The organism is Rhodobacter calidifons (assembly GCF_011174775.1).
GTDB lineage: Bacteria > Pseudomonadota > Alphaproteobacteria > Rhodobacterales > Rhodobacteraceae > Tabrizicola > Tabrizicola calidifons.
The window spans coordinates 1-109,179 of sequence record NZ_JAANHS010000007.1 but is presented as its reverse complement, the minus strand read 5'-3'; the positions used below and the strand labels follow the sequence as shown (position 1 = coordinate 109,179).

Below are 109,179 nucleotides of genomic sequence, written 5' to 3'. Positions count from 1 at the left end.
CCTTGCGCTTCTATGCCAGCGCCGAGACGCATTCCTCGGTGGACAAGGCGATCCGCGTGGCCGGGATCGGGCAGCGAAACCTGGTCAAGGTGCCCACCGACGCGACACGCGCGATGACCGGCGCGGCGCTGGCCGCGGCCATCGCGGCCGACCGGGCGGCGGGGCTGGTTCCGGCCGGCGTGATCCTCTGCGCCGGGGGAACCTCGGTCGGCGCCTTCGACCGGATCGCCGACTGCGTGGCCGTGGCGCAGGCCGAGGGCCTGCCCACCCATGTCGATGCGGCCTGGGCCGGCAGCGCCATGATCTGCCCCGAGTTCCGCCCCCTCTGGGCCGGCGTCGAGGGGGCCGATTCCATCGTCTTCAACCCGCACAAGTGGCTGGGCGCGCAGTTCGACTGTTCGGTCCAGTTCCTGAAGGACCCCGGCGCGCAGGTCCGCACTCTGGGCCTGCGTCCGACCTATCTGGAAACCGCAGGCCGCGAGGAGATCGTCAACTTCAACGAATGGACCGTGCCGCTCGGCCGCCGCTTCCGGGCGCTGAAACTGTGGTTCGTCCTGCGCGCCTATGGGCTGGACGGGCTGCGGCAGAGGATTCGCGACCATGTCCGCTGGGCCGTCGCGGCGCGTGACCGTCTGGCCGCCCTGCCCGGCGTCGAGATCGTGACCGAGCCCCGGCTGTCGCTCTTTTCCTTTGCTCTGGAAACAGATGCGGCCACCGAGGCGCTTTTGCAGCGGATCAACGACGATGGCCGGGTCTACCTGACCCAGTCCCGGGTCGATGGGCGTTTTGTGATCCGGGTTCAGGTCGGATCGTTTGACTGCCGCGAGGAAGATGTCATGCTGCTGTCAAAGACAGTACAAGAAATGCTTGCATCATGTTCCTCCGGTCCCTTGCCGTCGCGCTGACGCTTGCCACGTCCGCGCTGGCGCAATCCTTGCCCGAACCGCTCAGCGACACCCTTTCCGACTTTGCCGATGTGCTGGATGCCACCGCCGAGGGACGTATCGCGCGGCTTCTGGCCGCCACGCGAGAAGAGACCGGCACGCAGGTCGTGGTGGTGACGCTGCCGGGGCTGGACGCCCATGGCGGGGCGGGTCAGGGCATCGAAACCTATGCCAAGGCGCTGTTCAACAGCTGGGGCGTGGGCGCGGCGGATCGCAACGATGGCATCCTGATGCTGCTCGACACCCGGCGCCGCGAGGCGCGGATCGCGCTCGGGTCGGGCTATGATCCGGTCTATGACGGGCGCGCGGCGCGGGTGCTGTCCACCGCCGTCCTGCCGGCCCTGCGCGCGGGCAACCATGCCGAAGGGATCGAGGCCGGCATCCTCTCGATCCGCGACCGGCTGATCCTGCCGTTCCAGGCGGGCCAGCCGGTCGGGCTGACCGACGGCTTCGCCGACGAAAGCGGCTCGGGCGCCCTGACCGCGATCCTCGGCGTGGGCGGCGTGGCGGCCATCGCGGGCTTCGGCATCTGGCGCCAGCGGCGCGCGCGCGTGACCTGCCCCAACTGCGGCGCGGCCACGCTGGAACGCCGGCGCGAGATCATCGAACGCCCCACCCGGTCCGAGCCCGGCCTCGGCATGCAGCACCTGACCTGTTCCGCCTGCGGCTTCATCGACCGCAAGTCCTATCCGGTCCGCTGGTCCAGCAGCGAAGCCCGTCGCGATCGCGACAACAACCGGGGCGGCGGCGGCAGCAGTGGCGGCGGCTTCGGCGGGGGCAGGTCGTCCGGTGGTGGCGCAACGGGAAAGTGGTAATCCTTTCGTCGGGTTGCGCAACGATCCCGAGAAGTCGTCCAGACAGGGACCAGCGCTCGGCTGGCCTCGGGGCAAGGCTGCGGCGCGGGGGGAAGCCGCGCCGCAGCGGTCAGGCGGCCCGCGTCAGAAGCGCAGACCGACCTTGGCCTTCAGCGTGGTCGCGCCCAGGTCCACGCCCGTGCCGTCATAGTTGTCGAACTTGTGCTCCAGCAGTTCGCCGCCCACCGTCCAGCGGTCGTTGACCGCATAGTCGAAGCCGACGCCATACAGGAAGCCCGTGTCCTTCAGGTCAACACCCCCGACGCTGGCCGAGGCCTGCGCGGCGCCGACGGTGCCGTAGACCAGGCTGTTGCCGATCTCATAGCCGGCCGACAGCTTCAGCGCCAGAACGCTGTCCAGCTCGTCGCCCGCGGTCGGGCCAAGCGCGATGTTGGCCTTGTCATAGGACAACTCGGTCCCCGCAACCCAGTTGCCCAGGTCCCAGCGATAGCCGGCATGGACGCCGCCCAGCCAGTCGTTGCCGTCAAGGCCGGCCCCGTTCGAATCCACGTCGCCATAGCCAAGCTGCGCGCCGACATAGGCGCCCGACCAGTCGAGGCCGGGGGCGACATAGGGCGCGGGTGCCGCGGTGATGACCGGCTCGTCCGCAACCGCGGTCGGGCCGCCGGCGAAGGCAGGAGCGGTCAGGGCGGCGGTGGCCAGCAGTGCTGCGATAGTTCTCATGTCTGTCTCCTTGTTCTGGCCCGTCGGAACAGGGCACATGGGCGCGGGTTCCGAAAGGCTCACAAGGGGATTGGGGGGTGCCGGCGCCAGGCGCAAGGGCACCTCACGGGCGGTTGATGCGGCGTGTTCGGCACCGGCAGGGATATGCCGAACCGCCCGGCCGGTTTCGGCCAAGCCTCGCCGGTTTCCTGCCGTCAGCCCCGCCTCAGGCCCGCTCGGCCAGATCCAGCCACTCGGCTTCCGCCGCCTCCAGCGCCGCCTGCCGTTCGGCCAGGGCCTCGGTCGCCTTGCGGAATTTCACCGGCTCGCGGGTGAACAACTCGGGGTCGGCCAGCAACGCCGAAAGCTTGCCGATCTCGGATTCTAGCCGGGCGATCAGGTCAGGCAGGTCGTCCAGCCGCTTCCTCTCGGTGAAGGACAGCCCGCCGCCCTTCGCGGCAGGCGCGGCCCGTGCCACCGGCTCCGCAGCCGCGCGGACCGCCGGTTTCGCCGCCGGCGCCGCCGGTTCGGGGCGTTGCGCCACATAGTCCGACCAGCCGCCGGGATAGGCCTGCACCCTGCCCTCGCCCTCCATCGCCACGGTCGCGGTGGCCACCCGGTCGATGAAATCGCGGTCGTGGCTGACCAGCAGCACCGTCCCATCGTAATCGCCCAGGATGTCCTGCAACAGATCCAGCGTTTCCACGTCCAGATCGTTGGTCGGTTCGTCCAGGATCAGCAGGTTCGACGGCTGCGCCATCAGTTTCGCCAGCAACAGCCGCGCACGTTCCCCGCCCGACAGGCTGCGCACCGGGGCGCGGGCCTGGGCCTCGTCGAACAGGAAGTCCTTCAGATAGCCCACCACATGCCTGGGTGTGCCACGCACCATCACCTGATCCGAGGCGCCCGAGACCCGCATCAGCGGATCGACCGTCAGGTTGTCCCACAGGCTCGCGTCCAGGTCGAGCCGGCTGCGCGTCTGGTCGAAGACCGCGATCTCCAGGTTGGTGCCCAGTGTCACCGTCCCCGCATCCGGTTGAACCTCGCCCGTCAACAGCTTGAGAAGTGTGGTCTTTCCCACCCCGTTCGGTCCGATGAAGGCAACCCGGTCCCCGCGCAGGACACGCAAGGAAAAGTCCTTCACGATCACCTTGTCGCCATAGGCCTTGGTCAGCCCGACCGCCTCGATCACCTTCTTGCCCGAGGTCGGCCCCGCATCCAGCGCGAAGGCCGCCGTCCCCTGCCGCCGGATCTGCGCCTTGCGTTCCGCCCGCAACGACTGCAAGGCGCGCACCCGGCCCATGTTGCGCTTGCGCCGGGCACTTATCCCCTCGACCGCCCATTTCGCCTCGGCCTTGATCTTGCGGTCCAGCTTGTGGCGCGCCTCGTCCTCTTCGGCCCATACCGCCTCGCGCCAGTCCTCGAAGCCCTCGAACCCCGCGTCGCGCCTGCGCACCTCGCCCCGGTCGATCCACAGCGTCGCGCGGCTCAGCGCCCGCAGGAAGGCCCGGTCGTGAGAGATGAGGACAAAGGCCGCCCGCGTGTCGCGCAGTTCTGCCTCCAGCCACTCGATGGCCTGGATGTCCAGGTGGTTGGTCGGCTCGTCCAAGAGCATCAGCTCCGGCGCCTCGGCCAGAAGCTTCGCCAGTGCGGCGCGGCGGCGTTCCCCTCCGCTGGCGGTGGCTACCGGAGTCTCGGGGTTGAACTTCAGCCCCTCGGCCACGACTGACAGGCGATACTCCTGCCCTTCCGGCAGCGCCGAGGCCGCAAACTCGCCCAGCGTGGCAAAGCGGCTCAGGTCCGGCTCCTGCTCCATGTATCCCACGGTCACGCCGGGCGGGACAACGCGCGTGCCGCGGTCGGCCTCGACCAGACCGGCCATCACCTTCATCAGCGTGGACTTGCCGCTGCCGTTCCGCCCGACCAGCGCGATGCGGTCGCCGGGCTGGACGGTCAGCGACAGATCGTCGAAGACCGGATTGCCGCCGAAGGTCAGCGAGATGCCGGAAAGTTGCAGAAGGGGTGCGCGTGCCATGCGGGCGAGGTAGAGGCGGATTTGACCGGCGTCAACGTGCCGTGACGATACCATGTCATGCTGGCCGCGAAGGAGACACAGATGGCACCTCTCGACGGCATCACGATACTCGACCTGACGCATGTGCTGGCCGGGCCCTTCTGCACGCAAAGCCTGCTGGACCTCGGCGCCCGCGTGATCAAGGTGGAACGCCCCGGCACCGGCGACGACACCCGTGCCTTTCCGCCCTTCATGGCGGGCGAAAGCGCCTATTTCGCCACGCTGAACGCCGGAAAACAGTCCATCGCGCTGGACCTGAAGCAGGATGCCGACCGCGCGATCTTCGACCGGCTGCTGGCGCGGGCCGATGTGCTGGTGGAAAACTACCGCCCCGGCGTGATGGACCGGCTGGGCTATGGCTGGACGGTGCTGCACGCCCGCCACCCGCGGCTGATCTACGCCGCTGTGTCCGGCTTCGGCCGGACCGGGCCGGACGCCGGGAAGCCCGCCTATGACATGGTGGTGCAGGCGCGCGGCGGGGTGATGTCGATCACCGGAGAGACAGGCGGTCCCCCGGTCCGTGTCGGGGCCTCGATCGGCGACATCGTCGCGGGCATGTATCTGGCGCAAGGCATCCTGGCCGCCCTTTTCCAGCGCGAAAGGACCGGAGAAGGCGCGATGATCGACGTCGCCATGCTGGACGCGCAGCTCGCGATCCAGGAACACGCGCTCGCCATCGCCTCGGCCACCGGCACAGCCCCCGGCCCGACCGGAGCCCGCCACCCCACGATCACCCCCTTCGCCACCTTCCGCGCCGCCGACGGATTCGTGGTCATCGCTGCCGGAAATGATGCGATGTTCGCCCGGCTGTGCGACACGCTCGGCCTCGACATCGCCGCCGATCCGCGCTTTGCCACCAACGCCGCGCGCTGCGACAACCACGCGCTTCTGAAGCGGCTGATCGAGACGGTGACACTGACCCGGCCCGTCGCCCACTGGCTGGAGGTGCTGGACGCCGCGGGCCTGCCCACCGCCCGGGTCCAGAACATGCTGGAGGTGCTGGCCGACCCCCAGCTTCGCGCGCGCAACATGATCCTGCCGGTCGCGCCCCACCCCGGCGGCCCCGCCTTCACCGCGCCGGGCAACCCGATCAAGATCTCCACCTTGCCCGACCAGACCGCCCTGCCCCCGGCCCCGCGCCTTGACGGGGACCGGGCGGCGATCCTGGCCTGGCTGGACGGCGCTGAAGAGGTCCGGGGCCGAACCCCGGGCGACAAAGCGCTGTGAGGCCGCTCCCCGGCGCTGCCATCCCCGGACCATGCCCTGTCGAACGCCGCCCCCGCGCCTGGCCGGAAGGGCGCATGACGGAATGGCGCGGCCAGTTGCCGCATTCCATCCTTGCTGCCGCCGCAAGCCGGATTAGAACCGGACCAGCATGACGCCGACGGCCGCCATCCGCATCGACGCGCAGGACTGCGCCCCCGCCCGCTGGGACGATCCGGCGCGCGGCACGCTGTCGTGGCGCACGCTGATCTCGGGCGAGGTGACGCCGACCGACACCCTCGTCTGCGGCATCGCCGAGATGCAGCCGGGCGAGACCTTCGCCCTGCATCGCCATGCCGAGCCCGAGGTCTATTTCGGGCTGGAGGGCGAGGGCGAGGTTCTGATCGACGGCATCCCGCACCGCCTGGCCCCCGGCGTCGCCCTTTACATTCCCGGCATGGCCGAGCATGGCGTGCCCCACGTCACCCAAAGCCTGCGCTGGTTCTACACCTTCGCCCGCGACCGCTTTGACCAGATCGCCTACCACTTCACGCATGAAGCCCCCGCAACGGAGCCCGCGCCGGAATGACTGCCGAACAGGACGCCCTCGTCATCTTCACCCCTTCGGGCAAGCGGGGGCGGTTTCCGCTGGGCACCCCGGTCCTGACCGCCGCGCGGCAGCTGGGGGTGGACCTCGATTCCGTCTGCGGCGGGCGCGGCATCTGTTCCAAGTGCCAGATCACGCCCGGTTACGGCGAATTTCCCAAGCATGGCGTCACCGTGCATGAGGACGCGCTGTCCGAATGGAACGCGGTCGAGGATCGCTACAAGCGCATCCGCGGCCTGATCGACGGGCGGCGTCTCGGCTGTCAGGCCAAGGTCATGGGCGATGTCGTCATCGACGTGCCGCCCGAATCCCAGGTCCACAAGCAGGTGGTCAGGAAACGCGTCGAGGCGCGCGAGATCCGCATGGACCCCTCGGTGCATCTGCATTTCGTCGAAGTGGCAGAGCCCGACATGCACGACCCTTCGGGCGATCTGGAACGCCTGTGCGACGCGCTGCGCGACCAGTGGGGCTTTGAGAACGTCACCATCGACCTGCCGGTCCTGACCACGCTGCAACCCACGCTGCGCAAGGGCGAATGGAAGGTGACGGTGGCCCTGCATCAGGAAGCCGCGACCGACAGGCCCCGGATCATGCAGATCTGGCCGGGGCTTTACGAAGGCTCGATCTACGGGGTGGCGGTGGACCTTGGTTCCACCACCATCGCCGGGCACCTCTGCGACCTGCGCACCGGGGAAGTCGTCGCCTCCTCGGGCCTGATGAATCCCCAGATCCGCTTCGGCGAGGATCTGATGAGCCGGGTCAGCTATTCGATGATGAACCCCAATGGCGCGGCCGAGATGACGGCGGCGGTGCGGGGGGCGATGAACACCCTCTTCGGCCAGCTCTGCGACGAGGCGCAGGTGGACCGGACGCTCATCATGGATTCGGTCTTCGTCTGCAACCCGGTGATGCACCACCTGTTCCTTGGCATCGACCCCTATGAACTGGGTCAGGCCCCCTTTGCGCTGGCCACGTCCAACGCGCTGCGCCTGACCGCCCGCGATCTGGACCTGCACCTGCACCCCGCCGCGCGGGTCTATATCCTGCCCTGCATCGCGGGGCATGTCGGCGCGGATGCCGCCGCCGTGGCCCTGTCGGAAAACCCCGACAAGTCGGAAGACCTGATGCTGGTCGTCGATGTCGGCACCAACGCGGAAATCCTGCTGGGCAATACCACCAAGGTGCTGGCCTGTTCCTCGCCCACCGGCCCCGCTTTCGAGGGCGCACAGATCTCCAGCGGTCAGCGTGCCGCGCCCGGTGCCATCGAACGGGTGGAAATCGACCCCGTGACGAAAGAGCCCCGCTTCAAGGTCATCGGCTGCGACCTCTGGTCCGACGATCCGGGCTTTGCCGCCGCGACCGCGACCACCGGCGTCACCGGTATCTGCGGCTCGGGCATCATCGAGATGGTGGCCGAGATGCGTCTGGCCGGGATCCTCGATGCCCAGGGCCTGATCGGCAGCCCCGAACAGACCGGCTCGGACCGCCTGTTCCTCGATGGCCGCACCTACAGCTACCTCGTCCACGACGGCAGCGCGACTGGCGGGCCGAAGATCACCGTCACCAACCGCGACATCCGCGAGATCCAGATGGCCAAGGCCGCGCTCTACTCCGGCGCGCGGCTTCTGATGGACAAGTTCGGCGTGGATCACGTGGACCGCATCATCCTCGCCGGGGCCTTCGGCGCGCATATCAGCCCGAAACACGCGATGATCCTCGGCATGATCCCCGATGTGCCCCTCAACAAGGTCACCAGTGCGGGCAACGCCGCCGGCACCGGCGCACGGATCGCGCTGCTGAACCGCGCCGCCCGGGCCGAGATCGAAGCCACCGTCCGCGACATCCACAAGATCGAAACCGCCATCGAACCCCGCTTCCAGGAGCATTTCGTCAACGCCAGCGCCATCCCGAACGCCGTCGAACTGTTTCCAAATCTGGAGAGCATCGTTTCCCTCCCCGACGTCAATTTCAACACCAAGACGGCGGGCGACGAGGGCGGGCGGCGGCGGCGGCGCGGCTAGGCGGCGCCGGGGGCGCGGTAGCCGTTTCGCGCAAGGCCTTGCCATACGGGCCAGAATCCTTAACGTCTGCCGCATGGATGATCCCATCGCCAGCCTGATCGCGCAATGCGCCGCCGCCGACCGGGCGGCTTTCCGTGCGCTTTATCGCGACACCTCGGCGAAACTCATGGGGGTTCTTCTCCGTATCCTCCGGGAACGCTCAGAGGCGGAGGATGCCTTGCAGGAGGTCTACACACGGGTTTGGCTGCGCGCCGGTCGCTATGATCCGGCGAAGGGCCGGGGCATGACCTGGCTGATCGCCATCGCGCGCAACCTGGCCATCGACCGCCTGCGGGCCCGGCCCGAGGCGGCCTCGGACGACGCGCTCGAGACGGTGCAGGACAACGCCCCCCGCGCCGAGACCCGGCTGATCGCGGCCGGCGAGGCACGGCGCGTGTCCGACTGTTTCGCCACGCTGGAGCCCGACCGTGCCGCGGCCGTGCGCGGCGCCTATCTGGACGGCCTGTCCTATCTCGACCTCGCCGCGCGGCACGGAGTGCCCCTGAACACCATGCGCACCTGGCTGCGCCGGAGCCTCCTCAAGCTGAAGGAGTGCCTCGACCGATGACCGATGCACCCCTGACCCCGATGGAGGCCGACGACGCGCTGGCGGCGGAATATGTGCTGGGCGTGCTGGATCTGGCCGAGCGGGCCGAGGCCGAGGCCCGGATCAAGCGCGACCCGGGCTTTGCCGGGCTGGTCGCGGCCTGGGAAAGCCGGATGGCCGGCCTGAACGACGATTTCGCCGAGGCGCCCGCGCCGGACCTGCTGCCGAAGATCGAGGCCCGGCTCTTCCCGAAGGCCGCCCCTGCCCCGACGCGGCGCCGCTTCGGGCTGAACCTCGGCTGGCTGGCCGGCGCCGCGCTGGCGGCGGTGGTGGTGCTGGCGACGGTGGCGACCCTGGCTCCGCCCCGGCCCGAGACGCTGGTGACACTGGCCACTGCCGACCGGCGCCTGTCCTACCAGGTCAGCCATTTCGGCGACACGCTCCAGGTCGCCCGCGTGGCCGGGCCCGCCGCCGCGCCCGGCCAGGTGCACCAGCTCTGGATCATCGCCCCGGGCGCCAGCCCGGTCTCGCTCGGGCTGCTCGAAGACATGCCCCTGGTCATCGACTATCCGGTCCCGCCCGCGGGCTTTGTCTTTGCCGTCTCGGTCGAGCCCGAGGGCGGCTCGCCCACCGGCCTGCCGACCGGCCCGGTGATCCTGACAGCGATCGTGGGCGAGGCCACCTGATCACGAAGCCGTGAGCCGTCGGCCCGGCTGAAACTTCGCACAACGCCGTGCCGTTCCTTCGGGTGTGAGGCGGGAATGACCCCGGACCTCGAACCAAAAGGAAGCACCCGATGAAAGCCTTCAGACTTAGCGCAGCGATCCTGGCTCTGACCTCCGGCATGGCGCTGGCCGAAAACCCGATGGTGGGCGGCGCGCCGATGTTCGAAGACAAGAACATCGTCGAGAACGCCGTGAACTCGGCCGACCACACCACGCTCGTCGCCGCCGTGCAGGCCGCGGGCCTGGTCGAGACGCTTCAGGGCCCCGGCCCCTTCACTGTCTTCGCCCCCACGAACGAGGCTTTCGCCAAGCTGCCCGCGGGCACGGTGGAAACCCTCCTGAAGCCCGAGAACAAGGATCAGCTGACCAAGATCCTGACCTGCCACGTCGTCGCGGCAAATGCGATGTCGGATGCGATCATGAAGATGGTCGATGACGACAAGGGCGCCCACCCGGTCAAGACCGTGGGCGGCTGCGAATTCACCGCGATGTACAAGGACGGCGTGGTGATGATCAAGGACGGCCAGGGCAACGTGGCCAACGTGACCATCGCCGACGTCAAGCAGTCGAACGGTGTCATCCACGTCATCGACACGGTTCTTCTTCCGGCGATGTAGTCCCTTCATCGCGGGAACGCCTGCCGCCCGAGCCGGTCACTCGGCCCGGGCGGCAGGCCCGGCACGGGGCGCCGAAAGGTGAACATCCCCTCACTTCCGGCGCGCTCTGGAACGGGTCTTCAGGTCAACCCTGAAGACCCGTTTTCGCTTTGCACGCCCAGGTGACCGGACCGCCCCAACCGGCCTGGGCTCTGGCCCGGTCCATTTTCCAGCCGGAGTCGCGTCATGCGCCTTGCCCATTTCCTGCGTGGTCTCGTTCTCGTCCAGGCGCTCATTGCCGCGCCGCTCTCTGCCGAGGGCCGCCCAATCATCGTCCTTGACGCCTCGGGCTCGATGTGGGGCCAGATCGACGGCCGCGCCAAGCTGGAAATCGCGCGAGGCGCTGGCGGCCGTGCTGGCCGAAATGCCGCCCGAGGCCGAGCTGGGCCTGATGGCCTATGGCCACCGCGAAAAGGGCAGCTGCGAGGATATCGAACTGGTCGTGCCCCCTGCCCCTGGCACTGCGCAGGCAATCACCGACGCCGCCAATGCGATGAAATTCCTGGGCAAGACGCCCCTGACCGAATCCGTCCGGCGCGCCGCGGCCGAGCTGAAATCGACCGAAGCCAAGGCCACCGTGATCCTGATCACCGACGGGATCGAGACCTGCGAGGCCGACCCCTGCGCGCTTGGGGCGGAACTGGAAGCCTCGGGCGTCGATTTCACCGCCCATGTCGTGGGCTTCGGCCTGACCGAGGACGAGGGCAAGGCCGTCGCCTGCCTGGCCGAGAATACCGGGGGCAAGTATATCCAGGCCAAGAATGCCGGCAGCCTGGTCGATGCGCTGAAGACCACCGTTGTCGTGGCCGAACCCGAACCCGCGCCAGCGCCCGAGCCGGAACCCGCCCCCGCCCCGGCGGCCCTGGCCGAAAACGTCGATCCCGCCGCCTATCTTGTCGCGGGCGGGGCCGAGCTTGACGACAGGATCATCGCCGATGTGGTCTTCACCTTCACCCCGCTTGGCGCGGACGGCCAGCCTGCGGGCGAGGACACCACGATCTACGGCCGATCGAAAGGCAGCCTCGCGCCCGGCCGCTACCGGATGGAGACCGTGTTGCACAAGGCGCGGGTCGCGCAGGAGGTCGAGATCGGCCCGGCCTCCGAACTGTCCACCCCCGTTGCGGTGCTGGATGCGGGCATCCTGAACCTGACGCTCCGCGCCGCGCCGGGGGCCGATCCCGACCCCGATGCCTTCTGGGAACTGCGCGGCGCGGACGACCTGTACGAATCCGGCTACACCAAGACCTACCGGGTGTTCCCGTCCGGTGAACACGCGCTGCGCGCCGTCCTTGGCGCGGCCTAGGCCAACCAGTCGGTGGTGATCGACCCCGGCAAGGTCACCGATCTGGACCTGATCCTTGGCACCGGCCTCGCCGTGGTCGAGGCCACCTATTCCGACAGCCTCAAGGTCGAAGGCGGCGACCAGCTCGTCGAGATTTTCGAGGCCAGGAAGGACATCGACGGCAACCGCAAGTCGGTCGCCTACGCCTACGGCGCCGGAGCCCGCTTCGACCTGCCCGCAGGCGATTACGTCGCCGTGGTGACCTTGGGCGCGGCCAGATCCGAAGTTCCGTTCACCATCAAGGTCGGCGAACGCACCGACATCACCGTGCCGCTGAACGCAGGCGTCGCCGCCTTCACCTCGCCCGGCGATGGACTGATCGAAGTGCTGGCCGCCAGGACGGACATCAACGGCAACCGCGCCTCGCTGGCCTATGGCTATGGCCCGGCCTGGCAGACCACGCTTCCCGCGGGCGACTACATCGTGAAACTGACGAAGGCCGACAAGTCCTCGGAAACCCCGCTGACGGTGACGGCGGGCGAGCGCAGCGAACTGGCCCTGACCCTGCCCTGAGCGGCAAACCCGCTCCGCCAGATGACAAGGCCGCCCCGAGGGGCGGCCTGTTGCATCCTATTCGGCGGCCTCCTGCGGCGGCTCGCCCTCCGGGTTGCCCTCGCCCTCCGGCGTGTCCCTTCCCTTCGGCTTGCGCGGGCCGCGCGGGCGCCGCGCGGGGCGGTCCTCTGCCGCCCGGGGCTCGGCCAGGGCCGGCTCGGGTTCGCTGCGCGGGCGGGGGGCGGATTCGGGCGTCTCGATCAGCCCGGTATCATCGGCCCCGCCCAGGTCGATCACTTCGGCGATCGCCGGCTGCTCGTCCAGGCCAAGGTCGCGCTCGGCGCGGAAGTCGCGGGTGAAGTCACGCCGCTCGGCCCGGTCGGGACGCTCGGTGCGGTCGCTCCGGTCGTTCCGATCCGGACGGTCTCCCCGCGGCTGGTGCTGCTGGCCGCCGTTGCCGTTGCCGTTCTGCTGGCCGCCGTTGTTCTGGTACTGCTGCTGACGCGCCTCCTGTTCGGCGGCCATTTCCTTCATCGCCTCGGACAGCATCCTTGTGTAATGCTCGGCATGTTGCAGGAAATTCTCGGCCGCCACACGGTCGTTCGACAGCTGGGCGTCGCGGGCCAGCATCTGGTATTTCTCGATGATCTGCTGCGGCGTGCCGCGTACCTTGCCCTCGGGGCCAGAGCTGTCGAAGACGCGGTTGACGATGTTGCCGAGGCTGCGCGGGCGGTTCTGGTTGGAACGCGAGCGTTTCTTGGAAGAGCGCATCTTGTCCTTTTGATGGCTTTGGCCCACGACCGCCGCCCGGCGCGGGCAGCCTGAAGGAAGTCGTCAAGGCCGGCATTGCGCTGGGGCAGGTGCGACCCTGCCCGAAGCTGTTCCCAGTAATCACAGGCCAAGGCGGCTGACAAGCGCAAATTGTACGGACAGACTGTTTTTGGGCGGGATCAGGTGCCGCTGCAACGGTCCTCGGCCCCGGCCTTCTCGGCCGCGACCACGCGGTCGCGTCCGTCCATGTCGGGCAGGATGCGGATCCGCTCCAGCCCCGCCGCCGCGAACAGCGCGGCCACGGCCTGCCCCTGGGCGGGACCGATCTCGACCAGAAGCCGCCCGCCCGGCAACAGCCGCCCGCCCGCGCCGCGCGCGATGGCGCGGTAGGCGTCCAGCCCGTCGCCCCCGGGGGTCAGCGCCTGCTGCGGCTCCCAGTCGCGCACTTCCGGCGCCAGTCCGGGCATCTCCTCGGCTGCGATATAGGGCGGGTTCGACACGATCAGGTCATAGGTTCCGGTGACCGCTGCGAACCAGTCCGACTTGCGGAACCGCGCCCGCGCCTCCAGCCCCAGGTCGCGGGTATTGCCCATCGCCACCTGCAAGGCCGCATCCGAAATGTCGGTGCCCAGCCCCCGCGCCTGGGCCATGCCCCTCAGGCAGGACAACAGGATGCAGCCCGTCCCGGTGCCAAGGTCCAGCATCTTCCGGAAGGGCCGGGTCAGGGCCTCGGCCACCAGCGTCTCGGTCTCGGGCCGAGGGTCCAGCGTGTCGCGCGTGACGCGAAAGGACAGGCCCCAGAACGGCCGCCGCCCGGTGATCTGCGCCACCGGCTGCCGCGCGCAGCGCGCCGCCAGCGCCTCCTCGTAGGCCCGCGTCTGCGGCTCGGTCATCTCGTCGGGCAGCTTCAGCGTCAGCCGGTCGTGCCCGATCCCCAGCGCATGGGCCAGAAGCACCCGCGCATCGCGTGCGGCATCCTCGATCCCGGCCTCCTGCAAGCGCGGAATGGCCCGCCGCAGCGCGTCCCCTGCCTTCACGCACCCATCTCCGCCAGCCGTTCCGCCTGGTCATGCGCCACCAGCGCGTCGATCAGCTCGGTCAGGTCGCCCGCCATGATCTGCGGCAGGGCATAAAGCGTCAGGTTGATCCGGTGGTCCGTGATCCGTCCTTGCGGGAAGTTGTAGGTGCGGATCCGCTCGCTGCGGTCGCCGGTGCCGATCTGGCTTTTCCGGTCGGCCGAGCGTTCGGCATGCAGCCTTTCGCGCTCCGCCTCGTAAAGCCGCGCGCGCAGCACCTGCATCGCGATCTCGCGGTTGCGGTGCTGCGACTTCTCCGAACTCGTCACCACGATCCCGGTCGGCAGATGCGTGATCCGCACCGCCGAATCCGTCGTGTTCACATGCTGCCCGCCCGCGCCCGACGACCGCATCGTGTCGATCCGGATGTCGGAGGCCGGAATGTCGATGTCCACCTCCTCGGCCTCGGGCAGGACGGCCACCGTCGCGGCGGAAGTATGAATCCGCCCCTGCGCCTCGGTCTCGGGCACCCGCTGCACCCGATGGACGCCGGATTCGTACTTCATCCGGGCATAGACGCCCTCGCCCTCGATCAGGGCGGAAAACTCCTTGAGGCCCCCAAGCTCGCCCGGCTGTTCGCTGATGATCTCGAACCGCCAGCCCATCCGTTCGGCATAGCGCTGGTACATCCGCGCAAGGTCCCCGGCGAACAGCGCCGCCTCATCGCCCCCCGTCCCCGGCCGGATCTCGAGGATCGCAGGCCGCGCATCCGCCGCATCCTTCGGCAACAGCGCCAGCCGCAGGGCCTGCTCCATCTCGGGGATGCGTGCCTTCAGGCGCGGCAGTTCCTCCTCGGCCAGCGCCTTCATCTCGGGGTCAGAGAGCATCGCCTCGGCCTCGGCCAGATCGTCCAGCGCCTGACGATAGGCGCGGATTTCCTCCACCACCGGCTTGAGGTCGGTATATTCCTTCGAGATCTTCGCGATCTCGGCCGGCGCTGCCGACCCGGCGTTCAACTGGGCTTCGAGAAACTCGAACCGTTCGGTGATCTGGGCAAGTTTGTCCAACGGAACCATGCGCGGGGTTTGGCAGGCCGCCCGGCAAGGGTCAAGGGGCAACCCCTCGCGCTTTCCCTTCGGCAAATATCCCCTGCGGAGCACTTCCGAGCGTTTTTGCGTCCTTCACGCAAAGGCGCAAGACAAAGGACTTGCGGCGTATGCCGCTCAATCTGAAAACCGCCCCGACCCGGTCCTAGAACCCGGTCATAGCAGGCCGCTCTTCCAGCCCAAGCAACTCTTGCATCCAGCCACCGATCCGCGCTTCGTTCACCCCCAGATCCTCGGACCCAAAGCGCTGCCGCCCGGCGACGCACAGCCCCGGCCCCGGCATCACTTGCGCCGTGGTGTAGTCCGGGAACCCCATCAGCGCCGAGCGTGTGACCCAGGTGATCCGCCCCTCCTCGGGGGAACCCGCCAGCCGTTCGGTCCTCGGCGTCGCCAGCGCAATCGCATCCAGTCGCGCCAGCAGCGCCTGAGGGTCCTCCTGCACGTCATAGCGCGCGCCGGGCTTGATGCAGAACACATGCGCATTGCTCGGCCATCCGCCCGCCGCAAGGTCGACATGCCAACGGGCCGGATCCGATGGCGCCAGCCGGATATAGGCCATGCCTCCCACAGCCCCCAGCGCCAGCAGTCCCACAATCCAGCCCGTCATGCGCATGTCCTCACCTCTGCGTCCGCGCCCAATGGTAAAGGCAGATCAGCTCATAGGCCACATGCGCCCCCGCGATCGCCGTGGCGCCGGTGGTGTCATAAGGCGGCGAGACCTCGACCACATCCCCGCCGACCAGGTTGATCCCGGCCAGATCGCGCAGCATCGCCGCCACCTGCCAGCTGGCCAGCCCGCCCCAGACCGGGGTCCCCGTCCCGGGCGCAAAGGCCGGGTCCAGCGCGTCGATGTCGAAGGTCAGGTAAGTGGGCCTGTCCCCCACGATATCCTTCACCGTCGCCACCACCCGCGCCACGCCCCATTCATGCGCCTCGCGCGCGGTGATGACGTTGACGCCCAGATAATCCTCGGTCGTCGTCCGGATGCCGATCTGGACGCTGCGTTTGGGGTCCACTGCACCGGCCTTCACCGCCTTGTACAGCATCGTCCCATGGTCGATCCGCGCCGGGTTGTCGTCGGGCCAGAGGTCGGAATGGGCGTCGAAATGGATCACTCCGACCGGCCCGAATTTCTCGGCATAGGCCTTCAGGATCGGCCAGGTGATGTAATGGTCGCCCCCCAGCACCACTGTCCCCGCCCCCGCCTTCAGGATGGTGCGGATGTGGTTGGTCAGCGTCTCGGGAAACTCGGGCACATTGGCGTAGTCGAAGGCCACATCGCCGTAGTCGATGATGTTCAGATCCTCCAGCGGGTCGGTGCCCCAGCCCGGCGGCGGGTCATAGGGCATCAGGCTCGACGCCTCGCGGATCGCGCGCGGGCCGAAACGGGTGCCGCTGCGATGGCTCACCGCCTGATCGAAGGGAACCCCGGTGATCGCCAGATCGACCCCGGTCAGGTCCTTGGTATAACTCCGCCGCAGGAAGCTCGTCGCCCCCCCGAACGCATTTTCAAAGGAATAGCCCCGGTGCGCAGTCCGGGTGAACGCAGTATCGACCTGCGTCTTCGCGTCTTCAAGTGCCATGATGGTCTCGGGTCTTGGGCGCAGTCGTTCAGCGGAGACGCGCGGATCCGGTGCCGCCAGCAAACCCGTCCCGCGCGCCGCTGTCAAGCGGGCGATTTCTTCGAAGAAATCGCACCGGAGCCTTCGAAGGCTCCGGTCCGGAGTTTTCGAAAACTCCGGGGCCCTACCCCAGCCGGAACCCTTCGCGGACCAGCTCATCCGTGACCTGGACAATCGCGCGCTCCAGCGTCTCGGCGATGAAATCCACTTGGGCCTCGGTGATGACCAGGGGCGGAGACATCACGTTCAGATGCCCCATCGGCCGCACCAGAAGCCCCATCGCCTCAGCCGCGTTCGAGATGCGCTTCGATTCGTTCGCCTCATCCGGCAGCACCGCCTTCGTCGCCTTGTCCGCCACGCTTTCCACACACAGCATCAACCGCCGCCCGCGCACATCGCCGATCAGCGGCAGGTCGGCCAGCGCCGCCATCCGCGCCTCGAAATATCCGCCCACCCGGTCGGCATGGGCCAGAAGCCCCTCGCGCTCCATGATGTCGATGTTCTTCAGCCCCGCGGCGCAGGACACCGGATGCCCGGAATAGGTGAACCCGGCGGTGAACCAGCGCGACCCGTCCGCGGCCATCGCCTCCCACATCCGGTCGCTAAGGATCAGCGCGCCCAAGGGCACATAGCCCGAGGTCAGCCCCTTCGCCGTGCAGATCATGTCCGGCTGCACCCCGAACAGGTCCCATGAGGCGAACCAGTGCCCCAGCCGCCCGAAGGAGGTCACCACCTCATCGGCGATGAACAGGATGTCGTGGCGCTGGCAGACCTCCCAAATCCGGCGCAGATAGCCCTCGGGCGGCACGATCACCCCGCCCGAGGCTTGGATCGGTTCGGCGATGAACCCGCCGATCCGGTCGGCTCCCACGCGCGCGATCAGCGCCTCGAACTCGGCCACCAGCGCGTCGCAGAACGCCGCCTCGCTCATCCCCTCGGGACGGCGGTAGGGGTTCGGCACCGACAGGTGATGGATGCCCTCCTCCTTGTAGCGGAACTCCGGCACCCGGTCGCCCGGCCGCTTGCCCACCGACTGCGCCAGGTAGGTCGAGCCATGATAGCTGTAATCCCGCGCCACGATATCGGTCTTCTCGGGCCGGCCCATGCAGGTCTGGTAATAGGCCACCGTCCTGACCGCCGTATCCACCGCCGTCGAGCCGCCGGTTGTGAACATCACCCGGTTCAGATCGCCCGGAGCCAGTTCCGCCAGCCTCAAAGCCAGCCGCGCCGACGGGTCATTGGTCACATCGACAAAGGTGTTGGAAAACGCCAGCCTCTCGGCCTGTTCGGCGATGGCCTGCGCCATTTCCTTGCGGCCAAGGCCGATGTTGGTGCACCACAGGCCGCCCACCGCGTCCAGATACTGCCGCCCCTCGGCATCCCAGAGGTAACAACCCTCCCCCCGACTGATCACCAGACTGCCCTCTCGCTCGAAGGGGCCAAAGTTCGTCCAGGGGTGCAAGGAGTGCCTCCGGTCCATCTCCCAAAGCGCATTCGGGCTGGGCCGTGCCAGGGCCATCGGGGCGGTCATGTGCGGTCTCCGTCGTTGAATGACACAAATGGATAACAACAACAGACTAGCATTTTGATCATAATCCGGCCAGCCCCCGGCCCGTCCAAAGGTTGGGGGTCACCCAGATATGGTGTACAAAGGTTGATCCGGCCCCCATCGGGACCGCGTCCCGCCCAAGGCCGACCGCACCCGCGATTCGCGAGCGGGCCGAGATCAGAACAGCTTCTGCTTTGCCTTCGACACGCTGAACCCGTGGCCCTTGGCATTGGTGCAGGTCATGCCCGTCTCGGCCGAGACGCAAGAGATCCCGCCCAGCGACACCGCCTGACCATAGCGCAGCACCGCCACGCCCGCGCCGCCCACGGCATCCGACACGCAGGCCAGATAGCCCTTACCGGTGTTGCCCACCGCAAAGGACCGGCCCCAGTCGAATTTGCACCCCGCCGGCCGCCTGGTATAGCTCGGCGTCAGCTCTGTCAGATCGCAGCGCGCCGTCGCGCCGGAGGGGTCGCTGACCATGATGCAGTTGATGTTCCCGGTGGGCGAGCGGAACTGGATGATGTCCGCCTGCGCGACACCCGCCGCCAGACCCAGGAACGCAACTGCAACTCCGACCCGCATCATCCTGAAACTCCTCGCCAAAACCCGTCAGACCACCGGCTGCGCCCGCTCCACCAGCCGCGCGAAGAAGCTGGCCCCGATGGGGGCCGCCTCGTCGTTGAAATCATAGGCCGGATGGTGCAGCCCCGCCCCCGGCCCGGTGCCCAGGAACAGGTAAGCCCCCGGCCGCGCCTCCAGCATGTAGCTGAAATCCTCCGACCCCATCTCGCGGTTGGCCCGCGCATCCACCGCATCCGCGCCCGAGACCTCCCGCGCGACTTCGGCAGCGAACTCCGCCTCGTCCTCGTGATTGATCGTCGCGGGATAGCCCCCGTCGTAATTGATCTCGGCCTTCACGCCATAGGCTGCGGCATGACCCTCGACGATCTCGTGGAACCGTTTCTTCAGCAGCTCCCGCACATCCGGCTTGAAGCAGCGGATCGTGGCGGCGAAGAACCCCTCTTCGGGGATGATGTTCGACGCGGTCCCGGCATGGATCATCGTGACCGAGATCACCGCCTCGTCCAGCGCATGCACGTTGCGCGGGATGATCGTCTGCACCGCCTGCACCATGCCGACGATGGCCACCACCGGATCGACGCATTCGTGCGGCGTGGCGCCATGCCCGCCGCGCCCCGTGACCTTGACCACCGCCGTATCGACGCTGGCCATCAACGGCCCCGGCGTGGTCTGGAAATGTCCGAAGGGGATGTTCGGAGCATTGTGAATGCCGTAGACCTGCCCGATGCCGAAACGGTCCATGATGCCCTCCTGCACCATGACCTGGCCGCCGCCGCCGTCCTCTTCCGCCGGCTGGAAGATCAGCGCCACGGTTCCGGCAAAGTTCCGCGTCTCGGCCAGATATTTCGCCGCCCCCAGCAGCATCGTCACATGCCCGTCATGCCCGCAGGCATGCATCCTGCCCTTGACCGTGCTGGCATGGGGCGCGCCGGTCAGTTCCTCGATCGGCAGCGCGTCCATGTCCGCGCGCAGGCCGATCACCGGGCCCTCGGTGCGACCCCGGATCAGCGCCACGATCCCGGTCTTCGCGATGCCTTCGTGGATCTCGTCCACCCCGATCTCGCGCAGCCGTTCGGTGATCCAGGCCGCGGTCCGGTGACACTCGAATCCCAGCTCCGGGTGCATGTGCAGATGCCGCCGCCATCCCTTCATCTCTTCGGCATAGGACGCGATACGGTTCAGAACGGGCATTGCGGACTCCTTCGCGGTGCCCTGCGAGCAAATCGGAAATCGCGGGCGACCGCAATGATCGAAGCGCAGCACCCGGCGCCGGAAACGCTCCGGTTTGCCCTACCCCCGCCGTTGCGTCCAGGGCCGCGCCGACGGGAGCGATTATACGCGTCGGAACCTGGACGGGCGGAACGACGCCGACACGTTTGATCTCGATACCACGGTGAATACGGTTGGCCTCCGCGTCGGCTTCAGCTTCTGACCGCAGCGGGGCGTGACACCGCCCGCCAAATCCCTATCCTGCGCCCGGACATCCGTTCCGGGCGCAGGACTTTGATGACCACCGACACACTCCCCCCCACCGGGATCGACCGCCTTCTCGCCATAATGGCCGCCTTGCGCGACCCTGACACCGGCTGCCCCTGGGACATCCAGCAGAGCTTCGCCACCATCGCCCCCTACACCCTGGAAGAGGCGCACGAAGTCGCCGACGCCATCGACCGCCAGGCCTGGTCCGACCTGAAGGGCGAACTCGGCGATCTCCTCTTCCAGACCGTCTACCATTCCCAGCTTGCCGCCGAGGCCGGCCACTTCACCTTTGCCGATGTGGTGGAGGCCATCTCCGACAAGATGATCGCCCGCCACCCCCACGTCTTCGGCACCGCCAACCGCGACAAGACCGCAGAACAGCAGACCCGCGACTGGGAGGCGCAGAAGGCCCGCGAACGCGGGGCCGCCCGCACCTTGGACGGCATCGCCGCCTCCCTCCCCGCCCTCACCCGCGCGCTCAAACTCCAGAACCGCGCCGCCCGCGTCGGCTTCGACTGGCCCTCCACCGATCAGGTCCTCGACAAGCTGATCGAGGAAGCCCGCGAGGTCACCGAGGCTCGCGACACCCTCACCCATGACGCCCTCACCGAGGAAATCGGCGACCTCCTCTTCGTCATGGCCAACCTCGCGCGCCACCTCAAGGTCGATCCCGAAGCCGCCCTGCGCGCCGCCAACGCCAAGTTCACCCGCCGCTTCGCCCGGATCGAGGACTGGCTCGCCGAACAGGGCCGCACCCCCGCCGACAGCACCCTGGCCGAGATGGACGCGCTGTGGAATCGCGCCAAGGCCGAAGACAAGGCCCGGGACAAGGCCCGCCCCTGACCCTTTCCCTTCTGCAACTGTCCCCGCCGAAGGCTCCGCCGCCTGCAACCGGCGCCGCGCCACGGAATTGCCGAGAAAATCACTCAACCACTTGACCAAAGCAAAACAGTCAGGTTTATACGTCCCGGCAAACCCGACTAAAGGACTCAACCATGTTCCGTCTCTCCACCCTTGCCCTTCTCGCCTGCTCGGTCCCGGCACTTGCCCAGGAGATCAACGTCTACTCCCATCGCCAGCCCGAGCTGATCCAGCCCCTCGTCGATGCCTTCACCGCCGAGACCGGCATCAAGGTGAACGTGGCCTTCGTCGACAAGGGCATGGCCGAACGCCTGGTGGCCGAGGGCGACCGCTCGCCCGCCGATCTGGTCCTGACCGTGGACATCGCCCGCCTGATGCAGATCGTCGAGGCCGATGTGACGCAGCCGGTGCAGTCCGAGGTGCTGGAGGCGAACATCCCCGAAACCCTGCGCGACCCGAATGACCACTGGTTCGGCCTGACCGCGCGCGCCCGCATCGTCTATGCCGCGAAGGACCGCGTCGATCCGGCCGAGATCACCACCTACGAGGATCTCGCCTCGGACAAGTGGAAAGGCCGTATCTGCTCGCGCTCGGGGCTGAACGACTACAACATCGCGCTGCTCGGTGCCATGATCGTCCACCATGGCGAGGACTATGCCACGAAATGGGCCGAGGGTCTCAAGGCCAACCTCGCCCGCAAGCCGGACGGCGGCGACCGCGACCAGGTCAAGGCGATCGCGGCGGGCGAATGCGACATCGCGATCGGCAACACCTATTACATCGGCCAGATGCTCGCCGACCCCGAACAGCGCGCGGCGGCCGAAGCCGTGACCGTGACCTTCCCGGTCTTCGAAAACGGCGGCTCGCATCTGAACATCTCGGGCGTGGCGATGACCAAATCAGCCCCGAACAAGGAAAACGCGCTGAAGTTCATGGAATGGCTGGCCGGCGACACCGCCCAGAAGATCTATGCCGAGACCAACAACGAATATCCGGTGAAGGCCGGCGTGGAACGTTCGGCCGTCGTCGCCTCCTGGGGCGAGTTCACCGCCGACCCGACGCCCCTGGCCGAGATCGCCAAGGCCCGTGCGGCGGCGTTGAAGATCATGGAGACGGTGAACTTCGACGGTTGAGGTGTCCCGAGTTTGCAGCAGCGCCCGGGGGAAACCTCGGGCGCTTGCGCTTTGATGCGACGGTCCTGGCCGTGCGGACGCGCGGAACGGAGCCTCCGGAATGAACGCGCATGGCATGATCTCCAGAGCCACGACCCATGATCTGCCAGAAGGACAGCGGTTCGCGTAAGTCACCACTGGCCGCGCAGGTCCGGGAACCGTCGATGGTGAGGATCGACGCACCCCATGCGCAGGCGCCCCGGACGGCGTAGAGCCGTGCGGTTCAAGAAGGCGGCGCGGACGACTGATCGGGCGCAGGAAGTGTGGGCTCAGCTCGCAACCACATGCCCTGGCCGACGCGAAGGGCCGCCCGAACGCCTTGCCCCGGCGGCCCGGAGCAAGAACCGTGCCAAACCTCCAACACCCACGGCCAACTCCTTGAAAGCCCTTGGATGGCCAACCTGCCCGCGCGCGGCGCGGCTCACCCCATGAACTCCACCGACAGCACCGTCGGCAGATGCCGCGCGACCTCCTCCCAGGTCTCGCCCTCATCCTTCGACAGGAACACCGACCCCGAGTTCGTCCCGAAGGCCACTCCGCCCTCGCACGAGGCCATCCCCTGCCGCAGCACGGTGAAGAAGCAGTCCCGCTCCGGCAGCCCCGCGCCCTTCCCCGCCCAGGTCTCGCCGCCGTCCTCCGTCTTCCAGACCAGCGCCCGTGCCCCCACCGGATAGCGCCCCTCGCTGTCGCCGTTCAGCGGGAAGACCCAGAACACCCCCGGCTTCGTCGGATGCGCCGCCACCGGAAAGCCGAAGGTCGAGGGCAACCCCTCCGTCACCTCCTCCCAGACCGCGCCGCCATCCCGCGACCGGTACACCCCCTGGTGGTTCTGCATGTAGATCAGCCCCTCGGCGGCCCCGAAGGCCAGGTTGTGGACGCAGGAAAAGATCTCGTCCTCGGCCCGGAACTCTACCCCATCCCCCCAGTCCCGCGCCAGCGCCCCCGCCGGCCCCGGTCGGTTCCCCCGCCGGTTCCGCATGATCCAGCTCATGCCCCCGTCCCGGCTCTCGAACACCCCCGCCGCCGAGATCCCGACCCAGATCCCCCCCTTCTGATCCGCCAGAATGCTGTGCAACGTCAGCCCCGCCGCCCCCGGCATCCAATGATCCGCCCCCGGCTGATCCGTCAGAGCCTCCAGCCGCCGCCAGCTCGCCCCGCAATCCACACTTTCATACAGATAGGCCGGCTTCGACCCCGCCAGCACCCGCCCCCGGTCGTAACAGACCGACCACAGCTGCTCCGCCCCCTCGAACGGCCCCGTCGACACGCTCCACTCACCCCCCGATCGCCGCCACACCCCCGCCCCATGCCAGCCGCTGCCTCCGGCCGCCAGGAGATCTCTCCGCCGCGCCCGATCGCATGGTTGATCGGCCAGCCCTCGCAGAACGGCCCCTCGACCCGACCGCCCGCCAGCACGAACAGCCCCTTCGACGTCCCGACCAGTATCTCCATCGCCCCCTCCTCCGCGTGACGCCCTCAGCCTACGCCCCTTCCGCCACATTGCACGGCCGAATTTCCTGACCATCTGGACAAACTTCGCCCGACCCCGCTTACTCCGCGCCAAAGGAGTCACCCATGCCCCGCAAGATCATCATCGACACCGACCCCGGCCAGGACGACGCCGTCGCCATCCTCCTTGCGCTGGCCTCCCCGGAACTGGAGGTCCTCTGCCTCACCGCCGTCGCCGGGAACGTCCCCCTTGCGCTCACCCAAAGGAACGCCCGCCAGATCGTCGAACTCGCCGGACGGCAAACCCCCGTCCACGCCGGCTGCGACGCCCCCCTGAAACGCAAGCTCGTCACCGCCGAATATGTCCACGGCAAGACCGGCCTCGACGGCATCCCGCTCCCCGAACCGACCCTCCCCCTCCACCCCCAGCACGCCGTCGACGCGATCATCGAAACCTTGCGCGCCCACCCCCCCGGCACCATCACCCTCTGCCCGCTCGGGCCCCTGACCAACATCGCCACCGCCTTCCGGCGCGCCCCCGACATCATCCCCCGCGTGGCCGAGATCGTCCTGATGGGCGGCGCCTATTTCGAAGTCGGCAACGTCACCCCCGCGGCCGAGTTCAACATCTACGTCGACCCGGAAGCCGCTGAAATCGTGTTCAAATCCGGCGTGCCGCTGGTGGTGATGCCCCTCGACGTCACCCACAAGGCCCTGACCTCGCGCGAGTGGGTAGAGGAGATGCGCGCCCTCGGCACCCCCGTCGGCCAGGCGGTGGCCAGCTGGACCGATTTCTTCGAACGCTTCGACACCGCGAAATACGGCTCAGCCGGCGCCCCCCTGCACGACCCCTGCGTGATCGCCTACCTTCTGGAGCCTTCGCTCTTCACCGGCCGCCATGTGAACGTGGAGATCGAGACGGTCTCCGAGCTCACCCTCGGCATGACCGTCGCCGACTGGTGGCGGGTGACGGGGAGAGAGCCCAACGCGATGTTCATGGGCGGCGTGGACAGGGACGGATTCTACCGGCTGTTGACGGAGCGGTTGGGGAGGTTGTGAGGGGGTTCGAGAGTGACGCGAAATTGCACCCGACCTATTTCCGGACACCTGCGTCAAGCATCTTCTGCCCAAGCGCACCGATGACAGCACTCTTTTTCGGCGCGTCTCGACGCCATAGAGTGCTATGCGTCGCCAGAGAGTTAACTGTCACCTCTCACCGCCCCCACTACCATCTCCACCGGCAGCCACAGCACCCTCCCCTCCTCCGGGAAGGCCATGAACTCCGCCTGTCGCAGATACCAGGCCTTTGCGGCCTCGTCCTTCGCCTGCACCAGCACCGCCGCGATGCCGATAACGCCTGCGGCCCCCGCGATCCGGCGGAGCGCATCGGCCAGCAGGTCGGCCCCAAGGCCCCGGCCCGCGTAGGCCCGGTCCACCGCCAGACGTCCGATCACCGCCACCGGCACCGAATCCGGCGCGTTGCGGCGGAGTTTGCCCGGCACCCGCGCCCGCTCTACCGAGCCTGCCGAGATGCAGTAGAACCCCGCCACCCGCGCACCGTCGCAGACCACATAGGTTCGAGAGAACCGGCTTTCGTTCTTCAACGCCCGCTCGCGCAGCCAGTCGTTCAGCACCGGCACCCCGCAGTCGAACTGTGACAGGTCATGTGCCGCCGTGATCGGATGCGGGGCCGTCAGCTTCGGCAGGGTCACGCCTCCCAGACCGGCTTCCGCGCCATCAGGCGTTTCAGCTTCGGCCCCGGAGCAGGTGGATTGTCCAGCGCCTGCACGAAGGCGTCATAGGCTCCGGTCTCCAGCACGAACAGCCGCTGGTCCAGCAGCACATCAATCGCCTGCCGCCGCGCCACGTCGATCATGAAGTCCGTCCGTGTCTTGCCCAGCAGCGTCGCCGCCTCGTCAATCAAGGCGCGGGTCGAGGCTTCAATCCGCAAATTGATCGTCCCCTTCTCCGCTGGTGCGGCATCAAAGGGAGCAGGAGATTCGGAAAGGCCAGCAGGTTTTCTCATGCAGCAAGGATGCGGGAATGTATCCACATTGTCAACACGTAGGGTGCGCATTCATGGCGCACCATTCCATACGCAACCCCCTAACAAACCCCTAACGCCCACAGCCAAGCCCTTGAAATACTTACCCTCCAAACCAGCGCCGCGCGCGGCGCGGAGTCCTTTGCGGCCCCCGTCATCCCAGCGGCAGCACCACCTGGAACCGGCTCCCCCGCCCCTTCTCGCTTTCGATCCGCAGCCACCCCCGATGCCGGCTCACGATGTGCTTCACGATGGCCAGCCCCAGCCCCGTCCCCCCCATCTCGCGGCTGCGGTGGGTGTCCACCCGGTAGAACCGCTCCGTCAGGCGGGGGATGTGGACCGGGTCGATCCCCTCGCCCTCGTCCGCGACCTCCACCCGCACCGCAGGCCCCCGCACCGTCTCCTCCGGGGTCAGCGAGACCCGCACCACCTGCCCCGCCGCCCCGTATTTCAGCGCGTTCTCCACCAGGTTCGTGAAGACCTGCACCAGCTGGTCCCAGTCCCCCGGAACCGTCACCGGATCGCCGGTCAGTTCCACCCGGTCCCCCTCCCGCTCGGCCATCCCCCGCAGCGAGGAGATGACCCCCTCAAGCAGCCCCCGCAGTTCCACCGGCTCGCGCGGGCGCACCCGTTCCTCGGCCTCGACCCGGGACAGATGCAGCAGGTCCCGCACCAGCCGGTTCATCCGTCCCGCCTCGGCCTCCATGATCCCCAGGAACACCTCCCGCGCCTTCGGGTCGTCGCGGGCGGCGTGTTTCAGCGTCTCGATGAAACCCATCAGCGCGGTCAGGGGCGTGCGCAACTCGTGGCTGACATTGGCAACGAAATCGCGCCGCATCTCGCCCGCCTTCTCTTCCTCGGTCACGTCGCGGAAGATGCACAGGACCAGCCCGTCGCGCAGGCTGGATACGGTGACCTGGAACACCTCTTCCTGCCCCTCGCGCCGCAGGGACATCCGGGTCTCCTGCGGCGGGGTGTCCGGCCCGACCTTGCCGATCGCCTCCAGCACCCCCGGCGCCCGCACCGCGATGGCAGGGTGCCGGCCGACGATCCCCTCGCCCAGAAGCGCAATGGCCAGGGAATTGCAGGCCTGCACCCGTTCGGTGCCGCTGATCAGCATGGCCGGCAGCGGAAGCCCGGCCAGTAGCCTTGCCAGTTCGATATCGGTCATTCGCGCACCACTCTACCGCCCCGTGTCTCGCGCCACTTGTGTTGTGACGGAATACCAGTAAATTCCCGCGAGTAAATGTAACGCGGTGCGGAACCGGCCCTTGTCCGGGAACAATGGTCGGCCCCGGCGAAAGTCCTTCTTTCAGACGATTTGGCGGCGCCTCACGAGGAGACAGAGGAGCGATGTCGCGAAAGCTCAGGTGCCTGGTCATCGGGATTCCGGAGGCGAAGCCCGCGGAAGGCAGCTTGCGACCCGAGGAATTCGCCTCGATCAGCCTGGACGAGCTGGACAGCTACCTGCCCCTGCCTGCCGCGCTGGAACTGGTGGTCGCCCCCCTGTTCTGCAACCGTTTCGACGCCCTGGAGATCATCGAGCGGCTGGGCGCACAGGACTACCGCAAGGTCCTGCGCGTGGTGGCCCCGCGGCTGCCGAACCGCCAGGTGGTCCTGCGCGAGCTGCGCAGCCATGCGGCGCGCCAGGGCATGACCATCGAGCTGATCGAGGAAGGCTGAGGCGGATCAGACCCGCGTCAGCCCGGCCCGGAAGCGCCGGGCATTGGCCTGATACCCCGCCGCCGAGGCCAGAAGCCGGGCCCGGGCGGTCTCGTCCAGTTGCCGCACGACCTTGCCGGGCGCGCCCATGACCAGGCTGCCGTCGGGAATTTCCTTGCCTTCGGTGACCAGCGCACAGGCGCCGATCAGGCAGCCCTTGCCGATCTTCGCCCCGTTCAGCACCGTGGCCCCCATCCCGATCAGGGTGCCCTCGCCGATGGTGCAGCCGTGCAGCATCGCCTTGTGGCCGATGGTGCAATTGGCGCCGATGGTCAGCGGATAGCCGATGTCCGTGTGCAGCACGCAGTTTTCCTGCACATTGGTCCCCGCGCCGATGCGGATTTCCTCGTTGTCGCCGCGCGCAACCGCGCCGAACCAGACCGAGGCTTCGGCCTCGACCACCACCTTGCCGATCAGCGTTGCCTCGGCGGCGATCCAGGCCGAGGCATCGATGGTCGGGGCGATCCCGTCAAGCGCATAGATCATCTGGCTTCAAACTCCCGGTTCAGGTCGCGGACGAAGGCGGACAGGCCGGGCTGGCGTTCGCGCTTCAGCCGTTCGGCGGTGAGGATGGTCTTGAGCTCTTCGAATGTCCGGTCGAGATCGTCGTTCACCAGCACATAGTCGTATTCGGCCCAGTGGCTGATCTCGTCCCGGCTTTTCGCCATGCGCGCCGCGATCACCTCTTCGCTGTCCTGGGCGCGGGCGCGCAGGCGGCGGTCCAGTTCCGCGATCGAGGGCGGCAGGATGAAGATCGACACCACATCGCCCCGCATCGCCTGCTTGATCTGGTGGCCGCCCTGCCAGTCGATGTCGAAGACGGTGTCGGTGCCCGCCTGCATCGCCGCCTCGACCGGGGCGCGGGGGCTGCCGTAGAAATTGCCGAAGACCTCGGCATGTTCCAGCATCTCGCCATTCGACACCATGGCCTGAAACTCTTCCCGGCTGCGGAAATAGTATTCCCGGCCGTCCTGCTCTCCTGGCCGGGGCTTGCGTGTGGTGGCCGAGATGGAAAAGCGCATCGTCGGGTCCCAGGCCATCAGCATCCGGCTGAGCGTGGATTTCCCGGCGCCGGAGGGCGAAGAGAGGATGAGAAGCAGCCCGCGCCTGGGCGACCTGAGAGTCATGGCCTATTCCACATTCTGGACCTGTTCGCGCATCTGATCGATGACGGTTTTCAGGTCAAGGCCGATCCGGGTCAGCCCCAGCGACTGCGCCTTGGAACAGAGCGTGTTCGCCTCGCGCATGAATTCCTGCATCAGGAAGTCCAGCTTGCGGCCGACCGGCCCGGGGTCGGCGATCAGGACGCGGGCGGCGGCGACATGGGCGGACAGGCGGTCGAGTTCCTCGGTCACATCGGTTCTGACGGCGATCAGCGCCAGTTCCTGGGCAAGGCGGGTCTCGTCGATGGCATCGGTTGCGGCAAGGAGGCGGGCAAGCGCCTCGCGCAGGGTCTCGGCCTGGGTCGCGTTGCGCGCGGCGGCCTCGATGCGGGCCTCGGCGGTCAGGGCTGCGATGCTGTCAAGCTGGCGGGTCAGCAGCCCGGCCAGCGCCTGTCCCTCGCCATGCCGCATTGCCGCGAAATCGGCGAGAAGTCCGGGCAGATCCGCCAGCAACGCGGCGCGCAGGGGGCCGGGGTCGTCATCCTGCCCGCCTGCGTCGATCACCCCGCGCAAGGCCAGGACATCGGCAGCGGTCGGTTGGCGCAGGGTGAGGCCCGCCGCCAGGGCCGCCGTCTCGACCCGGCCCAGTGCCGCAAGCGCCGCGGCCAGCACCGGCGGGTTCAGCCGGAAGGCGGCATTGTCCTGCGAATCCTCCTGCACGACTTTCAGCGTCAGGCTGACATTGCCCCGCGACAGGCCCTTCTGCACCTCCGCCCGGACCAGGGCCTCCAGCCCCTCGATCCAGTCGGGGACCCGAAGCCGCAGGTCCAGCCCCTTGCCGTTGACCGACCGCAGGTCCCAGGCCCAGCTGTAGCCCAGGCCGGACCCTCGCCGGGCGGCAAAACCTGTCATCGAGATCATGCCGCCCCCACTCAACCGCCGCGTGCAGTATTTACCATTTGATTAGATTTTCGGCCGAATCTTCGCGATCCGCGCTAGTGTCCCTTCATGGCGCAGCGGAGTATCAGCCCGCAAGCCCCGCATTGACCCGCCGGTGGAGAGTGTGATGACCCCAGGTTTCCTTGACCGCTTCCGTTCCCGGCACGCGCCGCCGCCGGAGCCGCCCTTCGACGGTCTGGCCCAGCTGCGCGCCTATTGGGAAAGCCTGCGCCGTGCCGGCGCGCTGCCGGCGCGATCGGCGATCGACCCGCGCGGGTTGGGGGGCATCCTGGACCGCGTGTTCCTGGCCGAGCGGATCGGGCGCGGTCTGGCTCAGATCCGCATCGCGGGCTCTGGCCTGGTGGATTTCGCCGGGACGGACCTGCGCGGCCTGCCGCTCGGCTGCCTGTTCGCGGCCGGTTCGCGGCCGCAGCTTGGCCTCTTGCTGGAACGCGCCTTCGCGGCCCCCGCTGTGGTCGAGCTTGACCTCGGTCTTGACCGGGCGGCGGACGGCGGGCTTGTCGCGCGGCTGCTGCTGCTGCCGCTGGCCGATACGGGCCCCAACCGTCCGCTGCTTGGCGCCATCAGCTTCACCGGCGCCGCCCCGGCGCAGGGCAAGCTTCAGCTGCGCAGCTGGCGCGACGAGCCGCTTCACCTGCCTTCCCACTCACCCGCAGAGGCGCCGGTCCAGCCGATCCGGCGCCTTGGTCATCTGGCGCTGGTCCACGTCAGCGACTGACCGCACCAGCTTGCGAGAGCGGCGGCAGGTCGCCCCGCCGCCCCTGACGCCCTCGCCCGTCGGTTACAGCGCGATGCGCCGCGCGGCCTCGCGGTGCGAGGACAGTTCTTCCGCCACCAGAAACGCCAGTTCCAGCGACTGGCTGGCGTTCAGCCGCGGGTCGCAGGCCGTGTGATAGCGGTCCGCCAGGTTCTCGTCCGACACCGCGCGCAGGCCGCCGGTGCATTCGGTCACGTCCTGCCCCGTCATCTCGAAATGCACGCCGCCGGGGATCGTGCCTTCCGCCTTGTGGATGGCGAAGAACTCGCGCACCTCGCGCAGCACACTGTCGAAGGGCCGCGTCTTGTAGCCCGAGGCCGCCTTGATCGTGTTGCCGTGCATCGGGTCGCAGGACCAGACCACATTGGCCCCTTCCTCGCGCACCGTCCTGATGAGCCGCGGCAGGTGGTCGCCGACCTTGCCCGCCCCGAACCGCGCGATCAGGGTCAGCCGGCCCGGCTCGTTCTCCGGGTTCAGCTTGGCCATCAGGACCTTCAGATCCTCGGCCGTGGTCGAGGGCCCGCATTTCAGCCCGATCGGGTTCAGCACGCCCCGGCAGAATTCGACATGCGCGCCATCGGGCTGCCGCGTGCGGTCGCCGATCCAGATCATGTGACCCGATCCCGCTACCGGCTGGCCGGTGATCGAATCCACCCGGCACAGCGCCTCCTCATATTCCAGCAGCAGCGCCTCGTGGCTGGTGTAGAAGTCCACGCGGCTGAGTTCGTGGGCGGTGTCGCTGTTGACCCCGGCCGCGTTCATGAAGTCCAGCGCGTCGGAAATGCGGTTCGCCATCTCGCGGTAGCGTTCGGCCTTGTCATGTTCGGCAAAGCCCAGCGTCCAGGAATGGACCCGGTGGATATCGGCGAAACCGCCGGTCGAGAAGGCGCGCAGCAGGTTCAGGCTGGCCGCCGCCTGGGTATAGGCCTGCAACATCCGCTTCGGATCGGGGATCCGCGCCTCGGGCGTGGGTTCGAAGCCGTTGATGATGTCGCCCTTGTAGCTGGGCAGTTCCACCCCGCCCACGACCTCGGTCGGCGCGGACCTCGGCTTGGCGAACTGTCCCGCCATCCGGCCGACCTTGATGACCGGCACCTTGGCGGCATAGGTCAGCACCACCGCCATCTGGAGCATGACGCGGAAAGTGTCGCGGATGTTGTCGGCCGAAAACTCGGCGAAACTTTCCGCGCAATCGCCGCCCTGCAAGAGGAACGCCTTGCCTTCCCCGGCCAAGGCCAGATGCTTCTTCAGCCGCCGCGCCTCGCCGGCAAAGACCAGCGGCGGGTATTTCGACAACTTCGCCTCGACCGCTTGCAGCGCGGCCTGATCGGGATAATCCGGCATCTGGACCCGCGGTTTCGCGCGCCACGCCGACTTGGTCCATCCCTTGGTCATTCTGCTTCTCCGGTCCGTCCATCCCGACATCGGGCAATCGGCCAGCGGTATACGCCCCCGTTTCCGCCTTTGCAAAGGGCGATTGGGCGAAAACCGCAGCTTTCGGCCCTTGCGGAGGTGCGGAATTTGCGCATCAATGGCCCGCAAACGACATGAACAGGTCGCAGAAATGACGCTTGTGCCGCTCAAGGCCACCCAGACGCAGAAACCGAACGGTGCCCGGAGGTTCGTGTTCGTGCTTCTGGACAAGTTCACCATGATCTCCTTTGCCGGGGCCATCGAACCGCTGCGCCTGGCCAACCGGGTTGCGGGCGAGACGCTTTACACCTGGGTTCTGGTCGGAGAAGGGACCGAGAAATCCTGCTCCAACGGCGCCACCTTCCGGCTTGACATGGGGCTGGAGGAGATGGACCGCGAGGACACGATCCTGGTCTGCGGCGGGCTGGACATCCAGCGGACGACCACGCGGGGGGTGGTCAACTGGCTGCGGCGCGAGGCGCGGCGCGGCGTGACCATCGCCGGCATCTGCACCGGGGGCCATGCCCTGGCCAAGGCCGGGCTGCTGGACGGCAGGAAGGCGACGATCCACTGGGAAAACCAGGACGGATTCGCCGAGGAATTCGAGGATGTGAAGCTGACGAAATCCGTTTATGTCATGGACGGCAACCGCTGGACGACGGCGGGGGGGATTTCCTCGATCGACCTGATGCTGAAGATCATCGCCGCCGATCATGGCGAAGAGCTGGCCAATACCGTGGCCGACCAGCTGATCTATTCGACGATCCGCACCGATCAGGACACCCAGCGCCTGTCGATCCCGACCCGGATCGGGGTGCGGCATCCCAAGCTCTCCCAGGTCATCCAGATGATGGAGGGCAACATCGAGGATCCAATGTCCCCCGCCGATCTGGCCGAGGAAGTGGGCATGTCCACCCGCCAGCTTGAACGTCTGTTCCGCCGCTATCTGAACCGAAGCCCGAAGCGGTATTACATGGAATTGCGACTGCAAAAGGCGCGGAACCTCTTGATGCAGACCGACATGAGCGTGATCAATGTGGCGCTGGCCTGCGGTTTCGCCTCGCCGTCGCATTTCTCGAAATGCTACCGCAGCCATTATCACACCACACCCTATCGCGAACGCGGCACCCAGGGCATGCCCGGCGCCGTGCCGGTGCGGCTGTCGATCTGAAGCGCCGGAAAAGGTCCAGCCCGCGCAAACGCCCGAAAGCAAGCAGTTGACCTCATCATGCTCCGAACGCTGTGCGCGCGCGGGCAGCTATTCGGCGGGTGCCATGCGGTAGGCCGCCCCGTCATGGACCGACAGGAACCAGATCGACCCGTCCGGCGCCTCGACGACATCCCGGACCCGCCCGGTTTCGGGGGCGGCGATCCGTTCCTCGGCAAAGCCGGTCCCGGCGGGGGTGTCGGGGTCGAGCCGCCCCAGAAAGTCGCTGTTGAGCGAGCCGAAGAAGATGTCCCCCTTCCATTCCGGCACCAGCCTGCCGGAATAGACCATCAGCCCCGAAGGCGCGATGGAGGGGTCCCAGTAATGCAGCGGCTGCTCCATCCCGGCCTTCGCCTGTCCCTCGCCGATCGCCGCGCCGTTGTAGTTCACCCCGTAACTGATGACCGGCCAGCCATAGTTCTTTCCGGCCTCGGGGGCGTTCAGTTCATCCCCGCCCTGCGCGCCGTGCTCGACCGTCAGAAGGCGGCCCTCCAGATCCAGCGCCGCACCCTGGATGTTGCGGTGGCCGATGGACAGGATGCCCGCCGTCCAGCCCTCGACCGCGACAGCCGGCTTGCCGTCGCGGGACAACAGGATCACCTTGCCCGCCGAAAGGCCCGGATCCTGCGCCTGCATCCCCTGCGGCCCGGTGCCGCGATCGCCGGTGGTCAGGGCGATGGACCCGTCCGGCATCTCGACCAGGCGCGAGCCGAAGTGGCGCCCACCGCGATAGGGCTCGCCGAGGAACAGCGTGCGGAAGTCCTCCAGACGCTGCCCGTCCGGGGACAGCCGACCGACGCCCGCCGCCGTGGCCCCGCCGCTGCCCACGGGCGCGGCAAAGCTGAGCCAGATCTCCCGCGTCTGCGCGAAATCGGCCGGGACCAGCACATCCAGCAACCCGCCCTGCCCCTCGGCCATCACCTCCGGCACGCCCGCAACCTCTTGGGCCCGGCCGTCCGCCACATGCAGAAGCCGACCGCCGCGTTCGGTGATCAGGAAGCTTTCCTCTGGCAGGAAGCCGATCGCCCAGGGCTCGGCAAGACCAGAGATCACCGGCTGGATCATGAAGGTCCCGGCCGAAGTTTCCACCGTCGCCGCCTGGACCGATCCGGGAACGAAGGCAAGGACAAGGGAAAGGAGGGATCGCATGAGGGGCATCGTGGCTCGGTCCTGCTGGTTCGGTCGCCCGCCAGAGATAGGGCGCGCGCGCCGCAGGTGCGCCGGCTCCACGCGGATTTGATGGCAAGGTTGAAATTCTTGACGACCGGCGCGAGGCCGGAAATGATGCAGGTCGCGCAGGGTTTTGGCCCGCGATCCTGACGACACGTTGTCGACAAAAAGGGGCTTCCCTTTTACATGGCGCCTCTCTACCCTTCGGCGCAGGATTTCGATCCAACATGGGAGACACAACAAATGAAGAAACTTCTGCTGGCCGCTTCGGCCTGCGCGCTGATGGCCGGTGCCGCGGCTGCCGAGGACGTGAAGATCGGCATCCTGATCGGCTTCACCGGCCCCATCGAATCGCTGACCTCGCACATGGCCAATGCGGCCGAAGCCGCGATGGCCGAGGTGAATGCCTCGGGCAAGGCCAAGAACACCTACACGTCGGTCCGCGGCGATTCGACCTGCGTCGATGCGGCGGCGGCCACCGCAGCGGCGGAACGCATGATCACCGCGGAAGGCGTCAAGGGCATCGTCGGCGCCGACTGCTCGGGCGTGACCCGCGCGGTGCTGACCAACGTCGCCATGCCGAACGGCATCGTGATGGTCTCGCCCTCGGCCACTTCGCCCGCCCTGACCAATGATCCGGACAATGGCCTGTTTTTCCGCACCGCGCCTTCGGACGCGCGCGAAGGCGAGGTCATGGCCGACATCCTGACCGAGAAGGGCGTGAAGTCGATCGCCTTGACCTATTCGAACAGCGACTACGGCAAGGGGCTGGCCGAGGCCATCGCCAATGCCTTCACCGCCAAGGGCGGCACGGTCACGATCAACGCCGCGCATGACGACGGCAAGGCCGACTATTCGGCCGAGGTCGCGGCGCTGGCAGCTGCGGGCGGCGACATCCTCGTGGTGGCCGGCTATCTGGACCAGGGTGGCAAGGGCATCATCCAGGCCTCGCTGGACACCGGCGCCTTCACCACTTTCGGCCTGCCGGGCGGCATGGTGGGCGACAGCCTTCCCGCAGCCATCGGGCCGGGCCTCGACGGGTCTTACGGCCAGGTTGCCCAGTCCGACAGCGCCGGTGCGGCGATTCTGGCCGAGATGGGCAAGGCCAATGATCCGGCCTATGACGCCACCTCGCCCTACACGATGGAAAGCTACGACGCCGCTGCGCTGATCATGCTGGCGATGGAGGCCTCGGGCTCGACCGACTCCAACGTCTACAAGGAAAAGATCATGGAGATCGCCAACGGGCCGGCCGACGGTTCGGGCGTGAAGATCCTTCCGGGCGAGCTGGGCAAGGCGCTGGAGCTGATCGCCGCGGGCACCGCCATCGACTACGATGGGGCCTCGGGTGTGACGCTGATCGGGCCGGGTGAATCGGCCGGGCGCTACAAGCAGTTCGAAGTGAAGGGCGGCAAGTACGAAACCGTCCAGTTCCGCTGATCGGATCCTGACACGGCAGTTGCAATGGCACGGCCCGGGCGATAAGCCCGGGCCGTCGCACAAGGACAAGGCCGCCCGACCGGGCAACCGGAAATGAGGCAGCGCCACCACAGGGGAAGACCATGATCAGGGTCGAGAAGCTGCACAAGCATTTCGGCGGCTTTCATGCCGTTGACGGCGCTTCGCTGGAAATCAGGACCGGCACGATCACCGGCCTGATCGGGCCGAACGGCGCGGGCAAGACCACGCTGTTCAACGTGATCGCCGGCCGCTATCAGCCGACCTCCGGCCATGTCTACATGGATGGCGAGGACATCACCGGCCTGCCGCCGCACAAGCTGTTCGACAAGGGCCTTCTGCGCACCTTCCAGATCGCGCATGAGTTCGGCAGCATGACCGTGCGCGAGAACCTGATGATGGTGCCGCCGCGCCAGTCGGGGGAAAAACTGTGGAACGCGATCTTCTCGCGCGGGGCCGTGGCCGAGGAAGAAGAACGCATCCGGGCGAAGGCCGACGAGGTGCTGGAGTTCCTGACGATCAGCCATATCGCCGACCAGAAGGCCGGGATGATCTCGGGCGGGCAGAAGAAGCTGGTGGAACTGGGCCGCACGATGATGGTCGATGCCAAGATCGTCTTTCTGGACGAGGTCGGCGCGGGTGTGAACCGGACGCTGCTGAACACCATCGGCGATGCCATCGTGCGGCTGAACAAGGAGCGTGGCTACACCTTCTGCGTGATCGAGCACGACATGGATTTCATCGGCCGCCTTTGCGACCCGGTGATCGTGATGGCGGAAGGAAAGGTGTTGGCGGAAGGCTCGGTCGATCAGGTCAAGAACGACGAGCGGGTGATCGAGGCCTATCTGGGCCGGGGCCTGAAGAACAAGCTGAAAGAGGAAGCCGCCCATGGCTGAGCCGTTCCTGATCGGCGAGAACATGACCGGCGGCTATGGCGCGGTCGATATCCTGCATGACTGCACGCTGGCCGTGGAACCGGGCGAGATCGCGGTCATCGTCGGGCCGAACGGCGCGGGGAAATCCACCGCGATGAAGGCGGTCTTCGGGATGCTTCGGCTGCGGCAGGGCTCGGTCCGGCTGGCGGGCGAGGACATCACCGGCCTGACCCCGCAGGCGCGGGTGCGCAAGGGCATGGGCTTCGTACCGCAGACCCACAACATCTTCACCGGCATGACGGTCGAGGAAAACCTGGAAATGGGCGCCTTCATCCGCGAGGACGAGGGCATCAGGGGCACGATGGAGCAGATCTACGACCTGTTCCCGATCCTGCGCCAGAAGCGGTTCCAGAAGGCCGGAGAGCTGTCGGGCGGCCAGCGCCAGCAGGTCGCCGTGGGCCGGGCGCTGATGACGCAGCCGAAGGTGCTGATGCTGGACGAACCGACCGCCGGGGTCAGCCCCATCGTGATGGACGAGCTTTTCGACCGCATCATCGAGATCGCGCGGACCGGGATTTCCATCCTGATGGTGGAACAGAACGCCCGTCAGGCGCTGGAGATCGCCGACAAGGGCTATGTGCTGGTGCAGGGCCGCAACCGTTACACCGACACGGGGGCGGCGCTGCTGGCCGACCCCGAGGTCCGCAAGTCGTTCCTCGGGGGCTGAGCCATGGATCTTCTCAACGCCCTCACGGCCTTTCTCAACTTCATCGTGGTTCCGGGCCTGGCCTATGGCAGCCAGCTGGCGCTTGGGGCGCTGGGGATCACGCTGATCTTCAGCGTGCTGCGCTTTTCCAACTTTGCCCATGGCGACACGATGGCCTTCGGCACGGCCTTCGTGATCCTGTTCACCTGGTGGTTCCAGTCGCTGGGCATCACCGCGGGCCCCCTGCCCACGGCCCTGCTGGCCCTGCCTCTGGGCATCCTCGTCACCATCGCCATGGTTCTGGCCACCGACCGCGTGGTCTACCGCTATTACCGCAAGGTGCGGGCCAAGGCGATCATCGTGGTCATCGTCTCGACCGGGGTGATGTTCGTGATGAACGGCCTGGTGCGCATGATCATCGGCACCTCCGAAAGGAACTTCTCGGACGGAGCGCGGATGATGCTGAATCCGCAGGACTTCAAGGCCTGGACCGGGCTGGCCGAGCCGCTGGCGGTCAAGACCACGCAGGCGATCTCGGTCGTGGCCGCCGTCCTGTGCTGTGCGTTTCTGTTCTGGTTCCTGCAAAAGACCCGCACCGGCAAGTCGATGCGCGCCTATTCCGACAACGAGGATCTGGCGCTGCTGTCCGGCATCAACCCCGAGCGGGTGGTGACCATCACCTGGATCCTGGCGGGCGCTCTGGCCTGCATCGCGGGGACGCTCTACGGCCTCGACAAGTCCTATCGCGGGATCGTCTATTTCAGCCTTCTGATGCCGATGTTCGCGGCGGCGGTCGTGGGCGGCCTCGGCTCGCCCCTTGGCGCGGTGATCGGCAGCTTCATCGTGGCCTTCTCGGAACTGATCGTCACCAATGCCTGGCGCAAGATCTTCGGCTATCTCGTCCCGCCGGACTGGCTGGGCGACGGGCTCTACCAGGCGCTGTCCACCGACTACAAGGTGGCGGTCAGCTTCTCGATCCTGATCCTGGTCCTGCTGTTCCGCCCGCAGGGCATCTTCGGAGGCAAGTGACATGGCCCGGTACCGCAATGTCCTTCTCTTTGCCGGCGTGGCGATGCTGTTCATCCTGACCGGCGTGTTCCAGAGCTGGAACCTGTCGCTGAACATCCTGAACCTGGCGCTTTTGTCGGCAATCATGGCGATCGGTGTGAACATCCAGTGGGGCTATGCGGGCCTCTTCTCGACCGGGATCGTCGGCTCGGTCGCGCTGGGGGGGCTGGCGGTGGCGCTGGTCTCGTCCAAGCCGGTGCCCGAGGGCTGGGCGGCGGGCGGTCCGCAGATTGTCGAAGCCCTTCTGTTCGCGGCCCTGGCCATCGGCCTGGCAACCTGGCTCTACCGGCGGCTGAAGCCCGGCGCCAACCGCGCGCTGGCGCTGGCGCTGTATCTTGTCGTCGCCTTCTTCATCTACCGGGCGATCCTGGACCCCGCCGTGACCGCGGTCGAGGCGAACAACCCCGCCCAGGCCGGCAACATCGGCGGGCTGGGGTTCAACTCTCTCCTGGCCTGGCCGGTGGGCGCGCTGATGGCCGCGGCGGCGGCCTGGATCATCGGCAAGATCGCCCTTGGCCTGCGCGAGGATTACCTGGCGATCGCGACGCTGGGCATCGCCGAGATCATCGTCCAGGTCCTGCGCAACGAGGACTGGCTGGCGCGCGGGGTGAAGAACCTGATCGACCTGCCCCGCCCCTGGCCGGTGCCTAAGGAGGTGGACCTGCAAGTCGATCCCTTCTTCCTCGACACGGTCCGCGCGATCGGTGCCGACCCGGTGACCGCCTCGACCATCTTCGTCAAGCTCTTGTACGCCACCATGTTCGGGCTGGTGCTTCTTCTTCTGGTCTGGGGCTGCGAAAGGGCGCTGAACAGCCCCTGGGGCCGCACCGTCCGCGCCATCCGCGACAACGAGATCTCGGCCGCTGCGATGGGCAAGGACGTGAAGTTCCGCCATTTGCAGATCTTCATCATCGGCTCGGCAGTCGTGGGCCTGGCCGGTGCCATGCTGACCTCGATGGAAGGCCAGCTGACCCCGCCCTCCTACCTTCCGCTGCGCTTTACCTTCCTGATCTGGGTGATGGTCATCGTCGGCGGGTCAGGCAACAACTGGGGGGCGATCCTGGGCGGGCTCCTGATCGGCTGGCTCTATCTGGCGGTCGAGTTCCTGGGACCGCAGATGATGGCGATCCTGACTTCGGGACTGCCCGCCGGACCGTTGAAGGACCATCTTCAGGATACGGCCGCCCACATGCGCCTGCTGACGCTTGGAGTGGTGCTGCTTCTGGTGCTGCGCTTTGCGCCCAAGGGACTGATCCCCGAGAAATAGTCGCCGCGCAGCCGCGCACCATTGCCCGGCTGCGACATTTGCTGTCGCAAATTTTCATGCCTTCCGGCCCCTGCCCCGCCATGGTGCGGGAAAACCGGAATGGCGGAGAGACTTGCGATGAAGACCCATGCGCGCGTGGTGGTGATCGGGGGCGGCGTCGTCGGCTGCTCGGTTCTGTACCATCTGACCAAGCTTGGCTGGTCGGACGTGATGCTGATCGAGCGGTCGGAGTTGACGAGCGGCTCCACCTGGCACGCGGCGGGCGGGTTCCACACGATCAACGGCGACACCAACATGGCGGCGCTTCAGGGCTATACGATCCGGCTCTACAAGGAGCTGGAGGCGATCACCGGCATGTCCTGCGGGTTGCACCATGTGGGCGGGGTGACGCTGGCCGACAACGAGGCGCGGTTCGAGATGCTGAAGGCCGAACGCGCAAAGCATCGCTACATGGGGCTGGATACCGAGATCCTCGGCCCGGAGGAGATCGTGAAGCTGACCGATGGCCTGGTGAACGTCGATGGCATCCTTGGCGGGCTTTACGACCCGCTCGACGGACACCTCGACCCTTCGGGCACGACCCATGCCTATGCCAAGGCGGCCCGCATGGGCGGGGCCGAGATCGTGCTGCACAACCGTGTGCTGGAGACGAACCCGACGAAGGACGGCTGGGAGGTCGTCACCGAGAAAGGCACCGTCCACTGCGAGCATCTGGTGAACGCAGGCGGGCTGTGGGCGCGGGAAATTGGCGCAATGGCGGGGGTTTACCTGCCTTTGTTGCCGATGGCGCACCAATACCTGGTCACCGACGACATCCCCGAGATCATGGAGATCCTGAAATCCGGCCGCGAGTTTCCGCATGTGATGGACCCCGGCGGCGAAAGCTATCTGCGCCAGGAAGGCCGGGGTCTCTGCATCGGCTTCTATGAGAAACCCTGCGAGCCCTGGTCGGTGGACGGCACCCCCTGGGATTTCGGGCACGAGCTCTTGAACGAGCAGTTCGACAAGATCGAGGATTCAGTCAACTTCGCCTACCGCCGCTTCCCGGTGCTGGAACGGTCCGGCGTCAAGCGGGTGATCCACGGGCCTTTCACCTTTGCCCCCGACGGCAACCCGCTGATCGGGCCGGTGCCGGGCCTGCGCAACTACTGGTCGGCCTGCGCGGTGATGGCCGGCTTCTCGCAGGGCGGCGGCATGGGTCTGGCGCTGGCGCAATGGATGATCCATGGCGAGGTCGAACGCGACCCGCGCGGCTTCGATGTCGCGCGCTTTGGCAACTGGACCAGCCCCGGCTATACCGTGCCCAAGGTCATCGAGAACTACCAGATGCGTTTCTCGGTCAGCTATCCGAACGAGGAACGCCCCGCCGCCCGCCCCTTCCGCACCACGCCGATGTATCAGGTCTTCGACCAGATGAACGCGGTCTGGGGCCAGCAGTACGGGTTGGAGGTGGTGAACTACCACGCCCTGCCCGGCGAGCCGCGCCATGAGACGCCGACCTTCAAACGCTCGAACGCCTGGGAGGCGACGCGTCAGGAAGTGATGGCTGTCCGCGAAGGCGTCGGCATCAACGAGGTGCAGAACTTCGGCAAGTATCTGGTCAGGGGCGCGGGCGCGCGGGCCTGGCTGGACCGGATCATGGCCGGCCGCATCCCGCAGCCGGGCAGGCTGTCGCTGACCCCGATGCTGGCGCATTCGGGCCGGATCATCGGCGACTTCACCGTGTCCTGCCTGTCCGAGACCGAGTTCCAGCTGACCGCCAGCTACGGCGCCCAGGGCTGGCACATGCGCTGGTTCGAACAGCATGAAGAACCGGGTGTAACCATCGAGAACATCTCGGATTCCCGGTCCGGCTTCCAGATCGCCGGTCCGAAGGCGCGCGAGCTTCTGTCGCGCGTCACCCGGTCGGATGTCAGCGCCGAGGCGTTCCGGTTCATGGATGTGAAGCGGATGACCGTGGGCATGGCCAACTGCATCGTCCAGCGCGTCAGCTATACCGCCGACCTGGGCTTCGAGATCTTCACCGACCACATGTCGGTCCGTCACCTCTGGGATGTCCTCTGGGCCGCAGGCAAGGATCTGGGCCTGCGCCCCTTCGGCATGCGGGCGATGATGTCGCTGCGGCTGGACAAGTGGTTCGGAAGCTGGGGCCGCGAGTTCAGCCCGGATTACACCCCCGCCGAGACCGGCCTTGACCGCTTCATCGCCTGGAACAAGCCGGCCGACTGGATCGGCAAGGCGGCGGCGCTGAAGGAACGGGCCGAGGGTCCGAAGCGCCGGCTGGTGCCGATGGTGGTGGACGCCACGGACGCCGATGTCGTCGCCTGGGAACCGATCTGGCTGGACGGGGCGGTGGTCGGCTGGTGCACATCCGGCGGTTACAGCCACTGGACCGGCAAGTCGGTGGCGCAGGGCTTCATCCCCGCCGACCGGGTGCAGGACGGTCTGGCGCTGGAAGTCGAGATCCTGGGCGAACGCCGCCCGGCGCGGGTGCATCTGGCGCCCCTGTGGGACGATGGCGGCCGGATGCGTGGCTGAGGTCCGGCGCTTGACAGCGGCCCCGCGCCGCCCAAGCTTGGCGCCATGCAGCCGACCGTCGCCATCCTGATCCTTGCTGCCGGTGCCTCCTCCCGGATGCGCGGACGGGACAAGCTGTTGCAATCCGTGGCGGGCCAGCCGCTGCTGCGCCGGGTGGCCGAGACCGCGCTCGCCACCGGGATGCCGGTCCTCGTCACCCTGCCGCCCGAGGCAGAGGCGCGGCGGGCGGCTCTTGCAGGTCTGGATGTGCGGATCGTCGAGATCCCGGACGCGTCGCAGGGCATGTCGCGGTCGCTGGTGCGCGGTCTGGCCTCGGTGGCGGCGATGCGTCCCGATCACGTCGCCGGACTGATGATCCTGCCGGCCGACATGCCCGATTTCACGCCGCCGGCGCTGGACCGGCTGATCGCCGCCTTTCGCGGGGACCCCGGGCAGATCTGGCGCGGCGCAACCGCCGACGGAGAGCCGGGCCATCCCATCATCTTTCCGCGCGACCTCTGGCCGGCGCTGGCGCAGGTAAGCGGCGACGAGGGCGGACGCTCGGTGCTTCAGGTCAACCGGGACCGGGTGCGCCTTCTGCCGCTGCCCGGCAGGATGGCGACGCGCGACCTTGACACGCCCGAGGACTGGGCGGCCTATCTGGGCCGCCCGGAGTGATCAGCGCCCGATCAGAACCTTCGCCTCATACGCCTTCAGCGAAAGCCGCGCGGCCGGGAAGCCAACTTCGCCCGTGGCAAGCTCCGGGAACAGTTCCAGCACCTCGTCCCGCGCCTCGGCGTCCAGCGCCGAGAGGGTCCGCTCGGCCGGCTGGAAGCTTTCGGTCCAGATGCCGTCCGACAGCACGATCTCGTGCCGGTCGAACAGGATGTGGACATAGGTCACGCCCTCGGCCGGCAGCGCCCGGCTGATCTCGGCCAGCCCGACCAGATGCCTGGCCGGGACCAGCACCTCGGCCTCGCCAAAATACATCTCGGCCCGCGCCCCCTCGATCAGCACGCGGTGCTGCGGCGAGACCAGCATCGTGCGTTCGGGGCCGGCCGCGCCAAGGGCACCGGCCGCGATGCGGACCGGCTGAAGGTGCGGCCTGGCCCGGAGTTCCCGGAGCGAAAGCCGACGTTGCCCGACCCAGCGCAACGGCTGGTAGCCGTTGTCCCGGGTCAGGACCAGATCGCCGGGCTGCAACTGCTCGACCGCAACCGGCCCGCGATCGGTCATGATCCTGGTCCCGGCCGAGAAGCAGACGATGATCACGTTCTCGATGTCGAAGAACGACAGCGTGCCGATGACATTGCCAAAGGCGTCGTAGAACGTGAGCGTGCCGTTCTCGGAGTCCAGCGGGTCATAGTCGATGTCGAACCGCGCCCAGCCGAAGCCGGTGATGTCGACGGTCAGCGTGTCGTTGTCAATTCCGCCGTCGCCGCCATAGATCAGTTCGTTCAGCGCAACATCGTTCTGCGCGGGCGTGAACGAGACGAAGAACAGGTCCTGGTCGTCACCGCCGTACATGATGTCGCGACCTGCGCCACCATAGAACACGTCGCGCCCGATCCCGCCGTCGAGGGTATCGTTTCCGTCGCCGCCGTAGAGCAGATCATCTCCGTCTTCGCCCCGAAGAACATCGTCACCTGCATCGCCGAACAGCGTGTCTGCGTCATTGCCACCGTACAGCGTGTCGTTGCCCGCGCCGCCGTAGAGGACATCGGTCCCGGCGCCGCCGAAAAGCGTGTCGGCGTCGTTGCCGCCGTAAAGCACATCACTGCCCGCGTCGCCGTAGAGCAGATCGCTCCCCGCATCGCCGAACAGCGTGTCGGCGTCATTGCCGCCGTACAGCGTGTCCGCCCCCGTTCCGCCGTACAGCAAGTCACGGCCATCGTCGCCGGACAGGAAATCGTCGCCCGTGTCGCCCTGGATCGTGTCGTTGTCGTTGCCGCCGTACAGGCTATCGGGCCCGCCCAGACCCGAGATGAAGTCATCGCCCAGACCACCGTAGATGATGTTGGTATAGGCGTCGTTCGGATCGAAGCTGAATCCGTCAAACCCGATCAGAGTGTCGTTGAAACTGGACCCGATGATCCCGTCAACGCCCGATGCGCTGTCGCCGGTGGCATGTCCACCGCTGAAGGTGCCCGCAGCCAGGTTGACGTTCACAGCGGCGTTGGAGTCGCTGTAATCGACGAAATCCATACCCTGGCCGCCAGCAAGCACATCTGCGCCCAGACCGCCGCGCAGCGTGTCGTCGCCGGTGCCGCCCGTCAGGGTATCATTGCCATCGCCGCCCGACAGAAAATCGTTCCCGGCGCCGCCATTCAGACTATCGTTGCCGGCCCCGCCATAAAGCGTATCGTCGCCAGCTTCGCCATCAATGTTGTCGTTACCGTCGTCACCATAGAGGAGGTCGTTATCGGCTCCACCAAGCAGGGTGTCGTTCCCCGCCCCGCCGTAAAGCGTGTCGATCCCGGCCCCGCCGTAAAGCGTGTCGCTCTCGGTGCCGCCGTAGAGGAGGTCGTTGTCGTCGCCGCCTTCCAGCCGGTCCGCGCCCGCGTCGCCGTACAGCGTATCGTTCCCCGCCCCGCCGTAAAGCGTGTCGCTCTCGGTGCCGCCGTAGAGGAGGTCGTTGCCGTCGCCGCCTTCCAGCCGGTCCGCGCCCGCGTCGCCGTACAGCGTATCGTTCCCCGCCCCGCCGTAAAGCGTGTCGCTCTCGGTGCCGCCGTAGAGGAGGTCGTTGCCGTCGCCGCCTTCCAGCCGGTCCGCGCCCGCGTCGCCGTACAGCGTGTCGTTGCCGGCATCGCCATAAAGGCTGTCGCCACCGGCGCCACCGAAGAGAAGATCGTTGTCGATGCCTCCGAACAGCGTGTCAATGCCACCACCGCCGTACAGCGTATCGTTCCCGGCATTGCCGTATAACAGATCTGCGGCGGCGCTCCCAACAATACTGTTGTCGCCAGCTCCGCCATAGATCGTTGCCATGCTCTTAGTCCCTCTGCCTCGCTGTGCGACCTAGCCCGGATTCGTGTCCATTTTCAGGCCTGATTGCGCAGATCTATGGCACGGTGACGCGCGTCAGTCCATCAGTGGTGGCTATGGTCGATCGCGTTTACCTTTGAACTGTTAACAAATCGCTACAACTGACCCATCAAGGGGCGAGGCCCGCAGCTTCGGTTTCCGTCAGGACGCGACGCGACTGGCCATAGGCCGCGCGTCCTGCCGCGGTTTTCAGTTCCGGGAAAAGCTCCAGGATCTCCAGCCGCTGCGCATTGCCGATCCCCTTCAGTGAGGTGTCGTCGGGATGGAAGGTCTCGGTCCAGACACCGTTCGTCAGAACGACCTCGTGCCGGTCGCACATGAAATGGATGTAGGTGGTGCCGCTGGACTGCACGGTGTGGACGCCTTGCGCCGCAAGGTGCTTGGCCGCGACCAGAACCTCGCGTTCGCTGTAGCGGACCGATACCCGACTGTTGGTGACCAGAATCCGATGGTTCGGCGAGACCATCATGTCGCGTTCGGGCAGACCCTTGCCCAGCGAACCTTGCTGGATGAAGACCGGCAAGAGATGCGGCTCGGCCTGGAAATCATGCAGGAACATCTGGGTCTTGCCGACCCAGCGCACGGTCTGGATGCCGTTGTCGCGGGTCACCACGCGATCGCCGGCCGAAATCCGTTCGACCGGAACCTCACCGCGATGCGTCGTGATCAGGGTGCCCGGGGTAAAGCAGGGCGTTGCCCGCGGCGCCCGCCTGGCGGGTTGGCGGTCGGACTGTGGCCGGGGCACGCTGGTCGCCATCATGCAATCACACTCCCTGTACGGATGCGGCCGGACCGAAAGCCCGGAGCGCCCCCTCTGCATAGCGTTGCGGGCCGCAGCGAGAAAAGCAGAAAATTGTTTTTAAACAAGGGCAACCCGGGCGGGATTCAGCTTATGGCTGTACAGAAGTCCGCGCGTCGGGACGCCAATGCGGCTGGAGGCCTGAAGGTCAGGTGTCGGCGCCGGGAAAAGCGCGCCGCAAGCAGTTGCGCAATCGAAAATTTCAACCCTTGCGTGCACCCTGCGCCCCTGCACGCCTGCCTGGCCAGGGAACGCCGTGCAACTGGCTGTTGATCGGCACAGTCTTGCCGGGTCCGCAGTTCGCTCCGGATGCCCGCACGGGCGATGTTTCCACATCCGCAGACAAAGGCATCAGACAAGCCGGACTGATCAGGCCTGCGCAAAGCAATGCCGAATCAGCGCCAGTGCGATGACCGGATCGATTTGGTGCCCGAGGCGAGACTCGAACTCGCAAACCTTGCGGCGGAGGATTTTGAATCCCCTGCGTCTACCATTCCGCCACTCGGGCCACCGGCTGCGGGTCTACCGCCTTGGGTCCCCGCCGTCAACGCGTCACAGGCTGTCGGTCTGGAAGGTGTCGCAATCGGCCAGCTGCCCGGACTTAAGCCCGATCATGAACCAGCGCGACCGCTGTTCCGAGGTGCCATGAGTGAAGGTGTGTGGCATCGGGCGCTGGCCGGCGTTGCGTTGCAGCGTGTCATCGCCGATCTGGCGGGCAGCATTCACCGCCTCTTCCAGGTCGCCGCGTTCGACGACGCCCAGGGTCTGCGCGGCCTCGCGCGCCCAGATGCCCGCCAGGCAATCGGCCTGAAGTTCGATCCGAACCGAAATCGCGTTCGATTCCGCCTGGCTGACCTGCTGGCGGATCTGGTTCGCCTTGCCCAGGATCCCCAGTTCGTTCTGCACATGGTGGCCGATCTCGTGCGCGACGACATAGGCGGCGGCAAAGTCCCCGCCCGCGCCCAGCCGCTGATGCAGGGTCGTGAAGAAGGCGGTATCGAGATAGACTTTCCTGTCGGCCGGGCAGTAGAAAGGCCCGGTCGCCTCGGTCGCGCCACCACAGGGCGAGCGGGTGGCCTCCTTGAACAGCACCAGCGTCGCGGGCTGGTAGCTGCGGCTCAGCTGTTCCCGGAAGACGCGGGTCCAGATTTCTTCGGTGTCGCCCAGCACGACCGAGACGAATTCGCCCTCGGCCTGGTCCTGAGCCGTCATTTCGGCAGGGGCCCCGCCCGAGGGCGCCACGCCGCCGGTGCCCAGCAGCTGGCTGGGATCGACCCCGAGGAACAGGGCGAGAAGGAAGACGATGATCGCCCCGCCGCCGCCGATCCCGGCCACCTGCCCGGCCCTGCCGCCGCCCGTCCGGCGCCGGTCCTCGATGTTGCTGCTGCCCCTGCGCCCGCGCCATTCCATGTCGTCACCCCTTCCCGCAGGCGATCTGTCCAAGCAGGACAAGCCGGCTCACCCGAATTGAACCATCTGGATGCGAGCGGCCGTTCCTGATTCACCCACACATGCGCCGCAAGATCCCGGGCCGGATCCTATCCGCAGACCGGCATATTCGGAAGCGGGAATGCACGCCTGCGCGAGCGCCCTTCCCCTTTCGCCGTGTCGCACCTATGGTCGCAGCGCATCCAGAGCGAGACCCCCGATGACCCTGACCCGTCCGACCCTGATCCTGATCGCCACCCTTGGCTCGGCGGGTCTGCTGGGCGGCGCCTTCGCCTTCCAGTACATCGGCGGGCTCGCGCCCTGCCAGCTCTGCCTCTACCAGCGCTGGCCGCATGCGGCGGCGATCGGGATCGGCGTCCTGGCGCTGGTCACCGGGCGGCGCGGCCTGGCCTGGGCGGGTGCGCTGGCGGCGCTGGCGACGGCGGGCATCGGCGTCTTTCATGTGGGCGTCGAGCAGCTCTGGTGGGAGGGACTGGCCACGTGCACCGCGGGTTCGATCAGCGGGATTTCGGCGGCGGATCTTCTGGACCCGACCAAGGACGTGGCCGCCGTGGTGCGCTGCGACGAAATTGCCTGGACGTTGCTGGGGATTTCGATGGCGGGATGGAATGTCATCCTGTCGCTGGGTCTGGCAATGATCTGGGTTGCGGCCGCGCGCAAGGGCTGAGCGCTGCGCCTTCCGACCCCCCGTCCCGGGCCTGACCCGGGACCTCCTGATCGCGGCGAGGCCCCGGCTCAGGGCCGGGGCGGGGTTCCGCCGCACAGGCGCTGGTGTTCCTGGATCGCGAAACGGTCGGTCATGCCGGCCACGTAATCCGCCACCGTGCGCGCCAGGGCGGTCTCGTCCTGCGCCGCCCGGACATCGGCCTGCCATTCCGGCGGCAGAAGGTCGGGCCGCGACAGGAAGAGCGGGAAGAGATCGTCCAGCTTGCGCGTCACCTCGGCCCGCACTGCCATCACGCTGGGCGCGCGGTACATGCGGTGGAAAAGAAAGCTGCGCACCGCCTTCAGTTCCTGATACAGCGGCTTGGAGAAGCGGATGATCGTCGTGCCCATGTGGCGGATATCGTCCACCGATTTCGGCTGGGCGCTGGCCAGGCGGTTCTGCGCCACGGCGATCACGTCCTCGACCATGCGGCCGAAGACCCGGCGCAGCGCCTCGTGCCGACGGCGCATCCTTTCCAGGCCCGGATAAAGGCGGTCCACCTCCTCGAAGGCCGGGCCGGTGACGGGCAGATCCATCAGATCGTCCTCGGTGAACAGGCCCGAGCGCAAGCCGTCGTGCAGGTCGTGGTGGGAATAGGCCACGTCGTCGGCGATGGCCGCCACCTGCGCCTCGGCGCTGGCGTGAGTGTCGAGTTCCAGATCCCATTGGGCGTTGACCTCGGCCAGCGCGTAAGGGAGGGGGCCGTCATGCTTCCCGTCCGCATTGGGGCCGATAACCGGGCCGTTATGTTTCGCAATGCCTTCAAGTGTTTCCCAGGACAGGTTCAATCCGTCGAAGTCGGCGTAGTGCCGTTCCAGCCGGGTCACGATCCGCAGCGCCTGGGCGTTGTGGTCAAAGCCGCCATAGGGCGCCATCAGCCGTTCCATCGCGTCTTCGCCGGTATGGCCGAAGGGGGTGTGGCCCAGGTCGTGGGCCAGGGCCACCGCCTCGGCAAGGTCGGTGTTCAGGCCAAGGACCCCGGCGATGGTGCGGGCGACCTGCGCCACCTCGATCGTGTGGGTCAGGCGGGTGCGGTAATAGTCGCCCTCGTGTTCCACGAAGACCTGCGTCTTGTGCTTCAGGCGGCGGAAGGCCGAGGAATGGATGATCCGGTCGCGGTCGCGCTGAAAGGGCGAGCGGAAGGAGGACAGCCGCTCGGGCCAGAGCCGTCCGCGGCTGGCGTCGGGTTGGCAGGCGAAGGGCGCGAGCATGGGCTGTCCTTGTGAGGCGCGGTCGGGTTTCATATATTCATCCCGCAGGCCGAAGGATACGGGAACAGCCATGGAACTGACGCTGCCGCCGAAAGTCACGGATCGGGCCTTTGCCCGGCTGGCCGAGATCGCCGAAGCCATGGGCGAGGCAAAGTCCCTGCGCGTGGCCGTGGATGGCGGGGGCTGTTCGGGGTTCCAGTATTCGATCACGCTGGACGAGCCTGCGGCCGACGATCTGGTACTGGAAAAGGATGGCCAGCGGGTGCTGGTCGATCAGGTCAGCCTGCCCTTCCTGTCGAATGCGGTGATCGACTTTACCGACGAGCTGATCGGCGCACGGTTTGTGGTGCAGAACCCCAACGCCAAGACCAGCTGCGGCTGCGGGACGAGTTTTTCGATCTGACTTTCCTCTGGCCCTTCCGCTGCGCAGCACTAGCTTCTGCGCGGGCAGTTGGAGAGAAGAAATGGCCATTGTGCTGATGCTGGGCTCGGCCCCGATGGCGGCCGAAGCCACGACCTGGCCGCGCGGGCCGTTCGACCGGATCGTGGCGATCAACAACGCGTGGCGGGTGCGGGCGGACTGGGATTATTCGGTCTTCCCCTGGGATTTCCCGGTCGAGCGTCAGCCGGTTCCCGCCGCCGGACAGCAGTTGGTGACAGAGACGGAGTTCGTTCCGGCGCAGAATGCTTTCGGCGGCTTTGTCTATGCAGGGGCAACAATGGCCTTCACGGCGGCTTATTGGGCGCTGCATGCGCTGAAACCGCGCGTGCTGGCGGTGTTCGGCTGCGACATGCATTACCCGAAATCGGGATTGACGCATTTCTACGGCACCGGCACGCCCGACCCGCTGCGGTCCGACATCACGCTACGCAGCCTGGAGGCTAAATCGGCGCGGCTGATGGTGCTGGCCGCGATGCGGGGCTGCGCGGTGGTGAACCTGTCGACAGGCCCCTCCCGGCTGATCCTTCCGCGGGTGTCGCGGGCGGCGGTGGCGCAGGCCCGGCCGGGGCGCTGGTGTCCCGACCGTGCCGCCGAGGCGCTGGCGTTGGAGGCAGAGCTGGACTACCGGGTGCCTTCGGGGCGCTACTGGGAAGAGGCGGAGCGGTTCGATCCGACTGCGCTGGACCGGCTGGATGCGCTGTGGTTGCAGGCGGCATCCCCGCCCCTGCGGCAGACGGCTTGAGCCTATGCGTCTGCGGGCCTAGGGTCCTGGCGAGGAGGACCCGGTCATGAAGCTTGCGACGTTCAACATCAACGGGATCAAGGCGCGGATCGAGGCCTTGCAGGCCTGGTTGGCCGACGCGGCGCCGGATGTGGTCTGTCTCCAGGAGATCAAGTCGATGGACGAGGCCTTCCCGCGCGAGGTCTTCGAAGGGCTGGGCTACCGGGTCGAGACGCATGGGCAGAAGTCGTTCAACGGCGTGGCGATCCTGTCGAAGCTGCCACTGAGCGATGTGCGGCGCGGCTTGCCGGGGGATCCCGGGGACGAGCAGGCGCGCTGGATCGAGGCAGTGGTGGATGCGGGGCGGCCGGTCAGGGTCTGCGGGCTGTATCTGCCGAACGGGAACCCGGCGCCGGGGCCGAAGTACGATTACAAGCTGGCCTGGATGGCGCGGATGGAGGCGCGGGTGCGCGAGCTGCTGGCGGCGGAGGAAACGTTCGTCTGCCTGGGCGACTACAACGTGATCCCGCAGCCGGTGGATGCGGCGAAGCCGGAGGCCTGGGTGACGGACGCGCTGTTCCTGCCCGAAAGCCGCGCGGCGTTCCGGAGGATGGCGCATCTGGGGCTGACCGATGCGGTGCGTGTCCGGGACCCGTCAGCCGGGGTCTATACCTTCTGGGACTACCAGGCCGGTGCCTGGGAGCGGAACAACGGGATCCGGATCGACCATGTCCTGTGCAGCCCCCAGGCCGCCGACCGGCTGGAGGAGGCAGGCGTCGACAAGGCGGTCCGGGGGGGTGACAAACCGTCGGACCATGTGCCGGTCTGGGTGCGGCTGGCGGCGTGAGCGCCGCGCGCGGCGCGAAGGTCGGGCTATTGAAAAACAATGGGTTGGACGCCTGCGTTCATGCGGCGTTTACCTTGCACAAGGTGGGTGCGGGCCAAAATCCTTCGAAGGATTTTGCAAATCTTTTCGAAAAGATTTGCGCCCCATGACCTAGCCTTGCGTCACGTCGTGCCCGTAAAGCCAGTCGAAGCGGCCGAGCATCGCCGCCGGGGACAGGCGTCCGAGCAGCCGCAGACCGGCGTGGCCGATCATCCGGGGCAGGCCCGACAGGTGATAGGCGCGCGCATTGGCGTTGGCGGCGGCGACGATGCGCGTGGTGCGGGGTTTGCGACGCGCCTGATAGGCGGCAAGCGCTGCGGCAAGGCTGTCGTGGCCCGCAAGCGCATCGGCGAGGACCCAGGCGTCCTCCAGCCCCATCGAGGCCCCCTGCGCGAGGAAGGGCAGCGTCGGATGGGCGGCATCGCCAAGGATCGCCACGCCCAGCGGATGCACCCAGGTTTCGGCGACCTTGTGGCGGAACAGGCCCCAGAGCCAGGGATCCTCGACCTGGTCCAGCCAGCCGCGCACCCGGGACGAGAAGCCGGCGAAGGCAAGCCGCAGGTCCATGCTGTCGTCGCGGAGCGTCCAGCTTTCCTCGGCCCATTTCTCGCGCTCTTCCACGGCCACGATGTTGCGCAGGCTTCCGCCGCGCAGGGGGTAGCTGACGAGGTGGCGGCCCGGACCCATGTGGACCTCGGCCACCGGGGCCGCCCCCGGTTCGCAGGCGATCACCGCGCGCCAGGCGACCTGGCGGGTGAAGAAGGGCGTCTCGGGCCCGTTCAGGGCCCTGCGCGTCTTCGAGTGCAGGCCATCGGCCCCGATGAGAAGCCGGGTCTCGATGCGCTCGCCCGTGTCGAGCGTCACGGCGGGATGCGCGCCGGAAAGATCGAGGCTGTCGATCCGGGCCAGAAGGCGCAGGGCGACCCCCACCTCCTGCGCCCCTTTCAGCAACAGCGCGATCAGGTCGGCGCGGTGCAGGAAGTGGTAGCCCTGGCCGGGACGCAGGCGCGCGAGGTCGAGGCGCGCGACCGGATCCCCGGTCGGGCCATCGATCAGCTGCACCGCCTCGGCCCGGATGGATGCAGCATCCAGCGCCGCTTGCAGCCCGAGCGCACGCAGCACCGCGGCCCCGTTGGGCGAGATCTGGAGACCCGCGCCGACCTCGCGGATCGCATCCGCCTGTTCCAGCACCGTGACCTGCGCGCCGCGCAGCGCAAGCGCCCGCGCGGCGGCCAGGCCCGCCACCCCTGCCCCGACGATCGTCACGCTCTGGCCGATCAGGCGCATCCCTTCCGTCCCCTTCGGACGACAACGCCGGACCAGCGGCCCGGCGTCAACTGCGCAGGATGACGCTGGCCCCGGCGGCTGTGGCGTCAGTCGTCGCGGTGAACCTTCTCGCGGCGTTCATGCCTTTCCTGGGCTTCCAGCGTCATCGTGGCAATCGGACGCGCATCCAGGCGCTTGAGGCTGATCGGCTCGCCCGTCACTTCGCAATAGCCGAATTCGCCGTTCTCGATCCGGCGCAGGGCGGCGTCGATCTTGGCCACCAGCTTGCGCTGGCGGTCCCGGGTGCGCAGTTCCAGCGCGCGGTCGGTCTCTTCCGAGGCGCGGTCGGCGATATCGGGCACGTTACGCGCGCTGTCCTGAAGGCTGTCGATGGTCTCGGCCGACTGCTCCAGCAATTCCTGCTTCCATGTCAGAAGCTTGCGGCGGAAGTATTCAAGCTGGCGATCGTTCATGAACGGCTCGTCCTCGGCGGGACGATAGTCATCGGGCAGGAAAACCTCGGCCTTCATCGAAACTCTCTCCTTCGCGTCGGATCGCTCCGACAGGTGGGCTTCTGTCATGGACGCGCTCCTGTTCGGCGGGCATGTATCGCAAGCCCGGTAGATTGTCACTAGCGGTTGCGACATTTTCTGGGCGTGGGTAGGGTCTGCCGGTGTACCGGAAACAGGATGTTGATCGCGCGATGAAATTCGGCTCGACGGAAAGCTATGTGGCTTCGGACGACCTGGCGCTGGCGGTGAACGCGGCGGTGCGGCTGGAGCGGCCGCTTCTGGTGAAGGGCGAACCCGGCACCGGCAAGACGGAACTGGCGCGCCAGGTGGCGCAGGCGTTGGGGCTGCCGCTGATCGAGTGGCATGTGAAATCGACGACCAAGGCCCAGCAGGGGCTTTACGAATACGACGCGGTCAGCCGGCTGCGCGACAGCCAGCTGGGCGACACGCGCGTGCACGAGGTGCGCAACTACATCCGCAAGGGCAAGCTCTGGCAGGCCTTCGAGGCCGAGGGGCGCGTCGTGCTGCTGATCGACGAGATCGACAAGGCGGACATCGAGTTTCCGAACGACCTGTTGCAGGAACTGGACCGGATGGAGTTCCACGTCTACGAGACCGGCGAGACGGTCCGGGCGCGGCACCGTCCGGTGGTCATCATCACCTCGAACAACGAGAAGGAGCTGCCCGATGCCTTCCTGCGGCGCTGCTTCTTTCACTACATCCGGTTTCCCGATGCGGACACGCTGGCGGCCATCGTCCGGGTGCATTTCCCCGACATCAAGGACCAGCTGCTGACCGCCGCGCTGACCCGGTTCTACGAGATCAGGGACGTGCCGGGGCTGAAGAAGAAGCCGTCCACCAGCGAGGTGCTGGACTGGCTGCGGCTTTTGCTGGCCGAGGATCTGGCGCCCGAGGATCTGCGGGGCGACAGCCGCAACGCCCTGCCCCGGCTGCACGGCGCGCTATTGAAGAACGAACAGGACGTGCAGCTGTTCGAACGCCTTGCCTTCATGTCGCGCGGGCAGCGCTAGCCTGATCGTGGCTGAGGCTTGCCTCGGACAGGCGCTGACGGGCGGCTTCCAGGTCGCGGGCGACGCCGTCGAGATGGGCCTTCTCGGGCAGTTTCGGCCACAGCGTGCCGATCCCGTGCATGGCCAGCAGCGCCTCTGACATGACGCGCAGCGCGTGGGGCCAGCCGCGGGCGTGCTCGATCCGGGCCCGGGCGTCGGGAAAGCCGGTTTGCAGGAAGGCGAGCCGGGTGCCGTCGCCGTCGGCGGTCAGATCGACCGAGATGACGGAGAAGAACTCGGTTCCCCGGAAGTGGTAGGAACAGACCAGGCGGCGGACCGGCTCCACCTCGTGATAGGTGCCGGTGACATGTTCGGTGATCGCACCGTTCACGTTGCGCAAGGACCATATGCCCCCCGGGCGCAGATCGACGGTGACGTCATGCGCGCGGAACCCGTGGGAGGAGCCGAACCAGGACCGGATCAGCTCGGGCCTGGTCCAGATCGCCCAGACCAGGTCCGGCGGGCCGGCAAAGCGGTGCGTCAGGCGCAGCGCATTGGCGCTATTGTCGTCCATTCCCTTGGGCCTCCTCGTTCAGCCGGGCAATGAGCGCATCCATCCGGTCGAAGGCGCCCTCCCAATGCTTGCGGTAATGGTCGATCCAGGCCCCGGCCGGGCGCAGCCCCTCGGCCCGAAGATGCACCGGGCGCGTCCTGGCCACCCGCTCGCGCCGGATCAGGCCGGCCTCTTCCAGCACCTTCAGATGCTTGGAGATGGCGGGCTGCGACAGATGGCTGGCCGCAACGAGGGCCGAGACCGACTGCGCACCCTCGGCAATCCGGGCAAGGATGGCGCGGCGGGTCGGGTCGGCCAGCGCCAGGAAGGTGCGGGAAAGGGGATCGGTCATTGCATTGCCTATCGGTTATATTTCTATTTGGTAATCTCCGATGCCCGGAAATGCAAGCCGAATCACCGGCGGCCGCCGAAACTGAGCCGTCAAGGGCCGACGCAGCCCGCAAGGCTGTAACACTGCGTGAGCGACAAGGATAAATCCTGCGGCTGCCGTCACTTCAACCGCGATGGGTAGTAGGCGGAAAATCTTCGGTTTTTCCCGAATTGACTCGGGACCGCCTGTGACCGGACACTTGAGCGGCCCCAAGCTGCCCGGGGTGCTGCCAGACAGGTCCTGCCCATGCGCCTGCCCCTTCTTCTTGCCGCGCTTTGCGTGGTGTCGGCCTGTGGCGAACCTGCCCAGGTCTCGAAAGGCGGCCCGGTCGAAGAGGTCGGCGTCGGCTTTGGCGCACCCGGCGGCTACCGGCTGGAGCAGACGGCGCAGAGCGGCGGATCGCTGGTGCGCGACTTCATGGAACTGACCTTCGCCATGGAAAGCGGACGGTCGCTTCAGACCTTCAGCCGCTTCGAAGGACCGGTGACGGTGGCCATGACCGGACAAGTTCCGCCGTCCGCAGGCCGCGACCTGACGGCGCTGATCGGCCGGCTGCGGTCGGAAGCGGGGATCGACATCGCGCAGACCTCGGGGGCCGCCGCGATCACGATCGAATTCACCAGTCGCGCCGATCTGCGCCGGCTGGCGCCGACGGCGGCCTGTTTCGTGGTGCCGAATGTGAGCTCCCTGGCCGAGTTCCGCCGCAAGCGCGGGTCGGACGCGGTGGATTGGGCCCAGGTCACGCGGCGCGAGCGGGCGGCGATCTTCATTCCCGCCGATACCAGCCCGCAGGAAATACGCGACTGCCTGCACGAGGAACTGGCCCAGGCGCTGGGCCCGCTGAACGACCTGTACCGGCTGACGGACAGCGTGTTCAACGACGACAACTTCCATTCGGTGCTGACCGGCTTCGACATGGCGATCCTGCGCCTGACCTATTCGCCGCAGCTTGCCAGCGGGATGAGCCTGTCCGAAGTCGCCGCGCGTCTGGGAACAGCGCCTGTCGCAGGCTCTGGGACAGCGCCGGAATGGGTCCGCGAGATCGAGGCGGCGCTCGGTCGCAACGGCTCGCCTGCGGCACGCCGGGCTGCGGCCGGGCGCGCCCTGGCCCTGGCGCAGGCGGCGGGATGGCAGGACAACCGGCTGGCCTTCAGCCATTTCGTGGCGGGCCGTCTGATGGCCGCAAGCGACCCGCCCGCTGCCCAGGCTGCCTTCGTGCGCGCCGCGGCGATCTATGCCCGGCTGCCCGGGGCGGAGTTGCAGCTGGCCCATGTCGACACACAGCTTGCCGTGCTGGCGCTGGCCGGCGGGGTGCCGGAAGAGGCCGCGCGGCTGGCCGACCGGGCCATGCCTGTGGTCCGGCGCCATGACAATCCGGCACTTCTGGCCACGCTGATGCTGATCAAGGCCGAAGCGCTGGAGGCCATGGGCAACCCCGCCGCCGCCGCCGCGCTGCGCATGGACACTGCGCCCCATGCGCGCTATGGCTTCGGCTCGGAAGGCGGGGTGCAAAGCCGGATGCGGAACATCGCAGCCGTGGCGAACCGCGCCGAAAGGGGCTGAGGGGGCACGCCAGCGACGCGCCCCGGAAATGGGGCGACATGTTCGTGATCGGCGGATTTCTTCTTGGTGCAGTTGCCGGCGGCCTGCGGGCCCGGGCACGCGGAGGCAGGCCGGCCGACATCCTGCAATATGCCTTCGTGCACGGCCTGATCCTTGCGCTGGTCGGGCTGTTCCTGACCATCTACCTTGACCGGATGCTGCGCGTCTGATGGCCGGGTGCAGGGCGGAATTTGACCAAATTCCGCTGCGGAGCCTTCCAAGGCTCCGGTCCGATTTCTGCGAAGAAATCGGCGGGTAGTGCATGTTCCTGCGCTTCTTCCAGACCCTGCGCGAGGAAGCGGTTCCCGTCTCGCTGCGGGAGTTCCTGTCGTTTCTCGAAGCCATGGCCGCGGGGCTGGTGATCTACGACCCCGAAGGCTTCTACCACCTGGCCCGGCTGACCCTGGTCAAGGACGAGCGTCACATCGATCGCTTTGACCGCGCCTTTGCCCGGGCCTTTGCCGGGCTGGAGTCGGTGACGGCCGAACAGGTGCTGGCCGCGCTCGACCTGCCGCGCGACTGGCTGGAAAAGCTGGCCGAACGGCACCTGTCGGCCGAGGAACGCGCAGCGATCCGGGCGCTGGGCGGGTTCGACAAGCTGATGGAGACGCTGCGCCAGCGCCTGGCGGAGCAGAAGGGGCGACACCAGGGCGGGTCGAAGTGGATCGGCACCGCGGGGACCTCTCCGTTCGGGGCCTGGGGCTACAACCCGGAAGGTGTCAGGATCGGGCAAGAGGAAAGCCGCCACCGGCGCGCGGTCAAGGTCTGGGACCGGCGCGAGTTCCGCAATCTGGACGGCGATGCCGAGATCGGCACGCGGACGATGAAGCTGGCGCTGCGCCGGTTGCGCCGCTGGGCGCGCGAGGGGGCGGCGGAAGAGCTGGACCTGGACGGCACGATCCGCGCGACGGCGGCGCAGGGCTGGCTGGATGTCCAGACCCGACCTGAACGCAGGAATGCGGTCAAGGTGCTGCTGTTTCTGGACATCGGCGGGTCGATGGACCCCCATGTGCGGGTGATGGAGGACCTGTTTTCGGCCGCGAAGGCCGAGTTCCGGCATCTGGAGGTCTTCTACTTCCACAACTGCGTCTATGAGGGGCTCTGGCGCGACAACCGCCGCCGGTGGGAGCATCAGACCCCGACCTGGGAGGTGATCCGCACCTATGGCGCGGACTGGCGGCTGATCGTCGTGGGGGATGCGGCGATGTCGCCCTACGAGATCACCCATCCGGGCGGCGCGAACGAACACTGGAACCGCGAGGCGGGCGAGGTCTGGCTGCGACGGATACGGGCGCAATGGCCGTATCATCTGTGGATCAATCCGGTGGAGAAACGCGCCTGGGGTCATACCCGATCGACGGCGATGATCCGCGAGATCTTCGAGGGCAGGATGGTGCCGATGACGCTGGACGGGTTGGCACGAGGGATCAGGGAGCTGCGATGATCAGACTTTGGCGGATGCGGCCGATCCTGACGACGGCCTTCCTGATCGCCTGTGCGGTGACGCTGTTCTTTTCCGGGCGCTTCGTGGTGACGGCGATCTACTGGGCCAATCACCAGGAAGAGCCGATCCGCCCCTGGATGACGGTGGGCTATATCGCAAGATCCTGGAACCTGACCCCGCCCCAGATCGACCAGGCGGTGGGTCTGCCGGGCCCGAAGGTGAAGGGCCACCCGCAGCCGCTGAGTGAAATCGCCCGCGACCGCGGCATTCCGGTCGAAGAGCTGATCGCCGAGATCGAGGCTGCGGTCCAGACGCTGAAGGCGGCGGAGGCGCAGGAATGATGGACTGGATGCTGGAGCTGGTGCCGACCTATGGCATCTGGCTTCTGGCGGCGACGACGTTCCTGTCCTGTCTTGCGCTGCCGATCCCGGCCTCGATCCTGATGCTGACAGCGGGCGGTTTTGTCGCGGCCGAGGAAATGGTGCTGTGGCAGACCTTCGCGGCGGCGGCCATCGGCGGCAGCCTGGGCGATCAGGTCGGCTACTGGACCGGGCGCAAGGCCGGGGCGCCGCTGCTGACCCGCCTCAGACGCGATCCGGCGCGCGACAAGCTTCTGGGTCGGGCGGTGGCGATCATGGAACGCAAGGGGCTGCTGGCGGTGTTCCTGACGCGCTGGCTGATCAGCCCGCTTGGCCCCTGGGTCAACCTGACGGCCGGCAGCACCGGCTATGGCTGGGGCCGCTTCACCATGGCCGGGATCGCCGGCGAGGCGGTCTGGGCCGGGACCTATGTCGGTGCGGGCTATGCCTTTGCCGGCAATGTCTCGGCAGCCGGCGACTTGATCGGCTCGGTGCTGGGGATCGTCGCGGGCGCTGCGGGTGTGGTCATCCTGGGCTACTGGCTCTGGGTCTCGCAGTCCGGTGACGCGGACCCCGCTTTGACCGCAGGCAAGGGCTGACTATATCCCGGACATGACAAAGCTGTTTCTCCCCCTCCTGCTGGCGGTCGGCTATGCCTTCCTGATGATGCGCTTTTCGGTCTGGCGCACCAGGCGGCTTCTGGACGAACGCTCGCAGCCGCTGACGGACCCGTCCATCACGCGGCTGGCCGACCGGATGGCGGCGGCCATGGGCATCCCCGAGATCAAGGTCAACGTGTTCGAGGTCGATGCCGTGAACGGTCTGGCCGCCCCGGACGGGCGCATCTTCCTGACGCGCGGGTTCCTGAACCGAAAGGCCCGGGGCGAGGTGACGGCGGAGGAACTGGCCTCGGTCATCGCGCATGAGATGGGCCATGTCGCGCAAGGCCACATGCGGCGGCGGATGATCGACTTCACCGGGCAGAACGCGGTCTTCGTCATGCTCTCGGCCGTGCTGAACCGATTCCTGCCCTTCATCGGCATCTGGATCGCCAATCTGATCTCGGTCGCCCTGATGGCGCGGCTGTCGCGGCGCGACGAGTTCGAGGCGGATGCCTATGCCAGCGCGCTTCTCATCAAGGCAGGGATCGGGACCGGGCCGCAGAAGTCCCTGTTCCGCAAGCTGGATGCCCTGACCCAGAACCGGGCCGAAGGGATTCCGGCCTGGCTGCTCAGCCATCCCAGGGTCGATGAACGCATCGCCGCCATCGAGGCGAACGAGGCGCGCTGGCTGGGGTGACGTTGGCAAATCGCCCGCAAACGGCTAGGACGGCTCTGGCTTAGCGCAAAGGGGGCGGGTTTGGGAACGATCGACGGGCTGCCGCCCCTGCGCGAGGTGATCCGGGCGCATGATCTGGTTGCGAAAAGGCAGCTGGGGCAGAACTTCCTGCTGGATCTGAACCTGACCGCCAAGATCGCGCGGGCGGCGGGGGATCTGTCGGGCTGCGACGTGCTGGAGGTCGGCCCCGGCCCGGGTGGCCTGACGCGGGGCCTTCTGGCCGAGGGCGCGCGGCGCGTGGTTGCCGTGGAAAAGGACGCCCGCGCCCTGCCCGCCCTGGCCGAGATCGCGTCGGCATACCCTGGACGGCTGGAGGTGCTGCACGGCGATGCGCTGGAACTGGACCTTGGCCGCCACCTGGCGCCGCCGGTCAAGATCGTGGCGAACCTGCCCTATAACGTGGGCACCGAACTCCTGATCCGCTGGCTGACGCCCGATGCCTGGCCGCCGCTTTGGACATCCTTGACGCTGATGTTCCAGAAGGAGGTGGCGGAAAGGATTGTTGCGAAGCCGCGAACAGAGCATTACGGGCGGCTCGCGCTTCTGGCGCAATACCGCTGCGAGGCGCGGGTTGTGATGAGCCTGCCGCCCGAGGCCTTCACCCCGGCCCCCAAGGTGCATTCGGCGGTTGTGCAGCTGACCGCTCTGCAAGCGCCGCGCCATCCCTGCGATTTCAAGGTCTTGCAACGAACGACTGCGATGGCCTTCAACCAGCGCCGCAAGATGCTGCGCACCAGTCTGAAGGCGCTGCATCCCGACATCGAGGCGCTGCTGCTCCGCGCGGGCATCCCGCCGACCGCCCGGGCCGAGGAGATCGGGCTGGAGGGGTTCTGTGCCCTGGCGCGCGCCCTGCACCCGGCCTGAACCTGCGGCCGGGCTCAGCCTGCGTCCTTCGACGGGTCTGCAAGGGACATGCTGCGCTCCAGCGCCTCGCCCAGCATTTCCAGGCGGATGGGTTTGGCCACGACAGCGCTGAAGCCGTGCGCAAGGTACTCCTCGACCTGATGGGTCATGACGTTCGCGGTGACGGCGATGGCCCGCGGCAGCGGCCGGCCCAGCGAACGGGCAAGGTCGTTCAGGGCGTCCAGCGTCTCGATCCCGTCCATCACCGGCATCGCGATGTCCAGAAGCACGGCATCGAAGGCCGAGCCGTTGAACCGTGCCAGCGCCTCGGCCCCGTCCTCGACGATCACCGCCTCGACCCCCAGCGCCTGAAGCATGCTTTGCAGGATGATGCGGTTGGTGGCGTTGTCCTCGGCGGCCAGGACCCGCAGCCCGGGCAGACGCAGCGCGGTCTGGTCCCGGCCTCTGGCCGAGCCGCGCTCGAGCACCGGGCATTTCAGCCAGACCCGGGCGGTGACCCCCTGCCCCTCGACCGAGCTCAGCGCGACATCCCCGCCCATCAGACGGGCCAGGCGGCGCACGATCGGCAGACCCAGCCCGGTGCCGACATGGCTGCGGCGCGACCCGCCCATGCCTTGCGAGAACTCGTCGAAGGCGCGCGCGATCTCGGCCTGCGACATGCCGATGCCGGTATCGCGCACCCGCATCTGGATCACCTCGCGGTCGGAACAGTCGATCTCGACCCGGATCTCGCCGGAATCGGTGAATTTCAGGGCATTGCCGATCAGGTTGTGCAGGATCTGGATCAGCCGCTTCTCGTCGCCCAACCGAACCTCGTCGGCCGCACCGCCGACGCAGCGGGCTTGCAGGCGGATGCCCTTTTCGTCGGCGGCCAGCTGATGCAGGGCCGTCACCCGGAACAGCACCTCGGACAGCCGGATCGGCCAGGGATCAAGCACCACGCGCCCCGCCTCGATCTTGGCAAGGTCGAGGATGTCGTTGATGACGCCCAGAAGATGTTCACCCGAATCGCTGATGACCCGGACCATGGCCTGCTCGGTCGGATCCGAAAGCCGGCCCGCCAGCACCGTTGCCATGCCAAGCACCCCGTTCAGGGGGGTCCGGATTTCGTGGCTCATCGCGGCAAGGAAATCGGACTTGGCGCGGTTCGCCGTCTCGGCGGCGGTCATCGCGGCGCGCAGCCGGGCCTCGGCCTCCATCTCGTCGGTGATGTCGGTGAAGGTGCAGACCACGGCATGATCCGTCCCCACCGCGACGAGCCGGGCCGAGGTGGCCGCGACGCAGCGCGAGGCGCCCGAGGGCCAGGTCAGGCGGTGCCGGAGCTCGTGCATTCCGGGGTCGCCGGCAAGCGCGCGTGCGACCGGCAGTTCGGCCGGATCGAGCGGCTCGCCCTCCAGCCCCCGCACCGCCGCCGCATCCAGCAGCGTCAGCAGGTTGTCGCCGGCGCTGACCGCCCGGCCGAGAACCCGCGCAGCCGCGGCATTGGTGAAGACGACGCCACCCTTTTCGTCCACCACCACGATGCCCGAGACCGAAGCCTCCATCACCCGCGCCAGCGTGTCACGTTCCCGCGCCAGGGCGGATTCAAGCGCCTTGGCCGGCGAGATGTCGAGGTTGATGCCGCTGGTGCGGACCGGGCGTCCGGCATCGTCCCATTCCGAAACCTGGGCCCGGGTCAGCACCCAGACCCAATGGCCCTGCTTGTGCCGCAGGCGGACTTCGTGTTCGACCTGCCACTGGCCGGCCGCGAAGGCCTCGCGTTCATGCGCGATGAGATCCCGCGCGTCGTCGGGATGCAGCATGCCAAGCCAGCCCGACAGCGGCAGCGGATTGATCTCGACGGCCTCGTAGCCAAGGATCTCGGCCCAGCGGTCGCTGACCAGGGTGACGCCGGTCCGCAGGTCATGTTCCCAGGTACCGACCTTGGTGCCGTCGATCACCTGGCTGAGCCGCTGTTCCGCCTCGGCCTGGGTCGAGACATCGAGCGTGATCCCCGAGATCCGGCGCGGGCTGCCGTCGGCCGCGCGCAGCGCGATGCGGCCGCGGGTCAAGAGCCAGACCCAGCCGCCATTGGCATGCCGCATGCGGCAGCGCAGCGAGAAATCGTCGCGGCCTTCCAGAAACACCGCGCGCTGGACAGTTGCAACCGCTGTCCGGTCCTCGGGATGGATCAGGTCGACCAGGGCGTCGAGGCTGACCGTCTGGTCCAGCCCCAGCATCGCGCCCCAGCGGTCGTTGATCGCGCTGAAGCCTTGCCCGGCATCCCAGTCCCAGACCGCGATCTCGCCGCCGTCAACGACCTGTTGCAGGCGCAGGTCCGCCAGGCGGCGCGCGGTCACGTCCTCGTAAAGCCCGACCGTCTCGCGCGCCGGCGTGGCGCGTTCACGCACCCAGATCAGCCGGCCATCGGCAAGCTTGTCCTCATTGTCCCAGATCTCGGTCAGCGGCCGGTCGAGCCTGCGTTGCAGATTGGCATCGTCACGCTCGCCCGCCTCTCCGAAGACGCCACGATCGATGGCCGCGCGCAGCAGATCGTCGTAAAGGGCGCCTTCGCAGATCAGATCGGCGATGCGGTTGAAGACGCGGACATAGGGCGTGTTCCACAGGACCAGCCGATCCTCGGCATCGAAGATCGCAAAGCCGTCGTCCAGCGCCTCGATCGCGGCCAGAAGCCGCACCTTGGTCGCCGCCAGCGCCCGACTTTCGGCCTGCAAGGCGGCCTCCTTCGCGCGCACTTCGGTAACGTCCTCGATCAGCGACCAGACCAGCCGCCGCCCGTTCGGATCGACACTCAGAAAACAGCGCACGATCGCGGGAAAGACGGTTCCGTCGATGCGGCGGAACTGCGCCTCGACCGGGCCATAGCTGCTTGTCGCCTTAAGAGCGGCGATCGAGTCCTCGATCACCCAGGCGCTTTCCGGCGGCAGGATCCGTCGCACATCGACATCCCGTCCGACCTGCGGGTCCACCCCGAAGATCTCGCGGAAGGCGCGGTTGCCGTCCAGGACCAGCGCAGTGTCCAAATCGTTCACCAGGATCGCATGCGGGCTCATCTCGAAGAAAGCGGTGAACTGGCTTTCGCGGAAGGACAGCATCTCGCTGGAACGATCCGCCACCGAGATGTCACGGATGACCGCCAGAAGATTTGGCCCGCCCGGTGCGCCGGACGGCGCAAGCCGCGCGACCGACACCTCGTAGCGGTGCGGGGCAACCAGGGTCGACCGCCCGACGCGGCGCGTCACCGCAGCATGATCGGGCGGGGGGGTTGCCACAAGCTCGCCCAGCACGCCGGCCAGCGGCTCGGGCAGGATCTCGCCCAGGGGACGGCCGATCCCGGCCCGCACCAGGTTTGCCAGCCAGGGCAGCTTGTCGCTGTGGCAGGCGACGATCTGTCCCGAACCGGACAGTTCGATGACCAGATCGGGCAGCGCGTGCAGCGTTGCCGAAAGATGGCTGCGCATCGCTGCCTCGGCGGTCGCGGCCTCGATCCGCAAGAGGACCGAAGATACCGCCCGACCGATCGAGGTCAGCAGAAAGACGCCATCCTCCAGCCAGGTCCGGTTCGGGCAGGCGCTGTCGAAGCCGATCAGCCCGAACAGCCGCGCGCCATCCATCAGCGGCACCATCAGGGACGACCGGACCCCGATCCCTTCCAGAAAGCACCGTTCGGCCGAGCCCGGCGGCAAGTCATCGACATCGGCCACCATGACCGTCTTGCCGGCCATGAACTGTTCGTGCCAGCACGGCAAAAGCGCGCCCGCCTGACGCTGCATCGCCGGCTTAAGGGCCTTGACGCCGGGCCGCACCCATTCATGGGTGTTGCTGTAGCCGGAAGCCTCTTCGTAGCGGAACACGAACGTCCGGGCGAAATCTCCGGCCTGACCCAGGGCGGCCAGGACCGAGTCGATCTCGGCATCCAGGTTTTCCGGGGTGACATCGAGCAGCCGGTTCATCAGCTCGACCACGCGGAACTCGATCCGCGCCGGTTCGGCGGTCATGATATCGGGCTGACCAGCGTGTCTCATGCGTCCTCTGTCCCGGCCCCGCAACTATTCCCCAGAAGTTGAGTGCCGGCAATACAACTTCGCCGGAGGCATGCTCAGCCCCAGAGCCCCAGCGGCGCGGCGGCATGGCCGGGAAAGACCTGGCCGGGGTCGGCAAGGCGCATGTGGCCGGTCAGCAGTTCCGCCAGCACGTTGCGGTAGTCGGTCACCACCGCAAGGTCGGCGCCTTCGTCCAGCGCCGCGTTCGCCAGACCCGGCCACGAACCGATCATCCGCCCGCCCCGCGCCTGGGGGCCAAGCACCAGCATCACGTTGCCCCGCCCGTGATCGGTGCCACCGCTGGAATTCGAGACGAGCCGTCGGCCGAACTCGCTCATCACCACGACCGAGACATCCTGCTGCAACGGACCCAGATCGCGCCAGAAGGCCATGAGCGCCTGCGACAGCGCCGCCACCTGGGCGGGGAAATCGGCGGCCTGGTTGACATGCGTGTCCCAGCCGGGGAAATCCACCGTCGTGATGCGCAGGCCCAGATCCTCCTTGATGGTCTGCGCGACGGTCATCAGCGGGCCGGACAGCGGATTGCCCTCGGGATAGGCGGTGCTTGCAACGTAGCTGCGCAGCGCCTGGTCCTCGGAGGACCAGAACCGGCCCCGCACCAGGTCGGACAGGCCGATCAGGTCGCGGATCGGCCGCTGCAACGCGGCATGAGCCCCGAAACCCGCAGCCAGCCGCGCCTGCAAGAGGTCAGACAGCCAGTGTCCCTGCGCCAGGACCAGATCGGCCAGCGTCTCGGCCACCGCCGTATCTGCACCGCTCAGGCTGGCCGGGCGCATCGCACCGACGGCAAGCGCCGGCAGCGGGCCGCCGGGTGCCTCGGCGCGCAACCAGCGGCCCAGCCAGCCCGAAGCATCGTTCAGCGCGACATCGGCGCCGAAGATCCCGCGCTCGATCCGGGCCTCGGCGTCGAAATGGCTGCGGGTGGCCTCGGGCAGACCGGCGGCATGGATCAGCGACAGGTCGCCCGCATCGTAGAGATCGGCAAAGGCCGCAGCCGCCGGGTGAAAGCGGAAATCGACATCGGCGATGTCCTGCGCGATGGGCCGCCCTGCGGTATCGCCCTGGCGCAGCACGCGCAGCGCCTCGGGGCGCGCGGCGATGAAATCCGGGTCCGAGGCTGGCGAGACCAGCGCCAGACCATCCGCCCCGCCGCGCAGGAAGACCACCACCAGGATCGGATCGCGGGCCATGGGGCCTCCTATCGCAAGAGGAATTCCGGGGTCAGCGCGGCGAAGGCCACGGCGGCCTGGCCGAGGCTGCGGCGATCCTCGGGCGCCAGCGCGTCAAGGGGCGCGGCAGGGTCGATGCCGAAGGCGCCGGCCAGATCGGCCGCGATGCCCGCCCCCTGCCCCGGCGCCAGCGCATCGGCATGCTGCGCAGCGAAAGCGCCCAAGGTTGCAGCATTGCCCGCAGGCTGCGCAAGGTCGGCCCTTGCGCCATCGAACCAGTCGTCGAAGGCCGAAATCGCCAGATCTATGCTGCGGTTCAGCGTGCTGGCCCCCGTCCAGGCCTCGATCCGGTCGGGATGGCCGGTTGGCGGGCCATAGCCATGCTGGCGCCAGCCGGCGCGGGACAGGTGCCAGTGAAAACCGTTTTCAGTGACCGTGACCTCGGCCCCGGTGGCGCGGTAGAGTGCAGCGAGAAATTCGAAGGGCCGGCGCAGCTTGGCAGGGGGTGCGGCGAACTCGGGCGACAGGACCAGCAGGCGCAGCACCTGCGCGATCTGGTCGGGGGCCTCGGCCTGTGCACGGAAGGTTGCGGCCATCCGCTCCACCAGCGCGGGCGGAGGGTCGTCGGACAGGAAGCGCCGCGCCAGCTTTTCGCAGATGAAACGCGCGGTGCCGGGGTGGCGGGCAAGGATGTCAAGCACCTCCGCGCCGTCCTCCAGCGGCCCGCGATGCGGCGGAAACTCGCGGCCCAGCACGCGCTTCTGATAGGGGTCGTGCCAGCGTGCGACGTAATGCAACTGCCCGGTGCGCGGCGCCTCCTCGCCCTCGGCCAGCCAGCGGCCGTCGCCGATGGACCAGCCGGTGAAGGCGCGTGCGACCTCGTAGACGTCAAGGTCAAGATAGCCCCGGGCCAGCCCCTCGGTCGCGCCGGGCACCTCGCGCCAGTCCTGGTAACGGTCGTTCAGATAGTTGGCAGCCCCCAGCGTGTGCAGTTCCAGAAGCTCGCGCGCGAAATTCTCGTTCGCGGGCGAGGCGCGGCTGTCGGCATTGTTGAGGTAGGACAGCATCGCGGGCGCGGCGGCGACCTCGCCCAGAAGCGCCCGGAAATTCCCCAGCGCATGCGTCCGAAGCGCCCGGTCATACAGCGCGAAGGGGGCGGCGGTCGTGTGGTCCTTGTCGGCGTTCACGTTGAAATGGTCGTGCCAGAACTGGGTGACCATCTCGCGCAGCTGCGCCTCGGCATGAACGGCGCGGATCAGCGAGGCGGCCACCACCTCCTGCGCCGGGCGGGTCCGTTCGGAATATTCCATCGCGCGGCCGGGCTGCCATTCCAGAAGCGGCACGATGGCCTCGGGCCCGGCCGAGAGGAAGCCCAGCGGCCGCAGCTCGTCGCGCGCCTCCCAGGTGCCGATGTCATCCTCGCCCGCGCCATAGGCGATGCGCAGCCGTGCCCGGGCCAGCCGGTCGGCAAGCGCGGCATCGTCCTCGGGGCGCAGCGCCAGTTGCCGGTCAAGCCAGGCCTCGCGCCCGAGCGCGGCGATCTCGGCCCGCGCGGCCGGCGAGGCGCCGAAGGTCAGCCGGTTCAGCCAGAGGTCGTCGGCCGCCTGCGCCGCGGCGCGCGCGCCCCTGGGCACCGGAAGTGCTGCCGCGGCCAGCGCAGCCATGAGCCGGGTGTGGAACATGCGCCGTGTCAGCATGGGCGTGCCCTCCGCAAAGGCAAGTCTGCCACGTCTCCCACCGATTCCGCCATCGGCGCCGTGGTTCTGCCGGCGGAACCCTGCCGGTCACGCCCCGGCCGGCACTGCAAGCAGGGCCAGGATCAGTCCGGCCACGAGGAAGCCGGTGCAGAGCCCCCGGTTCGCCGCCATCACCCGGGTGTCGGCCGCGATCTTCGCCGAAATGCCGAAGAGGGCGCGCACCGGCCTGGCCTCCCGCAGGAACATCTTCATCGCCAGGTTGGCGCATGGATGAGCGCGACGAGCGTCACAGGGGCGGTTCCGATCATCCCGCCGGCATCCGGCTTTCCGCCATCTCGGCATACCAGCTTGCGCCGAAGGGAATGGCGGCGTCGTCGAAATTGTAGGCCGGGTGATGCACCATCGCGGTGTCGCCGTTGCCAAGGAAGATATAGGCGCCGGGGCGTTCGTTCAGCATGAAGCTGAAATCCTCGGCCCCCATCAGGGGGGCGGTGTCGGTATCGACATGGCCCGAGACACGCCGCGCCACCTCGGCGGCGAAATCGGTGTTCTCGGGCGTGTTCACCGTCACGGGATATCCGCGCTGGTAATGCACTTCGGCCCGGGCGCCGAGGGCAAGCGCCGTGCCCTCGACGATCTGGCCGAGCCGCGTCTCGACGAAGTCCTGGACCTGGGGATCCATGGTGCGGACCGTGCCCTTCATCCTGACCACCTGGGGAATGACGTTGTGGGCGGTCGAGTCGGTTTCGACGGTGCAGACGCTGACGACCACCTGTTTCAGCGGATCGACATTGCGGCTGGCGATGGTCTGCAAGGCCAGGATGATATGTGCGCTGACCACGGTGGTATCGATGCAGTCATGCGGTTTGGCGGCGTGACCTCCCTTGCCGGTCACCACGATCTCGAACTGGTCGGCGGCGGCCATCATCGCACCGGGGCGGATCGCGAAATGGCCCACGGGAATGCCGGGCATGTTGTGCATGCCGTAGACCTCCTGCACGTTCCAGCGCGTGAGCACTCCGTCCCGCACCATCTCGCGCCCCCCGCCGCCGCCTTCTTCGGCGGGCTGGAAGATGCAGACCACGGTGCCGTCGAAGTTCCGCGTCTCGGCCAGATATTTCGCAGCGCCCAGGAGCATCGCGGTGTGTCCGTCATGTCCGCAGGCATGCATCCTGCCCGGGACGGTCGAGGCATAGGGGACCCCGGTCTGTTCGGTGATCGGCAAGGCGTCCATGTCGGCGCGCAGGCCGATCACCCTGCCCTTGCTGTCGCTGCGTCCCCTGATGACCGCGACGACCCCCGTGCGACCGATGCCTTCCACCACCTCGTCGCAGCCGAAGGCCCGGCAAAGCTCGGCCACCTTCGCAGCGGTGCGGTGGACGTCGAACAGAAGCTCGGGATGGGCATGGAAATCCCGGCGCCAGGCGGTGATTTCGGGCAAGAGCTCGGCGAAACGGTTCTTGACGGGCATATGCGGTCTCCTTCGCCGGACAGGGTGAACCCGTTGCCGGGAAACGGCAAGCCCCGGACCCCGGGTCTGGAAAACCGGAATGTGATCGACGACCTGTTGCGAAAGACGCACATTTCCGACAAAGCGTCGCAAAAACGTCATGAACCCGGCTTGTTGCGGCCAGAGGCCCGCGCAATATGGGAAAAAGAGCCAGCGATACGGAGCAGTCAGATGGCCAGGACCACAACACAGCCGCAGCAGGGTGGCAGTACGAATCCCAGCCCGCAGCAACAGGGTCAGCAAGCCGGCGGGTCCACCCAGCAGGCCGGTCAGCCGATCTTCCGCGACTGGGCCTCGATCTGATCCCTCGCCCTCGGGGATCTTGACAAGCTGGCGGCGAGCCGCGACGGTGTGCGCGTTTTGTTCCCCAGCAAGCCCCCGATGCCCGAGCCCGTCTCTTCGATCCCGAACCTCGGCCCCGCCTCGGAGGCGGCCTTTGCCCGCGTCGGCATCACCTCGGCCGAGGCGCTGCGCGCGTTGGGTGCGGATGAAGCCTATCGCCGGCTGCTGGAAGGCGGATCGCGGCCGCATTTCATCGGCTATTACGTGCTGGTGATGGGTCTACAGGGCCGTCCCTGGAACGACTGCAAGGGCGAAGAGAAGAAGGCTCTGCGCAAGCGGTTCGACGCGCTGTGCGCCGGGTTCAACCGGTCGGATGCCAGGCTGCGCGCCGATGTCGAACGGATGCTCAGCTTTCTGGGCGTGGTCGAACGCGGATAGGCGTTGCGCCTAATGCGCCAGAAGTGCCGGCAGCCGCAGCTCTGCCAGGATATCCGTCGTCGCCCCGCCCAGGATGAAGTCGCGCAGGCGCGAATGTCCGAAGCCCCCCATCGCCATCAGCTGCGCGCCCGCAGCCAAGGCGGCCTCTTGCAGCGCCACGCCGATGCTGCGGCCGTCCAGCGTCAGGCTGACCGGCGCGGCGCTGTAGCCGCGCGCGCCCAGCGTCGCGGCCAGGCGGTCGGCGATATCCGCGCCGCTCAGCGCCTTTTCGTCCCGCACCGTCAGGACCGAGACCCGCCCGCCAGGGGCCAGCAGCCGCAGCGCATCGCCAAGCGCCCGGGCGGCGACCCGGCTTTCGTCCCAGGCGACGGCGATGTGATCCAGCCGGTCGGGCGAAGCCGTGGGCGGCATGAGGATGACCGGAACGCCCGCGCCGAAGATCAGCGCCTGCGCCATATCCTGCGCCGCCAGCATATCGGGCGCCCAGGCCACCACGGCAAGGTCCGCATAGCGCGCGGCGCGGGTTGCAAGCTCTGTCATCACCCCGGGCTGCGCCTGCCGCCGGGAGAAGCCGATAGCGTCTGTCCCGGCGCCACGCGTTGCCACAAGCGCAGCGATCCGGTCGCACTCCGCGAGGCTTCGCTCTTCGGCCGTCCGGGCCATGGCCTCGACGTTGACGAGGAAATTGCCAAGCGGCGCGGCGACGGGCGGGATCTGGACGGCATAGGCCGTGACCTCGGCCCGACAGCCGAGCACCCGCGCCAGATCGAGGCTGGCCAGAATCGCCGCGTCGGGAACCGGCTCGGGGTAGGTGGAAAGCGGGATGCTGGCAAGGCGTTCGGGCATGAAAGACGTCCTTAGGTGGCGAGGGGCAGACAGCCGGCGCCTTCAAGGCGTTGCCGGGATCTGTGCACGGATCGGGTCCGCCGGGAATGACCCATGTCAAACCATGCACCCACGTGCAGAGCGCTTGCCGGTCGCCGCAATGGATGCCGTGGTGCCCCCAGAGGGACTCGAACCCCCGACCCTCTGATTACAAATCAGATGCTCTACCAGCTGAGCTATAGGGGCCCCTTTTCCAGATACAGGCCGACGCGGGGCTGTGCAAGAGTTCAGTCCCGCTGGTCGCGCGCCAGGATCGCCACGGCGACAAGGCCCACGGCCATGACCAGAAGCGCGGCCGGGGCGGCTTCGGACAGGCGCTCCAGGCTGGCCAGTTCGAACACCCGGGTGGACAGCGTATTGTAGTTGAACGGGCGCAGCAGAAGCGTCGCGGGAAGCTCCTTCACGCAATCGACGAACACGACCAAGAGCGCCGTCAGCACCGAGCCCCGCATCAGCGGCAGATAGACCGACCCCAGCGTCCCCGCCGCCGACCGTCCCAAGGAGCGCGCGGCCATGGCGAGGCTCGGCGCCACGCGGCCGAAGGCGGCGTCGACCGCACCCTGCGCGATGCCGAAGAAGCGCACCATATAGGCCAGACCCAGCGCAAAGGCGGTGCCGGTGATCATCAGCCCGGGATCCCAGCCGGTCAGCGCCAGCACGGCGTCCGCCAGCCGGTGATCCAGCGCCGCCAGCGGCAACAGAAGTCCCAGCGCCAGTACCGCCCCCGGCGCGGCATAGCCGATCAGCGTCACCGGCAAGAGCCATTGCGCCCCGCGCGAGCCCTTCATCCGCAGCGCATAGACCAGGAACACCGCCGCCGCGACCGTGGCCAGCGCGGCAAGCCCGCCGACAACCAGCGTGTTCCGCAGCGCCTGGAACAGCCCCGGCGCCAGCCAGCCCGCGGGCGCGGCGGCGGAATGGACCAGCATCACCGCGACCGGCAGCACGAAGCCCCCCGCGAATGGGATCAGGCAGAGGATCGTGGCATACCAGCGCTTGCGCCCGGCGATGGGATGCGGCTCGACCGTCTGCGCGGCCCGGCCAAGGCGGTGAAAGCGCGCCCCGCCCCTGCCCGCGCGTTCCAGGCCGACCAGAATCAGGATCAGCGCCAGGATCACCAGCGCGATCTGCGCCGCCCCGCCCGCGTTGCCGCCGTTCAGCCAGGTCGAGAACACCCCCGTCGTCAGCGTCTGCACGCCGAAATGCAGCACCGTGCCGTAATCGGCCACCGTCTCCATCAGCGCCAGCGCCACGCCGGCCGCGATGGCCGGGCGCGCAAGCGGCCAGCCCAGCCGCAGGAACAGACCCCAGGGCCCGCAGCCCAGCGACCGCGCGACCTCGTAGGCGCGGCCGGACTGTTCGCGGTAGGCGGCGCGGGCCAGAAGGTAGACGTAGGGGTAAAGCGCAAAGGACAGGACCAGGATCGCCCCCGGCAGCGAGCGCATCTGCGGAAACCAGTAGTCCCGCGCCGAGGTCCAGCCGAAGGCCGCGCGCAAGGCCGACTGCACCGGTCCGGCATAGTCCATCAGGTCGACCAGAGCATAGGCGCCGACGAAGGCCGGGATCGCCAGAGGAAACAGCAGCGCATGGGCCAGCCAGTCACGGCCGGGAAAGCGGTACTGGCTGATCAGCCAGGCCGCCCCCGTCCCCATCGCGGCGGTCAGGACGGCCACGCCGCCCATCAGCATCAGCGTCGTGCCCAGATAGCGCGGCAGAACCGTCGCCATCAGATGCGGCCAGATGTTTCCGCTGGCGGTCACGGCCAGCCAGAGGATCGACAGGATCGGCGCAAGAACCACTGCCGCGATGAGAAAAGCCCCCAGCGTCCAGCGGTCCGGGATCAGCCGGAAGCGGCGATAGGCAAGTTGAGAGAAACGGTCGGACATCCTGATCAGCGGTTACATGAAAGCGGTTCAACTGTCCAGAAAAGCCCTTATAGTCGCCGCGTCGGGCAAGGGTTGCCCGCGCTGCGAAGTCAGGCCCGATGCGTATTGTCTACCACCTGGGTGCGCATTGCACCGACGACGACCGGCTGGTCCGCTGCCTTCTGAAGAACCGCGCCAGGCTGGCCGAACAGGGCATCGTGGTGCCCGCGCCGACCCGCTATCGCAAGCTTCTGCGCGACACGGCCTTGCAGTTGCGCGGGGCGGCAGCCTCCGAGGAGACCGAGGCCATGATCCTTGACCAGATCATGGACGAGCCCTCGGCCGACCGGCTGATCCTGTCCTGGACCAGTTTTCTGAGCTTTCCTGCCTATGCCGTGTCGAACGGGCTGTACGGCCAGGGTGGCCAGCGGCTGCGAACCTTCACCCAGATCTTCCCCGACATCGAGGCCGAGTTCTGCCTGGCGATCCGCAACCCCGCCACCTTCCTGCCCGACCTGCGCGACCGGGCGCGGGAGAAGGGCCACGACGACATCCTGGAGGGCGTCGATCCCCTGTCCCTGCGCTGGTCCGGCGCGGTGCGCGGGATCCTGGACCACAACCCCGGCGTGCCGCTGACGGTCTGGTGCGACGAGGACACGCCCCTGATCTGGCCCGAAGTCCTGGCCGTGGTCTCGGGCCATGCGACCGGCACGGTGCTGGAGGATTCCGACGAGCTTCTGGGCCTGCTGCTGACAGAGGCGGGCCTTGCGCGCTATCACGCCTATTGCCGCGAACATCCGCCGCAATCGGTATCGCAGCGCCGCCGCATCGTGACCGCCTTCCTGGAAAGGTTCGGCCGCCCCGAGCGGATCGAGGTGCCGATCACCCTGCCTGGCTGGACCGAAGAGCTGGTCGCGGCGCTGACCCGGGAATATCTGACCGATGTCGAACGCATCGCGCAGATCCCCGGGGTCAGGCTGCTGGAGCCGTGATCAGCTCATCCCCAGCGCGGCCTTGTACATTTCCAGAACCGCCTCTTCCTCGGCGATCTCGTCGGGCTTGCGCTTGCGCAGCGCGATGACCTTGCGCATGACCTTGGTGTCGTAGCCGCGCCCCTTGGCCTCGGCCATCAGCTCTTTCTGCTGCTCGGTCACGTCCTTCTTCTCCGCCTCCAGCTGTTCGTAGCGTTCGATGAACTGACGCAGCTCGTCGGCGGTGACGGCATAGGGGTCGGTCGCGTCGGCCATGGCTTACTCCGGGTCTGGATGGATCGGGATGGTCGGGCGTTCCTACCCCGCCCTTGCCCCGGGGTTCAAGGCGGGATCGGCGGCACGGCGCGCTTTGCTTGCGCGGCAGGCGGGATGCGGCTAGCTAGCGGCGCAGGGACAGGGGGGATGCAGATGCAGGTTCTGATCTGGGCGGGCACGGCACTGACATTTCTGGGCGTTGCGGGGCTGGGCTATTGCATCCTGGCCGCCTCCCGCGCCCGGCGTGCGGGACTGGACGACGCGGCGATGCGGGCGGCGTTGCAGCGCGTCGTCACGCTGAACCTGGCGGCGGTGGGTGTCTCGGCGCTCGGGCTTGCGGCCGTCGTCGCGGGGATCCTGCTGGGTTAGGCACGAATTCCCCGGTGCCGCGCAGGACCGGCGTCCCGGCCCGACCGGACGCAAATGCGCCCGTGGATCAGGCCGGGCCCGCGCATCCGGGTTTCAGACCGGCATGTTGTCGAAGCCCGCTTCGACCTCGGCATCGGTGGGCAGGCGCGAATCCTCGCCCGGCATCAGGGCCGCAAGGGCGCGCATTTCAGCCAGCAGCAGCTCCAGTCCCTGCTGCTGCAACTCGATGCCGGCGGCCAGCAGGTCGGCTTCGGCGCGGATCAGATCGGCGGGTTTGCGGGCGGTCATCGGGCACAACTCCGGCAATGCGGGGTCCAGGGCAGAGCGTCGAGCCGCGCCTCGGCGATGGGTGCGCCACAGCGAGTGCACAGGCCGTAGGTCCCCTCCTCGATGCGGCGCAGCGCGGCGCGGATCCGGGTGATTTCGGCAAGGCCCGCCTGGCCGGTGGCTTCCAGCACCTCGTCGCCCTCGCGTTCGGTGGCCAGATCCTCCCAGTCGGGATTGTGGTGCGAATCGAGTTCTTCCTCGATCGCCTCCAGCCGGGCGCCAAGTTCGACGAGCCGCTGTTGCAACGCTGCCTTGCGGACAGAGATCGGTTTCGGAACCTGGGCCTGCATCGCATCCTCCCTGCTTGGCCCGCAAGAATAGGCGGCGCCGGCTGCGCAGTCCTTGACACAGGTCAAGGGCGCTTTCGCTTTCCGCCGGGGCTGGCTATGGTCGCCGAGGCACCTGCCCAGGCCCGGAAGTGGAGAGAGACATGGACATCCGCGCGATCACCCCAGACTATGCCGTGTCCCCGCAGATCGAACCCGGGGATCTGCCGGCGATCAAGGCGGCAGGCTATGTGACGGTCATCGACAACCGCCCCGACGGCGAGATCCCGCCGCATCTGCACAGCGAGGAGATGCGCCGTGCGGCCGAGGCGCTGGGGCTGGTCTTCGTGGTCAACCCGGTGATCGGCGGCGCGCTGACGATGGACAACGTGACGGCGCAGGCGGCCGCGATCGCGGCCTCGACCGGGCCGGTCTTCGCCTATTGCGCCAGCGGCAACCGGTCGTCCATCGTCTGGGCGCTGGCCAATGCCGGCAAGCGGCCCGTGGACGAGCTGATCGGCCTGCCCGCCCGCTTTGGCTATCAGCTGGAACACCTGCGCCCCCAGATCGAGGCGCTGTCCCGGGGATAGGCCGACACAGGGAAGGCCGGCCGGCGGATGTCCGGCTAGCCGGCTGCGCGCAGCTCCTCACCTGGACTTGGGCCGGACGAGCCGACCGGAACGGCGGCCGCAGCCGGATTGATGCCCGTGGCCGGCGCCGGTTTCGGCGTCGCGACGGGCGCCTCGGTGAGCTTCAGCGCCCGCATGCCGCGATGCTGGCCAAGGCGCGCACCGGCGATGCGGCGCCCCTCCAGGGTTTCCAGCGCGATGGCATCCAGGGCCGCTGACGGCAGGACCAGGGTTTCGCCGACGGTCAGAGCCATGACCCGGTGCAGCGGCAGCCGCAACCGCCCGACCACCGCGTCCAGCCGGCAATCGGCCAGCAGCACCTGGGCCTGAAGGTCCTGCGTGAACTGCGGCGCAGCATTTTCGCCGGGATCGGAGGCAAGGACCGGACGTTCGCCCCGGCCTTCGGCGGGCAGGACCAGGATCACCTGCCCCACACGCGCCCCGCCGCCCATCGCGACCTCGGCGGTCAGCACGCGATAGCTGTCCTCTTCCAGCATCAGGGACAGCGGACGCGCATCCTCCAGCCAGGAGGCATAGCGGAAGCCCCCGGCCCAGACCAGATCCGCCTCTTCGGCCAGCGTCTCGTCCAGCCCGGCCAGCGCCCGGTCGATGACACCGGCCACCATCGCCGCGTCGATCCGGCTGGGTCGCCGGGGGGGCGGGGCTTGCGACACGAGGCGACCGAGCGTCTGCATCTCGATCAGCGTGGCGGTGACAACGGGGGACATGAGAAGGACGCCCAGCCCGCCCTGCGGACCGTCGAGCAGCGCCAGAAGCGCGCGGTCCGGGACGATTTCCAGGATCTCGGCCAGACTGTATCGCGCGATGGCCAGCGAGCGGATCTCGAGGTCCAGCCCCATGGCATCGCGCGCCGCGCGGGCAAGCGCCAGCCGCCAACCCCGGTCGGCCCCGGGGGCACCGTCCGCCTGGGCCGGACGGGCACGGTCGATCTTGCGGCGGATCACGTCGGTCATCGTGGCGGGCATCGCGGACTGTCCCTTGTCCCGCCACCCTAGGCCGGTCATCCTTGCGGAAAGGTTAAGCGGCCAGCGTTTCCAGCCGCAGGGGCACCGTCACCCGGAAGGCGGCCCCGCCCTGCCCCGGCAGATAGGCGACCGAGCCGCCGAGGTTGGTCATGATCTCGCGGCAGATCGCCAGGCCCAGTCCCGCGCCGCCGGCCCGGTTGGCGTCGGTCAGCCGGGCGAATTTCTCGAAGATCAGCCGCTGAGCGTCCTTGGGGATGCCCTTGCCGTTGTCGATGAAGTCCACCGTCACCCGCCCGGCGCGCTGTCGCACGACAATCCGCAGTTCGGGCCGGGCCGCGTCGCAGTACTTGCGGGCGTTCGAGATCAGGTTGATGAACACCTGCGTCAGCCGGTCGGCATCGGTCTTGAGATAGATCGCCTCGGAGGGCAGGTCGCGGATCACGGTGAACTCGCGTTCCGGCCGGGTCGCCCGCGCCGCGGTCAGCGCGGTGTCGATCATGCCCTGGAGGCTTGCCAGCCCCACCGTCAGCTGCACCGAGCCGTTCTCCAGCACCGAGAGGTCCAGAAGATCGTCCAGAAGCCGCGTCAGCCGCTTGGCCTCGTCATGGATGATCTTGCCGTAGCGGACCACCTGCTCGGGAGGCAGGTCGCCCTCGGTCAGGATCTCCGAAAAGGCGCGGATCGAGGTCATCGGCGTGCGCAGTTCATGGCTGATCTGGCTGAGGAAGGCGTCCTTCTGCAAGGACAGCTGGGTCAGCTTCTCGTTCGCCTCGCGCAGCGCGCCGGCGGTGCGGGTCAGTTCGGCCTCGCGCGCTTCGAGCCGGGCGGAATATTCCAGCAGCTGTGCCGATTCCGAGGCGACGGCCATCAGGTCCTCGACTGTCACCGTGGCGCGACCGACCAGCTGGCTGATCATCGCATGCGCCGTGGCCGCGCCCACCGATCCCGAAAGCCGCGATTCCAGACTGTCGAGAAAGCCGGGCGTGGGATCGGGCAGGAAGCTGTCCTTGCCCTGCGCGCGCGCCGCCTCCTGAAACAGCGCCAGCGCCGCGTCCTCGCCCAGGATGCGCTGCGCCATGGTCAGAAGCGCCTCTGGCTCCACCTGCCCGCGCGCCCAGCGTTGCGGGCCGACCGCGCCCTCGAAGACGTTGACGAAGGCCGCGCCCTGCAAGCGTTCGACCGGGCCGGGAAAGGTGAACAGCGACCCCAGGCAGAAGGCCATGATGTTCAGCGTCAGCGACCAGAACAGCGCATGGATCATCGGGTCCATCGCCTCGGTTCCGAACAGCGCCTGCGGGCGCAGCCAGGACAGACCGAAGGGCCCCTGGGCAAAGACTTCGGCCGAGAGCGCCGCGCCGGGGCCGAAGGAGGGCAGGAACGAGGTGTAGGCCCAGACCACCAGCCCGGTGACGAGGCCGAGGCTTGCCCCGGTCCGGGTGGCGCCGCGCCAGAAGATGCCGCCGATCATCGCCGGCAGCACCTGGGCCACCCCGAGAAAGGCGATCAGCCCGATGGCCGCCAGCGCCGCCGAGCCGCCCGAGACCTGATAATAGCCATAGCCAAGCGCCAGCACCGCGGCGATGGCCAGCCGGCGCGCCATCAGCACCACCTGTCGCAGGTCGTCCCCCGCCGCAGCCTTCGGGCGAAGCCGCAGCCAGAGGGGGATCATCACATGGTTCGAGATCATCGTGGCCAGCGCGATGGATTCCACGATCACCATCGAGGTCGCCGAGGAGAAGCCGCCCAGGAATGCGAACATGGCCAGCGCCCCCTGACCTTCGGCCAGCGGCAGGGTCAGGACGAACATGTCGGGGTTCGCGCCCTCGGGCAGCCGGTCAAGGCCCACGACCGCGATGGGCACGATGAACAGGCTCATCGCCATCAGATACAGCGGAAAGGCCCAGCTCGCGCGGGCAAGATGGCCCTCGTCCTCGTTCTCCACCACCATGACCTGGAACATCCGCGGCAGGCAGATCACTGCGGCGGCGGACAGGAAGATCAGGCCGGTCCAGCGCCCGGGCTGGACCTGCCAGGCGGCCAGATCGGCCGCGTCGATCCGGGCGATCACGTCGGCCACCCCGCCTGCGATGCCCCGGACCACGAAGCTGCCCACCGCCAGAAGGGCCAGAAGCTTGACCACCGCCTCGACCGCGATGGCGGTGACGATGCCATGGTGCTGCTCGCGCGCATCAAGATTGCGGGTGCCGAAGAGGATGGTGAACAGCGCCAGCCCCACCGCCACCCAGACCGCGATCTGGCCGGGATCCAGCGGACGCGAGCCGCCGGGCTCGGTCGCGGCGAAGACCCCGAAGGCCAGCACCACCGATTGCAGCTGCAAGGCGATGTAGGGCGTCGCCGCCACGACCATGATGACGGTGACGATCACCCCCAGACTGTTCGATTTGCCATAGCGCGAAGAGATCAGGTCGGCGATCGAGGTCACATTGTGCTGCCGGCCGATCCGCACCAGCTTGCGCAGAAGCCACCACCAGCCGATGAAGACCAGCGTCGGGCCGAAGTAGATCGTCAGGAATTCCAGGCCCGAGCGCGCCGCGTAGCCCACCGCGCCGTAGAAGGTCCAGGCGGTGCAGTAGATCGACAGCGACAGCGTGTAGACCAGGGGCGACCGCAGCCAGCCCAGCCGCCCGCGCGCCGCCCGCCTTTCGACCAGGAAGGCGACGGTGAAAAGGAAGACCACATACAGAAGGCAGGACAGGACCAGAAGGTTGAAGGGCATGTCAGTCCTCGTCGTCCTCCGCGCCCTCGCCGCCGCGCAGGCCCGGAGCGAAGGCCGCAGCCAGAAGGATCAGCCCCAGCCAGACCGCGAAGAAGTAGATCACATCCCCCGAAGTCAGCGCCATCCGCGCATCGGGCGTCCAGAGCAGCGGCAGCAGCAGCAGGAACAGGCCCAGCACCGGCAGGAGGCGGGCGGCATCGCGCAGGCGGCGGCGGCGGTAGGGCGCGCGCGCCAGGAACAGGGGCGGTTTCGGACGGCGCGTCACGGGGTGGGTCCGGGCTGGCCCAGCATGGCGCGGACCTCGGCCAGGATCTCGGCATTCGAGAAGGGCTTGGTCATGAACCGGTCGGCCCCGGCCTGTTCGGCCACTTCGCGGTCGCGGCCGCGCGCCGTCAGCATCATCACCGGCGTAGCCCGGCTGGCCGGGTCGGCGCGCAGGCTGGCCAGCACCTCCAGACCCGACATCCCCGGCAGCATGTGGTCGAGGATCACCAGATCGGGCGGATCCTGCCGCGCCAGGACCAGGGCGGCCATGCCCTCGGTCGCGTGGCTCACGCGCATGCCGTCGCGCGTCAACAGGAAGCGGATCGCCTCGGCGATGTTCGGTTCGTCCTCGATAAGAAGGACATGCGCGACCAATGGTTCCCCCCGGACAGTCTGTGCCGCCCCGCCCCACTATCGGCGCAAACCGGACCGCATGTCAAAGCCTGAGGGCTGGGTCCGCCGTGCCGTTGACCTGTCATGGACGTTGCACCGCGAAAGCGACGAGGCGGCATGGCCGCACGAGGAGCCGGCTATCCGATGGCCTCGGCCGGCAGGATCGACGGCTCGCGCCGGGCGGGGCAATCGCCGCACACACAGACCCGGCAGCTTGACCCGATGCGCAGAACCGGCCCCTCGCCCGCGTCGGGCAGGATCAGCATGGCCGCCTCGCGCAGTTCCGGCCCGCGCAGGCCCTGCGGGTGCCGTGTCTCGGCCCAGGCGATGACCCGGTGGCGCCGGTCGCCCTGCCCCGCCATCTGCACCCGCGCCTCGACCGGCTGCATCGGACGGCCGAGCGCCGCGTAAAGCGGCCAGAGCGGGCAGGCCGCCCCGAAGCGCGGCAGCGGAAATCCGATGGCGGGCTTGCGGAAGGTCAGCGTGCCGGACCCGTCGCAGAGGACAAGGCCGGCCTGCACCTCCGGCCGGCCCGCCAGCCGGCGCATCACCGCCAGCGGCGCGGCGGCAAAGCGCGCGGCCAGCGCCAGCGGATCGGGACCGATCTCGGCCAGGGCCGCGGCGAACGGCGCCTCGGGCAGGATCCCGGCATCGGCCCGCGCCCGGGCCACGTGGGCGCCGGCCAGGCTGCGCGCCGCCGAAGAGGCAAGCCCGGCGATCTCCTCCGCCAGCCCCGTCTGCAACTCGGCATCGGAAATCCGCCAGCCCCGGCCGCGCAGCCAGTCCTCTACCTCTTCCTGGGGCGCGGCGATCCCCTGTTCCTCGATGCCCTGGCGCGCGTCGAGAAAGCCCACCAGTGCCTCGGCGCCCGCCGCCAGCCTCTCGCTGTCCTGATGCAGGTTGCGATGAAAGCGTGCCGCCCATTCGGCATCCAGGTCCGGCGTCTCGGCCAGGATCGCCGCCGTCGCCCGCACCGCCGCCAGCGAGGACAGCAGTTCGTGCAGCGAGGCCGACAGGTGCGGGTCGTGGCTCATCCGGTCGTTCAGCGCCTCGACGGCGCGTTCCAGCGCCAGGCTCCGCGCCTCCAGGCTTGCCAGCAGCCCGGCCCAGCCCGGAAAGCGGTCAACGAAATCCTCCACGCGCTCGACCTCGGCCAGGGATCCGCCACGGGCGGCGGCCGAGCGCAGATCCTCCACCAGGGCGGCATTCCGGCCCTCGGCCAGGGCTGAGCGGTCGATCCCGATGGCATCGGCCAGCCGCTCCATCACCTCGGGCGTGACCTTGCGGCGGTTGTGTTCGATCAGGTTGAGGTAACTGGCCGAGATTCCCGCGCGCTGTGCCACATCGGCCTGTCGCAGGCCCTGGGCCAGACGCAGGTCGCGCAGCTTGGTTCCGGTCAGGGCGGACAGCGGCATGGGACCCCCTTGCCGCAGATTTACAGGCGATGTGAAGCTTTACAACCCTGAAGACGGGAACGCCGCCCCGAAGGGCGGCGTCAGGCCTTGCGGTCAGGCGCGCCGGATCAGTTCGCCAGCGCCTTGTCGGTGATGACGCTGGTCCAGGCCCCTTCCGGCGCCTTGGTGATGACCGGGTCCGAGCCGCCGGCAAGCAGCGTCGCCACGGTCTGTTCCGCTGCCGCCACGTCCAGCGCGCCGTTCGAGCCCGCAGTCAGCTTGGCGATCTCGCCCATCATCCGCTTCTGGTGCTGTTCGGTCTGCGCGCCGGTCTGGTCGTTCTCCAGCACGATCATCGCGGCCTCATCCGGGTTCTCCTCGGCATATTTCCAGCCTTTCATGCTGGCCCGGACGAACTTGACCATCGTCTCCTGGAAGGCCGGGTCGGCCAGACGGTCCTCAAGCACGTACAGACCGTCCTCCAGCGTCGCCACGCCCTGATCCTCGTACTTGAAGGTCACCAGATCCTCGGGCTTGATGCCGGCGTCGATCACCTGCCAGTATTCGTTGTAGGTCATGGTCGAGATGCAGGCCGCCTGCTTCTGCAACAGCGGATCGACGTTGAAGCCCTGCTTCAGCACCGTCACCCCACCCGGAGAGCCATCGGTCTTGAAGCCAAGCTGGGACATCCAGGACAGGAAGGGATATTCGTTGCCGAAGAACCAGACGCCCAGCGTCTTGTCGGCGAAATCCTTGGGCTCCTTGATCCCGGTCTCGGCCAGGCAGGTCAGCATCATCCCCGACTTGGCGAAGGGCTGGGCGATGTTGACAAGGGGCAGGCCCTTTTCGCGCGCGGCCAGCGCGGCGGGCATCCATTCCACGATCACATCGGCCCCGCCCCCCGCGATGACCTGGGTCGGCGCGATGTCCGGCCCGCCCGGCAGGATCGTGACGTTCAGCCCCTCTTCCTCGTAGAACCCCTTGTCCTTGGCCACATAATAGCCCGCGAACTGGGCCTGGGTCACCCATTTCAGTTGCAGCTTCACATCCTCGGCGCTGGCCCCCGATGCCATCGACGCCAGAAACGCCGCCGTCAGAAGTCTTTTCATGTCGTTCTCCCGTGTTGGGCCCGCTCTCGGGGCCTTTGTTAATGTCTTTGCGACGGGTGCCAGAAGGTCACCCACCGTTCGATCAGCGCGATCAGTCCGTAAAGGGCCGATCCCGCCAATGCCGCCACCGCAATCTCGGCCCAGACCATGTCGAGGCCAAGCCGCCCCACCTCGGTCGAGATGCGGAACCCCATTCCATAGACCGGACTGCCGAAAAACTCGGCAACGATGGCCCCGATCAAGGCCAGAGTCGATGCAATTTTCAGCCCGTTGAAGACGAAGGGCATCGCCGCGGGCAGGCGCAGCTTGACCAGGGTCTGGACATAGCTCGCCCCCCAGGTCGCCATCAGGTCGCGCTGCATCCGTTCGCTGGCCTGCAAGCCCGCGACGATGTTCACCAGCATCGGGAAGAACACCATCACCACCACGACCGCCGCCTTGGACTGCCAGTCGAAGCCGAACCACATCACCAGGATCGGCGCGAGGCCGACGATGGGCAGGGCGGCGACGAAATTGCCGATGGGCAGCAGCCCGCGTTGCAGGAAAGGCGAGCGATCAATCGCGATCGCCACCAGGAAGGCCGCGCCCGCGCCGATCAGGAAACCGGGGATCGCGCCTTTCAGGATGGTCTGCGCAAAGTCCTGCCACAGGATCGGCAGCGACACCGCAATCTTCGCGGCAATCGCGCTTGGAGCGGGCAGGATCACCGGCGCGACGCCCAGGCCGCGCACCAGGCCTTCCCACAACACCAGAACCGTCGCGCCGAACACCAGCGGGACCAGCAGCTTGCCCAGCCGCGTCTGCGAAATCGGGCTGGCCGACAGCCAGACGTTCAGCGCCCAGGCCGCAAGCCAGACGCCGATGGCAATCCACAGCGCGGTCATGCCGGAACCCCCATCCGCCTGCGGGCCAACCGCTCGACCATCCCGACCACCAGGATCAGAAGCCCCGCGAGGATCGCCGCCGCGAACAGCGCCGCCCACATGATCAAGGGCTCGCCGAACTGGCTGCCGATCAGCATCCGTGCGCCCAGCCCCTCGATCGCCCCCGTCGGCAATTCGCCCACGATGGTGCCGACCAGCGAGGCCGCGACCGCCACTTTCAGCGAGGCGAAGAAATAGGGCATCGAGGCCGGCAGCCGCAGCTTCAGGAACGTGGCCGCCTCGCCGGCGCCATAGGTCTTGAGCAGGTCCAGCTGCATCTGGTCGGGGCTGCGCAGGCCCTTCACCATGCTGACCAGCACCGGGAAGAACGACAGGTAGGCCGCGATCACCGCCTTCGGCACATCGCGCCCGCTCAGGCCCAGCTGGCTGGAGACCGTGATGATCATCGGCGCCAGCGCCACGATGGGCACCGTCTGGCTGATGATCGCCCAGGGCATCACCGACAGGTCCATCACCCGGAACCGCACGATGGCCATGGCCAGCAGAACCCCCACGACGATCCCCAGGCCGAAGCCCATCATCGTGCCCTTCAACGTGACGATCCCGTGATAGACGAGGCTGCGCTTCGAGGTCACCGCCTGATCGAACAGGCCCTTCCACAGTTCCGCCCCTACCTGATGCGGCGGCGGCAGCAGGGGGCGGGGCTGGTCCATCGTCTGTGGGATCACCTCGGCCCAGGTCACCTCCTGACCGGCCCGCTGCGCCTGGTCGAAGACCCAGGCCGCATTCATCCAGACGGCGGCGGCATACCAGATCACCACGATCCCGGTCAGCACGGTCAGGACGGGAAGCGCCCGGTTCATGCCCACCCCCCGTTCGCAGGCCAAAGTGCCAATGCGCCCGACCCCGTCCGGGCCGATGCCCGACCTCTGCCGGACAGTTTCCAGACGCCGGACCTAGTCGTCATGATGCCCGGCCCGCAGCCCCTCCCGCACCCGATGGGCGATCTCGATGAATTCCCGGCTGTCGCGGATGTCCAGCGGCCTTTCCTTGGGCAAGGGACTGTCGATCACGTCGGTGATCCGTCCCGGACGCGGGGACATCACCACGATCTTCGTGGACAGATAGACCGCCTCGGGGATGGAATGGGTCACGAAGCCGATGGTCTTGCCGGTGCGCGCCCAGAGCTTCAGCACCTCTTCGTTCAGCCGGTCGCGCACGATCTCGTCCAGAGCGCCGAAGGGTTCGTCCATCAAGAGGATATCGGCGTCGAAGGCCAGGGCCCGCGCGATGGAGGCGCGCTGCTGCATCCCTCCCGACAGCTGCCAGGGGAATTTCTTGCCGAAGCCCGTCAATTCGACCAGGTCCAGAACCCGCGCGGTCCGCTCGTCCTGCTCGGCCCTCGAAAACCCCATGATTTCCAGCGGCAGCCTGATGTTCCCCGCAATCGTCCGCCACGGATACAGGCCCGCCGCCTGAAAGACATAGCCATAGGCCCGCCGCCTGCGCGCCTCGTCCGGGGGCATGCCGTTGACCGTCAGCGTGCCCGACGTCGGATGCTCCAGCGCCGCGATCGCCCGCAGGAAGGTCGTCTTGCCGCAGCCCGAGGGCCCGATGAAGCTGACGAAATCGCCCTGGTTGATCGTCAGGTTCACATCCTTCAACGCCTGCACCGGACCGTCGGCGGTCTGGAACACCAGGTTCAGCCCCCTCGCCTCGATCACCGGCTGGCTCGCTTTGTCCTTCACGCCGCCATCCCTTCACATTCCCGTTGCCTGCCGATGCCAGACTTGCACGCGTTCGCGCGCACTCCCATCTCGGGCCAAGAAGGAGGTCCGCCATGCTGATCAATACCTTGCAGACGACCCTCGCCTTTGCTCCGGCGCCGGACGATCTGGACGAGGTCTACTTCGACGCCCCCATCATCGCCTTCGCGCCCTCGGACCGGGAGGACGAGGAAAGCGAACCGGGAGAACCCTGACACCGTCAGACCCCCGTCGCCGGAATACCCGTCCGCTCCACCGGGCGGGGTGCGGTCAGGTCCTTCCACTGGGTCAGCGCGCGGTTCACCGCCGGGCGCGGCTCGCGGGGGACAAACTTCCCGTGGCCTTCCTGCGTGCGCACCTCGCCATCGTGGATCGCCACATGCCCGCGGGTCAGGGTGAAGCGGGGCAGACCCTTCACGGTGTGGCCCTCGAACACGTTGTAGTCGATCTTCGATTGCTGGCTGGCAGCGGTGATCGTCTTGGTCTTTTCCGGATCCCAGACCACAAGGTCGGCATCCGCCCCCACCAGCACCGCGCCCTTCTTCGGGTAGCAGTTCAGGATTTTCGCGATATTGGTCGAGGTTACCGCGACAAATTCATTCGGCGTCAGCCGCCCGGTGTTCACGCCATGGGTCCAGAGCATGGGCATCCGGTCCTCCAGCCCCCCCGTCCCGTTCGGGATCTTCGAGAAGTCGCCGCGACCGAAGCGCTTCTGTTCGGTGGTAAAGCTGCAATGGTCGGTCGCGACCACCGAGAGGCTGCCGGACATCAGACCCGCCCAGAGGCTGTCCTGATGCTGCTTGTTGCGGAAGGGCGGCGACATCACCCGCCGCGCGGCATGGTCCCAGTCGGGGTGGAAATATTCGCTTTCGTCCAGCGTCAGGTGCTGGATCAGCGGCTCGCCCCAGACCCGCTTGCCCTGCTGGCGGGCGCGCCGGATCGCCTCATGCGCGTCCTCGCAGGAGACGTGGACGACATAGAGCGGCACACCCGCCATGTCGGCGATCATGATCGCGCGGTTCGTGGCCTCGCCCTCCACCTGCGGCGGGCGGGAATAGGCGTGGGCTTCCGGTCCTGTGTTGCCCTCCTTCAAGAGCTTCGCCGTGAGTTCCGCCACCACATCGCCGTTCTCGGCATGGACCATCGCCAGGCCGCCCACGTCGCCCACCCGGCGGAAGCTGTTGAACAATTCATCATCGTTCACCATCAGCGCGCCCTTGTAGGCCATGAAGTGCTTGAAGCTGGTGATCCCGGCCTTGGCCGAGTCCTCGATCCCCTGCCAGACCTTCTCGCCCCACCAGGTGACGGCCATGTGGTAGGAATAATCGCAGGTCGCGCGGGTTGACTTGTTCGACCAGACCTTGGCCGCGTCCATCAGGTCCTGCCCCTGCCCCGGCAGGATGAAGTCGACGACCATCGTCGTCCCGCCCGACAGCGCCGCCCGGGTGCCGGACTCGAAGTCATCCGCCGAATAGGTGCCCATGAAGGGCATCTCCAGATGCGTATGAGGGTCGATCCCGCCGGGCATGACATAGCAGCCGGTCGCATCGAGTTCGGTGCCGCCGCGGAGCGCCTGCCCGATCTCGGTGATCACCCCGTTCTCCACCCGCACATCGGCCTTGTAGGTGAGATCGGCGGTGACGACGGTGCCGTTCTTGATGATGGTGGTCATGTGCGGCTCCTGCTGAACAAAGGAATACCCGTCCCGGGCCTGACCCGGGACCTCTGGTTGGCACCGGCGCTGACGCCTAGTGCGGAATGTGTGCGGTTATATCCTGCCAGTTCGGATTTCGCTCGGCGATCAGCGCATTCTTCCAGGCACGCGGCCAGCGCTTGATCGCGAGTTCCCGCTGAAGGCTGGTCTGAAAGTCCTCGTGCGCTTCGAACCAGACGAGCGTGTGAATCTTGTATCTCGCCGTGTGCACCGACTGCCCGGCCCGATGCGCCTCGACGCGCGCGGAAAGGTTCCCGGTGCGCCCGATATAGATCGCGCCGCAGGGCCGCGAGGCCATGATGTAGACGAAATGCGCCATGCCCGCAGTCTGGCGCGCGAGAGTTAATGGAAGGTGAACCCCGCCCCGGGCTTGACCCGGGGCCTCGATCGACCCGGCGCACCGCGAGCGTCAGGCAGAGGTCCCGGGTCACGCCCGGGACGGGTATCCTGTTGGATATCACCCCACCACCTCCGCCACCTCAAGCACCGCATGCAGCAGCACATCCGTCCCCGCCGCCGCCCATTCCGGGCTGATCTCCTCCGCCTCGTTGTGCGACAGGCCGTCCACGCAGGGGCACATCACCATCACCGTGGGGGCGACGCGGTTGATCCAGCAGGCGTCGTGACCGGCGCCGGAAACGATGTCCATGTGGGAATATCCAAGCTTTTCAGCTGATTGGCGGACGATCTTCACAAGGTTTTCGTCGAAAGCCGGCGGGTCGAACCAGCCGGAGAGCTGCGATGTGAACTTCACCCCCACCTCGGCACACAGTCCCGGGGCACGGGCGTTGAACTCGGCGACCATCGCCTCCAGCGTCTCCAGGATGTGGCTGCGGAAATCCACCGTGAAAACGATCTTTTCCGGGATGATGTTGCGGCTGTTGGGGTAGACGTCGATGTGCCCGATCGCCCCAACGGCATTGGGTTGCCGCGCCATGGCGATCTCGTGCACCAGGTCGATCACCCGGGCCAGCCCCCGCCCGGCATTGCGGCGCAGATACATCGGGGTCGAGCCGGTATGCTGCCCCTTGCCCGTCACTGTGCATTCGATCCAGCGCAAGCCCTGGCCGTGGGTCACAACGCCGACCTCCTTGCCCTCGGCTTCGAGGATCGGGCCCTGTTCGATGTGCAGCTCGAACATCGCCTTCATCTTGCGCGCGCCGACCTTTTCGGTCCCCTTCCAGCCGATCCGCTCCAGCTCGTCGCCGAAACGCAGGCCCTTGGCGTCGCGGCGGTCATAGGCCCAGTCCTGCTCCAGCACCCCGGCAAAGACTCCGCTGGCGAGCATCGCGGGGGCAAAGCGGGTGCCCTCTTCATTCGTCCAGTTGGTCACGACGATCGGGTGCCTGGTCTTGACCCCCATGTCGTTCAGCGTGCGCACCACTTCCAGCCCCGCCAGAACGCCCAGGACCCCGTCATACTTGCCCCCCGTCGGCTGGGTGTCGAGGTGGCTGCCGATATAGACCGGCAGGGCGTCCGGGTCGGTCCCCGCCCGCGTGGCGAACATGTTGCCCATGGTATCGACGCCCATCGTCATCCCGGCCGCCCTGCACCAGGAGGCGAACAGATGCCGCCCTTCGCTGTCGGCATCGGTCAGGGTCTGGCGGTTGTTCCCCCCCGCCACACCCGGGCCGATCTTCGCCATTTCCATCAGGCTGTCCCACAGGCGTGCGGAATTGATCCGAAGGTTGTCCCCGGTTGCTGGCATCGGCTTGGCTCCCTGTTCGCGCGGGGCCATCCTGCCCCTTGCCGCGACTCATTTCCTGACCGTATGGTCAAGGTGAAGCGCAGCACAACCTGACCATACGGTCAACAAAAATCCGGAGAGCGATGAGCGGCGACGCCCAGATTTCACGCCTGAAACCCGGCCGCCGCACGAATATCCGGCGCGAGAACGAACGCGCGATCCTGGACGCCGCCGAGAAGGTCTTTGCCGAGGCCGGGTTCGGGGGCGCCACCATGCAGCTGATCGCCGACATGGCCGGCCTGCCCAAGGCGAACCTGCACTATTACTTCGCCACCAAGGAAGACCTTTACCGCAAGGTCGTGCAGCAGATCTTCGAAATCTGGCTCGATGCGGCCTCCAGCTTCGACGACGCCCCCGGCCCGGTGGAAGGGATCGGCGCCTATATCGACGCCAAGATGGACATCAGCCGCACCCATCCGCATGGCTCCAAGGTCTGGGCCTCCGAGGTGATGCACGGCGCGCCGGTGATCCAGGACTATCTGGAGACGACGCTGCGCGACTGGACCAATGGCCGGATCGCGGTGATCCAGCGCTGGATCGACGAGGGCAAGATGCGCCCGGTGAACCCGCGGCATCTGCTTTACATGCTCTGGGCCACGACGCAGCACTACGCCGATTTCGGCCACCAGATCCAGACGCTGAACAACGGCAAGCCGCTCTCCGACAAGCAGTGGGAAGAGGCCAAGGCCAGCGTCAAGGACATGGTCCTGCGCGGGATCGGGGCGATCTGAGGAGACGGAATGGACATCACCGAGCTTGAGGCGGAATACGCCACCCTCACCCTGCCCCGGTTCGACGAACTGGCGGCGCTGCGGCTGGGGCAGATCCTCGTCGATCTGGCACTGGCCGAGGATCTGCCGGTGGTCATCGACATCCGCACGCCGGACCGGACGCTGTTTCACGCCGGCCTGCCGGGCTCGGCGCCGCTGAACGACCGCTGGGCGCGAAGGAAGTCGAACACGGCGCTGATGTTCCAGCTGCCTTCGCTGCTGGTCGGACAGCGCAATGCAGCCGGGGGCGAGACGCTGGCGCGGCACGGCCTGACCGCCGAGGATTTCGCCGACGCAGGCGGCGCGGTGCCGATCCGGGTGGCGGGCGCGGGGGTCGTGGCGGTGGCTACGGTCTCGGGTCTGCCGCAGGTCGAGGATCACCGGCTGGTCGTGCGCGGCCTCCGCGCCCTCATCGAGGCGACCGGGCCGTCCTGATCGCGCCCGACCGCAGCGACCCGCAAGGCGACAGGAACCGGCGGTGGGGCACAGGGTTTGACCTCGACCCTCGGCCCGGGCTATCCCTGTGGTCCGTCAGGAAATCCGCGTCGCATGTCCAGTTCCGCCCGCCCCCGTTCGCGCATCCAGCAGAAGAACCGCGAGGTCATTCTGGACGCCGCCCTTGAAGTCTTCTCGCTGCACGGCTTCCGGGGCGCGACGCTGGACCAGATCGCCGAGGTCGCGGGCCTGTCGAAGCCGAACCTTCTTTACTACTTCCCGTCCAAGGAAGCGGTGCACAAGGCGCTGCTAACCGGGCTGCTGGACACCTGGCTTGACCCCCTGCGCGCCATGGACCCGGCGGGCGACCCGGTGCAGGAGGTGCTGGCCTATGTCCGCCGCAAGCTCGACCTCGCGCGCGACTATCCCCGCGAAAGCCGGCTTTTCGCCGGCGAGATCCTGCAAGGTGCGCCCCGCATGCGCGAGGCGATCGAGGGCGACCTGCGCGCTCTGGTCGCAGAGAAGGCCAGGGTGCTGACCGACTGGATGGACCAGGGCCGGATCGCCCGGGTCGATCCGGTGCATCTGATCTTCTCGATCTGGGCGCTGACCCAGCATTATGCCGATTTCGACGTCCAGGTCCGGGCCGTGCTTGGGCCGGGGCACGATCCCTTTGCCGAAGCGGGCGGCTTCCTCGAAACGCTGTTCCTGCGCCTCCTCGCGCCGGATCGTTAGGATTTTAGCCATTAACCGGCTGAAAAACCGTTGCTTTTGCGTTAAGATCGACCCTGTCCACCCAAGAGAAGGAGGGCGTGACATGGGCATCATCACCTGCATCCGGCCGCCCGCGCCGGTGGCGGAACAGGCGGTAACGGCTCCGGTTCCGGCCGGGCCGACCAGAGAGACCTCGCAGACCGCAGATCCCGTGGGCCAGCCGATCCTGGCCCAGGCGGTGCAGCAGACGACGGCGCCCGCCGGACCGGGCGCGCCGCAGCTTCTGGCGGTTCGGACTACGGCCGAGACCAGCGCGGCAGCCGCGGCCGAGGCGGCGCGCGCCGCCTACATCAAGGCCAGCATCGCCGCCGGGATCAACCCGCTGCCGGTGCCCTGAGACGCGACGCCCGACGCGGCGCAGCCAGAGGTGCGGCGGCCGCTATTCCGCGGCCTGAGCGCTCGGGTTGTTGGGATGCGTCGTCCAGTTGGCATAGTCGCCGACCTTGCGGCCCGTGCGCGGATCGACCGCGCCCTTCGGCAGCGGCACCATGGTGATGCAATTCTCCACCGGGCAGACATTGACGCAGAGGTTGCAGGCCACGCATTCCTCGTCCTTCACGGTGAAGGTGCGGTCCGCCGACATGGCGATGGCCTGGTGGCTGGTGTCCTCGCAGGCGGCATAGCAGCGCCCGCACTTGATGCAGGCGTCCTGATCGATGCGTGCCTTGGTGACATAGTTCAGGTTCAGATACTGCCAGTCGGTGACGTTCGGCACCGCGCGGCCCACCAGGTCCGACAGGCCGATCTGCTTGTCGTCCAGATACTGCGACAGGCCCGAGATCATCTCCTGCACGATCTTGAAGCCATAGGTCATCGCCGCGGTGCAGACCTGCACATTGCCCGCACCCAGCGCCAGGAATTCCGCTGCGTCGCGCCAGGTGGTGACGCCGCCGATACCGCTGATCGGCAGGCCCCGCGTTTCCGGGCTGCGCGCGATCTCGGCCACCATGTTCAGGGCAATCGGCTTGACCGCCGGGCCGCAATAGCCGCCATGCGTGCCCTTGCCGTCGATCATCGGCTCGGGCGAGAAGTCGTCCAGATTGACCGAGGTGATCGAGTTGATCGTGTTGATCAGGCTGACGGCATCCGCACCGCCCCGCCTGGCGGCCTCGGCCGGCTTGCGGATGTCGGTGATGTTCGGCGTCAGCTTCACGATGCAGGGCATCCGGCTGTGCTGTTTCACCCAGCGCGTCACCATCTCGATGTATTCCGGCACCTGGCCCACGGCCGATCCCATGCCGCGTTCGGCCATCCCGTGCGGGCAGCCGAAGTTCAGCTCGACCCCGTCGGCCTCGGTATCCTCGATCCGGTGCAGGATGTCCTTCCAGCTGTCCTCGTCGCAGGGCACCATCAGGCTGATGACCAGCGCGCGGTCGCGCCATTTGCGCTTGACCGCCTTGATCTCGCGCAGGTTCACCTCCAGCGGCCGGTCGGTGATCAGCTCGATGTTGTTCAGACCGAGAAGCCGCCGGTCCGCCCCCCAGACCGCGCCATAGCGCGGCCCGTTGACGTTCACGACCGGCGGCCCCTCTGCGCCGAGCGTCTTCCACACGACGCCGCCCCAGCCGGCCTCGAAGGCGCGCTCGACGTTGTACTGCTTGTCCGTGGGCGGGGCCGAGGCCAGCCAGAACGGATTCGGCGACTTGATGCCGATGAAATCGGACGAAAGGTTAGCCATGGGATGCCTCCTGGCGATCAGCGGGGAGATACAGCGTAGGGTGCGCCACAGCGCACCGTTCCTTCAGAACAGCGACCAGATCCAGCCGATGAGGTCGCCGCCGAACTGGCCAAGCTTGGGCACGATGAAGGCCCAGGCGACGCAGCCCAGCGTGTTCCAGAACAGGAAGCGCGGCAGGGTCATGCCGCTCATCCCGGCCATCAGGAACACGACGGGGCGGAAGATCGTGGTGAAATGGCCGATGAAGATCGTCACCGGGCCGTAGCGGTCGAAGGCGGCCTGAGCCTTTTCCACCCAGTCTGGATGGTCGCGCAGGGGGCGCATGGTCAGCACATGGCTGCCATAGCGCCAGCCCAGCCAGTAGCTGAAGGTCGATCCGATCAGCGCCCCGATCGTCGCCCCGATCCAGAGCGACCAGAACGACAGCGCCCCGGTCGCCGCCAGTGCGCCCACCGCGGCAAGGACCGGCGTCGAAGGAATGAGGATCGACAGGAAGGCCGTGGTCTCGGCCGCCGCAAACAGTACCATGATCAGCGGGAACCAGGTCTGGTTCTGCTCGATGAAGGCGATGATGCTGTCGGCGAATGCTTCCACGAGCGGTCCTTTCCGGCGCCCCTTCTGGCCCGGTGCCCCGCAGAACGCAAGGGGCGCGCGCGGGCCTCATGCGCCGGTCAGCCGCTGATGGATCGCCTCGGCGGCATCGCGCCCCTCGGCCACCGCCGTCACCGTCAGATCCTCGCCCCCCGCCGCGCAGTCGCCGCCGACCCAGACCCTGCCCGCAGGCCCGGCGAACTTGCCGCCGGCGACGGCAAGCCCCTCGGGCGCGCCCGCAAGCGTCTGGCCGATGGCCTTGAACACCTGGTCCGCTTTCAGCCGGAAGGTCTCGCCGGTGGGTTTCAGCCCCTCGGGCGTCTCGACCGTGTAGGCCAATTCCACCTCGCGCACCGCGCCGTTGCCGTGGATCGCCACCGGCATCGCGTTGCAGATGATGCGCACGCCGACGCTCGTCGCATGGTCCTGTTCGTAGGCCGATGCGCTCATCTTCTCTTGCCCGCGCCGATAGACGATGGTGACGTTCTCCGCGCCCAGCAGTTTCGACTGCACGGCGGCATCCACCGCGGTCATCCCGCCGCCGATCACCACGACATCGCGTCCGATCGGCAAGGTCGCAAGGTCTGCGGTCTGCCGCAGTTCGGCGATGAAATCCACCGCATCCCGGACCCCCGCCTTGTCCTCGCCCGGAGCGCGCAGCGCATTCACGCCCGCAAGGCCGATGCCCAGGAACACCGCGTCATATTCGGCCTCGAGCTGGGAAAGGGTCACATCGCGGCCCAGTTCCACCCCGCAGCGCAGCTCGATCCCGCCGATGGACAAGAGCCAGTCCACCTCTTTCTGCGCGAAACCGCCGGTCGCCTTGTAGCTGGCGATGCCGTATTCGTTCAGCCCGCCCGCCTTGGGCCGGCGCTCGAACACCACCACGTCATGCCCGTGCATGGCCAGCCGATGCGCGCAGGCCAGCCCCGCCGGGCCGGCACCGACGACCGCTACCCGCTTGCCGGTCGGCGCGCCGCGGGTAAAGGGATGCAGGCCCCGGGCCATCGCCACATCGGTCGCATAGCGTTGCAGCCGCCCGATCTCCACCGGCTTGCCCTCGGCCGCCTCGCGCACACAGGCCTCTTCGCACAGCGTTTCCGTCGGGCAGACCCGGGCGCAGATGCCGCCCAGGATGTTCTGGCTCCAGATCGTGGTGGCCGCCGCCTCGGGCGTGCCGGTGGCGATCTGGCGGATGAACAAGGGGATGTCGATCGAGGTCGGACAGGCCGCAATGCAGGGCGCATCGTGGCAGAAATAGCAGCGATCCGCCGCGACGCGCGCCTCGTGCCGGTCCAGCGGCGGCTCGTGATCGGCGAAGTTGCGGGCATAGGCTTCGGCTTGCAGGCGACCCGGAACGATGCCGGGCGTCAGCGGGCTGTTCGACATGGGCTGGGGGCCTCCCTGGCTTGTGATTGGACTCAGGCTGGCACAGGTCCGTTTTTTTATCAAACGGTAAATTTTCCCGGACCGCCGCTTTCTGCAAACTTTCCCGCTGGCGGATCGGCGCTGCCTGTCTCTTGGGCGCTTTCGCGGCTTTTCAGCCCCCATGGCCTCGCGTATAAGCGCCGGATACCAGACTGCGGGGGGGCTTCGGGCCCGAGCCGCACGCGGCTGAGGCGAAGAGAAGAACAGAGGACCCGATGAGCAAGCAGAACACCGATACCGACGTCGCCTTCATCTCGGCGCTGGCCGAGCTTCTGAACAAGAACGACCTGACCGAACTGTCGGTGAAGCGCGAATACGGCGAGGACGACAGCCTGGAAGTGCGCGTCGTCAAGCAGGCCAATGTGGTGACGGTTGCAGCCGCGCAGGCGCCGGTGACCGCTGCCGCCGCCCCTGCGGCTGCGGCCGCCCCGGCAGCCCCCGTTTCCGCCCCGGCCGCAAGCGAGGATCCGGCCCAGCATCCCGGTGCCGTGACCTCGCCAATGGTCGGCACGGTCTACCTGGCCGCCGAACCCGGTGCTGCCCCCTTCGTCACCCTGGGCGCCCAGGTCGCCGAAGGCCAGACCCTGCTCATCATCGAGGCGATGAAGACCATGAACCACATTCCCGCCCCCCGCGCGGGCACGGTGAAGCGCATCCTGGTCGAGGATGGCCACCCCGTCGAATTCGGCGCCCCGCTGATGATCATCGAATAAGGGCGGGCAGATGTTTGACAAGATCCTGATCGCCAACCGCGGAGAGATCGCGCTTCGCGTGATCCGCGCCTGTCGGGAAATGGGGATCAAGTCGGTCGCCGTGCATTCCACCGCCGACACCGACGCGATGCATGTCCGCATGGCGGACGAAAGCGTCTGCATCGGCCCCGCGCCGTCCTCCGCCAGCTACCTGAACAAGGCCGCCATCATCTCGGCCTGCGAGATCACCGGGGCGCAGGCCGTGCATCCGGGCTATGGCTTCCTGTCGGAGAACGCCAGTTTCGCCCAGGCTCTGGAAGACCACGGCATCACCTTCATCGGCCCGAACGCGGAACATATCCGCATCATGGGCGACAAGATCACCGCGAAGGAAACCGCGAAAGAGCTTGGCATCCCGGTGGTGCCCGGCTCGGACGGCGGCCTGCCGGATTTCGAGACGGCCAGGACCGTGGCCGACCAGATCGGCTATCCGGTCATCATCAAGGCCACCGCCGGCGGTGGCGGGCGCGGGATGAAGGTCGCGAAATCGGTCGAGGAGCTGGAAGTCGCCTTCCGCACCGCGCGGTCCGAGGCGAAGGCCGCCTTCGGCAACGACGAAGTCTACATGGAGAAATACCTCCAGCGCCCGCGCCACATAGAGATCCAGGTCTTCGGCGACGGCAAGGGCGGCGCAGTGCATCTGGCCGAACGCGACTGCTCGCTGCAACGCCGCCACCAGAAGGTGTTCGAAGAGGCGCCGGGGCCGGCCATCACGCCCAAGCTGCGGTCCGAGATCGGCACGATCTGCGCCAATGCGATGAAAAAGCTGAAATACATCGGCGCGGGCACCATCGAATTCCTTTACGAGGATGGGAACTTCTACTTCATCGAGATGAACACGCGGTTGCAGGTCGAACATCCGGTGACCGAGGCCATCTTCGGCGTGGACCTCGTGCGCGAACAGATCCGCGTGGCCAGCGGCCTCGGCCTGTCCTTCATGCAGGACGAGCTGGAGATCAACGGCCACGCGATCGAGGTCCGGATCAATGCCGAGAAGATCCCCGCCTTCAGCCCCTGCCCCGGCCGCATCACCCAGTTCCACGCCCCGGGCGGCCTTGGCGTGCGGATGGACAGCGCGATCTATGACGGCTACCGCATCCCGCCCTATTACGACAGCCTGATCGGCAAGCTGATCGTGCATGGCCGCGACCGGCCCGAGGCGCTGGCGCGGTTGAAGCGCGCGCTGGGCGAGCTGATCATCGACGGCATCGACACCTCGATCCCGCTGTTCGACATGCTGCTGGCCGAACCCGACATCCAGAACGGAGACTACAACATTCACTGGCTGGAGAAGTGGCTGGAAAAGCAGTTCTCCTGACCTGAGGGGGCGCCCCTTCGCCGGGGCGCTCCGGTCCGCAAAAGTTTTCGAAAACTTTTGCAAAATCCTTCGAAGGATTTTGCGATGTCCGTCCCCGCCGACGAAATCACCCCGGACATCCTGCTGCGTGCCTATGCCATGGGCATCTTTCCGATGTCGGACGGGCGCGAGGATCCGCAGATCCACTGGATCGACCCGCGCCGCCGCGGGGTGCTGCCGCTTGACGGGCTGCGCATCTCGCGGTCGCTGGCCAAGCGCATCCGCTCGGGCCGCTTTCGCGTCACGGTGGACCAGGATTTCGAGGCGGTCGTGGAAGCCTGCGCCGATCGGGACGAAACCTGGATCAGCCGCCGCATCCAGCGGCTTTATGCCGACCTGCACCGTCTGGGCTTTGCCCACAGCGTCGAGATCCGGCAGGGCGCGACGCTGGTCGGCGGGGTCTACGGCGTCACGCTGGGCGCGGCCTTCTTCGGCGAAAGCATGTTCTCGCGGGTAACCGATGCTTCGAAGGTGGCGCTGGCCTATACGGTCCACCGGCTGCGGGCGGGCGGGTTCCGGCTGTTCGACACCCAGTTCCTGACCCCGCACCTGGCCAGCCTCGGCGCCATGGAGATCTCGCGCGCGGATTATCACCGCAGGCTGGCCGAAGCCCTGACCCTGTCGGCCGACTTTGCGCCCGAGGGCTATTCGCCCTCGCCGTCGCTGGTAGCCTCTTCCGCGGGGTCCATCTCCGGCAGCGCATCGCCCGGGAGGATGCAGCCCAGCACCCAGACATCGTAACGCGGGTGATCCAGCGCCGACAGCGCGGGCGAGGACGCCAGCATCCAGCCGGTGAACAGCGGCGCCTCGCGCGTTTCTTCAAGGATGGTCAGATGCGCCTCGGACTCCGAGGCCGGGTTGGCGGTCGGATAGCGGCAGCTGTCCAGCCGGACGATCAGCCGACCGAACTTTGCGGTCTGGCCGCGCGACAGGGTGACATCGCCGGTCGAACTGGTCAGCTTGTCCAGAAAGCGCAACGAGGCGCCGTACGACTCGGTGAACTCCGGCCCCGTGGGGGATGCGGCCTCCTGCGCCGAAGCCGGCAGCGCCAGCACAAGAAGCAAGAGCGCCCCTGTCAGCGGTTTCATGGCGAAGGCGTGCCGTCAGCCGCGGCCTCAGTGCCGCCGCCGGCGAACTTCATCAGTAACGTCAACAGGTTGACCGCGCCCTGGGTGTCCTCGATCTCGCCGCCGGGCTCCAGCATCTCCAGCGCGCCGCCGGGCTGGACCTCGACGAAGGTGCCGCCCAGCAGGCCCTCCGAGGCGATCAGGATCGTCGAATCGACCGGAATCGCCACGTCCTTGCGCATCGAGATCGTCGCATCGGCGAAATAGGTCTCGGGGTTCAGCGTCAGGGCGGTCACGGTGCCGACCTTCACGCCGGCAAGCCGGACATCGGTTCCGACGCGCACGCCTTCGGCCGACCGGAAGCTTGCCGTCAGCGCATAGCTGTCCGCGCCCGCCCCCACCCCGGCGCCGCGCGCGGCAAAGACGGTGAAGCCCAGGGCAACCGCCAGCACCACGGCCCCGGCCAGGATCTCGGCGCGTTCGTAGGCCATCACTCGGGGGCCCAGGCCTCGTAGTCGCGCCGGGCGACGGGCGCGGCGCGCCGGATCGAGCCCGGCGGGACATAGGCCGCCTCGGTGCCGGTCAGGTTCTCCTGATGCGGCTTTTCCCAGGGCTTGTGCTTCAGGGGGGCCTTGGTCGGCGGCTCGTCCCAGGTGTGGTGCAGCCAGCCGTGCCAGTCGGGAGAGATGCGCGAGGCTTCCATGTCGCCGTTGTAGATCACCCAGCGCCGCTTGCCGTCGGCGGTCTGGTAGAAGACGTTGCCCGCCTCGTCCTCGCCGACCCGCACACCCTTGCGGGCGGTGAACAGCTGGGTGCCGATGGTCTGGCTGTTCCACCAGGTCAGCAGGCGTTTGAGGAAGTACATCGGGGCCTCCGTCTTCGTTTTCCCCCATATGGCCGAAAGCCTCGCCAAGGTCTAGGGCGAAGGCGCATCTCTCGGGGGGCGCCAGCGGATGTCCCGCCGACAGGACAAAGGAAAAGGCGGGCTTGCGGCCCGCCTTCGATCACCAGCGCGACCGGATCAGGCCTTGACCGGCTCTTTCTTCTTCGTCTCGGTGTAGACGAGCATCGGCTTTGCGCCCGAGTTCACCGCCTCTTCCTTGACCACCACTTCCTCGACCCCGTCCATGCCGGGCAGTTCGAACATGGTGTCCAGAAGGATGTCCTCCATGATCGACCGCAGGCCGCGCGCGCCGGTCTTGCGCTTGATCGCGCGCTTGGCGATGGCGGTCAGCGCATCCGGTGTGAAGGTCAGTTTCACGCCCTCGATCTCGAACAGGCGCTGATACTGTTTCACCAGCGCGTTCTTCGGTTCGGTCAGGATCGTCACCAGAGCCGCCTCGTCCAGGTCGGTCAGCGTGGCAATGACCGGCAGACGGCCGACGAATTCCGGGATCAGGCCGAACTTGAGCAGATCCTCGGGCTCCAGCTCCTTGAACAGCTCGCCCACGCTGCGCTCTTCCGGTCCCTTCACATCGGCGCCGAAGCCGATGCCCGAGCCCTTGTTGCGCTGCGCGATGATCTTTTCCAGACCGGCGAAGGCGCCGCCGCAGATGAACAGGATGTTCGTGGTATCGACCTGAAGGAATTCCTGCTGCGGATGCTTGCGGCCCCCCTGCGGCGGCACCGACGCAACGGTGCCCTCCATGATCTTCAGCAGCGCCTGCTGCACGCCCTCGCCGCTCACGTCGCGGGTGATCGAGGGGTTGTCGGACTTGCGCGTGATCTTGTCGACCTCGTCGATGTAGACGATCCCGCGCTGCGCGCGTTCGACGTTGTATTCGCTGGCCTGCAAGAGCTTGAGAATGATGTTCTCGACATCCTCGCCGACATAGCCCGCCTCGGTCAGCGTGGTCGCGTCGGCCATGGTGAAGGGCACGTCCAGGATGCGCGCCAGCGTCTGGGCCAGCAGCGTCTTGCCGCAGCCGGTGGGGCCGATCAGCAGGATGTTCGACTTCGACAGTTCGATGTCGTTCTTCGAGGAATGGTTCAGCCGCTTGTAGTGGTTGTGCACCGCCACCGACAGCACGCGCTTGGCATGGACCTGACCGATCACATAGTCGTCCAGCACCTTGCAGATTTCCCGCGGGGTCGGCACACCGTCCGAGGATTTCAGACCCGTGGTCTTGGTCTCCTCGCGGATGATGTCCATGCACAGTTCGACACATTCGTCGCAGATGAAGACCGTGGGCCCCGCGATCAGCTTGCGCACCTCGTGCTGGCTTTTACCGCAGAACGAGCAATAGAGCGTGTTCTTGCTGTCGCTACCCGAATTGTTCGCCATCCGCCGTCCTCTAAGCTGTGACCCGCTCTGCCGGGCCGGTGCCATGCGGGAAGTCTAGGCCCTTCCCAAAGGCACCACAATCCGAAAAACCCGACCGGAAAATCGGCGGGAAACTGGGCGTCATTTCGACGTATCGTCGGCCTTTCCGCGGCTTTCCAGGATCTGGTCGATCAGACCCCAGTCCTTGGCATCCTCGGCCGACATGAAGTTGTCGCGCTCCAGCGCCGCCTCGACCGTGTCATACTCGTTGCCGGTGTGCTTGACATAGATCTCGTTCAACCGCCGCTTCAGCTTCAGCGTCTCCTGCGCATGGATCCAGATGTCGGTCGCCTGGCCCTGATAGCCGCCCGAGGGCTGGTGCACCATGATCCGGCTGTTCGGCAGGCTGAAGCGCATCCCCTTCTCGCCCGCCGTCAGCAGAAGCGAGCCCATCGAGGCCGCCTGCCCGATCACCAGGGTGGAAATCTTCGGCCGGATGTACTGCATCGTGTCGTAGATCGACAGGCCCGCCGTCACCACGCCGCCGGGGCTGTTGATGTACATGCTGATCTCCTTGGTCGGGTTTTCCGATTCCAGGAACAGAAGCTGCGCGCAGATCAGGCTGGACATGCCGTCATGCACCGGGCCGGCCAGGAAGATGATCCGCTCCTTCAACAGTCGGCTGTAGATGTCATAGGCGCGCTCGCCCCGGCTGGTCTGCTCGACGACCATCGGGACAAGGGTATTCATGTAGTGCTCAACGGGATCGCGCATCGGGGCCTGCCTCTTTCGGTCGTTCGAGGAATATCGTCGAATGTATTGCGAGAGTCTTAGTGGGGTGACACGGGGGCTGCAAGGGCACCACATGCGCTTTTGCCGCGGGGGCACCATGCCTTGAAAGCCGCCGCACTGGCCCTAGACCACCGGCATGTTCACACCGACGCGCAACGCCGGCCTCGACCGCCTGACCGCCTTCCTGCCCCGCGCGGGCCGCGACTATGCGGCCCTGCGCAACCTGGACCTGCCCGGCCACCCGCATGTCTCCGCCCTGTCGCCCTGGCTGCGGCATCGGCTGGTGACGGAGGCCGAGGTGATCGACGCCACCCTGCGCGTCCATCCGACCGGGGCCGAGAAGTTCCTGGCCGAAGTCTGGTGGCGGACCTACTGGAAAGGCTGGCTGGAACTGCGCCCCGGCATCTGGGCCAGCTACCGGCAGGGCGTGCAGGCGGCGCTGAACCGACTGGCGGTGGAACCGGGCCTTGCCGCGCGCGCCGAGGCGGCGATGCTGGGCGAGACCGGGATCGACGGCTTCGACCACTGGGCGCAAGAGCTGGTCGCCACCGGCTATCTGCACAATCACGCCCGTATGTGGTTCGCCTCGATCTGGATCTTCACGCTGCGGCTGCCCTGGGAACTGGGGGCCGACTTCTTCCTGCGCCACCTGATCGACGGCGATCCCGCCTCGAACACCCTGTCCTGGCGCTGGGTCGGCGGGCTGCACACGCCGGGCAAGACCTATCTTGCCACCGCCGAGAACATCGCCCGCAACACGAACGGGCGTTTCCGGCCCGAGGGCCTGGCGACCGAGGCACCTGCCCTGCCCCTCGCGCCATTGCCCGCACCGCGTCCCGCGCCGACGGGCGATGCGCCCGCCCCCGACATCCCGGCGCTGCTTCTGCTGACCGAAGAGGACCTGTCGCCCGAATTCCTGCTGGACCTCGGCTATCGCCCCCGTGCCGTGGCTGTCCTCGGCGATGTCGCCGGACGCTCGCCCCGGCAGGTCGCAGCCCCCGTGCAGGCCTTCACCGAAGGCGCATTTTCGGACGCCCTGTCCCGGCTTGACGCAACGGATGCGCCGCGCTTCGGTCCGGCCGATCTGACGGCCCTCCTTGACTTCGCCGAAGGTGCGGCGGCCGGCCAGATCGTAACGCCATGGGCCCCGGTCGGCCCGGCGGCCTGCGCCCTGAACGCGCTGGAACCGCTTGCCACCGCCCGCGGCATCCCGCTTGCCCGCATCCTGCGCGACCACGACCGCCGCGCCTGGCCACACGCGACGCATGGTTTCTTCCGCTTCCGCGAGGTGGTCATGGGCTAACGGAAGGTCCGCGCCGCCAGCACCAGGCGGGCAGCCGCCGTCACCAGACACAGGCCGGCGAAGGCCCAGGCAAGGGGCGCGAACAGCCCGGGCCACAGCACCAGCACCAGGAAGCACAGGATCGTCTCGGTCCCCTCCATCAGCCCGGCGGTGAAGTAAAGCGACTTCTCCCCCCGACTGCGGGTTTCCAGCCCCTGCCGCTCGGCCAGGATCGCAAAGCCCAGGAAAGTGGCCGCGTTCACGTAGAAGCTGAACAGCAGTACCGCCCCGGCCAGGCCGTTCGCCCCCGGATCGCGCAGGACAAAGGCCAGCGGGATCGCGCCGTAGAAGGCGAAATCGGCAACGATGTCCAGGTAGCCGCCGAAATCGGTCTTGCCGCGGGCCCGCGCCACCGCCCCGTCCAGGCCATCGGCAAGCCGGCTGGCCAGCAGCACCAGCGCCACCGTAACCCCGGACCAGCCCACCGCGACCAGCCCCGCCGCCGCCAGCCCCAGCACCAGCCCGACCAGCGTCACCGCATTGGCCGTGGCCCCCCGCGCCGCCAGCCAGCGCCCACCCTCGTTCAAGGGGGCGTCAATCACTCCGCGCATCATCCCGTCCAGCATGCCGCCCTCCCGATTCGGCGCATGATTCCCGGTTGTCGGATCACATGGAAGTCACCTTTCCGCGGCATTCCGCTCGCATGGGGACCAGAGCAGCCGCCGCGCGCGAAATTTCTGTGCGCGCGGCAACATTCCCGGCATAATTCCAAGATTGAGCCACATTCTGCCCGATTCCGGCCCAACTGGGGCGCGACTAATGCCAGGTGCCACTCTACGGGGAATTTTCATGTCGATGCGCCTGATCCTTGCGGCGGCTGCCGCAACCGCGCTTCTGTGTGCCGGATCGACCGCCCAGGCCTGCGCCGTGCCGGGAAATGCCGCGGCGCTCCAGCAAGAGGTGCTGACGCACCTGAACGCCGAACGGAAGGCGCGCGGCCTTTCGCCGCTGACCCTTTCGGCCAAGCTTGACAAGGCGGCGCAAGGCCATGCCTGCGACAATGCCAGCCGCCGGTCGATCAGCCACACCTCCTCGGACGGCGGCACGCTGAAGACCCGCCTGCGCCGGGCGGGCTATGCCTTCCGCACGGCGGCCGAAAACACCGGCCGCGGCTTCGGCACCGGCGCGCGCGCGGTGCAGTGGTGGATGAACTCGCCCAAGCACAAGGACAACATCCTGCTGCGCAAGGCGCGTGAGGTCGGGATCGGCATCGCCCTCAGCCCCGCCCCCGACAACAAGCTGCACTGGATCGTCGTCGTCGGCGCCTCGAAATAGCCTAGCGCGCGATCACCAGCTCGGCCTTCAGCCCGCCCAGAGCCTCGCTTTGCGACAGGCGCAACGCTCCCCCGTGGCTCCTTGCGATGTCCGCTGCGATCGACAGACCCAGTCCGACCCCGCCGCCCTGGTTCGGATCGCGGGATGCCTCCAGCCGGGCAAAGGGCCGCAGCGCCTCGTCGCGGCGATCCGCCGGAATTCCCGGGCCATCGTCCTCGACCAGGATGCGCAGGCTGCGATCCTGAAAGATCAGCCGAAGCTGCACCTGCCGGCCATGGCGCAAGGCGTTGCCGATCAGGTTCTCGACGGCACGCCGAATGGCCAGGGGGCGCATGTCCACCGGCTCGGCCTGCCCCTCGACCGAGACCAGCCGCACCGCCGGCCCGGCCTGCGCGGCCAGTTCGCCGACCAGCGCGACCGCATCCGCAGGCTCGGGCTGTTCCACGGCATCGCTGCGCACGAAGGCCAGGAACTCGTCCACCATCCGCTCCATCTGCGCGACATCCGCCTGCAAGGCGGCAACCTCGGGATCCTCGGGCATCAGAGACAGCGCCAGCCGCATGCGGGTCAGCGGCGTGCGCAGGTCGTGGCTGACACCGGACAGCATCAGCGTGCGCTGTTCGATCTGCCGTTCGATCCTAGCGCGCATGTCCAGGAAGGCCCGCCCCGCCGCCCGCACTTCCAGCGCCCCTCGCGGCCGGTAGCGGACCGTCTGCCCCTTGCCGAAGGCTTCGGCCGCCTCGGCCAGCTTGGTGATCGGCCGAAGCTGCCGGCGCAGGAAATAGTAGGCGATCACCGTCAGCAGGATCGAGGTGAACAGCATCAGCACGATCAGCTGGTGCGGATTGGTCGCCGACATCCGCCGCCGGCTGACCTCGGCGCCGACAGGTCCGAACCGGCTGTCCAGGCGCAGAAAGACCCGCCGACGCGGATCGGTCAGGTCCACGGCCTGCAAGCCCGGCAGCCGGGCGCGCAGCGTCGCCATGATCGTGCCGCCCGACAGGTCGATGAAGGCCATCCGGTCCTCGACCGGGGCCTCGGGCCCTGCCGGCAGGGTGAGGGTGATCTCCAGCGCCTCGGCCAGCGGCGTCACCCGCGCGCGGGCCTCCTCCAGCGAGGCGGTTGCTTCGATCTGGTCCATCAGGAAGTCCAGATCGATCGCGACACCTTGCGTCATCTGCGCGGTTACGCCTTCATAGAAGCGCTGGATGAACTCGGTGGAAAAGACCAGCTGGATCGCAAGGATCGGCACGATCAGGATCAGCGCCGCGCGGCCGTAGAGACCTCTGGGAAGAAGACGTTGGAACATCGACATCCCCCCGACCCTACCCCTGCCCTGCCCGCTTGGAAAGCCGGTTGCAGAGGATGAGCAGGCCCGGCTCGGACCCGCCGCTGCGCTGCCTGGTCGCGCCGAACCCCTCGCCGCTGACCGGGGCCGGAACCAACACCTGGATCGTCGGAGGCAGCGCTTTGGCGGTGATCGACCCCGGTCCGGACGATCCCGCGCATCTGGCGGCGATCCTGGCCGCCGTCGGTCCCGGGCAGCGCATCGCCCATATCCTCGTCACCCACGCACACCGCGACCATTCCGCCCTCGCCGCACGCCTGGGCGCGCTGACCGGGGCGCCGACCCACGCCTTCGGCACCGCGACAGAAGGCCGCAGCCCGGTCATGCAGGCGCTGGCCGACCGGCTTGCGGCCGAAGGTGAAGGGCTTGACCGCGGCTTCGTGCCCGACCTCAGGCTGGCCGAGGGCGAGACCGTCGCCGGACCGGACTGGACGCTTCGCGCGCTGCACACGCCGGGGCATCTGGGCGGCCACCTGTGCCTGGCGCTGGGCGAGACGCTTTTTTCCGGTGATCACGTCATGGGCTGGTCCAGCTCGATCGTCTCGCCGCCCGATGGCGACATGACCGACTACATGGCCTCGCTCCGCCGCCTTGCGGGCAGACGCTGGTCGCGCCTCCTGCCCGGCCACGGCGCTCCGGTCCCCGATCCCGAGCGGCGGCTGGCCGAGCTGATCGCCCATCGTCAGGGCCGCGAGGCGCAGATCCTGGCCGCACTTGCCCGGGCCCCGGCGCGGCTCCCGGATCTGACGGCGCGCATCTATGCCGGCACCCCGCCCCATCTGCTGCCGGAAGCCGCGCGCAATGCCCTTGCGCATCTTGTTGATCTGTCGGGCAGAAACCTGATTTCCGCCCATCCCGCCCTTGAACCCGGCGCCGAGTTCCGGCTCTCGTGACCGCCGGTTCATTTTCCCCGGTTTTGCCTCTTGCCGCCCCCAGGCGGCCTTGCTATAGACCCGCCCGTGTTCCGGCGTAGCTCAGCGGTAGAGCAGTTGACTGTTAATCAATTGGTCGTAGGTTCGATCCCTACCGCCGGAGCCAAGAAATCAGATACTTACGGCCCGAAGGGCTCCTAAGACGGGGAGCTAGGACGGGTTTTAAGACGGAAAGCGCCCACCTGCGGGCGCTTTTTCCGTCTTTGTGAACAGCCCGCCGATGTTCACGTTTTGTTTGCCACGCCCTGTCATGCTACGGTATCCCCGCATCCCAGATGTGGGGCAAATTCGCTTCCACAACCGCAACTTGTCGTGTATCCGATTGAATGGAGGGACTCAATGACAACAAAGAACGTGGTGAAGCTCTACGAAGGCGAGATGGAACTGAGCGCGGCGGACAACACGCCCGAGGGGCTCAAGGTGCTCCGTGCGGCCAACGAGCGCTTCCGCCAAGTCCCATGGCCCACACCATTCAACCAAACCTCGCACCGCATCTGGCAGGGGGACGCCCGCGACCTCTCTGCAATACCGGATGAGTCGGTGCACCTTGTGGTCACCTCGCCCCCCTACTGGACCCTCAAGGAGTACGCGGGCGGGGGCGGCGCGCGACAGCTTGGCGCGATTGAGGACTATGAGGCGTTCCTGACCGAACTCGACAAGGTCTGGCGCGAGTGCGCCCGCGTCCTCGTTCCCGGCGGGCGCATCTGCTGCGTTGTCGGGGACGTGACAGTTTCCCGGCGGCAGATGGGCCGCCACCTCGTGATGCCGCTCCACGCAGACATTCAGGTGCGGTCCCGCGCGCTCGGGCTGGATGTCCTGACGCCCATCCTCTGGCACAAGATCGCCAACGGCGTGACGGAAGCGAAGGGCAACGGCGCGGGCTTCTACGGCAAGCCCTACCAGCCCGGGGCCGTGATCAAGAATGACGTGGAGTACATCCTGTTCATGCGCAAGGGCGGGGAGTACCGGAAGCCCACCCCGTTGCAGAAGGCCCTGTCCATGCTGACCAAGGAGGAGATGCAGGGATGGTGGCGCTCAATCTGGACCGACCTCCGGGGGGCATCCACCCGGGCGGGGCACCCCGCGCCGTACCCGGCTGCGCTGGCGGAGCGCCTCATCCGCATGTTCTCCTTCGCAGGGGACACGGTGCTTGACCCGTTCTTGGGCTCTGGCAGCACCACGGTTGCCGCCATTGCGGCGGGCAGGAACTCGCTCGGGGTTGAGGTGGACCCTGGCTATGTGAAGTTGGCGGCTGAGAACATCACGCGCGCCGCCGGTCTGACGCGCAAGGTCGGAGCGGTGGAGGCGGTCTTTGCAGGCCCCGAGAAGGAGCGCCGGAGGCGCGCGTGAGGTGATGTTTGACGTACAGGCTCCTTGATGCGTTCCGTGGGTTGTTCGATGGGCAGGCTTACCTGCACCGGAAGTCCAACCTTGGCGACCTCGTGGCGATGCACCTCTATGAGGACTTGCACGGCCTCGGGCGCAGCAAGAAGCTGGTCCACCGGGTGGACACTGAGCTCTCCGTCCTGAACACCATGAACCAGCGCCACGGCATCAAGGCCCGGCGTGGCGACGGCAGCTTTGGCGAGGTCGTGCCGAACGCTGGCCCAATCCGGGACCCGGGCTTTGCGGTCAGCCGGGGACCAATCGCCACCATTGAGGTGGGGATTGAGGTCAAGATACTGATGAAGGCGATGATCAAGCAGATTGACCGGGTGGCGAGCGACCTCCGGGGACAGGCGGCGCACTTCCGGTCCCGGGGCGGCAACCCGATCCGCGTTGGCGTTGTGGGCATCAACCATGCCGACCACTGCACATCGTATGAGGGTGAGCGGGCCTTCCCGACCGATGGCAAGAAGTACAAGCACCCCATACAGGAGGCCGCAGACGCGGAGGCCCGGCTGTTGCAGCACGCGGCCCCGGCCTTCGATGAATTAATCATCCTCCGGTTCAAGGCGACCAATGAGGACCCCTTCCCCTTTTCGTGGGTGAACCAGATGGCGACGGCGCTTGACTACGGGGCGGCACTCGCCCGGATCAGCCAAGCCTATGAGGCGCGCGTCTAGGCTGCGGCCTGACGGCCTGTTGCCTCGCGATGCGAGGTTTTCCGCCAATGCGCCGGGTCGCGGGCGAGGTCGGACAGGGCCAGCAGGAGCGCGGCCCAGTGCAGGAGCCAGTAGGCGGGCAGCAGGAGGGCCAGCCACACCGGGAGCCCAGCCCGGGGGGCAGCAGCGGCGTGGAGGGCGACGGCGGTGGCATAGCCCAGCAGCGCGGTGTGATCGCCACTAGCTGCCCGCCATGCTCAAGCTGTTGCAGGGCGAGCGCCACGAATGCGGTGTAGAGGTTCACCGTCTCGATGCCCTGCGAGCGGAGCGCAGCCCGCCAGCGCGAGCCCGTGTTGATCTTGCCGTACGGCGGGTTAAGGATGGCGCAGTTGAAGCGCCCCGCTGCCGCAAGCAGGGGCTCGGCTGACCGGAGGATGTAGTCATCGGCAACAACTTCGGCGTGGAAGTCGATGCCCGCCCGGGCGCAGTCGCTGGCGCAGCGGGCCAGCGTCTCCCTGAGGATGGCGACCATGCCCGGGTCCACCTCATAGCAGGTGACGGCGATGGATCGCGGGCGGACCTCACCTGAGCAGGCGGCTTCAACAAAGGCGGCGGTGAGCGCACCCATCCCGGCCCCGGCGTCCAGAAGCCTCACCTCCCCGGGCATGTCGAACTGGCCCGCGAGCATCCGCGCAACCGTGGCCGGGGTCATGAACTGCCCGAGGCGCTTGCGGCCATCCTCATCAAGGCCCGGCGACACCTCGCGCCGCTGGCCGTCTGCAACTACAAGCGCCGTCTCTGCCAATCCCATTCCTCCTGCGAACATTCCATGAACGCTACATGATCTTGTGTTTTTCGACAAGCTAGACCTCCTTGGGCTGAAACTCCACCGCTAAGCCGCTGCGGCCCGCACCGCCGCCCCGTGTTCCGTCTTGCGCCAGTGGGCGGGGTCGCGGGCGAGGTCGGACAGGGCCAGCAGGAGCGCGGCCCAGTGCAGGAGCCAGTAGAACGGCAGCAGGAGGGCCAGCCACACGGGCAGCCCAGCCCGGGGGGCAGCGGCGGCATGGAGCGCGACGGCGGCGCAGTAGCCCAGCAGGAGCAGCGCCGCGAGCGGGCCAGAGGGATCCCCCGCCGCGCCGACGATCAGCCCGAGGGGGTGAGCCGCCGCGCACAGCAGCGCCACGGGAAGCTGCGCCAGCAGGGCGATGAATCCCGGAGCACCAAGCTCCCGCATGGTCCGCCGGGGCTCGCTCGCGTGGACGATGACCGTGACGGCGAAGCCCTTGAACCAGCGCGCCCGCTGGCGCAGCCAAGCCCCCACGCGCACCGGGGCCTCCTCCCATGTCGTGCTGTCGATGGTGCCGGAGCGCCAGCCCATCCGCGCGAGCCGCACCCCAAGGTCCGCGTCCTCGGTCACGTTGTGGGCATCCCAGCCCCCGGCGGCGCGCAGGGCTGACGCCTGGAACCAGTTGGAGGTCCCGCCCAAGAGGAAGGGCAGCCCGAGCCGCGACAGCAGCGGGAGGATGGCCCCGAACAGCGCCGCGTACTCAAGCGCCCAGAGCCGGGCGACGATGGGGCTGCCCGGCCCGGCGTGGTCGCACCCGAGGCGGGCCTGCACCACGGCAAGGCGGGGGTCTGCGGCCAGCGCGGCGGCGGCAAGGCGGGCCTGCCCGGGGTCGGGCCGGTCCTCGCCATCGAACACCACGACAAGATCGCCCGAGGCGAGCGCCAGCCGGTCATAGGCGAGCCGGGCCTTGTCGTGGGTCCGCGACAGGAAGCCCTTCAGGTGGTCGGCCCCGCCCTTCTTCAGCCCCTTCAGCTCGCCCGCCTCCACGATCCACTTGCCAGACAGGGCCTCGATCACGCGCTTGCCCGACCTGCTCGACCAGATCCCGCCGGAGCAAGAGATCGCCAGCGTCACCGCCGACGGCGCCTTCGACACCCGC

114 protein-coding genes and 3 tRNA genes (1 of these 117 only partly in view) are annotated in these 109,179 nt (G+C 67.6%); 54 read left to right on the top strand and 63 right to left on the bottom strand.

The genetic code is table 11. The annotated features are described in order from the left end of the window. Together G8O29_RS11035 and G8O29_RS11030 are read left to right on the top strand one after the other, a co-directional pair. Window positions 1–905: the 3' portion of a pyridoxal phosphate-dependent decarboxylase family protein gene (locus tag G8O29_RS11035; protein ID WP_166403294.1), read on the top strand. It extends 508 nt beyond the left edge of the window; 905 of the gene's 1,413 nt are visible here — the last part of the coding sequence; its start codon lies off the left edge, out of view; its stop codon occupies window positions 903–905. Then, window positions 875–1,759 carry a TPM domain-containing protein gene (locus G8O29_RS11030; protein WP_166403293.1) on the top strand — a complete coding sequence of 295 codons (885 nt, stop codon included), beginning with the start codon at window positions 875–877 and terminating at the stop codon, window positions 1,757–1,759. Before G8O29_RS11035 ends, G8O29_RS11030 begins: the two co-directional genes overlap by 31 nt. 123 nt (window positions 1,760–1,882) lie before the next feature. Here the strand turns inward: G8O29_RS11030 and G8O29_RS11025 are convergent, their stop codons facing one another. Then, window positions 1,883–2,482 (bottom strand): outer membrane protein, encoded by a 600-nt coding sequence (locus tag G8O29_RS11025; protein WP_166403292.1) that lies wholly within the window; start codon window positions 2,480–2,482, stop codon window positions 1,883–1,885. Between the two features lie 205 nt (window positions 2,483–2,687). After that, window positions 2,688–4,496 carry an ABC-F family ATP-binding cassette domain-containing protein gene (locus G8O29_RS11020; protein ID WP_166403291.1) on the bottom strand — a complete coding sequence of 603 codons (1,809 nt, stop codon included), beginning with the start codon at window positions 4,494–4,496 and terminating at the stop codon, window positions 2,688–2,690. Window positions 4,497–4,577: 81 nt separating this feature from the next. Here G8O29_RS11020 and G8O29_RS11015 point away from each other — a divergent pair, with 81 nt between their 5' ends. The 8 genes from G8O29_RS11015 (at window position 4,578) to G8O29_RS10980 (ending at window position 12,188) form a co-directional block, all read left to right on the top strand. After that, a complete protein-coding gene (locus G8O29_RS11015; protein ID WP_166403290.1) occupies window positions 4,578–5,762 on the top strand; it encodes a CaiB/BaiF CoA transferase family protein in 1,185 nt (394 codons plus the stop codon). A gap of 148 nt (window positions 5,763–5,910) precedes the next feature. Continuing rightward, window positions 5,911–6,327: a cupin domain-containing protein gene (locus G8O29_RS11010; protein WP_166403289.1), complete on the top strand. Its 417-nt coding sequence runs from the start codon at window positions 5,911–5,913 to the stop codon at window positions 6,325–6,327. After that, window positions 6,324–8,366, top strand: a complete 2,043-nt coding sequence (locus G8O29_RS11005) for an ASKHA domain-containing protein (protein WP_166403288.1) — start codon at window positions 6,324–6,326, stop codon at window positions 8,364–8,366. Before G8O29_RS11010 ends, G8O29_RS11005 begins: the two co-directional genes overlap by 4 nt. Window positions 8,367–8,439: 73 nt before the next feature. After that, window positions 8,440–8,973, top strand: a complete 534-nt coding sequence (locus G8O29_RS11000; protein WP_166403287.1) for a sigma-70 family RNA polymerase sigma factor — start codon at window positions 8,440–8,442, stop codon at window positions 8,971–8,973. After that, window positions 8,970–9,638, top strand: a complete 669-nt coding sequence (locus G8O29_RS10995) for an anti-sigma factor (protein ID WP_166403286.1) — start codon at window positions 8,970–8,972, stop codon at window positions 9,636–9,638. Before G8O29_RS11000 ends, G8O29_RS10995 begins: the two co-directional genes overlap by 4 nt. Before the next feature lie 110 nt (window positions 9,639–9,748). Then, complete coding sequence (locus tag G8O29_RS10990; RefSeq protein ID WP_166403285.1) at window positions 9,749–10,294, top strand: fasciclin domain-containing protein; 546 nt, start codon at window positions 9,749–9,751, stop codon at window positions 10,292–10,294. A 391-nt stretch (window positions 10,295–10,685) separates the two neighbouring features. Beyond that, window positions 10,686–11,636: a vWA domain-containing protein gene (locus G8O29_RS10985; protein WP_166403284.1), complete on the top strand. Its 951-nt coding sequence runs from the start codon at window positions 10,686–10,688 to the stop codon at window positions 11,634–11,636. A gap of 15 nt (window positions 11,637–11,651) precedes the next feature. Continuing rightward, entirely contained in the window at window positions 11,652–12,188 is a 537-nt protein-coding gene (locus tag G8O29_RS10980) for a hypothetical protein (RefSeq protein ID WP_166403283.1), read from the top strand. A gap of 57 nt (window positions 12,189–12,245) precedes the next feature. Here the strand turns inward: G8O29_RS10980 and G8O29_RS10975 are convergent, their stop codons facing one another. The 8 genes from G8O29_RS10975 to G8O29_RS10940 form a co-directional block, all read right to left on the bottom strand. Beyond that, a complete protein-coding gene (locus tag G8O29_RS10975) occupies window positions 12,246–12,938 on the bottom strand; it encodes a DUF4167 domain-containing protein (RefSeq protein WP_166403282.1) in 693 nt (230 codons plus the stop codon). 179 nt (window positions 12,939–13,117) lie between these two features. Then, a complete protein-coding gene (gene prmC / locus G8O29_RS10970) occupies window positions 13,118–13,975 on the bottom strand; it encodes a peptide chain release factor N(5)-glutamine methyltransferase (RefSeq protein ID WP_166403281.1) in 858 nt (285 codons plus the stop codon). Beyond that, window positions 13,972–15,030, bottom strand: coding sequence for a peptide chain release factor 1 (prfA, locus tag G8O29_RS10965; RefSeq protein ID WP_166403280.1), 1,059 nt, complete (start codon window positions 15,028–15,030; stop codon window positions 13,972–13,974). The genes prmC and prfA overlap by 4 nt, the downstream gene beginning before the upstream one ends. A 175-nt stretch (window positions 15,031–15,205) precedes the next feature. Beyond that, complete coding sequence (locus G8O29_RS10960; RefSeq protein ID WP_367890165.1) at window positions 15,206–15,667, bottom strand: DUF1499 domain-containing protein; 462 nt, start codon at window positions 15,665–15,667, stop codon at window positions 15,206–15,208. 10 nt (window positions 15,668–15,677) lie between these two features. Then, a complete protein-coding gene (gene speB / locus G8O29_RS10955; protein WP_166403278.1) occupies window positions 15,678–16,643 on the bottom strand; it encodes an agmatinase in 966 nt (321 codons plus the stop codon). Window positions 16,644–16,806: 163 nt separating this feature from the next. Next, window positions 16,807–18,213, bottom strand: a complete 1,407-nt coding sequence (locus G8O29_RS10950; protein ID WP_166403277.1) for an aminotransferase — start codon at window positions 18,211–18,213, stop codon at window positions 16,807–16,809. A 195-nt stretch (window positions 18,214–18,408) separates the two neighbouring features. Beyond that, window positions 18,409–18,819: a DUF6636 domain-containing protein gene (locus G8O29_RS10945; protein ID WP_166403276.1), complete on the bottom strand. Its 411-nt coding sequence runs from the start codon at window positions 18,817–18,819 to the stop codon at window positions 18,409–18,411. Window positions 18,820–18,843: 24 nt separating this feature from the next. Further along, window positions 18,844–20,007, bottom strand: a complete 1,164-nt coding sequence (locus tag G8O29_RS10940) for a M20 aminoacylase family protein (RefSeq protein ID WP_166403275.1) — start codon at window positions 20,005–20,007, stop codon at window positions 18,844–18,846. A 315-nt stretch (window positions 20,008–20,322) separates the two neighbouring features. Between G8O29_RS10940 and mazG the strand changes: the two genes are divergently transcribed. Together mazG and G8O29_RS10930 are read left to right on the top strand one after the other, a co-directional pair. Beyond that, window positions 20,323–21,138, top strand: coding sequence for a nucleoside triphosphate pyrophosphohydrolase (mazG, locus tag G8O29_RS10935; protein ID WP_166403274.1), 816 nt, complete (start codon window positions 20,323–20,325; stop codon window positions 21,136–21,138). A gap of 152 nt (window positions 21,139–21,290) precedes the next feature. After that, window positions 21,291–22,289, top strand: a complete 999-nt coding sequence (locus tag G8O29_RS10930) for a Fe(3+) ABC transporter substrate-binding protein (protein ID WP_166403273.1) — start codon at window positions 21,291–21,293, stop codon at window positions 22,287–22,289. 460 nt (window positions 22,290–22,749) lie between these two features. Here G8O29_RS10930 and G8O29_RS10925 read toward each other — a convergent pair whose 3' ends face one another. Next, entirely contained in the window at window positions 22,750–23,595 is an 846-nt protein-coding gene (locus G8O29_RS10925; RefSeq protein WP_367890164.1) for a WD40/YVTN/BNR-like repeat-containing protein, read from the bottom strand. A gap of 308 nt (window positions 23,596–23,903) precedes the next feature. Here G8O29_RS10925 and G8O29_RS10920 point away from each other — a divergent pair, with 308 nt between their 5' ends. Continuing rightward, complete coding sequence (locus G8O29_RS10920) at window positions 23,904–24,836, top strand: nucleoside hydrolase (RefSeq protein WP_166403272.1); 933 nt, start codon at window positions 23,904–23,906, stop codon at window positions 24,834–24,836. Window positions 24,837–24,976: 140 nt separating this feature from the next. Here G8O29_RS10920 and G8O29_RS10915 read toward each other — a convergent pair whose 3' ends face one another. The 3 genes from G8O29_RS10915 to G8O29_RS10905 all read right to left on the bottom strand — a co-directional run bounded on the left by G8O29_RS10915 (window position 24,977) and on the right by G8O29_RS10905 (window position 26,992). After that, window positions 24,977–25,489: a GNAT family N-acetyltransferase gene (locus tag G8O29_RS10915; RefSeq protein WP_207623773.1), complete on the bottom strand. Its 513-nt coding sequence runs from the start codon at window positions 25,487–25,489 to the stop codon at window positions 24,977–24,979. Continuing rightward, window positions 25,486–25,803, bottom strand: coding sequence for a type II toxin-antitoxin system TacA family antitoxin (locus G8O29_RS10910; RefSeq protein WP_166403271.1), 318 nt, complete (start codon window positions 25,801–25,803; stop codon window positions 25,486–25,488). Before G8O29_RS10910 ends, G8O29_RS10915 begins: the two co-directional genes overlap by 4 nt. 172 nt (window positions 25,804–25,975) lie before the next feature. Further along, entirely contained in the window at window positions 25,976–26,992 is a 1,017-nt protein-coding gene (locus G8O29_RS10905; protein WP_166403270.1) for a sensor histidine kinase, read from the bottom strand. A 182-nt stretch (window positions 26,993–27,174) separates the two neighbouring features. On the opposite strand from G8O29_RS10905, the gene G8O29_RS10900 reads away from it, so the two are divergent. Further along, complete coding sequence (locus tag G8O29_RS10900; RefSeq protein ID WP_166403269.1) at window positions 27,175–27,504, top strand: hypothetical protein; 330 nt, start codon at window positions 27,175–27,177, stop codon at window positions 27,502–27,504. Between the two features lie 6 nt (window positions 27,505–27,510). Here G8O29_RS10900 and G8O29_RS10895 read toward each other — a convergent pair whose 3' ends face one another. The 3 genes from G8O29_RS10895 to G8O29_RS10885 are packed head-to-tail and all read right to left on the bottom strand — an operon-like array spanning window position 27,511 to window position 29,567. Further along, on the bottom strand, window positions 27,511–28,029 hold the full coding sequence (locus G8O29_RS10895; protein WP_166403268.1) for a gamma carbonic anhydrase family protein: 519 nt from the start codon (window positions 28,027–28,029) through the stop codon (window positions 27,511–27,513). Next, the gene (gene gmk, locus G8O29_RS10890) at window positions 28,026–28,670 is read right to left on the bottom strand and encodes a guanylate kinase (RefSeq protein ID WP_166403267.1); all 645 of its coding nucleotides are present in this window, start codon (window positions 28,668–28,670) and stop codon (window positions 28,026–28,028) included. The genes G8O29_RS10895 and gmk overlap by 4 nt, the downstream gene beginning before the upstream one ends. Before the next feature lie 3 nt (window positions 28,671–28,673). Beyond that, entirely contained in the window at window positions 28,674–29,567 is an 894-nt protein-coding gene (locus G8O29_RS10885) for a YicC/YloC family endoribonuclease (RefSeq protein ID WP_166403266.1), read from the bottom strand. A 145-nt stretch (window positions 29,568–29,712) separates the two neighbouring features. Here G8O29_RS10885 and G8O29_RS10880 point away from each other — a divergent pair, with 145 nt between their 5' ends. Then, window positions 29,713–30,324, top strand: coding sequence for a PAS domain-containing protein (locus tag G8O29_RS10880; protein WP_166403265.1), 612 nt, complete (start codon window positions 29,713–29,715; stop codon window positions 30,322–30,324). Window positions 30,325–30,387: 63 nt separating this feature from the next. Here the strand turns inward: G8O29_RS10880 and G8O29_RS10875 are convergent, their stop codons facing one another. After that, on the bottom strand, window positions 30,388–31,758 hold the full coding sequence (locus tag G8O29_RS10875) for a class II 3-deoxy-7-phosphoheptulonate synthase (RefSeq protein ID WP_166403264.1): 1,371 nt from the start codon (window positions 31,756–31,758) through the stop codon (window positions 30,388–30,390). Window positions 31,759–31,927: 169 nt separating this feature from the next. Here G8O29_RS10875 and G8O29_RS10870 point away from each other — a divergent pair, with 169 nt between their 5' ends. Then, the gene (locus G8O29_RS10870; protein WP_166403263.1) at window positions 31,928–32,947 is read left to right on the top strand and encodes a GlxA family transcriptional regulator; all 1,020 of its coding nucleotides are present in this window, start codon (window positions 31,928–31,930) and stop codon (window positions 32,945–32,947) included. An 87-nt stretch (window positions 32,948–33,034) separates the two neighbouring features. On the opposite strand, the gene G8O29_RS10865 is transcribed toward G8O29_RS10870, so the two are convergent. Next, the gene (locus G8O29_RS10865) at window positions 33,035–34,132 is read right to left on the bottom strand and encodes a PQQ-dependent sugar dehydrogenase (protein WP_242679058.1); all 1,098 of its coding nucleotides are present in this window, start codon (window positions 34,130–34,132) and stop codon (window positions 33,035–33,037) included. A gap of 264 nt (window positions 34,133–34,396) precedes the next feature. Here G8O29_RS10865 and G8O29_RS10860 point away from each other — a divergent pair, with 264 nt between their 5' ends. The 7 genes from G8O29_RS10860 (at window position 34,397) to G8O29_RS10830 (ending at window position 42,722) form a co-directional block, all read left to right on the top strand. After that, window positions 34,397–35,593 carry an ABC transporter substrate-binding protein gene (locus G8O29_RS10860; RefSeq protein WP_166403261.1) on the top strand — a complete coding sequence of 399 codons (1,197 nt, stop codon included), beginning with the start codon at window positions 34,397–34,399 and terminating at the stop codon, window positions 35,591–35,593. A 122-nt stretch (window positions 35,594–35,715) separates the two neighbouring features. Continuing rightward, window positions 35,716–36,507 carry an ABC transporter ATP-binding protein gene (locus G8O29_RS10855; RefSeq protein WP_166403260.1) on the top strand — a complete coding sequence of 264 codons (792 nt, stop codon included), beginning with the start codon at window positions 35,716–35,718 and terminating at the stop codon, window positions 36,505–36,507. Then, window positions 36,500–37,213: an ABC transporter ATP-binding protein gene (locus tag G8O29_RS10850; protein ID WP_166403259.1), complete on the top strand. Its 714-nt coding sequence runs from the start codon at window positions 36,500–36,502 to the stop codon at window positions 37,211–37,213. Before G8O29_RS10855 ends, G8O29_RS10850 begins: the two co-directional genes overlap by 8 nt. 3 nt (window positions 37,214–37,216) lie before the next feature. Further along, on the top strand, window positions 37,217–38,221 hold the full coding sequence (locus G8O29_RS10845) for a branched-chain amino acid ABC transporter permease (protein WP_166403258.1): 1,005 nt from the start codon (window positions 37,217–37,219) through the stop codon (window positions 38,219–38,221). Window position 38,222: 1 nt separating this feature from the next. After that, window positions 38,223–39,527 (top strand): branched-chain amino acid ABC transporter permease, encoded by a 1,305-nt coding sequence (locus G8O29_RS10840; RefSeq protein ID WP_166403257.1) that lies wholly within the window; start codon window positions 38,223–38,225, stop codon window positions 39,525–39,527. Window positions 39,528–39,644: 117 nt separating this feature from the next. Next, the gene (locus G8O29_RS10835; RefSeq protein WP_166403406.1) at window positions 39,645–42,065 is read left to right on the top strand and encodes a GcvT family protein; all 2,421 of its coding nucleotides are present in this window, start codon (window positions 39,645–39,647) and stop codon (window positions 42,063–42,065) included. Between the two features lie 45 nt (window positions 42,066–42,110). Then, a complete protein-coding gene (locus tag G8O29_RS10830) occupies window positions 42,111–42,722 on the top strand; it encodes a nucleotidyltransferase family protein (protein WP_166403256.1) in 612 nt (203 codons plus the stop codon). Here G8O29_RS10830 and G8O29_RS10825 read toward each other — a convergent pair whose 3' ends face one another. From G8O29_RS10825 to ypfJ, 4 genes are all read right to left on the bottom strand, one after another. After that, the gene (locus G8O29_RS10825) at window positions 42,723–45,032 is read right to left on the bottom strand and encodes a Hint domain-containing protein (RefSeq protein WP_166403255.1); all 2,310 of its coding nucleotides are present in this window, start codon (window positions 45,030–45,032) and stop codon (window positions 42,723–42,725) included. Between the two features lie 166 nt (window positions 45,033–45,198). Further along, window positions 45,199–45,849 (bottom strand): Hint domain-containing protein, encoded by a 651-nt coding sequence (locus G8O29_RS10820; RefSeq protein ID WP_242679056.1) that lies wholly within the window; start codon window positions 45,847–45,849, stop codon window positions 45,199–45,201. Between the two features lie 463 nt (window positions 45,850–46,312). Next, window positions 46,313–46,396, bottom strand: a tRNA-Leu gene (locus tag G8O29_RS10815). A gap of 44 nt (window positions 46,397–46,440) precedes the next feature. Beyond that, on the bottom strand, window positions 46,441–47,298 hold the full coding sequence (gene ypfJ / locus G8O29_RS10810; protein WP_166403253.1) for a KPN_02809 family neutral zinc metallopeptidase: 858 nt from the start codon (window positions 47,296–47,298) through the stop codon (window positions 46,441–46,443). A gap of 244 nt (window positions 47,299–47,542) precedes the next feature. Between ypfJ and G8O29_RS10805 the strand changes: the two genes are divergently transcribed. Then, window positions 47,543–48,004, top strand: a complete 462-nt coding sequence (locus tag G8O29_RS10805; RefSeq protein ID WP_207623779.1) for a disulfide bond formation protein B — start codon at window positions 47,543–47,545, stop codon at window positions 48,002–48,004. 68 nt (window positions 48,005–48,072) lie between these two features. Here the strand turns inward: G8O29_RS10805 and G8O29_RS10800 are convergent, their stop codons facing one another. Beyond that, window positions 48,073–49,254 carry a deoxyguanosinetriphosphate triphosphohydrolase gene (locus G8O29_RS10800; RefSeq protein WP_166403251.1) on the bottom strand — a complete coding sequence of 394 codons (1,182 nt, stop codon included), beginning with the start codon at window positions 49,252–49,254 and terminating at the stop codon, window positions 48,073–48,075. Window positions 49,255–49,330: 76 nt separating this feature from the next. Between G8O29_RS10800 and G8O29_RS10795 the strand changes: the two genes are divergently transcribed. The 3 genes from G8O29_RS10795 (at window position 49,331) to xth (ending at window position 51,264) form a co-directional block, all read left to right on the top strand. Then, window positions 49,331–49,657 carry a HesB/IscA family protein gene (locus G8O29_RS10795; RefSeq protein ID WP_166403405.1) on the top strand — a complete coding sequence of 109 codons (327 nt, stop codon included), beginning with the start codon at window positions 49,331–49,333 and terminating at the stop codon, window positions 49,655–49,657. A gap of 61 nt (window positions 49,658–49,718) precedes the next feature. After that, entirely contained in the window at window positions 49,719–50,438 is a 720-nt protein-coding gene (locus tag G8O29_RS10790) for a hypothetical protein (protein ID WP_166403250.1), read from the top strand. A 46-nt stretch (window positions 50,439–50,484) separates the two neighbouring features. Next, window positions 50,485–51,264 (top strand): exodeoxyribonuclease III, encoded by a 780-nt coding sequence (gene xth, locus G8O29_RS10785; protein WP_166403249.1) that lies wholly within the window; start codon window positions 50,485–50,487, stop codon window positions 51,262–51,264. A gap of 150 nt (window positions 51,265–51,414) precedes the next feature. Here xth and G8O29_RS10780 read toward each other — a convergent pair whose 3' ends face one another. Further along, window positions 51,415–52,590: an FAD-dependent oxidoreductase gene (locus tag G8O29_RS10780; protein ID WP_166403248.1), complete on the bottom strand. Its 1,176-nt coding sequence runs from the start codon at window positions 52,588–52,590 to the stop codon at window positions 51,415–51,417. Between the two features lie 86 nt (window positions 52,591–52,676). Further along, window positions 52,677–53,099 carry an RNA polymerase-binding protein DksA gene (dksA, locus tag G8O29_RS10775; RefSeq protein ID WP_166403404.1) on the bottom strand — a complete coding sequence of 141 codons (423 nt, stop codon included), beginning with the start codon at window positions 53,097–53,099 and terminating at the stop codon, window positions 52,677–52,679. A 173-nt stretch (window positions 53,100–53,272) separates the two neighbouring features. Between dksA and G8O29_RS10770 the strand changes: the two genes are divergently transcribed. Beyond that, the gene (locus G8O29_RS10770; RefSeq protein ID WP_166403247.1) at window positions 53,273–54,112 is read left to right on the top strand and encodes an AAA family ATPase; all 840 of its coding nucleotides are present in this window, start codon (window positions 53,273–53,275) and stop codon (window positions 54,110–54,112) included. On the opposite strand, the gene G8O29_RS10765 is transcribed toward G8O29_RS10770, so the two are convergent. Together G8O29_RS10765 and G8O29_RS10760 are read right to left on the bottom strand one after the other, a co-directional pair. Then, on the bottom strand, window positions 54,090–54,665 hold the full coding sequence (locus G8O29_RS10765) for an SRPBCC family protein (protein WP_166403246.1): 576 nt from the start codon (window positions 54,663–54,665) through the stop codon (window positions 54,090–54,092). The genes G8O29_RS10770 and G8O29_RS10765 overlap by 23 nt on opposite strands. After that, window positions 54,652–54,996: an ArsR/SmtB family transcription factor gene (locus tag G8O29_RS10760; protein ID WP_166403245.1), complete on the bottom strand. Its 345-nt coding sequence runs from the start codon at window positions 54,994–54,996 to the stop codon at window positions 54,652–54,654. Before G8O29_RS10760 ends, G8O29_RS10765 begins: the two co-directional genes overlap by 14 nt. Before the next feature lie 285 nt (window positions 54,997–55,281). Between G8O29_RS10760 and G8O29_RS10755 the strand changes: the two genes are divergently transcribed. The 7 genes from G8O29_RS10755 to rsmA all read left to right on the top strand — a co-directional run bounded on the left by G8O29_RS10755 (window position 55,282) and on the right by rsmA (window position 60,642). After that, window positions 55,282–56,598 (top strand): DUF2927 domain-containing protein, encoded by a 1,317-nt coding sequence (locus G8O29_RS10755; RefSeq protein ID WP_166403244.1) that lies wholly within the window; start codon window positions 55,282–55,284, stop codon window positions 56,596–56,598. A gap of 38 nt (window positions 56,599–56,636) precedes the next feature. Beyond that, window positions 56,637–56,807: a hypothetical protein gene (locus tag G8O29_RS10750; protein WP_166403243.1), complete on the top strand. Its 171-nt coding sequence runs from the start codon at window positions 56,637–56,639 to the stop codon at window positions 56,805–56,807. A gap of 92 nt (window positions 56,808–56,899) precedes the next feature. Then, window positions 56,900–58,081: a vWA domain-containing protein gene (locus G8O29_RS10745; protein WP_166403242.1), complete on the top strand. Its 1,182-nt coding sequence runs from the start codon at window positions 56,900–56,902 to the stop codon at window positions 58,079–58,081. Then, window positions 58,078–58,422, top strand: a complete 345-nt coding sequence (locus tag G8O29_RS10740; RefSeq protein WP_166403241.1) for a hypothetical protein — start codon at window positions 58,078–58,080, stop codon at window positions 58,420–58,422. Before G8O29_RS10745 ends, G8O29_RS10740 begins: the two co-directional genes overlap by 4 nt. Then, window positions 58,419–59,039: a DedA family protein gene (locus G8O29_RS10735; protein ID WP_166403240.1), complete on the top strand. Its 621-nt coding sequence runs from the start codon at window positions 58,419–58,421 to the stop codon at window positions 59,037–59,039. Before G8O29_RS10740 ends, G8O29_RS10735 begins: the two co-directional genes overlap by 4 nt. Window positions 59,040–59,052: 13 nt before the next feature. Next, window positions 59,053–59,739, top strand: coding sequence for a M48 family metallopeptidase (locus G8O29_RS10730; RefSeq protein ID WP_166403239.1), 687 nt, complete (start codon window positions 59,053–59,055; stop codon window positions 59,737–59,739). A 60-nt stretch (window positions 59,740–59,799) separates the two neighbouring features. Next, window positions 59,800–60,642, top strand: a complete 843-nt coding sequence (gene rsmA, locus G8O29_RS10725) for a 16S rRNA (adenine(1518)-N(6)/adenine(1519)-N(6))-dimethyltransferase RsmA (protein WP_166403238.1) — start codon at window positions 59,800–59,802, stop codon at window positions 60,640–60,642. 14 nt (window positions 60,643–60,656) lie between these two features. Here the strand turns inward: rsmA and G8O29_RS10720 are convergent, their stop codons facing one another. The 5 genes from G8O29_RS10720 to G8O29_RS10700 all read right to left on the bottom strand — a co-directional run bounded on the left by G8O29_RS10720 (window position 60,657) and on the right by G8O29_RS10700 (window position 69,043). Further along, entirely contained in the window at window positions 60,657–64,640 is a 3,984-nt protein-coding gene (locus tag G8O29_RS10720; protein ID WP_166403237.1) for a PAS domain-containing protein, read from the bottom strand. A gap of 101 nt (window positions 64,641–64,741) precedes the next feature. After that, the gene (locus tag G8O29_RS10715; RefSeq protein ID WP_166403236.1) at window positions 64,742–65,896 is read right to left on the bottom strand and encodes a DUF1501 domain-containing protein; all 1,155 of its coding nucleotides are present in this window, start codon (window positions 65,894–65,896) and stop codon (window positions 64,742–64,744) included. Between the two features lie 8 nt (window positions 65,897–65,904). After that, a complete protein-coding gene (locus G8O29_RS10710) occupies window positions 65,905–67,572 on the bottom strand; it encodes a DUF1800 domain-containing protein (protein ID WP_166403235.1) in 1,668 nt (555 codons plus the stop codon). 87 nt (window positions 67,573–67,659) lie between these two features. Further along, window positions 67,660–67,824: a DUF1304 family protein gene (locus G8O29_RS10705; protein ID WP_166403234.1), complete on the bottom strand. Its 165-nt coding sequence runs from the start codon at window positions 67,822–67,824 to the stop codon at window positions 67,660–67,662. A 52-nt stretch (window positions 67,825–67,876) separates the two neighbouring features. After that, entirely contained in the window at window positions 67,877–69,043 is a 1,167-nt protein-coding gene (locus G8O29_RS10700) for a M20 aminoacylase family protein (protein WP_166403233.1), read from the bottom strand. Between the two features lie 24 nt (window positions 69,044–69,067). Between G8O29_RS10700 and G8O29_RS10695 the strand changes: the two genes are divergently transcribed. After that, window positions 69,068–69,385 (top strand): hypothetical protein, encoded by a 318-nt coding sequence (locus G8O29_RS10695; protein ID WP_207623771.1) that lies wholly within the window; start codon window positions 69,068–69,070, stop codon window positions 69,383–69,385. 78 nt (window positions 69,386–69,463) lie between these two features. Next, window positions 69,464–69,802 carry a TfoX/Sxy family protein gene (locus G8O29_RS10690; protein WP_166403231.1) on the top strand — a complete coding sequence of 113 codons (339 nt, stop codon included), beginning with the start codon at window positions 69,464–69,466 and terminating at the stop codon, window positions 69,800–69,802. Between the two features lie 9 nt (window positions 69,803–69,811). Here the strand turns inward: G8O29_RS10690 and G8O29_RS10685 are convergent, their stop codons facing one another. The 3 genes from G8O29_RS10685 to G8O29_RS10675 all read right to left on the bottom strand — a co-directional run bounded on the left by G8O29_RS10685 (window position 69,812) and on the right by G8O29_RS10675 (window position 72,573). Continuing rightward, window positions 69,812–70,648, bottom strand: coding sequence for a universal stress protein (locus G8O29_RS10685; RefSeq protein ID WP_166403230.1), 837 nt, complete (start codon window positions 70,646–70,648; stop codon window positions 69,812–69,814). 149 nt (window positions 70,649–70,797) lie between these two features. Further along, window positions 70,798–70,873, bottom strand: a tRNA-Thr gene (locus G8O29_RS10680). A 41-nt stretch (window positions 70,874–70,914) separates the two neighbouring features. Continuing rightward, window positions 70,915–72,573, bottom strand: a complete 1,659-nt coding sequence (locus tag G8O29_RS10675; protein WP_166403229.1) for an ABC transporter permease — start codon at window positions 72,571–72,573, stop codon at window positions 70,915–70,917. 98 nt (window positions 72,574–72,671) lie between these two features. Between G8O29_RS10675 and G8O29_RS10670 the strand changes: the two genes are divergently transcribed. After that, complete coding sequence (locus G8O29_RS10670; protein ID WP_166403228.1) at window positions 72,672–73,544, top strand: hypothetical protein; 873 nt, start codon at window positions 72,672–72,674, stop codon at window positions 73,542–73,544. Here G8O29_RS10670 and G8O29_RS10665 read toward each other — a convergent pair whose 3' ends face one another. Continuing rightward, entirely contained in the window at window positions 73,545–73,799 is a 255-nt protein-coding gene (locus G8O29_RS10665; RefSeq protein WP_166403227.1) for a DUF2312 domain-containing protein, read from the bottom strand. A 153-nt stretch (window positions 73,800–73,952) separates the two neighbouring features. Here G8O29_RS10665 and G8O29_RS10660 point away from each other — a divergent pair, with 153 nt between their 5' ends. Then, a complete protein-coding gene (locus G8O29_RS10660) occupies window positions 73,953–74,168 on the top strand; it encodes a hypothetical protein (RefSeq protein WP_166403226.1) in 216 nt (71 codons plus the stop codon). Between the two features lie 93 nt (window positions 74,169–74,261). On the opposite strand, the gene G8O29_RS10655 is transcribed toward G8O29_RS10660, so the two are convergent. Beyond that, the gene (locus G8O29_RS10655) at window positions 74,262–74,456 is read right to left on the bottom strand and encodes a hypothetical protein (protein WP_166403225.1); all 195 of its coding nucleotides are present in this window, start codon (window positions 74,454–74,456) and stop codon (window positions 74,262–74,264) included. After that, window positions 74,453–74,785, bottom strand: coding sequence for a TraR/DksA family transcriptional regulator (locus G8O29_RS10650; protein WP_166403224.1), 333 nt, complete (start codon window positions 74,783–74,785; stop codon window positions 74,453–74,455). The genes G8O29_RS10655 and G8O29_RS10650 overlap by 4 nt, the downstream gene beginning before the upstream one ends. Before the next feature lie 140 nt (window positions 74,786–74,925). Between G8O29_RS10650 and G8O29_RS10645 the strand changes: the two genes are divergently transcribed. Then, the gene (locus G8O29_RS10645; protein ID WP_166403223.1) at window positions 74,926–75,351 is read left to right on the top strand and encodes a protein tyrosine phosphatase family protein; all 426 of its coding nucleotides are present in this window, start codon (window positions 74,926–74,928) and stop codon (window positions 75,349–75,351) included. A gap of 35 nt (window positions 75,352–75,386) precedes the next feature. Here the strand turns inward: G8O29_RS10645 and G8O29_RS10640 are convergent, their stop codons facing one another. From G8O29_RS10640 to G8O29_RS10600, 9 genes are all read right to left on the bottom strand, one after another. Continuing rightward, entirely contained in the window at window positions 75,387–76,376 is a 990-nt protein-coding gene (locus tag G8O29_RS10640; RefSeq protein WP_242679054.1) for a FliM/FliN family flagellar motor switch protein, read from the bottom strand. Window positions 76,377–76,428: 52 nt separating this feature from the next. Next, window positions 76,429–79,113, bottom strand: a complete 2,685-nt coding sequence (locus G8O29_RS10635) for a sensor histidine kinase (protein WP_166403222.1) — start codon at window positions 79,111–79,113, stop codon at window positions 76,429–76,431. Window position 79,114: 1 nt separating this feature from the next. Next, window positions 79,115–79,378 carry a hypothetical protein gene (locus G8O29_RS10630; RefSeq protein ID WP_166403221.1) on the bottom strand — a complete coding sequence of 88 codons (264 nt, stop codon included), beginning with the start codon at window positions 79,376–79,378 and terminating at the stop codon, window positions 79,115–79,117. Next, window positions 79,375–79,752, bottom strand: coding sequence for a response regulator transcription factor (locus tag G8O29_RS10625; protein WP_166403220.1), 378 nt, complete (start codon window positions 79,750–79,752; stop codon window positions 79,375–79,377). Before G8O29_RS10625 ends, G8O29_RS10630 begins: the two co-directional genes overlap by 4 nt. A 155-nt stretch (window positions 79,753–79,907) precedes the next feature. Next, window positions 79,908–81,185 (bottom strand): helix-turn-helix domain-containing protein, encoded by a 1,278-nt coding sequence (locus tag G8O29_RS10620; protein WP_166403219.1) that lies wholly within the window; start codon window positions 81,183–81,185, stop codon window positions 79,908–79,910. A gap of 107 nt (window positions 81,186–81,292) precedes the next feature. Next, window positions 81,293–82,273 (bottom strand): ABC transporter substrate-binding protein, encoded by a 981-nt coding sequence (locus G8O29_RS10615; RefSeq protein ID WP_166403218.1) that lies wholly within the window; start codon window positions 82,271–82,273, stop codon window positions 81,293–81,295. A gap of 38 nt (window positions 82,274–82,311) precedes the next feature. After that, complete coding sequence (locus G8O29_RS10610) at window positions 82,312–83,157, bottom strand: ABC transporter permease (protein WP_166403217.1); 846 nt, start codon at window positions 83,155–83,157, stop codon at window positions 82,312–82,314. Beyond that, complete coding sequence (locus tag G8O29_RS10605) at window positions 83,154–84,020, bottom strand: ABC transporter permease (RefSeq protein ID WP_166403216.1); 867 nt, start codon at window positions 84,018–84,020, stop codon at window positions 83,154–83,156. The genes G8O29_RS10610 and G8O29_RS10605 overlap by 4 nt, the downstream gene beginning before the upstream one ends. A 93-nt stretch (window positions 84,021–84,113) precedes the next feature. After that, a complete protein-coding gene (locus G8O29_RS10600) occupies window positions 84,114–84,905 on the bottom strand; it encodes an ABC transporter ATP-binding protein (RefSeq protein WP_128516613.1) in 792 nt (263 codons plus the stop codon). 92 nt (window positions 84,906–84,997) lie between these two features. Here G8O29_RS10600 and G8O29_RS10595 point away from each other — a divergent pair, with 92 nt between their 5' ends. Continuing rightward, window positions 84,998–85,138, top strand: a complete 141-nt coding sequence (locus G8O29_RS10595; RefSeq protein WP_166403215.1) for a hypothetical protein — start codon at window positions 84,998–85,000, stop codon at window positions 85,136–85,138. Between the two features lie 5 nt (window positions 85,139–85,143). Here G8O29_RS10595 and hydA read toward each other — a convergent pair whose 3' ends face one another. From hydA to G8O29_RS10580, 3 genes are all read right to left on the bottom strand, one after another. Beyond that, window positions 85,144–86,595: a dihydropyrimidinase gene (gene hydA, locus G8O29_RS10590; RefSeq protein ID WP_166403214.1), complete on the bottom strand. Its 1,452-nt coding sequence runs from the start codon at window positions 86,593–86,595 to the stop codon at window positions 85,144–85,146. Window positions 86,596–86,671: 76 nt separating this feature from the next. Next, window positions 86,672–86,956 (bottom strand): GIY-YIG nuclease family protein, encoded by a 285-nt coding sequence (locus tag G8O29_RS10585; protein ID WP_166403213.1) that lies wholly within the window; start codon window positions 86,954–86,956, stop codon window positions 86,672–86,674. Window positions 86,957–87,094: 138 nt separating this feature from the next. Next, window positions 87,095–88,345, bottom strand: a complete 1,251-nt coding sequence (locus G8O29_RS10580; protein WP_166403212.1) for a Zn-dependent hydrolase — start codon at window positions 88,343–88,345, stop codon at window positions 87,095–87,097. A gap of 122 nt (window positions 88,346–88,467) precedes the next feature. On the opposite strand from G8O29_RS10580, the gene G8O29_RS10575 reads away from it, so the two are divergent. From G8O29_RS10575 to G8O29_RS10560, 4 genes are all read left to right on the top strand, one after another. Beyond that, window positions 88,468–89,115, top strand: coding sequence for a TetR/AcrR family transcriptional regulator (locus G8O29_RS10575; RefSeq protein WP_166403211.1), 648 nt, complete (start codon window positions 88,468–88,470; stop codon window positions 89,113–89,115). A gap of 9 nt (window positions 89,116–89,124) precedes the next feature. After that, on the top strand, window positions 89,125–89,589 hold the full coding sequence (locus tag G8O29_RS10570; RefSeq protein WP_166403210.1) for a heme-degrading domain-containing protein: 465 nt from the start codon (window positions 89,125–89,127) through the stop codon (window positions 89,587–89,589). 114 nt (window positions 89,590–89,703) lie between these two features. Continuing rightward, the gene (locus G8O29_RS10565) at window positions 89,704–90,324 is read left to right on the top strand and encodes a TetR family transcriptional regulator C-terminal domain-containing protein (protein ID WP_166403209.1); all 621 of its coding nucleotides are present in this window, start codon (window positions 89,704–89,706) and stop codon (window positions 90,322–90,324) included. A gap of 82 nt (window positions 90,325–90,406) precedes the next feature. Beyond that, a complete protein-coding gene (locus G8O29_RS10560) occupies window positions 90,407–90,700 on the top strand; it encodes a hypothetical protein (protein WP_166403208.1) in 294 nt (97 codons plus the stop codon). A 42-nt stretch (window positions 90,701–90,742) separates the two neighbouring features. Here G8O29_RS10560 and preA read toward each other — a convergent pair whose 3' ends face one another. The 3 genes from preA to G8O29_RS10545 form a co-directional block, all read right to left on the bottom strand. Beyond that, window positions 90,743–92,041, bottom strand: coding sequence for an NAD-dependent dihydropyrimidine dehydrogenase subunit PreA (preA, locus tag G8O29_RS10555; RefSeq protein WP_166403207.1), 1,299 nt, complete (start codon window positions 92,039–92,041; stop codon window positions 90,743–90,745). 63 nt (window positions 92,042–92,104) lie between these two features. Further along, window positions 92,105–92,635: a DedA family protein gene (locus G8O29_RS10550; protein ID WP_166403206.1), complete on the bottom strand. Its 531-nt coding sequence runs from the start codon at window positions 92,633–92,635 to the stop codon at window positions 92,105–92,107. Window positions 92,636–92,701: 66 nt separating this feature from the next. Next, entirely contained in the window at window positions 92,702–94,021 is a 1,320-nt protein-coding gene (locus G8O29_RS10545; protein WP_166403205.1) for an NAD(P)-dependent oxidoreductase, read from the bottom strand. A gap of 254 nt (window positions 94,022–94,275) precedes the next feature. On the opposite strand from G8O29_RS10545, the gene accB reads away from it, so the two are divergent. The 3 genes from accB (at window position 94,276) to aat (ending at window position 96,910) form a co-directional block, all read left to right on the top strand. Beyond that, on the top strand, window positions 94,276–94,773 hold the full coding sequence (gene accB, locus G8O29_RS10540) for an acetyl-CoA carboxylase biotin carboxyl carrier protein (RefSeq protein ID WP_166403204.1): 498 nt from the start codon (window positions 94,276–94,278) through the stop codon (window positions 94,771–94,773). A 10-nt stretch (window positions 94,774–94,783) separates the two neighbouring features. Next, window positions 94,784–96,130, top strand: a complete 1,347-nt coding sequence (gene accC / locus G8O29_RS10535) for an acetyl-CoA carboxylase biotin carboxylase subunit (protein WP_166403203.1) — start codon at window positions 94,784–94,786, stop codon at window positions 96,128–96,130. Window positions 96,131–96,214: 84 nt separating this feature from the next. Then, entirely contained in the window at window positions 96,215–96,910 is a 696-nt protein-coding gene (aat, locus tag G8O29_RS10530) for a leucyl/phenylalanyl-tRNA--protein transferase (RefSeq protein WP_166403202.1), read from the top strand. Here aat and G8O29_RS10525 read toward each other — a convergent pair. The 5 genes from G8O29_RS10525 to G8O29_RS10505 all read right to left on the bottom strand — a co-directional run bounded on the left by G8O29_RS10525 (window position 96,814) and on the right by G8O29_RS10505 (window position 100,273). Then, window positions 96,814–97,257, bottom strand: coding sequence for a DUF2155 domain-containing protein (locus tag G8O29_RS10525; RefSeq protein ID WP_166403201.1), 444 nt, complete (start codon window positions 97,255–97,257; stop codon window positions 96,814–96,816). The genes aat and G8O29_RS10525 overlap by 97 nt on opposite strands. After that, a complete protein-coding gene (mlaD, locus tag G8O29_RS10520; protein ID WP_166403200.1) occupies window positions 97,254–97,727 on the bottom strand; it encodes an outer membrane lipid asymmetry maintenance protein MlaD in 474 nt (157 codons plus the stop codon). Before mlaD ends, G8O29_RS10525 begins: the two co-directional genes overlap by 4 nt. Then, on the bottom strand, window positions 97,727–98,101 hold the full coding sequence (locus G8O29_RS10515; RefSeq protein ID WP_166403199.1) for an NADH:ubiquinone oxidoreductase subunit NDUFA12: 375 nt from the start codon (window positions 98,099–98,101) through the stop codon (window positions 97,727–97,729). The genes mlaD and G8O29_RS10515 overlap by 1 nt, the downstream gene beginning before the upstream one ends. Before the next feature lie 156 nt (window positions 98,102–98,257). Next, the gene (clpX, locus tag G8O29_RS10510; RefSeq protein ID WP_166403198.1) at window positions 98,258–99,520 is read right to left on the bottom strand and encodes an ATP-dependent Clp protease ATP-binding subunit ClpX; all 1,263 of its coding nucleotides are present in this window, start codon (window positions 99,518–99,520) and stop codon (window positions 98,258–98,260) included. Window positions 99,521–99,640: 120 nt separating this feature from the next. Continuing rightward, window positions 99,641–100,273, bottom strand: a complete 633-nt coding sequence (locus G8O29_RS10505) for an ATP-dependent Clp protease proteolytic subunit (protein WP_166403197.1) — start codon at window positions 100,271–100,273, stop codon at window positions 99,641–99,643. 154 nt (window positions 100,274–100,427) lie between these two features. Between G8O29_RS10505 and G8O29_RS10500 the strand changes: the two genes are divergently transcribed. Further along, complete coding sequence (locus G8O29_RS10500) at window positions 100,428–101,594, top strand: FAD-binding domain-containing protein (RefSeq protein WP_166403196.1); 1,167 nt, start codon at window positions 100,428–100,430, stop codon at window positions 101,592–101,594. On the opposite strand, the gene G8O29_RS10495 is transcribed toward G8O29_RS10500, so the two are convergent. Further along, window positions 101,591–102,199, bottom strand: a complete 609-nt coding sequence (locus tag G8O29_RS10495) for a CDP-alcohol phosphatidyltransferase family protein (RefSeq protein WP_166403195.1) — start codon at window positions 102,197–102,199, stop codon at window positions 101,591–101,593. The genes G8O29_RS10500 and G8O29_RS10495 overlap by 4 nt on opposite strands. Before the next feature lie 223 nt (window positions 102,200–102,422). On the opposite strand from G8O29_RS10495, the gene G8O29_RS10490 reads away from it, so the two are divergent. Then, the gene (locus tag G8O29_RS10490) at window positions 102,423–102,908 is read left to right on the top strand and encodes a CAP domain-containing protein (protein ID WP_166403194.1); all 486 of its coding nucleotides are present in this window, start codon (window positions 102,423–102,425) and stop codon (window positions 102,906–102,908) included. Window position 102,909: 1 nt separating this feature from the next. On the opposite strand, the gene G8O29_RS10485 is transcribed toward G8O29_RS10490, so the two are convergent. Beyond that, window positions 102,910–104,217: an ATP-binding protein gene (locus tag G8O29_RS10485; RefSeq protein WP_166403193.1), complete on the bottom strand. Its 1,308-nt coding sequence runs from the start codon at window positions 104,215–104,217 to the stop codon at window positions 102,910–102,912. A 56-nt stretch (window positions 104,218–104,273) separates the two neighbouring features. On the opposite strand from G8O29_RS10485, the gene G8O29_RS10480 reads away from it, so the two are divergent. From G8O29_RS10480 to G8O29_RS10465, 4 genes are all read left to right on the top strand, one after another. Further along, window positions 104,274–105,149 carry an MBL fold metallo-hydrolase gene (locus G8O29_RS10480; RefSeq protein WP_166403192.1) on the top strand — a complete coding sequence of 292 codons (876 nt, stop codon included), beginning with the start codon at window positions 104,274–104,276 and terminating at the stop codon, window positions 105,147–105,149. A gap of 70 nt (window positions 105,150–105,219) precedes the next feature. After that, window positions 105,220–105,294: transfer RNA gene (locus G8O29_RS10475), tRNA-Asn, on the top strand. A 233-nt stretch (window positions 105,295–105,527) separates the two neighbouring features. After that, complete coding sequence (locus tag G8O29_RS10470; protein WP_207623770.1) at window positions 105,528–106,538, top strand: DNA-methyltransferase; 1,011 nt, start codon at window positions 105,528–105,530, stop codon at window positions 106,536–106,538. Window positions 106,539–106,579: 41 nt separating this feature from the next. Further along, window positions 106,580–107,254 carry a hypothetical protein gene (locus tag G8O29_RS10465; protein WP_166403191.1) on the top strand — a complete coding sequence of 225 codons (675 nt, stop codon included), beginning with the start codon at window positions 106,580–106,582 and terminating at the stop codon, window positions 107,252–107,254. Here the strand turns inward: G8O29_RS10465 and G8O29_RS10460 are convergent. Beyond that, complete coding sequence (locus G8O29_RS10460) at window positions 107,226–108,044, bottom strand: Eco57I restriction-modification methylase domain-containing protein (RefSeq protein ID WP_207623769.1); 819 nt, start codon at window positions 108,042–108,044, stop codon at window positions 107,226–107,228. The two genes, G8O29_RS10465 and G8O29_RS10460, sit on opposite strands and share 29 nt — an antisense overlap. Before the next feature lie 81 nt (window positions 108,045–108,125). Next, a complete protein-coding gene (locus tag G8O29_RS10455; protein WP_367890167.1) occupies window positions 108,126–109,067 on the bottom strand; it encodes a glycosyltransferase family 2 protein in 942 nt (313 codons plus the stop codon). Between the last annotated feature and the right edge of the window lie 112 nt (window positions 109,068–109,179).

Bases quoted from the DNA above. Each gene is read 5' to 3' on its own strand.
- G8O29_RS11030 (WP_166403293.1), top strand. From the start codon at position 875: ATGTTCCTCCGGTCCCTTGCCGTCGCGCTGACGCTTGCCACGTCCGCG.
- G8O29_RS11025 (WP_166403292.1), bottom strand. From the start codon at position 2,482: ATGAGAACTATCGCAGCACTGCTGGCCACCGCCGCCCTGACCGCTCCT.
- G8O29_RS11020 (WP_166403291.1), bottom strand. From the start codon at position 4,496: ATGGCACGCGCACCCCTTCTGCAACTTTCCGGCATCTCGCTGACCTTC.
- G8O29_RS11015 (WP_166403290.1), top strand. From the start codon at position 4,578: ATGGCACCTCTCGACGGCATCACGATACTCGACCTGACGCATGTGCTG.
- G8O29_RS11010 (WP_166403289.1), top strand. From the start codon at position 5,911: ATGACGCCGACGGCCGCCATCCGCATCGACGCGCAGGACTGCGCCCCC.
- G8O29_RS11005 (WP_166403288.1), top strand. From the start codon at position 6,324: ATGACTGCCGAACAGGACGCCCTCGTCATCTTCACCCCTTCGGGCAAG.
- G8O29_RS11000 (WP_166403287.1), top strand. From the start codon at position 8,440: ATGGATGATCCCATCGCCAGCCTGATCGCGCAATGCGCCGCCGCCGAC.
- G8O29_RS10995 (WP_166403286.1), top strand. From the start codon at position 8,970: ATGACCGATGCACCCCTGACCCCGATGGAGGCCGACGACGCGCTGGCG.
- G8O29_RS10990 (WP_166403285.1), top strand. From the start codon at position 9,749: ATGAAAGCCTTCAGACTTAGCGCAGCGATCCTGGCTCTGACCTCCGGC.
- G8O29_RS10975 (WP_166403282.1), bottom strand. From the start codon at position 12,938: ATGCGCTCTTCCAAGAAACGCTCGCGTTCCAACCAGAACCGCCCGCGC.
- prfA (WP_166403280.1), bottom strand. From the start codon at position 15,030: ATGGTTCCGTTGGACAAACTTGCCCAGATCACCGAACGGTTCGAGTTT.
- G8O29_RS10960 (WP_367890165.1), bottom strand. From the start codon at position 15,667: ATGACGGGCTGGATTGTGGGACTGCTGGCGCTGGGGGCTGTGGGAGGC.
- speB (WP_166403278.1), bottom strand. From the start codon at position 16,643: ATGGCACTTGAAGACGCGAAGACGCAGGTCGATACTGCGTTCACCCGG.
- G8O29_RS10950 (WP_166403277.1), bottom strand. From the start codon at position 18,213: ATGACCGCCCCGATGGCCCTGGCACGGCCCAGCCCGAATGCGCTTTGG.
- G8O29_RS10945 (WP_166403276.1), bottom strand. From the start codon at position 18,819: ATGATGCGGGTCGGAGTTGCAGTTGCGTTCCTGGGTCTGGCGGCGGGT.
- G8O29_RS10940 (WP_166403275.1), bottom strand. From the start codon at position 20,007: ATGCCCGTTCTGAACCGTATCGCGTCCTATGCCGAAGAGATGAAGGGA.
- mazG (WP_166403274.1), top strand. From the start codon at position 20,323: ATGACCACCGACACACTCCCCCCCACCGGGATCGACCGCCTTCTCGCC.
- G8O29_RS10930 (WP_166403273.1), top strand. From the start codon at position 21,291: ATGTTCCGTCTCTCCACCCTTGCCCTTCTCGCCTGCTCGGTCCCGGCA.
- G8O29_RS10920 (WP_166403272.1), top strand. From the start codon at position 23,904: ATGCCCCGCAAGATCATCATCGACACCGACCCCGGCCAGGACGACGCC.
- G8O29_RS10910 (WP_166403271.1), bottom strand. From the start codon at position 25,803: ATGAGAAAACCTGCTGGCCTTTCCGAATCTCCTGCTCCCTTTGATGCC.
- G8O29_RS10905 (WP_166403270.1), bottom strand. From the start codon at position 26,992: ATGACCGATATCGAACTGGCAAGGCTACTGGCCGGGCTTCCGCTGCCG.
- G8O29_RS10900 (WP_166403269.1), top strand. From the start codon at position 27,175: ATGTCGCGAAAGCTCAGGTGCCTGGTCATCGGGATTCCGGAGGCGAAG.
- G8O29_RS10895 (WP_166403268.1), bottom strand. From the start codon at position 28,029: ATGATCTATGCGCTTGACGGGATCGCCCCGACCATCGATGCCTCGGCC.
- gmk (WP_166403267.1), bottom strand. From the start codon at position 28,670: ATGACTCTCAGGTCGCCCAGGCGCGGGCTGCTTCTCATCCTCTCTTCG.
- G8O29_RS10885 (WP_166403266.1), bottom strand. From the start codon at position 29,567: ATGATCTCGATGACAGGTTTTGCCGCCCGGCGAGGGTCCGGCCTGGGC.
- G8O29_RS10880 (WP_166403265.1), top strand. From the start codon at position 29,713: ATGACCCCAGGTTTCCTTGACCGCTTCCGTTCCCGGCACGCGCCGCCG.
- G8O29_RS10875 (WP_166403264.1), bottom strand. From the start codon at position 31,758: ATGACCAAGGGATGGACCAAGTCGGCGTGGCGCGCGAAACCGCGGGTC.
- G8O29_RS10870 (WP_166403263.1), top strand. From the start codon at position 31,928: ATGACGCTTGTGCCGCTCAAGGCCACCCAGACGCAGAAACCGAACGGT.
- G8O29_RS10865 (WP_242679058.1), bottom strand. From the start codon at position 34,132: ATGCGATCCCTCCTTTCCCTTGTCCTTGCCTTCGTTCCCGGATCGGTC.
- G8O29_RS10860 (WP_166403261.1), top strand. From the start codon at position 34,397: ATGAAGAAACTTCTGCTGGCCGCTTCGGCCTGCGCGCTGATGGCCGGT.
- G8O29_RS10855 (WP_166403260.1), top strand. From the start codon at position 35,716: ATGATCAGGGTCGAGAAGCTGCACAAGCATTTCGGCGGCTTTCATGCC.
- G8O29_RS10850 (WP_166403259.1), top strand. From the start codon at position 36,500: ATGGCTGAGCCGTTCCTGATCGGCGAGAACATGACCGGCGGCTATGGC.
- G8O29_RS10845 (WP_166403258.1), top strand. From the start codon at position 37,217: ATGGATCTTCTCAACGCCCTCACGGCCTTTCTCAACTTCATCGTGGTT.
- G8O29_RS10840 (WP_166403257.1), top strand. From the start codon at position 38,223: ATGGCCCGGTACCGCAATGTCCTTCTCTTTGCCGGCGTGGCGATGCTG.
- G8O29_RS10835 (WP_166403406.1), top strand. From the start codon at position 39,645: ATGAAGACCCATGCGCGCGTGGTGGTGATCGGGGGCGGCGTCGTCGGC.
- G8O29_RS10830 (WP_166403256.1), top strand. From the start codon at position 42,111: ATGCAGCCGACCGTCGCCATCCTGATCCTTGCTGCCGGTGCCTCCTCC.
- G8O29_RS10825 (WP_166403255.1), bottom strand. From the start codon at position 45,032: ATGGCAACGATCTATGGCGGAGCTGGCGACAACAGTATTGTTGGGAGC.
- G8O29_RS10820 (WP_242679056.1), bottom strand. From the start codon at position 45,849: ATGATGGCGACCAGCGTGCCCCGGCCACAGTCCGACCGCCAACCCGCC.
- ypfJ (WP_166403253.1), bottom strand. From the start codon at position 47,298: ATGGAATGGCGCGGGCGCAGGGGCAGCAGCAACATCGAGGACCGGCGC.
- G8O29_RS10800 (WP_166403251.1), bottom strand. From the start codon at position 49,254: ATGCTCGCGCCCTTCGCCTGCCAACCCGACGCCAGCCGCGGACGGCTC.
- G8O29_RS10790 (WP_166403250.1), top strand. From the start codon at position 49,719: ATGGCCATTGTGCTGATGCTGGGCTCGGCCCCGATGGCGGCCGAAGCC.
- xth (WP_166403249.1), top strand. From the start codon at position 50,485: ATGAAGCTTGCGACGTTCAACATCAACGGGATCAAGGCGCGGATCGAG.
- G8O29_RS10780 (WP_166403248.1), bottom strand. From the start codon at position 52,590: ATGCGCCTGATCGGCCAGAGCGTGACGATCGTCGGGGCAGGGGTGGCG.
- dksA (WP_166403404.1), bottom strand. From the start codon at position 53,099: ATGAAGGCCGAGGTTTTCCTGCCCGATGACTATCGTCCCGCCGAGGAC.
- G8O29_RS10770 (WP_166403247.1), top strand. From the start codon at position 53,273: ATGAAATTCGGCTCGACGGAAAGCTATGTGGCTTCGGACGACCTGGCG.
- G8O29_RS10765 (WP_166403246.1), bottom strand. From the start codon at position 54,665: ATGGACGACAATAGCGCCAATGCGCTGCGCCTGACGCACCGCTTTGCC.
- G8O29_RS10760 (WP_166403245.1), bottom strand. From the start codon at position 54,996: ATGACCGATCCCCTTTCCCGCACCTTCCTGGCGCTGGCCGACCCGACC.
- G8O29_RS10755 (WP_166403244.1), top strand. From the start codon at position 55,282: ATGCGCCTGCCCCTTCTTCTTGCCGCGCTTTGCGTGGTGTCGGCCTGT.
- G8O29_RS10750 (WP_166403243.1), top strand. From the start codon at position 56,637: ATGTTCGTGATCGGCGGATTTCTTCTTGGTGCAGTTGCCGGCGGCCTG.
- G8O29_RS10745 (WP_166403242.1), top strand. From the start codon at position 56,900: ATGTTCCTGCGCTTCTTCCAGACCCTGCGCGAGGAAGCGGTTCCCGTC.
- G8O29_RS10740 (WP_166403241.1), top strand. From the start codon at position 58,078: ATGATCAGACTTTGGCGGATGCGGCCGATCCTGACGACGGCCTTCCTG.
- G8O29_RS10735 (WP_166403240.1), top strand. From the start codon at position 58,419: ATGATGGACTGGATGCTGGAGCTGGTGCCGACCTATGGCATCTGGCTT.
- G8O29_RS10730 (WP_166403239.1), top strand. From the start codon at position 59,053: ATGACAAAGCTGTTTCTCCCCCTCCTGCTGGCGGTCGGCTATGCCTTC.
- G8O29_RS10720 (WP_166403237.1), bottom strand. From the start codon at position 64,640: ATGACCGCCGAACCGGCGCGGATCGAGTTCCGCGTGGTCGAGCTGATG.
- G8O29_RS10715 (WP_166403236.1), bottom strand. From the start codon at position 65,896: ATGGCCCGCGATCCGATCCTGGTGGTGGTCTTCCTGCGCGGCGGGGCG.
- G8O29_RS10710 (WP_166403235.1), bottom strand. From the start codon at position 67,572: ATGCTGACACGGCGCATGTTCCACACCCGGCTCATGGCTGCGCTGGCC.
- G8O29_RS10705 (WP_166403234.1), bottom strand. From the start codon at position 67,824: ATGAAGATGTTCCTGCGGGAGGCCAGGCCGGTGCGCGCCCTCTTCGGC.
- G8O29_RS10700 (WP_166403233.1), bottom strand. From the start codon at position 69,043: ATGCCCGTCAAGAACCGTTTCGCCGAGCTCTTGCCCGAAATCACCGCC.
- G8O29_RS10690 (WP_166403231.1), top strand. From the start codon at position 69,464: ATGCCCGAGCCCGTCTCTTCGATCCCGAACCTCGGCCCCGCCTCGGAG.
- G8O29_RS10685 (WP_166403230.1), bottom strand. From the start codon at position 70,648: ATGCCCGAACGCCTTGCCAGCATCCCGCTTTCCACCTACCCCGAGCCG.
- G8O29_RS10675 (WP_166403229.1), bottom strand. From the start codon at position 72,573: ATGTCCGACCGTTTCTCTCAACTTGCCTATCGCCGCTTCCGGCTGATC.
- G8O29_RS10670 (WP_166403228.1), top strand. From the start codon at position 72,672: ATGCGTATTGTCTACCACCTGGGTGCGCATTGCACCGACGACGACCGG.
- G8O29_RS10665 (WP_166403227.1), bottom strand. From the start codon at position 73,799: ATGGCCGACGCGACCGACCCCTATGCCGTCACCGCCGACGAGCTGCGT.
- G8O29_RS10660 (WP_166403226.1), top strand. From the start codon at position 73,953: ATGCAGGTTCTGATCTGGGCGGGCACGGCACTGACATTTCTGGGCGTT.
- G8O29_RS10655 (WP_166403225.1), bottom strand. From the start codon at position 74,456: ATGACCGCCCGCAAACCCGCCGATCTGATCCGCGCCGAAGCCGACCTG.
- G8O29_RS10650 (WP_166403224.1), bottom strand. From the start codon at position 74,785: ATGCAGGCCCAGGTTCCGAAACCGATCTCTGTCCGCAAGGCAGCGTTG.
- G8O29_RS10645 (WP_166403223.1), top strand. From the start codon at position 74,926: ATGGACATCCGCGCGATCACCCCAGACTATGCCGTGTCCCCGCAGATC.
- G8O29_RS10640 (WP_242679054.1), bottom strand. From the start codon at position 76,376: ATGCCCGCCACGATGACCGACGTGATCCGCCGCAAGATCGACCGTGCC.
- G8O29_RS10635 (WP_166403222.1), bottom strand. From the start codon at position 79,113: ATGCCCTTCAACCTTCTGGTCCTGTCCTGCCTTCTGTATGTGGTCTTC.
- G8O29_RS10620 (WP_166403219.1), bottom strand. From the start codon at position 81,185: ATGCCGCTGTCCGCCCTGACCGGAACCAAGCTGCGCGACCTGCGTCTG.
- G8O29_RS10615 (WP_166403218.1), bottom strand. From the start codon at position 82,273: ATGAAAAGACTTCTGACGGCGGCGTTTCTGGCGTCGATGGCATCGGGG.
- G8O29_RS10610 (WP_166403217.1), bottom strand. From the start codon at position 83,157: ATGACCGCGCTGTGGATTGCCATCGGCGTCTGGCTTGCGGCCTGGGCG.
- G8O29_RS10605 (WP_166403216.1), bottom strand. From the start codon at position 84,020: ATGAACCGGGCGCTTCCCGTCCTGACCGTGCTGACCGGGATCGTGGTG.
- G8O29_RS10595 (WP_166403215.1), top strand. From the start codon at position 84,998: ATGCTGATCAATACCTTGCAGACGACCCTCGCCTTTGCTCCGGCGCCG.
- hydA (WP_166403214.1), bottom strand. From the start codon at position 86,595: ATGACCACCATCATCAAGAACGGCACCGTCGTCACCGCCGATCTCACC.
- G8O29_RS10585 (WP_166403213.1), bottom strand. From the start codon at position 86,956: ATGGCGCATTTCGTCTACATCATGGCCTCGCGGCCCTGCGGCGCGATC.
- G8O29_RS10580 (WP_166403212.1), bottom strand. From the start codon at position 88,345: ATGCCAGCAACCGGGGACAACCTTCGGATCAATTCCGCACGCCTGTGG.
- G8O29_RS10575 (WP_166403211.1), top strand. From the start codon at position 88,468: ATGAGCGGCGACGCCCAGATTTCACGCCTGAAACCCGGCCGCCGCACG.
- G8O29_RS10570 (WP_166403210.1), top strand. From the start codon at position 89,125: ATGGACATCACCGAGCTTGAGGCGGAATACGCCACCCTCACCCTGCCC.
- G8O29_RS10565 (WP_166403209.1), top strand. From the start codon at position 89,704: ATGTCCAGTTCCGCCCGCCCCCGTTCGCGCATCCAGCAGAAGAACCGC.
- G8O29_RS10560 (WP_166403208.1), top strand. From the start codon at position 90,407: ATGGGCATCATCACCTGCATCCGGCCGCCCGCGCCGGTGGCGGAACAG.
- preA (WP_166403207.1), bottom strand. From the start codon at position 92,041: ATGGCTAACCTTTCGTCCGATTTCATCGGCATCAAGTCGCCGAATCCG.
- G8O29_RS10545 (WP_166403205.1), bottom strand. From the start codon at position 94,021: ATGTCGAACAGCCCGCTGACGCCCGGCATCGTTCCGGGTCGCCTGCAA.
- accB (WP_166403204.1), top strand. From the start codon at position 94,276: ATGAGCAAGCAGAACACCGATACCGACGTCGCCTTCATCTCGGCGCTG.
- accC (WP_166403203.1), top strand. From the start codon at position 94,784: ATGTTTGACAAGATCCTGATCGCCAACCGCGGAGAGATCGCGCTTCGC.
- aat (WP_166403202.1), top strand. From the start codon at position 96,215: ATGTCCGTCCCCGCCGACGAAATCACCCCGGACATCCTGCTGCGTGCC.
- G8O29_RS10525 (WP_166403201.1), bottom strand. From the start codon at position 97,257: ATGAAACCGCTGACAGGGGCGCTCTTGCTTCTTGTGCTGGCGCTGCCG.
- mlaD (WP_166403200.1), bottom strand. From the start codon at position 97,727: ATGGCCTACGAACGCGCCGAGATCCTGGCCGGGGCCGTGGTGCTGGCG.
- G8O29_RS10515 (WP_166403199.1), bottom strand. From the start codon at position 98,101: ATGTACTTCCTCAAACGCCTGCTGACCTGGTGGAACAGCCAGACCATC.
- clpX (WP_166403198.1), bottom strand. From the start codon at position 99,520: ATGGCGAACAATTCGGGTAGCGACAGCAAGAACACGCTCTATTGCTCG.
- G8O29_RS10505 (WP_166403197.1), bottom strand. From the start codon at position 100,273: ATGCGCGATCCCGTTGAGCACTACATGAATACCCTTGTCCCGATGGTC.
- G8O29_RS10500 (WP_166403196.1), top strand. From the start codon at position 100,428: ATGTTCACACCGACGCGCAACGCCGGCCTCGACCGCCTGACCGCCTTC.
- G8O29_RS10495 (WP_166403195.1), bottom strand. From the start codon at position 102,199: ATGCTGGACGGGATGATGCGCGGAGTGATTGACGCCCCCTTGAACGAG.
- G8O29_RS10490 (WP_166403194.1), top strand. From the start codon at position 102,423: ATGTCGATGCGCCTGATCCTTGCGGCGGCTGCCGCAACCGCGCTTCTG.
- G8O29_RS10485 (WP_166403193.1), bottom strand. From the start codon at position 104,217: ATGTTCCAACGTCTTCTTCCCAGAGGTCTCTACGGCCGCGCGGCGCTG.
- G8O29_RS10480 (WP_166403192.1), top strand. From the start codon at position 104,274: ATGAGCAGGCCCGGCTCGGACCCGCCGCTGCGCTGCCTGGTCGCGCCG.
- G8O29_RS10470 (WP_207623770.1), top strand. From the start codon at position 105,528: ATGACAACAAAGAACGTGGTGAAGCTCTACGAAGGCGAGATGGAACTG.
- G8O29_RS10460 (WP_207623769.1), bottom strand. From the start codon at position 108,044: ATGGGATTGGCAGAGACGGCGCTTGTAGTTGCAGACGGCCAGCGGCGC.